Source organism: Salinarimonas soli, assembly GCF_008386575.1.
In the GTDB taxonomy this organism is placed as follows: Bacteria; Pseudomonadota; Alphaproteobacteria; order Rhizobiales; family Beijerinckiaceae; genus Salinarimonas_A; species Salinarimonas_A soli.
The window spans coordinates 1-112,463 of the sequence record NZ_VUOA01000037.1; the positions used below are offsets into that span (position 1 = coordinate 1).

104 protein-coding genes and 1 tRNA gene (1 of these 105 running past the window's edge) are annotated in these 112,463 nt (G+C 69.5%); 54 read left to right on the forward strand and 51 right to left on the reverse strand.

Annotated features, from left to right (window positions below; genetic code table 11):
* Positions 1–348 precede the first annotated feature (348 nt).
* The 6 genes from F0L46_RS20525 (at position 349) to F0L46_RS20550 (ending at position 8,061) form a co-directional block, all read left to right on the forward strand.
* On the forward strand, positions 349–927 hold the full coding sequence (locus F0L46_RS20525) for a PopZ family protein (RefSeq protein WP_149821065.1): 579 nt from the start codon (positions 349–351) through the stop codon (positions 925–927).
* Positions 928–1,043: 116 nt separating this feature from the next.
* Entirely contained in the window at positions 1,044–3,755 is a 2,712-nt protein-coding gene (locus tag F0L46_RS20530) for a valine--tRNA ligase (protein ID WP_149821067.1), read from the forward strand.
* Between the two features lie 5 nt (positions 3,756–3,760).
* The gene (locus F0L46_RS20535) at positions 3,761–4,486 is read left to right on the forward strand and encodes a DUF2459 domain-containing protein (RefSeq protein ID WP_149821069.1); all 726 of its coding nucleotides are present in this window, start codon (positions 3,761–3,763) and stop codon (positions 4,484–4,486) included.
* Between the two features lie 78 nt (positions 4,487–4,564).
* Positions 4,565–5,146 carry a YqaA family protein gene (locus F0L46_RS20540; protein ID WP_149821071.1) on the forward strand — a complete coding sequence of 194 codons (582 nt, stop codon included), beginning with the start codon at positions 4,565–4,567 and terminating at the stop codon, positions 5,144–5,146.
* 377 nt (positions 5,147–5,523) lie between these two features.
* The gene (locus F0L46_RS20545) at positions 5,524–7,494 is read left to right on the forward strand and encodes an acetyl-CoA carboxylase biotin carboxylase subunit (RefSeq protein WP_188312062.1); all 1,971 of its coding nucleotides are present in this window, start codon (positions 5,524–5,526) and stop codon (positions 7,492–7,494) included.
* Between the two features lie 129 nt (positions 7,495–7,623).
* Complete coding sequence (locus tag F0L46_RS20550; protein WP_149821075.1) at positions 7,624–8,061, forward strand: DUF1489 family protein; 438 nt, start codon at positions 7,624–7,626, stop codon at positions 8,059–8,061.
* Positions 8,062–8,128: 67 nt separating this feature from the next.
* Here F0L46_RS20550 and F0L46_RS20555 read toward each other — a convergent pair whose 3' ends face one another.
* From F0L46_RS20555 to F0L46_RS20570, 4 genes are all read right to left on the reverse strand, one after another.
* A complete protein-coding gene (locus tag F0L46_RS20555) occupies positions 8,129–8,386 on the reverse strand; it encodes a hypothetical protein (protein WP_149821077.1) in 258 nt (85 codons plus the stop codon).
* Positions 8,387–8,393: 7 nt separating this feature from the next.
* Positions 8,394–10,850, reverse strand: a complete 2,457-nt coding sequence (gene clpA, locus F0L46_RS20560) for an ATP-dependent Clp protease ATP-binding subunit ClpA (protein WP_149821079.1) — start codon at positions 10,848–10,850, stop codon at positions 8,394–8,396.
* 33 nt (positions 10,851–10,883) lie between these two features.
* Positions 10,884–11,267 (reverse strand): ATP-dependent Clp protease adapter ClpS, encoded by a 384-nt coding sequence (clpS, locus tag F0L46_RS20565; RefSeq protein WP_149821081.1) that lies wholly within the window; start codon positions 11,265–11,267, stop codon positions 10,884–10,886.
* Between the two features lie 206 nt (positions 11,268–11,473).
* A complete protein-coding gene (locus tag F0L46_RS20570; protein WP_149821083.1) occupies positions 11,474–11,809 on the reverse strand; it encodes a phasin family protein in 336 nt (111 codons plus the stop codon).
* Positions 11,810–12,129: 320 nt separating this feature from the next.
* On the opposite strand from F0L46_RS20570, the gene F0L46_RS20575 reads away from it, so the two are divergent.
* Positions 12,130–13,641: a D-alanyl-D-alanine carboxypeptidase gene (locus F0L46_RS20575; RefSeq protein ID WP_240540089.1), complete on the forward strand. Its 1,512-nt coding sequence runs from the start codon at positions 12,130–12,132 to the stop codon at positions 13,639–13,641.
* A gap of 93 nt (positions 13,642–13,734) precedes the next feature.
* Here the strand turns inward: F0L46_RS20575 and F0L46_RS20580 are convergent, their stop codons facing one another.
* The 4 genes from F0L46_RS20580 to F0L46_RS20595 all read right to left on the reverse strand — a co-directional run bounded on the left by F0L46_RS20580 (position 13,735) and on the right by F0L46_RS20595 (position 15,948).
* Positions 13,735–14,451, reverse strand: a complete 717-nt coding sequence (locus tag F0L46_RS20580; RefSeq protein ID WP_149821087.1) for a DnaJ domain-containing protein — start codon at positions 14,449–14,451, stop codon at positions 13,735–13,737.
* Positions 14,448–15,188: a VWA domain-containing protein gene (locus F0L46_RS20585; protein ID WP_188312063.1), complete on the reverse strand. Its 741-nt coding sequence runs from the start codon at positions 15,186–15,188 to the stop codon at positions 14,448–14,450. Before F0L46_RS20585 ends, F0L46_RS20580 begins: the two co-directional genes overlap by 4 nt.
* A 63-nt stretch (positions 15,189–15,251) precedes the next feature.
* On the reverse strand, positions 15,252–15,611 hold the full coding sequence (locus tag F0L46_RS20590) for a hypothetical protein (protein ID WP_149821091.1): 360 nt from the start codon (positions 15,609–15,611) through the stop codon (positions 15,252–15,254).
* Positions 15,612–15,693: 82 nt separating this feature from the next.
* Positions 15,694–15,948 carry a hypothetical protein gene (locus F0L46_RS20595; protein WP_149821093.1) on the reverse strand — a complete coding sequence of 85 codons (255 nt, stop codon included), beginning with the start codon at positions 15,946–15,948 and terminating at the stop codon, positions 15,694–15,696.
* Between the two features lie 113 nt (positions 15,949–16,061).
* Between F0L46_RS20595 and F0L46_RS20600 the strand changes: the two genes are divergently transcribed.
* Both F0L46_RS20600 and F0L46_RS20605 read left to right on the forward strand, forming a co-directional pair.
* Positions 16,062–17,246 carry an MFS transporter gene (locus tag F0L46_RS20600; protein ID WP_149821095.1) on the forward strand — a complete coding sequence of 395 codons (1,185 nt, stop codon included), beginning with the start codon at positions 16,062–16,064 and terminating at the stop codon, positions 17,244–17,246.
* Between the two features lie 71 nt (positions 17,247–17,317).
* Entirely contained in the window at positions 17,318–17,788 is a 471-nt protein-coding gene (locus F0L46_RS20605; protein ID WP_149821097.1) for a DUF411 domain-containing protein, read from the forward strand.
* On the opposite strand, the gene F0L46_RS20610 is transcribed toward F0L46_RS20605, so the two are convergent.
* On the reverse strand, positions 17,727–18,605 hold the full coding sequence (locus tag F0L46_RS20610) for a phosphatase PAP2 family protein (protein ID WP_149821098.1): 879 nt from the start codon (positions 18,603–18,605) through the stop codon (positions 17,727–17,729). The two genes, F0L46_RS20605 and F0L46_RS20610, sit on opposite strands and share 62 nt — an antisense overlap.
* The gene (locus tag F0L46_RS20615; protein WP_149821100.1) at positions 18,602–19,540 is read right to left on the reverse strand and encodes a lipid kinase; all 939 of its coding nucleotides are present in this window, start codon (positions 19,538–19,540) and stop codon (positions 18,602–18,604) included. Before F0L46_RS20615 ends, F0L46_RS20610 begins: the two co-directional genes overlap by 4 nt.
* A gap of 223 nt (positions 19,541–19,763) precedes the next feature.
* Between F0L46_RS20615 and F0L46_RS26295 the strand changes: the two genes are divergently transcribed.
* On the forward strand, positions 19,764–19,940 hold the full coding sequence (locus F0L46_RS26295) for a hypothetical protein (protein WP_188312064.1): 177 nt from the start codon (positions 19,764–19,766) through the stop codon (positions 19,938–19,940).
* Between the two features lie 10 nt (positions 19,941–19,950).
* Here F0L46_RS26295 and F0L46_RS20620 read toward each other — a convergent pair whose 3' ends face one another.
* On the reverse strand, positions 19,951–20,610 hold the full coding sequence (locus tag F0L46_RS20620; protein WP_149821102.1) for an RraA family protein: 660 nt from the start codon (positions 20,608–20,610) through the stop codon (positions 19,951–19,953).
* A gap of 154 nt (positions 20,611–20,764) precedes the next feature.
* Between F0L46_RS20620 and F0L46_RS20625 the strand changes: the two genes are divergently transcribed.
* The 4 genes from F0L46_RS20625 to F0L46_RS20640 all read left to right on the forward strand — a co-directional run bounded on the left by F0L46_RS20625 (position 20,765) and on the right by F0L46_RS20640 (position 23,727).
* Positions 20,765–21,241: a response regulator gene (locus F0L46_RS20625; RefSeq protein ID WP_149821104.1), complete on the forward strand. Its 477-nt coding sequence runs from the start codon at positions 20,765–20,767 to the stop codon at positions 21,239–21,241.
* 167 nt (positions 21,242–21,408) lie between these two features.
* Positions 21,409–22,497, forward strand: a complete 1,089-nt coding sequence (locus tag F0L46_RS20630) for a Ppx/GppA phosphatase family protein (protein ID WP_149821106.1) — start codon at positions 21,409–21,411, stop codon at positions 22,495–22,497.
* A complete protein-coding gene (locus tag F0L46_RS20635; RefSeq protein ID WP_149821108.1) occupies positions 22,494–23,207 on the forward strand; it encodes an RlmE family RNA methyltransferase in 714 nt (237 codons plus the stop codon). The genes F0L46_RS20630 and F0L46_RS20635 overlap by 4 nt, the downstream gene beginning before the upstream one ends.
* Before the next feature lie 43 nt (positions 23,208–23,250).
* Complete coding sequence (locus F0L46_RS20640) at positions 23,251–23,727, forward strand: hypothetical protein (RefSeq protein WP_149821110.1); 477 nt, start codon at positions 23,251–23,253, stop codon at positions 23,725–23,727.
* An 83-nt stretch (positions 23,728–23,810) separates the two neighbouring features.
* On the opposite strand, the gene F0L46_RS20645 is transcribed toward F0L46_RS20640, so the two are convergent.
* Positions 23,811–24,668: a dienelactone hydrolase family protein gene (locus F0L46_RS20645; protein ID WP_149821112.1), complete on the reverse strand. Its 858-nt coding sequence runs from the start codon at positions 24,666–24,668 to the stop codon at positions 23,811–23,813.
* 54 nt (positions 24,669–24,722) lie between these two features.
* Entirely contained in the window at positions 24,723–26,135 is a 1,413-nt protein-coding gene (locus F0L46_RS20650; RefSeq protein ID WP_149821114.1) for a DHA2 family efflux MFS transporter permease subunit, read from the reverse strand.
* 228 nt (positions 26,136–26,363) lie between these two features.
* Between F0L46_RS20650 and guaB the strand changes: the two genes are divergently transcribed.
* Positions 26,364–27,857, forward strand: coding sequence for an IMP dehydrogenase (gene guaB, locus F0L46_RS20655; RefSeq protein ID WP_149821116.1), 1,494 nt, complete (start codon positions 26,364–26,366; stop codon positions 27,855–27,857).
* 9 nt (positions 27,858–27,866) lie between these two features.
* Here the strand turns inward: guaB and F0L46_RS20660 are convergent, their stop codons facing one another.
* The 4 genes from F0L46_RS20660 to F0L46_RS20675 form a co-directional block, all read right to left on the reverse strand.
* Entirely contained in the window at positions 27,867–31,001 is a 3,135-nt protein-coding gene (locus F0L46_RS20660; RefSeq protein WP_149821118.1) for an efflux RND transporter permease subunit, read from the reverse strand.
* Between the two features lie 3 nt (positions 31,002–31,004).
* Positions 31,005–32,111, reverse strand: a complete 1,107-nt coding sequence (locus tag F0L46_RS20665; protein ID WP_149821120.1) for an efflux RND transporter periplasmic adaptor subunit — start codon at positions 32,109–32,111, stop codon at positions 31,005–31,007.
* Positions 32,112–32,210: 99 nt separating this feature from the next.
* Positions 32,211–33,089 carry an RgsD C-terminal domain-containing protein gene (locus tag F0L46_RS20670; RefSeq protein WP_149821122.1) on the reverse strand — a complete coding sequence of 293 codons (879 nt, stop codon included), beginning with the start codon at positions 33,087–33,089 and terminating at the stop codon, positions 32,211–32,213.
* A gap of 25 nt (positions 33,090–33,114) precedes the next feature.
* Positions 33,115–35,556: a YfhO family protein gene (locus F0L46_RS20675; RefSeq protein WP_149821124.1), complete on the reverse strand. Its 2,442-nt coding sequence runs from the start codon at positions 35,554–35,556 to the stop codon at positions 33,115–33,117.
* Between the two features lie 270 nt (positions 35,557–35,826).
* Here F0L46_RS20675 and F0L46_RS20680 point away from each other — a divergent pair, with 270 nt between their 5' ends.
* Both F0L46_RS20680 and F0L46_RS20685 read left to right on the forward strand, forming a co-directional pair.
* Complete coding sequence (locus F0L46_RS20680) at positions 35,827–36,390, forward strand: nitroreductase family protein (RefSeq protein WP_149821127.1); 564 nt, start codon at positions 35,827–35,829, stop codon at positions 36,388–36,390.
* Entirely contained in the window at positions 36,390–36,995 is a 606-nt protein-coding gene (locus tag F0L46_RS20685; protein ID WP_149821128.1) for a flavin reductase family protein, read from the forward strand. The genes F0L46_RS20680 and F0L46_RS20685 overlap by 1 nt, the downstream gene beginning before the upstream one ends.
* Positions 36,996–37,004: 9 nt before the next feature.
* Here F0L46_RS20685 and F0L46_RS20690 read toward each other — a convergent pair whose 3' ends face one another.
* From F0L46_RS20690 to F0L46_RS20700, 3 genes are all read right to left on the reverse strand, one after another.
* Positions 37,005–37,802, reverse strand: coding sequence for an SDR family NAD(P)-dependent oxidoreductase (locus F0L46_RS20690; RefSeq protein ID WP_149821130.1), 798 nt, complete (start codon positions 37,800–37,802; stop codon positions 37,005–37,007).
* Positions 37,803–37,981: 179 nt separating this feature from the next.
* Positions 37,982–38,992, reverse strand: a complete 1,011-nt coding sequence (locus F0L46_RS20695; RefSeq protein WP_149821132.1) for a TRAP transporter substrate-binding protein — start codon at positions 38,990–38,992, stop codon at positions 37,982–37,984.
* An 82-nt stretch (positions 38,993–39,074) separates the two neighbouring features.
* A complete protein-coding gene (locus tag F0L46_RS20700; protein WP_240540090.1) occupies positions 39,075–40,916 on the reverse strand; it encodes a TRAP transporter large permease in 1,842 nt (613 codons plus the stop codon).
* Positions 40,917–41,230: 314 nt separating this feature from the next.
* On the opposite strand from F0L46_RS20700, the gene F0L46_RS20705 reads away from it, so the two are divergent.
* The 3 genes from F0L46_RS20705 to F0L46_RS20715 are packed head-to-tail and all read left to right on the forward strand — an operon-like array spanning position 41,231 to position 44,584.
* Positions 41,231–42,082, forward strand: coding sequence for an IclR family transcriptional regulator (locus F0L46_RS20705; protein WP_149821136.1), 852 nt, complete (start codon positions 41,231–41,233; stop codon positions 42,080–42,082).
* 46 nt (positions 42,083–42,128) lie between these two features.
* A complete protein-coding gene (locus F0L46_RS20710) occupies positions 42,129–43,739 on the forward strand; it encodes an acyl-CoA synthetase (RefSeq protein ID WP_149821138.1) in 1,611 nt (536 codons plus the stop codon).
* On the forward strand, positions 43,736–44,584 hold the full coding sequence (locus tag F0L46_RS20715; protein ID WP_149821140.1) for a PCC domain-containing protein: 849 nt from the start codon (positions 43,736–43,738) through the stop codon (positions 44,582–44,584). Before F0L46_RS20710 ends, F0L46_RS20715 begins: the two co-directional genes overlap by 4 nt.
* 198 nt (positions 44,585–44,782) lie before the next feature.
* Here F0L46_RS20715 and F0L46_RS20720 read toward each other — a convergent pair whose 3' ends face one another.
* The gene (locus tag F0L46_RS20720) at positions 44,783–45,301 is read right to left on the reverse strand and encodes a DedA family protein (RefSeq protein WP_149821142.1); all 519 of its coding nucleotides are present in this window, start codon (positions 45,299–45,301) and stop codon (positions 44,783–44,785) included.
* A gap of 177 nt (positions 45,302–45,478) precedes the next feature.
* Between F0L46_RS20720 and pdxY the strand changes: the two genes are divergently transcribed.
* The 4 genes from pdxY (at position 45,479) to F0L46_RS20740 (ending at position 49,142) form a co-directional block, all read left to right on the forward strand.
* Complete coding sequence (gene pdxY / locus F0L46_RS20725) at positions 45,479–46,327, forward strand: pyridoxal kinase PdxY (protein WP_149821144.1); 849 nt, start codon at positions 45,479–45,481, stop codon at positions 46,325–46,327.
* 65 nt (positions 46,328–46,392) lie between these two features.
* A complete protein-coding gene (locus tag F0L46_RS20730; protein WP_149821146.1) occupies positions 46,393–47,514 on the forward strand; it encodes an endonuclease/exonuclease/phosphatase family protein in 1,122 nt (373 codons plus the stop codon).
* Between the two features lie 27 nt (positions 47,515–47,541).
* Positions 47,542–48,435 carry a PhzF family phenazine biosynthesis protein gene (locus F0L46_RS20735; protein ID WP_149821149.1) on the forward strand — a complete coding sequence of 298 codons (894 nt, stop codon included), beginning with the start codon at positions 47,542–47,544 and terminating at the stop codon, positions 48,433–48,435.
* Positions 48,436–48,563: 128 nt separating this feature from the next.
* On the forward strand, positions 48,564–49,142 hold the full coding sequence (locus F0L46_RS20740; RefSeq protein WP_240540085.1) for an NUDIX hydrolase: 579 nt from the start codon (positions 48,564–48,566) through the stop codon (positions 49,140–49,142).
* On the opposite strand, the gene F0L46_RS20745 is transcribed toward F0L46_RS20740, so the two are convergent.
* Complete coding sequence (locus F0L46_RS20745; RefSeq protein WP_149821153.1) at positions 49,133–49,465, reverse strand: hypothetical protein; 333 nt, start codon at positions 49,463–49,465, stop codon at positions 49,133–49,135. The genes F0L46_RS20740 and F0L46_RS20745 overlap by 10 nt on opposite strands.
* A gap of 90 nt (positions 49,466–49,555) precedes the next feature.
* On the reverse strand, positions 49,556–50,416 hold the full coding sequence (locus tag F0L46_RS20750; RefSeq protein WP_149821154.1) for a hypothetical protein: 861 nt from the start codon (positions 50,414–50,416) through the stop codon (positions 49,556–49,558).
* Positions 50,417–50,636: 220 nt separating this feature from the next.
* Between F0L46_RS20750 and F0L46_RS20755 the strand changes: the two genes are divergently transcribed.
* Positions 50,637–51,725, forward strand: a complete 1,089-nt coding sequence (locus F0L46_RS20755) for a methyl-accepting chemotaxis protein (RefSeq protein WP_149821156.1) — start codon at positions 50,637–50,639, stop codon at positions 51,723–51,725.
* A gap of 317 nt (positions 51,726–52,042) precedes the next feature.
* Positions 52,043–53,608, forward strand: coding sequence for a 2-isopropylmalate synthase (locus F0L46_RS20760; protein WP_149821158.1), 1,566 nt, complete (start codon positions 52,043–52,045; stop codon positions 53,606–53,608).
* A gap of 156 nt (positions 53,609–53,764) precedes the next feature.
* Here the strand turns inward: F0L46_RS20760 and F0L46_RS20765 are convergent, their stop codons facing one another.
* A complete protein-coding gene (locus F0L46_RS20765; RefSeq protein WP_149821160.1) occupies positions 53,765–54,235 on the reverse strand; it encodes an Lrp/AsnC family transcriptional regulator in 471 nt (156 codons plus the stop codon).
* Positions 54,236–54,348: 113 nt separating this feature from the next.
* Between F0L46_RS20765 and phhA the strand changes: the two genes are divergently transcribed.
* A complete protein-coding gene (phhA, locus tag F0L46_RS20770) occupies positions 54,349–55,200 on the forward strand; it encodes a phenylalanine 4-monooxygenase (RefSeq protein ID WP_149821162.1) in 852 nt (283 codons plus the stop codon).
* 93 nt (positions 55,201–55,293) lie between these two features.
* A tRNA-Lys gene (locus F0L46_RS20775) sits at positions 55,294–55,369 on the forward strand.
* 153 nt (positions 55,370–55,522) lie between these two features.
* Here the strand turns inward: F0L46_RS20775 and F0L46_RS20780 are convergent.
* From F0L46_RS20780 to F0L46_RS20815, 8 genes are all read right to left on the reverse strand, one after another.
* On the reverse strand, positions 55,523–55,867 hold the full coding sequence (locus F0L46_RS20780) for a VanZ family protein (RefSeq protein WP_149821164.1): 345 nt from the start codon (positions 55,865–55,867) through the stop codon (positions 55,523–55,525).
* Positions 55,868–55,930: 63 nt separating this feature from the next.
* A complete protein-coding gene (locus tag F0L46_RS20785) occupies positions 55,931–57,100 on the reverse strand; it encodes a glycosyltransferase family 87 protein (protein WP_188312066.1) in 1,170 nt (389 codons plus the stop codon).
* Between the two features lie 447 nt (positions 57,101–57,547).
* Positions 57,548–58,627 carry an alkene reductase gene (locus tag F0L46_RS20790; protein ID WP_149821168.1) on the reverse strand — a complete coding sequence of 360 codons (1,080 nt, stop codon included), beginning with the start codon at positions 58,625–58,627 and terminating at the stop codon, positions 57,548–57,550.
* A gap of 150 nt (positions 58,628–58,777) precedes the next feature.
* The gene (locus tag F0L46_RS20795; protein WP_149821170.1) at positions 58,778–59,455 is read right to left on the reverse strand and encodes a hypothetical protein; all 678 of its coding nucleotides are present in this window, start codon (positions 59,453–59,455) and stop codon (positions 58,778–58,780) included.
* 250 nt (positions 59,456–59,705) lie between these two features.
* Positions 59,706–60,443, reverse strand: a complete 738-nt coding sequence (locus tag F0L46_RS20800) for a Crp/Fnr family transcriptional regulator (protein ID WP_149821172.1) — start codon at positions 60,441–60,443, stop codon at positions 59,706–59,708.
* A 512-nt stretch (positions 60,444–60,955) separates the two neighbouring features.
* Positions 60,956–61,156 (reverse strand): hypothetical protein, encoded by a 201-nt coding sequence (locus F0L46_RS20805; protein ID WP_149821174.1) that lies wholly within the window; start codon positions 61,154–61,156, stop codon positions 60,956–60,958.
* 104 nt (positions 61,157–61,260) lie between these two features.
* Positions 61,261–62,322, reverse strand: coding sequence for a glycosyltransferase family 2 protein (locus F0L46_RS20810; protein ID WP_149821176.1), 1,062 nt, complete (start codon positions 62,320–62,322; stop codon positions 61,261–61,263).
* Positions 62,323–62,663: 341 nt separating this feature from the next.
* Positions 62,664–64,484: a glycoside hydrolase family 15 protein gene (locus tag F0L46_RS20815; protein WP_240540086.1), complete on the reverse strand. Its 1,821-nt coding sequence runs from the start codon at positions 64,482–64,484 to the stop codon at positions 62,664–62,666.
* A 229-nt stretch (positions 64,485–64,713) separates the two neighbouring features.
* On the opposite strand from F0L46_RS20815, the gene F0L46_RS26300 reads away from it, so the two are divergent.
* Positions 64,714–64,851, forward strand: coding sequence for a hypothetical protein (locus F0L46_RS26300; protein ID WP_188312067.1), 138 nt, complete (start codon positions 64,714–64,716; stop codon positions 64,849–64,851).
* Between the two features lie 11 nt (positions 64,852–64,862).
* Here F0L46_RS26300 and F0L46_RS20820 read toward each other — a convergent pair whose 3' ends face one another.
* Both F0L46_RS20820 and F0L46_RS20825 read right to left on the reverse strand, forming a co-directional pair.
* Positions 64,863–66,458 carry a DHA2 family efflux MFS transporter permease subunit gene (locus F0L46_RS20820; RefSeq protein WP_149821180.1) on the reverse strand — a complete coding sequence of 532 codons (1,596 nt, stop codon included), beginning with the start codon at positions 66,456–66,458 and terminating at the stop codon, positions 64,863–64,865.
* Between the two features lie 59 nt (positions 66,459–66,517).
* Complete coding sequence (locus F0L46_RS20825; RefSeq protein ID WP_188312068.1) at positions 66,518–67,795, reverse strand: HlyD family secretion protein; 1,278 nt, start codon at positions 67,793–67,795, stop codon at positions 66,518–66,520.
* A gap of 130 nt (positions 67,796–67,925) precedes the next feature.
* Here F0L46_RS20825 and F0L46_RS20830 point away from each other — a divergent pair, with 130 nt between their 5' ends.
* Positions 67,926–68,570, forward strand: a complete 645-nt coding sequence (locus tag F0L46_RS20830) for a TetR/AcrR family transcriptional regulator (protein WP_149821182.1) — start codon at positions 67,926–67,928, stop codon at positions 68,568–68,570.
* A 38-nt stretch (positions 68,571–68,608) separates the two neighbouring features.
* On the opposite strand, the gene F0L46_RS20835 is transcribed toward F0L46_RS20830, so the two are convergent.
* Entirely contained in the window at positions 68,609–69,319 is a 711-nt protein-coding gene (locus F0L46_RS20835; protein ID WP_149821184.1) for a FadR/GntR family transcriptional regulator, read from the reverse strand.
* A gap of 207 nt (positions 69,320–69,526) precedes the next feature.
* On the opposite strand from F0L46_RS20835, the gene F0L46_RS20840 reads away from it, so the two are divergent.
* The 7 genes from F0L46_RS20840 to F0L46_RS20870 all read left to right on the forward strand — a co-directional run bounded on the left by F0L46_RS20840 (position 69,527) and on the right by F0L46_RS20870 (position 77,474).
* Complete coding sequence (locus F0L46_RS20840; protein ID WP_149821186.1) at positions 69,527–71,143, forward strand: gamma-glutamyltransferase family protein; 1,617 nt, start codon at positions 69,527–69,529, stop codon at positions 71,141–71,143.
* An 88-nt stretch (positions 71,144–71,231) separates the two neighbouring features.
* Positions 71,232–71,954 (forward strand): DUF1028 domain-containing protein, encoded by a 723-nt coding sequence (locus F0L46_RS20845; RefSeq protein WP_149821188.1) that lies wholly within the window; start codon positions 71,232–71,234, stop codon positions 71,952–71,954.
* Positions 71,951–72,946, forward strand: a complete 996-nt coding sequence (locus F0L46_RS20850; RefSeq protein ID WP_149821190.1) for an ABC transporter ATP-binding protein — start codon at positions 71,951–71,953, stop codon at positions 72,944–72,946. Before F0L46_RS20845 ends, F0L46_RS20850 begins: the two co-directional genes overlap by 4 nt.
* Positions 72,943–74,022 (forward strand): ABC transporter ATP-binding protein, encoded by a 1,080-nt coding sequence (locus tag F0L46_RS20855; protein WP_149821192.1) that lies wholly within the window; start codon positions 72,943–72,945, stop codon positions 74,020–74,022. The genes F0L46_RS20850 and F0L46_RS20855 overlap by 4 nt, the downstream gene beginning before the upstream one ends.
* Positions 74,023–74,070: 48 nt before the next feature.
* A complete protein-coding gene (locus F0L46_RS20860; protein WP_149821194.1) occupies positions 74,071–75,588 on the forward strand; it encodes an ABC transporter substrate-binding protein in 1,518 nt (505 codons plus the stop codon).
* 51 nt (positions 75,589–75,639) lie between these two features.
* On the forward strand, positions 75,640–76,581 hold the full coding sequence (locus tag F0L46_RS20865; RefSeq protein WP_149821196.1) for an ABC transporter permease: 942 nt from the start codon (positions 75,640–75,642) through the stop codon (positions 76,579–76,581).
* Complete coding sequence (locus F0L46_RS20870; RefSeq protein ID WP_149821198.1) at positions 76,578–77,474, forward strand: ABC transporter permease; 897 nt, start codon at positions 76,578–76,580, stop codon at positions 77,472–77,474. Before F0L46_RS20865 ends, F0L46_RS20870 begins: the two co-directional genes overlap by 4 nt.
* Before the next feature lie 9 nt (positions 77,475–77,483).
* On the opposite strand, the gene F0L46_RS20875 is transcribed toward F0L46_RS20870, so the two are convergent.
* Genes F0L46_RS20875 through F0L46_RS20890 form a run of 4 tightly spaced genes read right to left on the reverse strand, consistent with a single transcriptional unit; the run spans position 77,484 to position 81,734 of the window.
* Positions 77,484–78,314 (reverse strand): carbohydrate ABC transporter permease, encoded by an 831-nt coding sequence (locus F0L46_RS20875; protein WP_149821200.1) that lies wholly within the window; start codon positions 78,312–78,314, stop codon positions 77,484–77,486.
* Position 78,315: 1 nt separating this feature from the next.
* The gene (locus F0L46_RS20880) at positions 78,316–79,272 is read right to left on the reverse strand and encodes a carbohydrate ABC transporter permease (RefSeq protein WP_149821202.1); all 957 of its coding nucleotides are present in this window, start codon (positions 79,270–79,272) and stop codon (positions 78,316–78,318) included.
* A gap of 55 nt (positions 79,273–79,327) precedes the next feature.
* Complete coding sequence (locus F0L46_RS20885) at positions 79,328–80,593, reverse strand: ABC transporter substrate-binding protein (RefSeq protein ID WP_149821204.1); 1,266 nt, start codon at positions 80,591–80,593, stop codon at positions 79,328–79,330.
* 46 nt (positions 80,594–80,639) lie between these two features.
* Positions 80,640–81,734, reverse strand: a complete 1,095-nt coding sequence (locus F0L46_RS20890) for an ABC transporter ATP-binding protein (protein ID WP_149821206.1) — start codon at positions 81,732–81,734, stop codon at positions 80,640–80,642.
* A gap of 269 nt (positions 81,735–82,003) precedes the next feature.
* Between F0L46_RS20890 and F0L46_RS20895 the strand changes: the two genes are divergently transcribed.
* The gene (locus tag F0L46_RS20895) at positions 82,004–83,116 is read left to right on the forward strand and encodes a Gfo/Idh/MocA family protein (RefSeq protein WP_149821208.1); all 1,113 of its coding nucleotides are present in this window, start codon (positions 82,004–82,006) and stop codon (positions 83,114–83,116) included.
* 205 nt (positions 83,117–83,321) lie between these two features.
* Here F0L46_RS20895 and F0L46_RS20900 read toward each other — a convergent pair whose 3' ends face one another.
* Together F0L46_RS20900 and F0L46_RS20905 are read right to left on the reverse strand one after the other, a co-directional pair.
* Complete coding sequence (locus F0L46_RS20900) at positions 83,322–84,197, reverse strand: SMP-30/gluconolactonase/LRE family protein (protein ID WP_149821210.1); 876 nt, start codon at positions 84,195–84,197, stop codon at positions 83,322–83,324.
* Between the two features lie 26 nt (positions 84,198–84,223).
* Positions 84,224–84,895, reverse strand: coding sequence for an SDR family oxidoreductase (locus tag F0L46_RS20905; RefSeq protein WP_149821212.1), 672 nt, complete (start codon positions 84,893–84,895; stop codon positions 84,224–84,226).
* Positions 84,896–85,048: 153 nt separating this feature from the next.
* On the opposite strand from F0L46_RS20905, the gene F0L46_RS20910 reads away from it, so the two are divergent.
* Together F0L46_RS20910 and F0L46_RS20915 are read left to right on the forward strand one after the other, a co-directional pair.
* Positions 85,049–86,077 carry an aldose epimerase family protein gene (locus F0L46_RS20910; protein WP_149821214.1) on the forward strand — a complete coding sequence of 343 codons (1,029 nt, stop codon included), beginning with the start codon at positions 85,049–85,051 and terminating at the stop codon, positions 86,075–86,077.
* Positions 86,078–86,182: 105 nt separating this feature from the next.
* Positions 86,183–87,805 carry an ABC-F family ATP-binding cassette domain-containing protein gene (locus tag F0L46_RS20915; protein ID WP_149821216.1) on the forward strand — a complete coding sequence of 541 codons (1,623 nt, stop codon included), beginning with the start codon at positions 86,183–86,185 and terminating at the stop codon, positions 87,803–87,805.
* Positions 87,806–87,812: 7 nt separating this feature from the next.
* Here the strand turns inward: F0L46_RS20915 and F0L46_RS20920 are convergent, their stop codons facing one another.
* Positions 87,813–88,589, reverse strand: coding sequence for an SDR family NAD(P)-dependent oxidoreductase (locus F0L46_RS20920; protein WP_240540087.1), 777 nt, complete (start codon positions 88,587–88,589; stop codon positions 87,813–87,815).
* 154 nt (positions 88,590–88,743) lie between these two features.
* Here F0L46_RS20920 and F0L46_RS20925 point away from each other — a divergent pair, with 154 nt between their 5' ends.
* Positions 88,744–89,274, forward strand: coding sequence for a hypothetical protein (locus F0L46_RS20925; RefSeq protein WP_188312069.1), 531 nt, complete (start codon positions 88,744–88,746; stop codon positions 89,272–89,274).
* Between the two features lie 71 nt (positions 89,275–89,345).
* On the opposite strand, the gene F0L46_RS20930 is transcribed toward F0L46_RS20925, so the two are convergent.
* Positions 89,346–90,119, reverse strand: coding sequence for a maleate cis-trans isomerase family protein (locus F0L46_RS20930; protein WP_149821220.1), 774 nt, complete (start codon positions 90,117–90,119; stop codon positions 89,346–89,348).
* A 92-nt stretch (positions 90,120–90,211) separates the two neighbouring features.
* On the opposite strand from F0L46_RS20930, the gene F0L46_RS26305 reads away from it, so the two are divergent.
* Genes F0L46_RS26305 through F0L46_RS20940 form a run of 3 tightly spaced genes read left to right on the forward strand, consistent with a single transcriptional unit; the run spans position 90,212 to position 92,006 of the window.
* Positions 90,212–90,364 carry a hypothetical protein gene (locus tag F0L46_RS26305; protein ID WP_188312070.1) on the forward strand — a complete coding sequence of 51 codons (153 nt, stop codon included), beginning with the start codon at positions 90,212–90,214 and terminating at the stop codon, positions 90,362–90,364.
* Positions 90,345–91,166 carry an ABC transporter ATP-binding protein gene (locus F0L46_RS20935; protein ID WP_149821222.1) on the forward strand — a complete coding sequence of 274 codons (822 nt, stop codon included), beginning with the start codon at positions 90,345–90,347 and terminating at the stop codon, positions 91,164–91,166. The genes F0L46_RS26305 and F0L46_RS20935 overlap by 20 nt, the downstream gene beginning before the upstream one ends.
* Before the next feature lie 12 nt (positions 91,167–91,178).
* On the forward strand, positions 91,179–92,006 hold the full coding sequence (locus F0L46_RS20940; protein WP_149821224.1) for an ABC transporter permease: 828 nt from the start codon (positions 91,179–91,181) through the stop codon (positions 92,004–92,006).
* Between the two features lie 10 nt (positions 92,007–92,016).
* On the opposite strand, the gene F0L46_RS20945 is transcribed toward F0L46_RS20940, so the two are convergent.
* A complete protein-coding gene (locus F0L46_RS20945) occupies positions 92,017–93,207 on the reverse strand; it encodes an FAD-dependent oxidoreductase (protein ID WP_149821226.1) in 1,191 nt (396 codons plus the stop codon).
* 78 nt (positions 93,208–93,285) lie between these two features.
* On the opposite strand from F0L46_RS20945, the gene F0L46_RS20950 reads away from it, so the two are divergent.
* The 3 genes from F0L46_RS20950 to F0L46_RS20960 are packed head-to-tail and all read left to right on the forward strand — an operon-like array spanning position 93,286 to position 96,654.
* On the forward strand, positions 93,286–94,068 hold the full coding sequence (locus F0L46_RS20950; RefSeq protein WP_149821228.1) for an SDR family NAD(P)-dependent oxidoreductase: 783 nt from the start codon (positions 93,286–93,288) through the stop codon (positions 94,066–94,068).
* Between the two features lie 13 nt (positions 94,069–94,081).
* A complete protein-coding gene (locus F0L46_RS20955) occupies positions 94,082–95,596 on the forward strand; it encodes an aldehyde dehydrogenase (RefSeq protein ID WP_149821230.1) in 1,515 nt (504 codons plus the stop codon).
* Between the two features lie 47 nt (positions 95,597–95,643).
* Positions 95,644–96,654 carry an ABC transporter substrate-binding protein gene (locus F0L46_RS20960; RefSeq protein ID WP_149821232.1) on the forward strand — a complete coding sequence of 337 codons (1,011 nt, stop codon included), beginning with the start codon at positions 95,644–95,646 and terminating at the stop codon, positions 96,652–96,654.
* 3 nt (positions 96,655–96,657) lie between these two features.
* Here F0L46_RS20960 and F0L46_RS20965 read toward each other — a convergent pair whose 3' ends face one another.
* On the reverse strand, positions 96,658–97,422 hold the full coding sequence (locus tag F0L46_RS20965) for a GntR family transcriptional regulator (protein WP_149821234.1): 765 nt from the start codon (positions 97,420–97,422) through the stop codon (positions 96,658–96,660).
* Between the two features lie 167 nt (positions 97,423–97,589).
* Positions 97,590–98,132 (reverse strand): hypothetical protein, encoded by a 543-nt coding sequence (locus F0L46_RS20970; RefSeq protein WP_149821236.1) that lies wholly within the window; start codon positions 98,130–98,132, stop codon positions 97,590–97,592.
* Between the two features lie 204 nt (positions 98,133–98,336).
* Between F0L46_RS20970 and F0L46_RS20975 the strand changes: the two genes are divergently transcribed.
* The 3 genes from F0L46_RS20975 (at position 98,337) to F0L46_RS20985 (ending at position 101,319) form a co-directional block, all read left to right on the forward strand.
* Complete coding sequence (locus F0L46_RS20975) at positions 98,337–99,206, forward strand: urea carboxylase-associated family protein (RefSeq protein WP_149821238.1); 870 nt, start codon at positions 98,337–98,339, stop codon at positions 99,204–99,206.
* Positions 99,207–99,350: 144 nt separating this feature from the next.
* Positions 99,351–100,403 (forward strand): hypothetical protein, encoded by a 1,053-nt coding sequence (locus F0L46_RS20980; RefSeq protein ID WP_149821240.1) that lies wholly within the window; start codon positions 99,351–99,353, stop codon positions 100,401–100,403.
* 331 nt (positions 100,404–100,734) lie between these two features.
* Complete coding sequence (locus F0L46_RS20985; protein ID WP_149821241.1) at positions 100,735–101,319, forward strand: PilZ domain-containing protein; 585 nt, start codon at positions 100,735–100,737, stop codon at positions 101,317–101,319.
* A gap of 16 nt (positions 101,320–101,335) precedes the next feature.
* Here F0L46_RS20985 and F0L46_RS20990 read toward each other — a convergent pair whose 3' ends face one another.
* Positions 101,336–103,243: a lysozyme inhibitor LprI family protein gene (locus F0L46_RS20990; RefSeq protein ID WP_149821244.1), complete on the reverse strand. Its 1,908-nt coding sequence runs from the start codon at positions 103,241–103,243 to the stop codon at positions 101,336–101,338.
* 149 nt (positions 103,244–103,392) lie between these two features.
* Between F0L46_RS20990 and F0L46_RS20995 the strand changes: the two genes are divergently transcribed.
* Positions 103,393–103,641, forward strand: a complete 249-nt coding sequence (locus F0L46_RS20995; protein ID WP_149821246.1) for a hypothetical protein — start codon at positions 103,393–103,395, stop codon at positions 103,639–103,641.
* 147 nt (positions 103,642–103,788) lie between these two features.
* Here the strand turns inward: F0L46_RS20995 and F0L46_RS21000 are convergent, their stop codons facing one another.
* Complete coding sequence (locus F0L46_RS21000) at positions 103,789–105,012, reverse strand: MFS transporter (protein ID WP_149821248.1); 1,224 nt, start codon at positions 105,010–105,012, stop codon at positions 103,789–103,791.
* A gap of 479 nt (positions 105,013–105,491) precedes the next feature.
* Between F0L46_RS21000 and F0L46_RS21005 the strand changes: the two genes are divergently transcribed.
* Together F0L46_RS21005 and F0L46_RS21010 are read left to right on the forward strand one after the other, a co-directional pair.
* Positions 105,492–106,097 carry a sigma-70 family RNA polymerase sigma factor gene (locus F0L46_RS21005; protein ID WP_240540093.1) on the forward strand — a complete coding sequence of 202 codons (606 nt, stop codon included), beginning with the start codon at positions 105,492–105,494 and terminating at the stop codon, positions 106,095–106,097.
* 276 nt (positions 106,098–106,373) lie between these two features.
* Positions 106,374–107,483 carry an O-antigen ligase family protein gene (locus F0L46_RS21010; protein ID WP_188312071.1) on the forward strand — a complete coding sequence of 370 codons (1,110 nt, stop codon included), beginning with the start codon at positions 106,374–106,376 and terminating at the stop codon, positions 107,481–107,483.
* Here F0L46_RS21010 and F0L46_RS21015 read toward each other — a convergent pair.
* Entirely contained in the window at positions 107,421–108,464 is a 1,044-nt protein-coding gene (locus F0L46_RS21015) for a glycosyltransferase family 4 protein (protein WP_188312072.1), read from the reverse strand. The genes F0L46_RS21010 and F0L46_RS21015 overlap by 63 nt on opposite strands.
* Positions 108,465–108,545: 81 nt before the next feature.
* Between F0L46_RS21015 and F0L46_RS21020 the strand changes: the two genes are divergently transcribed.
* Complete coding sequence (locus F0L46_RS21020) at positions 108,546–109,757, forward strand: glycosyltransferase family 61 protein (protein WP_149821256.1); 1,212 nt, start codon at positions 108,546–108,548, stop codon at positions 109,755–109,757.
* A gap of 24 nt (positions 109,758–109,781) precedes the next feature.
* Here the strand turns inward: F0L46_RS21020 and F0L46_RS21025 are convergent, their stop codons facing one another.
* Positions 109,782–111,734, reverse strand: coding sequence for an SDR family NAD(P)-dependent oxidoreductase (locus F0L46_RS21025; RefSeq protein ID WP_149821257.1), 1,953 nt, complete (start codon positions 111,732–111,734; stop codon positions 109,782–109,784).
* A gap of 144 nt (positions 111,735–111,878) precedes the next feature.
* Positions 111,879–112,463 carry the 3' portion of an NAD-dependent epimerase/dehydratase family protein gene (locus tag F0L46_RS21030; protein ID WP_149821259.1) on the reverse strand. 438 nt of this gene lie beyond the right edge of the window, so 585 of the gene's 1,023 nt are visible here — the last part of the coding sequence; its start codon lies off the right edge, out of view; its stop codon occupies positions 111,879–111,881.

Sequence of the window (112,463 nt, forward strand, 5' to 3'; positions counted from 1 at the left end):
GACCCCCTCAGGAGACTGAGGCAGCGGGCGGACGTCTCACGTCCGCCGGAACGCTTCCTGAGGCCGGCATCGTCGGCCTGATCGTATCCCCCACGAGCAGCAGATGAGGCGCGACCGATGCGATCGGCCGCGGCTGCGGTCGCGCATGTGTGGCCGAGTTCCCGCAGGGCGCGGCCGAACGAGATCGGGACGGCATTTTTGTGTGGGCCGGCGCGGCCCAGCTTTGATCGCATCCCCCGCGTCGCGTACAACGAATCAAGGCCGAGCGGGGGGTGATTCCCCGACCCATCGTCCAGTGAGCGGTTACCCGGCATGAGTTCAGCGAACCCGAAGTCGCAAGAGCCGTCGATGGAGGAGATCCTCGCGTCGATCCGCAGGATCATCTCCGACGACCAGGAGAGCGCGAAGGCGCCGCCTCCGGCCCGTGCGGCCCCTGCGCCCGCGCCGGCACCGGTCGAGGAGGACGACGAGGTTCTCGACCTCGCCATGGTGGCCCAGCCGGCCCCCAAGGCCGCTCCCTCGCTCGACATCGACCACGATGACATCGCCTTCCGGGACGAGGATCCCGGCCAGATCGACTTCGATTCGATCGGCCTGGACGACGAGCCGGAGCCCGAGCCGGACTTCGAGCCGGAGCCGGTCGCGGCCTTCTCGCCGGCCCCGGTGCCGCCCGCCCCGCCCGCACCCCGGGCGCCCGAAGCCGACTTCGAGGATCGCCTGCTCTCGGCCGCCACGGACGCCTCCGTGTCGCAGGCCTTCAACATGCTGGCCAACACCGTGCTCAGCAACAATGCCCGGACGCTGGAGGATCTCGTCAAGGAGATGCTGCGGCCGATGCTCAAGGCCTGGCTCGACGACAACCTGCCCACGATCGTGGAGCGCCAGGTTCGGGCCGAGATCGAGCGCGTGGCCCGCGGCGGCCGCTAGGCCGCGTCGAAACGGGGAGCGGAGGGCGGGCATCGGTTGACTTGCCGCCCCGCCTTCGGTTTCTAACCGGCATGTTTTCGCGCAGGATCCTGCGCCAACCCTGCCGGCACCGCCCCATGATGGACAAGACCTTCGATCCCGCCGCCGTCGAGGCGCGCATCGCCGCCCGCTGGGAGGAGGCCGAGGCCTTCAGGGCGGGGCGGCCCGAGCGGCGGGACGCCGAGCCCTTCACGATCGTGATCCCGCCGCCGAACGTGACGGGCTCGCTCCATATGGGGCACGCCCTCAACAACACGGTCCAGGACATCCTCTGCCGCTTCGAGCGCATGCGCGGCAAGGACGTGCTCTGGCAGCCCGGCACGGATCATGCCGGCATCGCGACCCAGATGGTGGTCGAGCGCCGCCTCGCGGCCGAGAACCGCAGCGACCGCCGCACGATGGGACGCGAGGCCTTTCTTGCCGAGGTCTGGAAGCAGAAGGAGGAATCGGAGCAGACGATCCTCAACCAGCTCAAGCGCATCGGCGCCTCCTGCGACTGGTCCCGCACCCGCTTCACCATGGACGAGGGCCTCTCGGCGGCGGTGCTGAAGGTGTTCGTGGACCTCCACGCCGAGGGCCTGATCTACCGCGACAAGCGCCTCGTGAACTGGGATCCGAAGTTCCAGACGGCGATCTCGGATCTTGAGGTGCAGCAGGTCGAGGTGAAGGGCAGCCTCTGGCACTTCCGCTACCCCATCGAGGGGGAGCCCGGGCGCTTCATCACGGTCGCAACAACCCGCCCGGAGACGATGCTCGGCGACGCGGCCGTCGCCGTGCACCCGGATGACGAGCGCTATCGCGATCTCGTGGGGCGCTTCGCTGTCCTGCCCCTCGTCGGGCGCCGCATTTCGATCGTCGCCGACGACTATTCCGACCCGGAGAAGGGCTCGGGCGCGGTCAAGATCACGCCGGCGCACGACTTCAACGACTTCGAGGTCGGCCGGCGCCACAGCCTGCCGCTCATCAACATCTTCGACCCGGAGGCGCGGATCGCGCTCGAGGGCAACGAGGCGTTCCTGGCGGGCGCCTCGGGGGACGACCTCCCCGTGGCGCTCGCGCTCCAGGGCCTCGACCGGTTCGAGGCGAGGAAGCGCGTCGTGGCGCTCATGGACGAGCGCGGGCTCCTTGCCGACATCCAGCCCAACGCCCATGCCGTGCCGCACGGCGACCGCTCCGGCGTGGTGGTCGAACCCTATCTCACCGACCAATGGTACGTGAACGTGAAGCCGCTCGCCGAGCGCGCCATGGCGGCGGTGCGCGAGGGCAAGACGCGGTTCGTGCCCGAGAACTGGGAGAAGACCTATTTCCAGTGGCTCGAGAACATCGAGCCCTGGTGCGTCTCGCGCCAGCTCTGGTGGGGGCACCAGATCCCAGCCTGGTACGACGCCGACGGCACCGCGTTCGTCGCGATGTCCGAGGCCGACGCCCAGGCGCAGGCGCGCGCGAAGCATGGGCGCGACGTGACGCTCACCCGCGACCCGGACGTCCTCGACACATGGTTCTCCTCCGCGCTGTGGCCGTTCTCGACGCTTGGCTGGCCCGATGCGACCCCTGAGGTGAAGCGCTACTACCCGACGAACGTCCTCGTGACGGGCTTCGACATCATTTTCTTCTGGGTTGCCAGGATGATGATGGCGGGTCTTCACTTCATGGACGAGGTCCCGTTCCGGGACGTCTACATCCACGCCCTCGTCCGCGACGAGAAGGGCGCCAAGATGTCGAAGTCGAAGGGCAACGTCATCGACCCGCTCCAGCTCACGGAGCAGTACGGCGCCGACGCCCTGCGCTTCACCCTCGCCGCCATGGCGGCGCAGGGGCGCGACATCAAGCTCGCGATCTCCCGCGTCGAGGGCTACCGCAACTTCGCGACGAAGATCTGGAATGCGGCGCGCTTCGCCGAGATGAACGGCTGCGTTCGCGTGGCGGGCTTCGACCCTGCCGCCGCCGAGGGAACGCTCAATCGCTGGGCCCTCACCGAGGCCGCCCGCGCGGTCGACGAGGTCACGGCGGGGATCACGTCCTACCGCTTCAACGAGGCGGCCGGCGCGGCCTACCGGTTCGTCTGGAACGTGTTCTGCGACTGGTACCTGGAGCTGTCGAAGCCCGTGCTCCAGGGCGAGGACGGGCCAGCGAAGGACGAGGCGCGCGCCACCATCGCCCATCTCCTCGACCTGATCTGCAAGCTCCTGCACCCCTTCATGCCCTTCCTCACGGAGGAGCTCTGGGCCGCCAAGGGGGCCGAGGGACCAGCGCGCGACGAGCCGCTCCTCACCTTGAGCCGCTGGCCCGCCGCCGACCTCCCGCGCGATCCCGAGGCCGAGGCCGAGATCGGCTGGGTGGTGGATCTCGTCACCGAAATCCGCTCGGCGCGCCAGGAGACGAACGTGCCCGCCGGCGCCCAGATTCCCCTCCAGCTCGTCGGCGCCTCGCCCGCGACCCGCGAGCGCGTGGAGCGCTGGGGCGACGTGCTGCGCCGCCTGGCCCGCCTGTCCGACATCGCCTTCACGGAGGCGGCGCCCAAGGCCTCCGTCCAGCTCATCGTGCGGGGCGAGACGGCGGCGCTGCCGCTGGAGGGCGTGGTGGACCTCGCGGCCGAGACCGCCCGCCTCTCCAAGGAGCGCGGAAAGCTCGAGGGCGACGTCGCGAAGATCAATGCGAAGCTCGGCAATGCCGACTTCTTGGCGCGCGCCCCCGAGGAGGTGGTCGACGAGCAGCGCGAGCGCCGCGATGAGGCGACGGGCCGGATCGCGAAGATCGACGAGGCGCTTCGGCGGCTGCGGGGCGAGTAACGCCGGTGGTGCGACGCCGGCTCGCCCGGGCCGGCGTCGCCCTCCTGCTCGTCGTTACCCTGGCTGCCGGCGCGGTCGTCCTCACCGCGAGGGGCGCCGACCCGGCGCTCTGGCCGCCGAAGCCCGGCGAGCCGGCAATCGTGGTCCACCTCGTCACGAACGGCTTCCACACCGGTCTCGTGCTCCCGCGCGAGCGCCTGTTGCAGGTCGCGCGGGCGGCGGGCCAGGGCGGTCTCGCGGCGCTCGCACAGCGGTTCGAGGCTTACGAGGCTGTCGAGATCGGCTGGGGCGAGGCGCGGTTCTACCGGGCGCCCGCTCCACCCGGCGGCTTCAACCCTTGGCTTGCCCTGCGGGCTCTTCTTTGGCCCGGCAACGGCTCCGTCCTCCATGTCGTCGGGTTGTCCGAGGATCCAGGGATCCTGTTCCAATCAGCGGAGCTGGTCGACATTTCGCTGACGGACGAGGGGTTTGCGCGCCTCGTCCGCCGCATGGGCGAGAGCGTCGCGGTGCGGGACGGCGGGCCGGTGGAGCTGGGGCAGGGGCTCTATGGGCCGAGCCTGTTCTACGAGGCGAGGGGCACCTTCAGCGCTTTCAACGTCTGCAATCATTGGGCGGCCCGCCTCCTCGCCGCCGCGGGCCTACCCTCCGCTCCCGTCCTGGCGACCTATCCGGCCGGACTCCTTCTCGACCTACGCGTGCGGGCGGGACTCGTGCCGCGGCCGAGGCTCTAGACGATTTTCGGCCGGTGGCACTGGTCTTTAACCCGGTTTGGCCTATGTTCCACGCCGCCTGCCAGGACCTCTCAAGCCATGCTGCAACGCACCTACAACTGGATCGTCTCCTTCGCATCCCACCCCTATGCGGTGTGGGTGCTTGCAGCCGTCTCCTTCGTCGAGAGCTCGCTTTCGCCGATCCCGCCGCTGCCCCTCCTCATCCCCATGTGCCTCGCCAACCCGCACCGGGCGTGGTCCTATGCGATCGTCTGCGCTGTGGCGTCGGTCGCGGGCGGGATCGTGGGCTACGGCATCGGCGCGCTGCTCTACGACACGCTGGGCGTCTGGATCATCTCGGCCTATGGCCTGGCCGACAAGGCGAACGAGCTCATCGCCACGTCGAAGGATTTCTGGTTCTGGGTGCTCGTCACCAAGGGCCTGACGCCGATCCCGTTCAAGATCGTCACGATCATGTCGGGCTTCCTGCACTTCGACGTCCTGAAATTCCTGCTCGGCTCGGTCGTCGCACGCTTCACGTTCTTCCTGCTCTTCGCCCTCGCGCTTCGGGTCTATGGCGTCCAGATCCGCGACTTCACCGAGCGCCGCCTCAAGCTCGCGACGATGATCCTCCTCGTCTTCCTCGTCGGCGGCTTCTTCGTGCTCCCGAACGTCTTGTGAGACGCACTCCCCTGTCCCCTGGGGAGAGGGATGCACGAAGTGCCACGGGGTGAGGGGGTACTACGGCAAACCAGCGGTCTCCCACCCCGCTGTTCCCATGCTGACCCTCGTCCTCAGGCGCGAGCGGAGCGAGCCTCGAAGGGCGCTCCAAAGGTCTCCGGACGGCTGCGGCAGGCGTGGTGCGTGCTTCGAGACGCCTGCTGCGCAGGCTCCTCAGCATGACGGGGATGGCTAAACCGCCAGCCCCCGACAGCGCGACCGCCAGCCCACGATCACCCCAGCCACCTTCCCATACGGGACACGGTCTCCTGCCACTTGACCATACGGACGGTGCGCCGCATGACGGGCGGGCCATCCGCCGGTCCGAGGAACCGCCCGTGCTCGAATCCGTCCTGATTGCCAATCGCGGCGAGATCGCCTGCCGCATCATCCGCACCGCCCGGCGGCTCGGCATGCGCACCATCGCGGTCTATTCCGAGGCGGATGCAAACGCGCTCTTCGTCGAGATGGCGGACGAGGCGCACCTGATCGGCCCGGCCGCGGCCCGGGAGAGCTATCTCGACATCGGCCGCATCATCGAGGCCGCGAAGGCGTCCGGTGCCGCCTGCATCCATCCGGGCTACGGCTTCCTGTCGGAGAAGCCGGACTTCGCCGATGCCTGCGCCGCGAACGGCATCGTCTTCGTCGGCCCGCCGGCCTCCGCCATCCGCGCCATGGGCCTCAAGGACGCCGCCAAGGCGCTCGTGGCGGGGGCGGGCGTTCCCGTGGTGCCGGGTTACCACGGTGCCAAGCAGGAGCCCGAGTTCCTGCGCCAGAAAGCCTACGAGATCGGCTATCCGGTCCTCATCAAGGCGGTCGCGGGCGGCGGCGGCAAGGGCATGAAGCGGGTCGACAAGGCGGCGGAGTTCGACGCCTCGCTCGCCAGCGCTCAGCGCGAGGCGTCGAGCGCCTTCGGCGATCCGCGGGTGCTCGTCGAGAAATACGTCCTGTCGCCGCGTCACGTCGAGATCCAGGTCTTCGCCGACGGCCACGGCAACGTGGTTCATTTGTTCGAGCGCGACTGCTCGCTCCAGCGCCGGCACCAGAAGGTGATCGAGGAGGCGCCAGCGCCCGGCATGCTGCCGGAGATGCGGGCCGCCATGGGCCGCGCTGCCGTCGAGGCCGCGCGCGCCGTCGGCTATGTGGGGGCGGGCACGGTCGAGTTCATCGCGGACGGGCGCGAGGGCCTGCGGCCCGACCGGTTCTTCTTCATGGAAATGAACACGCGCCTCCAGGTGGAGCACCCGGTCACCGAGGCTATCACGGGGCTCGACCTCGTGGAGCTGCAGTTCCGGGTCGCAGCCGGCGAGCGGCTGCCCTTCACCCAGGACGATCTCTCCATCGGCGGGCACGCGGTCGAGGCGCGGCTCTATGCCGAGGATCCGGAGCGGGGCTTCCTGCCCTCGACCGGGCGCCTCCATGCCCTGCGCTTCCCCGCGGGCGAGCGGCTTCGGGTCGACACGGGCGTGCGCCAGGGCGACGAGGTGACGCCGTTCTACGATCCGATGATCGCCAAGGTGATCGCCCACGGGGCGACCCGCGACGAGGCGCTCGACGCCCTGAGCGCGGCCCTCGGCAAGACCGTGGTGGCGGGCCCCCGCACGAACGTCGCCTTCCTGAAGGCTCTCTGCGACGCCTCGGAGTTCCGCACCGGACCCTTCGATACGGGCTTCATCGACCGCAACCTCGACGCGCTCGGCGCCGTGCCGCAGGCGCGGGACGATCGAGCGGTGGAGGCGGGCGCGGCGGCGCTTCTCGCCCGCGAGGACGAGCGCCTGGAGAGCCGGCGCCGGCCGGGCGAGCCCCTGTCGCCCTGGGACGCCGGCGACGGGTTCCGGCTGGTGGGCGGAGCGAGCGTCGGGGTGCCCCTCGTCGTCGATGGCGAGCGGGTCGACGCGTCTCTGGTTCTCGACGGGCATGGGGGCCGCACGGTCCGGGTCGGGACCGCTGAAGCCTCGCCGGGAATGGATGCCGGGGCCGAGACGATCATGACGCCCACGGGCGTCTACGTGCTGCGCGGCGGGCGGCAGACCTTCGTGGGCTTCCACGATCCCTTCGCGGTCGATCTCGAGCACATGGACGAGGGCGGCACCGTGAAGGCGCCCATGCACGGCAAGGTGGTCGCGGTGTTCGTCGCGGCGGGCGACCGGGTCGAGAAGGGCCAGCGGCTCGCCGTCGTCGAGGCGATGAAGATGGAGCACGTCCTCACCGCGCCGGTCAACGGGGAGATCGCGGACGTAACCGCGGAGCCCGGTGCCCAGGTCGCCGAGGGTGCCCGCCTCATGGTGGTCAAGCCCGACGAGGCGTGACCCGCCCTGCGGCGACAGGGCTCTTGCGGGGGCGGCGGGCTGGCCCTATCGGCGGCGTCTGGTCTACCCCTCGACCCTGATCTTGAGGCTCCGGGCGCCCGCCTGGATGCGTCTCGCGGAGAGCCGAACGTGTCGCTGCACCTGCTCAAGCTCTGCGTCGGCGCCGAATCGATCCAGGACCTGGAGGACTGGATCGCGCAAAGGCGTGCCGATGCCCTCGCGCGCGGCGAGGTCTACGAGCAGCGCCACACCACCCGCATGGTTCCCAAGCGCATGGAGGAGCTCACCGGGGGTGGATCGCTGTTCTGGGTGATCAAGGGGCACATCGCCTGCCGCCAGCGGCTTCTCGCCGTGCGGCCTTTCACCGACGCGGACGGCATCGGCCGCTGCCATCTCGTGCTCGACGCCGCGATCGTACCCGTCGCCGGGCGGCCCTGCCGGCCCTTCCAGGGCTGGCGCTATCTCACGCTCGCCGACGCGCCCCGGGATCTCGACCGCGCGGAGGGCGACATCGCCACCATGCCCGAGGCGATGCGCCGCGAGCTCCGTCAGCTCGGGCTCCTCTAGCTCACGCGAAAACGCCGCCCCGCCAGGATCACGGGACGGGGCCATGTTTCGGGACGTCAGGGACGGCTTAGAGCGCGCCGCGCGCCTGGCCGAGAGCCTGGACGACGGCGCCCGGCGTGGTGCCGAGAGCCGCGAGCACGGCGACCACGAGGCCGTAGCAGCCGGCCAGGATCAACGGCACCAGAATCCAGCCGAGAACCTCCTCGGCGAACTTCCGCTTGCGGCGGCGTTCCCACCGCTTCTCCCGCCAGGACAGCTGCGGCTTGGCGGGCACGGCCGGAGCCGCGATGGCGGGGGTGTCGATCTGGAGGCCGTCGTCCTGCATCGTCGTCCTATGCCTTCACGAGGGGGACCTTCGGCACCGTGCGAACGCCGCCCTCGCCGCCTTTCGGCTTGTCGGGCTTCGGAGTCCGCGCCTGCGCCGAGCGGGCTTTGCGCTTGGGCTTGTCCTTGGCGTCGGCGACGTCCTTCTCGGGCTTCGGGGTGACCGGCCCTTCGGGATAGTCGAAGCCGAGCGTCCGGCGGTCGCCCTCTTCCGTCTTCACCACCACGCGGACCGCTCCGCCGTTCTTGAGGCGCCCGAACAGCACCTCGTCGGCGAGCGGCGTCTTGATCGTGCTCTGGATGAGCCTGGCCATCGGCCGGGCACCCATCGCCTCGTCGTAGCCGTGCTCCACGAGCCAGTCGCGGGCCTCGTCCGAGAGTTCGATCGTGACGTTGCGGTCGGCGAGCTGCGCCTCGAGCTGGAGGACGAACTTGTCCACCACCTTCGAGACGACCTCCTTGGGCAGATGCCCGAAGGATATGACCGAATCGAGGCGATTCCTGAACTCGGGGGCGAACAGCTTGTTGATCGCCTCCATGTCGTCGCCCTCGCGCCGGGTGCGGGTGAAGCCGTAAGCCTGCTTGGCCATGTCGGCCGCGCCGGCGTTCGACGTCATGATCAGGATCACGTTGCGGAAGTCGACGTGCTTGCCGTTGTGGTCCGTGAGCTTCCCGTGATCCATGATCTGCAGCAGGATGTTGAACAGATCCGGATGCGCCTTCTCGATCTCGTCGAGGAGGAGGACGCTGTGGGGGTGCTGGTCGACGCCGTCGGTCAGGAGGCCGCCCTGGTCGAAGCCCACATAGCCCGGAGGCGCGCCGATGAGGCGGCTCACCGTGTGGCGCTCCATGTACTCCGACATGTCGAAGCGCAGGAGCTCCACCCCGAGGGTCTGTGCGAGCTGCTTGGCGACCTCGGTCTTGCCGACGCCGGTGGGACCCGCGAACAGGTAGCAGCCGATGGGCTTCTCCGCATCGCGCAGGCCCGCCCGGGCGAGCTTGATCGAGGCGGTGAGGGCCGTGATCGCCGTGTCCTGGCCGTAGACCACGCGCTTGAGCGAGGTCTCGAGGTTCGAGAGCACCTCGGCATCGTCCTTCGACACCGTCTTGGGCGGGATCCGCGCCATGGAGGCGATCGTGGTCTCGATCTCCTTCACGCCGATGGTCCGCTTGCGCCGGTTCTCGGGGACGAGCATCTGCGAGGCACCCGTCTCGTCGATCACGTCGATCGCCTTGTCGGGCAGCTTGCGGTCGTTGATGTAGCGGGCCGAGAGCTCCACCGCCGCCTTGATGGCGTCGTTGGTGTATTTCAGCTTGTGGAAGTCCTCGAAGTAGGGCTTCAGGCCCTTCACGATCTCGATCGTGTCGGGGATCGACGGCTCGTTGACGTCGATCTTCTGGAAGCGGCGCACGAGGGCCCGATCCTTCTCGAAGTACTGGCGATACTCCTTGTAGGTGGTCGAGCCGATGCAGCGCAGCGAGCCTTGCGCCAGCGCGGGCTTGAGGAGATTCGAGGCATCCATCGCGCCGCCCGACGTGGCTCCCGCACCGATCACGGTGTGGATCTCGTCGATGAACATGATGGCGTTGGGATGCGCCTCGATCTCCTTCATCACCTGCTTGAGGCGCTCCTCGAAGTCGCCGCGATAACGGGTGCCGGCGAGCAGGGTGCCCATATCGAGGGCGAAGACCGTGGCGGTGCGCAGCACCTCCGGCACCTCGCCCGTGATGATCTTGCGCGCCAGCCCCTCGGCGATCGCCGTCTTGCCGACGCCGGGATCGCCCACGAGGAGGGGATTGTTCTTCTGCCGGCGGCAGAGAACCTGGATGGTGCGCTGGACTTCCGATTCGCGCCCGATGAGCGGATCGATGCGGCCGTCCTTCGCCTTCTTGTTGAGGTTGACGCAGTAAGCGTCGAGCGCGTCGCCCTTCTTCTTCTGGCGGCCGTCGCCGTCCTCGCCGGTGGGCCGCTCGGTCGAGGATTCCTCCTCGACGCCCCGGACGGGGCGGCTCTCGGACATGCCGGCGCGCTTGGCGATGCCGTGGGAGATGTAGTTCACGGCGTCGTAGCGCGTCATGTCCTGCTCCTGCAGGAAATACGCGGCATGGCTCTCGCGCTCGGCGAAGATCGCCACGAGCACGTTCGCCCCGGTCACCTCTTCACGGCCGGACGACTGGACGTGGATCACCGCGCGCTGGATGACGCGCTGGAAGCCGGCGGTCGGCTTCGAGTCCTGACGGGCTTCGGTGACGAGGTTGGAGAGTTCGGTGTCGACATACTCGACGAGATTGCGCCTGAGCATCTCGAGGTCGACGTTGCAGGCCCGCATGACCGCGGCGGCATCCTGATCGTCGATGAGGGCCAGAAGGAGATGCTCCAAGGTGGCATATTCATGCCGTCGCTCGCCTGCGAGGGCGAGGGCCCGGTGGAGCGCTTGTTCAAGGCTGCGTGAAAAGCTCGGCAAGGGGGGCCTCTGCGATCTTTGCGGTGGACCGGGTCACTTCTTCTCCATAACGCACTGAAGAGGATGTTGGTGCTTGCGGGCGAAGTCCATCACCTGCGTCACCTTGGTCTCGGCGATCTCGTAGGTGAAGATTCCGCACTCCCCGACCCCGTTGTGGTGGACGTGGAGCATGACGCGCGTGGCGTCCTCGCGGGATTTGTTGAAGAAACGCTCGAGGACGTGAATGACGAACTCCATGGGGGTGTAGTCGTCGTTCAGCAGCAGAACCCGGTAGAGGTTGGGGCGCTTGGTACGGGTTTTCGTCCGGGTGATGATCGCGGTGCCCTGGCGGCCGTCGTCGTCGCCACCCGGCGCGCGCGGCTCCTTCGCCAGCCGCGTCGCAGGCAATCCGTGAAAGGTGTGGACGTCCGCGGACATCGTGATCCTGGTCTACAACCCGACTGGTCCGCCAAGGCCCGTATGGCCTGGAGCGGACCACCCCAGCCCGTGTGAGTCCCTAATCTATAGGCGACGAGCCCGCTTCGCCAGAGCGACGATATGCGGCGACGCCTGGAGCCTTGAAAACGCAAAACGCCCGGCCGCAGGGGCCGGACGTCTGGGTCCTTCCGAGAGAGGTAGGGGGCTTACTTGCCCGCGCCGACCTTCGCCACCAGACCCTCGATCGGCTTGAACGACTCCTTGGCGAGGTTCGTGTAGAGCTCGCCCATCTTGGTCGCCTGGGCCACGAAGCCCTCGTACGACGCCTTGAAGTAGTCGGTCTGGATCTCGATCGCCTTGTCGAGGGTCTTGGCGCCGACGAGCTTCTCGAGCGTGGCGCTGCTGTGCTCGAAGGACTTCTTGGCGTAGTCGGCGGCCTCGACGGCGATCGTCTGGGCGGAGGCCGACAGGGTCCCGAAGGCCTTCATGGTGGCCTCGACGTTGTCCTTGCCGAACTGCTGGATGTTCTCGAACTGGTTCATGGCTGCTTCGGCGCGGCGCGCCGCCTTCTCGTCGCTGATGTCAGGTTCGCCGCCACCATCGGGAAGCGAGCGATGCCAGTATGTGCACTGCACCATTCGCTGTCAAGAATATTGTGCACTGCACAAAAGTCGAAGATCCCCCGTGATCCGATTAACTCCCCCGTAACCGCGTCGTCCTACCGTCTTGGGGTGTGTCGTTGCGGGCACGCCGTCTCCGGACGGCGCCCGCAGCACGGATCGAAGCCGGCAGGACGAGGACGGGCGTCACGATGGTATGGGGTAGCGTGTCTGGTCAGCGCGGGCGTATCGCAGCGCTGGCGATGGCGGTGGGAGCGGCGGCGACCGTCCTCGTGGCGAGCGCCTCTCCGGCGGATGCGGCGCGGCGCAAGCGCGCCTCGGGCGGTTACAACCCGCCCTATGCCGCCATGGTGGTCGACGTGAAGACCGGCCGCACCCTCCACGCGGTGAACGAGGACGCCCTGCGCCATCCCGCGTCGGTCACGAAGGTGATGACGCTCTATCTCCTGTTCGAGCAGCTGGAGCGCGGGCGCTACCAGCTCGATACGCCGCTCGCCGTCTCGGCGCGCGCGGCCGGCATGGCGCCCTCGAAGCTCGGCCTGCGCGCGGGCTCCACCATCGACGTGGAGGACGCGATCCTCGCCCTCGTCACGAAATCCGCCAACGACGCGGCGGCGACCATCGCCGAGAACGTCGCGGGCTCCGAGACGGCTTTCGCCGACCTGATGACCCGCCGCGCCCGCCAGCTCGGCATGTCGCGCACCGTGTTCCGCAACGCCTCCGGCCTGCCCAACCCGCAGCAGGTCACCACGGCGCGGGACCTCACGATCCTGGCGCGCGCGATCCAGGACCGGTTCCCGAAATATTATAAGTACTTCCAGACCCGCCAGTTCGAGTTCGCGGGCCGGGTGCACGGCAACCACAACCGGCTTCTCGGCCGCGTCGAGGGCGTCGACGGCATCAAGACGGGCTTCGTGCGCGCGTCGGGCTTCAACCTGATGACGAACGCGAAGACCGACGACCGCCATATCGTCGCCGTGGTGCTCGGCGGGCGCTCGGGCGCCCACCGGGACGGGATCGTCACGAATCTCGTGGAGACGCTCCTGCCTCGCGCCTACGCCGGAGCACGCCAGACGGCCCCGATCCTCGTGGCGGGCGACCAGACCCCGGTCCCGGCTCGTCCGGCGGTCGTGGCCGAGGCGCCCAAGGAGACCCCCAAGGAGGCGCCTCGCGCCCGGGCCGACGTGAACGTGGAGACCACCGCCACCACGACCCCCGTGCCCCAGGCCCGGCCGAAGGCGCCCCTCGACCTCAATGCCATGCGCCCGGCCGTCGCCTCCGCCGCCGGCGGCTCGACGACGACGCCCGGCTCGGGGCCGGCGCTTCGCTGGAACCAGGGGCCTGCCGGCACCCCGGCGTCCGCCTCGGCCTTCGCTTCGGCGGACTCTGCGGCGCTGCCGCTTCCCGCCGCCCACGCCGCCCGCGCCGAGGCTCCCCGTCCGGCGACCGTCGTCGCCAAGGCGGAGCCCAAGGCCGAGACGAAGCCCGAGCCCGCCCGCGCTGCCGCCTCCGCGTGGGTGATCCAGCTTGGCGCCGTGGACGACGAGGGCAAGGCCAAGGAGATGCTCGAGGCCGCGAAGTCCCGCAGTGGCCGCACCCTCGCCAAGGCCTCACCCTTCACCGAGAAGGTCACCCGCGACGGCTCGACCCTGTTCCGGGCCCGCTTCTCGGGCTTCAGCGAGGCCGACGACGCGCAGGACGCCTGCCGCACCCTGAAGCGCAACGGGTTCAACTGCTTCGCGACCCGCAGCTGACCGCGGATCGCAGGGCCGGCGCCCGGAGCGGCGCCGTCCGATGCCTGCCAGTAAAACCGACAGCGGCCCGTATGGCCGTCCGCGCGTGGAGTATCAGCGATGTCGGCTCAGCAAGATCTCCTTGGCCCCGTTGACCCGGGCCGCAAGGTAGGTCGTTCCACCCTGGTCGGGGTGGAGCTTCATCATGAGCGTCCGGTGGGCCCGCCGAATCTCTTCGGGCGGGGCGCCGGGCTCAAGGCCCAGGATCTGATAGGCCTCCTCTTCCGTCATCGCGCCCGGCTTCGCCTGGGCACCAGGCCCCGCGTCGTGGTCTCGATCAGCGTCTACACGCCAGCCGGGAAACCGGCGGTCGAGATACGCCTCTAGGAGCCGCAGGCCGTCCGGATCGCGGGCGGCACACTCGGCGAGGAGCGCCTTGAGGGCGGGCTCGGGCAGGTCCCCCAGGCGGCGCCCGGCATGGGCGCCGGCCAGGACCGAGCCGGACATGTGTCCCGTATCGTGATCGAGCTCCATCTCGATCATCGCGGAGCGGACGCGCGAGACGGCCCCGGAGGAGGGCGTGCTCCGCGGGCTTTGACCAAGGCGCGGGAACGGCATCCAGCCCCATCCGAGAAGCCACCCGCCCGCGCCGCCCACGAGAAGCGCCATGTCGATCCGCCCACGCACGAGCAGCAAGGCGGCAAGGCCGAGAGCCGCGACCCCGCCGACCCGTTTCGCGGTCCGCGCGAGCACGGCGGGGTTCGCGCCCGCGAAGAACTTCGAGACCCACCAGATCACGGCCAGGGCCGCGAGGCCGTAGAGAAGGCTCATCGGCCGCCGCCCGGCATCGCCGTGAGGAGCCGGCGCGCCTCGCCTTCCCGGGATGCCAGGCGGTGGAGCGCCACCGTGCCGCCGCTCGCATAGGCCGCGGCGGCCCGCAGGAGGCCTGCGAGCCGGCCCGCGGCCCCGGCGTCGAAATGAGCGTAGGCGCCGCCCGTCAGCCGCGCGATCTCGCGAAAGGCCCGGCCGGCGTCCGCGTCGGCGCCCTCATGGAACATGAAAGCCTTGACGCCGAGAAGCCCCAGCTCGCCCGCCACGGCGCAGAGCTCGTCGACGGGCTCCTCCATGGCGTCGCCGACATAGACGAGCGCCCGCACCGGCGTCCGCCCGGCTTCGGTGCGCACGTGCCGCAGCACGCGTGCGATCTGGGTCTGGCCGCCGCGGCAGTCGATCCGGCCCATGAGCGAGGTCAGCGCCGCCGCGTCGGCGACCCAGCGCGAGGAGCGGCACTCGTCGAAGCCCCGGAAGTAGACGAGCTGGACCGCGAGCCCCGCAAGGGACGCGGTCGCGCCGAACATATCCGCCTGAAGCCGGCAGGCCAGATCCCAGGTGGGCTGCCGGCTCATCGTCGCGTCGAGCGCGAAGACGAGCCGCCCGCGCGGATCCGAGTCGGCGACCGGAGCAAGCCGCTTGGCGCTGCCGAGGAAGGCATCGATGGCCGAAGACCCCGCCGGGGCAGGAGCCGTTGCGGGGTTCGCCGTCTTGAGAGGTTTGGAACTGTCGTTCATCGCCAGCAGGATGTGGCGATTTCGGCCCGCGATGCAATCGCGGGCGGGATCGTCTGGCGGCGGCTAGTGGAGGACCCGGGTCTCGGGGCTGGTGCGGGCGACGCGCTCCCAGGCCAGCAGGGCGCTTCCCTCGACACCGCTGTCCTGCAGCGACTCGCTCAAGGTGATGAAGTGGCGCTCGGTGGTCTGAAGCTCCGCCGCGAACGAGATGTCGTCGATCGCCTCCAGTTCCGCCGCAGCATAACGATCGAGCGCGGCAGACATATCGGCGTATGCGAAGGCCACCGGCAGCGTGCGGAAGATGGTCGCGAAGGTTTCGTGAAGATCGCCTGTCTCGAGATCGCGCATCTGAACGAGATAGCCGTCCGAATGCTCGCAGACCTCATACCGCCAATGCCGACCTTCGGAGGCGGAAAAGAGCATCGCGTCTCTCCTCAACATTGTTACGGATGAACAATGCCGTTCGAGGCCGCCCGGTTCCGCCTGCAGGCTTGACAGGCTCGTGTCAGCGGCTGGCGCCGGTCTCGACGCGCACGCGGCCGCTGATTCGCACCTCGGTGCCGTTGCCGAGATCCACGAAACCCGGCGTGCGGCCGGGGCGAAGCCCGCCATTCGCCGCCGGTGCCGCGGCCGGGCAGCCGACCCGCTGCGGCGGCGTGACGCCGGGGGGCAGATCGCGAGGCGGACGGCAGTCCGGACGCGCCGAGGCCGGAACGGCTGCGAGCAGGAGCAGGGCGGCGGGGAGGAGGTGCTGCGTCATCGGGGGAGCCTAGCACGATGTGCCCGACGAGCACGAGGCGCAGGGGTGGCGCGCGCGCGTTGCAAGGCGCGGGGGCTCGCCTTGGCGCGGCTGTGCCGTTAGCGTCGGGGGACATGAACCCATCCGACGCCCAGGCGGGGTCCGTCCGCCGCATCATCATCGTGCTCGCAGTCGCAGGCTTCGCCAGCACCTTCACGACGCGAACCGCCGACCCGATGGTGACCGTCATTGCGTCGGATCTCGGCAGCCAGCCCAAGACCATCGCGCTCCTCGCCACCGCCTTCGCCCTGCCTTACGCCCTGATCCAGCTCATCCTGGGCCCCGTGGGGGACGCGCTCGGCAAGATCCGGGTGATGCGGGTGTGCCTCGTCGTGCTGGCGCTGGCGCTCGTCGCCTCGGCCTTCGTGCGGAATGCCGAGACGCTGTTCGCGCTGCGGGTGGTGTGCGGCGCGGCGGCGGGCGGGGTGATCCCGCTCTGCCTCGCCATGCTCGGCGACCGCGTGCCGATGGAGCGCCGCCAGGTGGCGATCAGCCGCTTCCTCGTCGCCGTCATCGCGGCGCAGCTCCTCGGCGCCTCCGTGGCGGGCATCCTCGTGGGCTGGATCGGCTGGCGGGGCGTCTTCATCGTCTGCGCGGGCCTTGTGTTCGCGTCCACGGGCGCCTTGCTCACGGGAGCCGTGCGCGGCGGGCCGCCGACATCGCCGTTCAGCATCCCCGTCGCGATCGCCCGCTACCGGGCGTTCCTCGCCAATCCCCGCGCCAGAGCACTGTTTTCCTTCGTCTTCGTCGAGGGGGTGGCGGTGTTCGGCATCTTCCCGTTCATCGCGACCCTGCTGGAGGCCGAGAAGGCCGGTGGCCCCACGGAGGCGGGGCTCGCGCTCTCCGCCTTCGCCATCGGCGGCCTGATCTTCTCGGCCCTCGTGGCCTGGATGCTGCGCACGCTTGGAACGCGGGTCATGCTCAGCCTCGGCGGGGTCGTGTGCGCCGCCGGGCTCCTTCTCATCGGCTTCGCGCATGATTGGCGGGTCTACGCCGCCGCCATGCTCGGGATCGGGCTCGGCTTCTACATGCTCCACAACACCTATCAGGTGAACGTCACCGAGCTGAACCCGCAGGCCCGCGCCTCGGCCGTGGCAGTGCATGCCTGCTTCTTCTTCTTGGGCGCCGCCGCCGGACCGGTGATCACGGGTTTAGGCCTTGCCTGGATCGGGCGGGGCCCGACGCTCGCGATCGAGGCCGCCATGGTGGCGGCGCTCGGCTTCGTCTCCGCGCGGATCCTCACGGCCCGGCGCGCCTGATGCGCCGCACGGGGCTGACAGCGTCCCGCCGTGCCCCCATCTCTAGGCCCATCGTCACGGAGAGCTCCGCCATGGCAGACGTCCAGCCGACCCGCCGCACCGTTCTCGCCGCCCTCGCGCTCGCCGGATCCGGCGCGCTCCCGGCCGGCGCGGCGACGCCCCTGACGGTCTACAAGGATCCGACCTGCGGCTGCTGCGCGGGCTGGGCGAAGCACATGCGGAACGCGGGCTTCGCGGTCACGGAGAAGCCCGTGGCCGATCTCGCGGAGGTCAAAGCGAGGGCAGGGGTGCCGGCGGCGCTTCAGGCCTGCCACACGGCCTTCCTGGAGGGCTACGTTCTCGAGGGGCACGTCCCCGCGCACGCCGCCGAGCGTCTCCTGCGCGAGCGCCCGGCGATCGCCGGGCTCGCGGTCCCCGGGATGCCGGTCGGCTCGCCCGGGATGGCGGGGCCCGACCCAGAGGCCTACGACGTGATGGCGTTCACGAAGGAGGGCGTGCCGAGCCTCTACCTGCGGGTTCGCGCAGACGGGATGCCGGGATAGGGGCCGCCGGGGCGCCGGGAACCAGGCGCGGCTCGCTTTCGTGGCGGGCCGGCTTCTCCGCGCCGTCCGCGGGTTCGACCTGGCGCGGGGCGACGCGCTCGACCTGCCCCGCCCGTTGCAGGCGTCGGGCCACAAGCCAGCACAGCGTCGCCCAGATCGACCCGACGCACCAGCCGGCCAGCACGTCCGAGGGCCAGTGGACGCCGAGATAGACCCGGCTCGCGCCGACGAGGAGTGTGATCACGACCGCGAGCGCAAGGACGAATGCCTTCACGCGCCGGTTCGGGTCGAGGCGGGCGATGAGCGCGCCGAGGGTGAGATAGGTCACCGCCGACATCATGGCGTGCCCGCTCGGGAAGCTGGCCGTGAAGACCTCCGTGGCGTGCGGCACGAGATCGGGCCGCGGCCGGTCGAAGGCCGACTTGAGGATGGTTGAGAGCACCGTTCCGCCGCCCACCGCGACGGCCACGAGGACGGCCGCGTGGGTCATGCGGCTCATTGCGAGGAAGCCGACGGTCGCGAGCGTGATCAGCGTCAGGATCGTGAAGCCCCCGAGAGCCGTGATGTCCCGCGCCACCTCCTCGAACCAGAGTGGCCCGATCGGGTCCGAGAGATCCGCGGGATTGCGCAGGGCGAGGATGATCGCGCGGTCGAACGGGATGGCCCGCGCGTCGGTGACTGCGTCGACGAGGGTGAGGAACAGCAGCATCGCCGCCGCCGCGAGGGCGATGACCACGAGGACGCCGATCTCCCGCTTGGCGGTCCCCGTCGACGTCCCGGTCGCCGCGAGCTTGGGCGAGGGAAGGCGCTTCATCATGGGGCCGAGGGCTCGGGCTTCGGCACGAAGACACGCACCGCCTTCGGGAGGACCCGGAAACGGGCTGGCGTGCGGGTGATGATCTCCCCGTCCGCGTTCACGGGCTTCGGGCGGCGAGTGATGACGTCGAACTCCTCGGCGCGGACCTGGCGCACCTCCCGCCAGGCGCCGTGCTCGCCTATCCGAAACGAGCGCGCCATCAGGGCAAGCTTCCAGGCGCGGGTCATCTCAAGGCTGTAGAGGTCCAGATTCGCGTCGTCGATGCGGGCATCGCTGCGGATCACGTTGCCGCCGCCGTAGAAGCGCCCGTTCCCCACCGCGACCTGGAGGGTGACCACGCGCGCGCTCCCGTCCGCGCTCCGGATCGTGGCGCGAAAGGGCTTGGCATGGGTCAGCACCCGCATGGCCGCGATGGCATAGCCGAATCGGCCCCAGCGACGCTTGAGGTCGCCTGTGAGCGAGACGGCGAGCTCGGCGCTGAGGCCGATGCTCGCTACGTTGAAGAAGGGGAGGCCGTTCACCTCGCCGACGTCGATCTCCGCCTGATGCCCCGCCGCGATGACGTCCGCTGCGGCTTCGAGGGTCAGAGGCAGGCCGAGGGTCCGGGCGAGGTCGTTGCCAGTGCCCAAGGGGAGGATGCCGAGGGGGAGGCGGGTCTCGATGAGGCCGGCCGCGGCGGCGTTCATCGTACCGTCGCCTCCGCCCACGATCACGAGGTCGACCCGGTCGGCGAAGCGCCGAATGAGGGAGGACAGGCCGCCCGACTGGTTGCAATCCTCGACGCGGACGTCGAGCCCGCGGCTGCCCAGGAGATCGCCGGCCGAATCGGCCACGTCTGCACCGAGGCGGCTTTTCGCGTTCACGAGCACGAGGGCACGCGGCCGCCCGGGCCTGGCGTGCTCCTTCGTTCGTTTCTCGTCGGCCGATGATTGCACCTGAAAATCCCCGCCCCGCTCACGCCCGCGCTTCGCGACAGGTGAGGAACAGGCTCCGGCAAGGGTGGTTCCGGGGCTGCCTCATTCTGGCCTGTGCGCCGCCACACTTCACGAAAGATTAATAAATATGACTCTGCCAGGAACGAAGGGCTGGGCTCTCTCGTTCCTCTCAGATGGGAACGCCGGACGCCAACGAAGCCGGCCTGTCCAAAGGGAAGACGCCGTGACGAACCTCAACGCTTCCGCGCTCGATACGGATCCCCGGGGCATGGATCTGCTGCGCGCCGTGATCGGCCCGGTGAAGCGCCAGCCCGCGGGCGAGGCAGGCTTCCGCGAGGCCGAGGCCCGCTCCGAGCGCCGCCGGGCTCCGTCGCGCCGGGAGGCCCGCGCGAGCCTCTGATCCCGCGTCTCTAAAGAACCCCGAACCGCTCGAACACCTCTCGCAGCGAGGTGCCCTCCAGGAGGGCATCGCGAGTGCGGTTCTCGGCCGAGACCTTTTCGAGCGCCCGGCCGACCGCCTCCTGAGCGATCGCGTGCGGGATCGCCACGCACCCGTCCGCGTCCCCGAAGATCAGGTCCCCGGGCTCGATCCGCACGCCAGCGACCTCGACCGCGACGTCCATCGCCGCCATCTCGGCGCGTCCCTTCGTGTCGAGCGGGCCGATGCCGCCGCAGAAGACCGGAAAGCCGATCTCCCGAATCCGACGAACGTCGCGCACGAGCCCGTCCGTGAGGCAGCCGGCCGCGCCGCGCACCCAGGCCGCGGTGGTGAGGAGCTCGCCCCAGGGCGCGATCCGCTCCGTCGGCCCGCCGCAGGCCAGCACGCAGACCTCCCCAGGCTTCAGCCCGTCCACGAGGTCCATCTCGATCTCGTACGGATTCCGGCCGGGCTCGACCGCGTAGACCGGGCGATAGAGCCCGGTGCGGGCGAAGCCGCACATCACGAAGCCGTCGTCGAGGGGGCGCACGAACGAGCGCAGCGCCTGGTTCATGTGGCCCATCTCGTCGAGCACGTCCGAGAGGACGGCCGTATAGAGCCTGGCCGCGAGGTCCTTTGGGTCGAGGGTCATGGAAGCCTCCCGGTGGGAGGCTATGACCCGGCCCAGGGCAGGGCAAGGCGGCTTCATCGTTCGTCAACCATGATCGAAAGGGGCAGACGCGCGGACAGGAACGAGTAAGGCCCGCGTCCTAGGATGACGGGGCTCCTGGATCGGCCTCCACGCGATGATCGCTACCCCCACCTTCCCCGATCTCGCCGCCCTCGTCGTCGACGAGAGCCTCTACATGCGCCGCATCCTGCGCGACATGCTCACCCGCGTTGGCATCAAGCGCGTCCTGGAGGCGCCGGACGGGGCCGAGGCCCTCGGGGTCCTGGCGGAGAGCAAGCCCGATCTCGTCATCCTCGACTGGGACCTCGCGATCCTCAGCGGCGAGGAATTCATCCGCCTCACCCGCACCCCGGCCACCTCGCCCGCGCCCTCGATCCCCATGATCCTCATGGTGTCGAAGCCGCGCCGCTACGTGGTGGACCGCGCCATGTCGCTCGGGGTGAACGAGATCATCGCCAAGCCCTTCTCGCCGAAGATCCTGTGGTCGCGCCTCGACGAGGTGATCAACCGGCCCAGGACCTACATCCAGGTGAAGGGGCTCCTGCGCCCGATCAGCCGCGCGCAGCTGCAAGAGGCGAAAGCCGCCGCTTAAAAGGGCCGCCCCCGCCATCACCGGACGAGACCTGCGTCATCAGCCCCGGAAGGCGAGGCTTGGCAGCGGGGACACGCCGTTGTTACTCTCATCCCTAAGTCACACGGCCCGGTCCTCACGCGAGCGGGCCCCGAGGGAACAGGGCGTTGCAGGTCAGAGAGCAAGTCGTGCCGAAGGACGCCGAGTCGGAGCCCGGCCGGAGCGCCGTCGCGCCCGCCTGGACCGGGCGCGCGGCCGAGGAGCCCGCTCCACGGCCGCAGCCCCGGCCCAGGGTCTCCTACGCGGCCCTCGATCTCGGCACCAACAATTGCCGCCTCCTGATCGCTGAGCCGTCGCACCGCAGCTTTCGCGTCGTCGACGCGTTCTCGCGGATCGTGCGGCTCGGGGAGGGGCTTGCGGCGAATGCACATCTGAGCCCGCAGGCGATCGACCGCACGCTGGAGGCGCTGCGCATCTGCAAGGACAAGATGGCCTCCCGCGGCGTGCGGCGGGCGCGCCTCGTGGCAACGGAGGCCTGCCGCATGGCCGATAACGGGCCGGCCTTCGTTCACCGCGTCCGCAGCGAGCTCGGCCTCGATCTCGAGATCGTCGACCGGCGCACGGAGGCCTATCTCGCGGTCACGGGCTGCGCCGCTCTCGCCGACCCCAACGCGCATTCCGTCATCATCTTCGACATCGGCGGCGGCTCGACGGAGATCGCCTGGCTCGACGGGCAGGCCGCGAGCCCGCTCGCGGATCCGACGAAGCGCATCCGCGCCTGGGACTCGCTGCCCGTGGGCGTGGTCACCCTCGCCGAGCGGCACGGCGGTCTCGACGTCTCGCGCGAGGCCTTCGAGGTGATGGTGGAGGAGGTGGCGAACCTCCTGGAGCCCTTCGCCCTGACAGCCGCGCGCGCGCCGCTCGCGCCGGGCTTCCACCTGCTGGGCACGTCCGGCACGGTCACCACGGTGGGCGGCATCCACCTTCGCCTGCCACGCTACGACCGGCGCAGGGTCGACGGGCTGTGGATGCTCGACGGCGAGATCTCGGAGGTGATCGAGGATCTTCTCGACACCGGCTTCGACGACCGCGCCGCCAACCCTTGCATCGGGCGCGATCGTGCCGATCTCGTGCTCGCGGGCTGCGCGATCCTGGAAGCGATCCGGCGCGCCTTTCCGTCTCCGCGCCTGCGGATCGCGGATCGGGGCCTGCGGGAAGGGATCCTGATGAAGCTGATGCGCGAGGACGGCGTCTGGCGCCGGCGGAACGGCCGGTGAGCGAGAAGAAGGGGGAGGGGGCCCGCAACCTCTCGGTTCGCCTGAAGACGGCGAAGAAGCGCACCACCTCGCAGCAGAAATGGCTGGAGCGCCAGCTCAACGACCCCTATGTGGCCAAGGCCAAGCGAGAGGGCTATCGCTCCCGCGCGGCCTACAAGCTTCTTGAGATCGACGACAAGTACAAGCTCCTCAAGCCCGGCCAGCGGGTGGTCGACCTCGGTGCGGCGCCCGGCGGCTGGTCGCAGATCGCGGCGACGCGGGTGGGCAGCCTCGCAGGGCGGGGCAAGGTGGTGGGCATCGACCTGCTCGCGATCGACCCGCTCCCCGGCGTCGATTTCGTGCAGCTCGACTTCCTCGACGAGACGGCGCCCGGCCGGCTCATCGAGATGCTGGGCGGGCCCGCCGACGTCGTCATGTCCGACATGGCGGCCAACGCCACGGGGCATAAGAAAACCGATCACCTGCGGATCATGGGCCTTGCGGAGGTCGCAGCCGAGTTCGCCCGCTCGATCCTCGCGCCGCGCGGCGTCTACCTCGCGAAGGTGCTCCAGGGCGGGACCGAGGGCGCGCTGCTCGCCGATCTCAAGCGCGACTTCGCGGTCGTGCGGCACGTGAAGCCGGCGGCGAGCCGGTCGGACTCGTCGGAGCTCTACGTCCTGGCGACAGGGTTTCGGGGCAAGTCGGCGCTGGCGGACCACGGCGAACCGTGACATCGAGCGCCGCTCCGGTCGAGCCCAGCGGAAAGGATCTCCCATGCGTGCACTCGTCACCGCCCTCGCTCTGAGCGGCGCCGCGCTTCTCGCGCCTTCGGCTCCCGCTCTCGCGCAGCAAACCCTGGTGCCCTGCGCCCGCGAAGGGGGCTTCTGCCGCGTGCCGTACCCGACACGGGTCATCTACGGCGTCCCGGGCCGCACGAGAGCGGCCGACGTGCGCGGGCGCGGCGTGGAGTGCACCAACGAGGTGTTCGGCGATCCGGCTTACGGGGTGCCCAAGCGCTGCGCCTACGTGGCGCGGCGGGGCTACGACGACGAGGACGACGAACCGGTGGCGCGCTGGCGCACCTGCGCGGCCGAGGACGACTATTGCGAGTTCCGCGGCCGCAAGCGCGTACGCTACGGAGCCCGCGGCCGCTACGCCGAGGGCGTGTTCCGCAACGGCGTCGATTGCGACAACGACACCTTCGGCGATCCGCTCCCGGGCGTCCGAAAGAGCTGCCAGGTGCTCGACTAGCGAGGGCAGGGGGGCCCGTTCGATGCCCGCGTGCGGCGTGCATCGAACGGTGAGGGCTGGAAGAAGGGGCCCGTCCCGGCCCCTTAGGCGGCGAGGTTCTTGCGCAGGAACCCGACCGTCCGGCTCCAGGCCAGATCGGCCGCCTCCTTGTTGTAGCGGCTCGGCGCCGTGTCGTTGTTGAAGGCGTGGTTCGCGCCCTCGTAGACGTGGATCTCGTAGGTGCGCCCGGCCGCCTTCAGGGCCGTCTCGTAGGCCGGGATGCCGGCGTTGATGCGCTCGTCGAGCCCGCCATAGTGCAGCATCAGCGGCGCGCGGATGGCCAACGCCTTCTCGGCGGCGGCCTGGCGGCCGTAGTAGGCGACGCCCGCGTCGAGGGTCGGGTCCGCGACCGCAAGCTCGTTCACCGCGCCGCCGCCCCAGCAGAAGCCGACGGCGCCCGCCCGGCCGTTGCCCTCGCCCGACGCATGGAGCCAGGCCAGCGCGGTGCGCGAGGACGCCAGGATGTCATCGGGCTTGAGGGTGCCGATCATGTCGCGTGCCTTGTCCTCGTCCTCCGGCGTGCCGCCCGCGGGGCTCAGATAGTCGAGGGCGAGCGCCAGGAACCCGTCGGTGGCGAGGCGCCGGGCGATGTCGCGAATATGGGGGTTGAGGCCGCGGTTCTCGTGGATGACGAGCACGGCCGGGAACCGGCCGCCGCCCGCCGGCCGGGCGAGATAGCCCGAGAGCTTGCGGGCGGGATCGACCATGACGGTCTCGGTTTTCACGCGGGGATCGCTCTCGGCCACCGTCTGCGCCACGGCATAATTGTTCTGGAGGAGGGGCAGCAGGGCCGCCGCCGCCGCCGTGCCGCCCGCCAGCGTCGACAGCCTGTCGAGGAAAGCGCGGCGGGTGAGGCCGCCATGGGTGAAGCGGTCGTAGAGGTCGATGATACGCTGGTCCATGCCGGGTCTCCTGCCTTTGCGTCAGGATAGGGCGGAACGCGGCAGGGACCAGGCCTATTCGGCGGCGGCGGCGGGACGGGGCGGCTGCCTGTGGCCCGACATCTCGGCGCCCGCGTCCGGATCGAGCCGGACGAAGAACAGGATCGAGAACGCCGACAGAGCGCCGATCATCATGAAGGCCGGCCCGAAATCGGATGCCTGGAGGCTTTCGTGGCCCCGCGCGAGGCTCACGCTCTCGAGAAGGAAGGCGCCCAGCGCGACTCCGGTGCTGAGCGAGAGCTGCTGGATCACGCTCGTGAGGCTCGTGGCGTAGCTCATGTCGTTTCGCGGCACGTCCGCGAACGAGATGGCGTTCAGGCTCGTGAACTGAAGCGAGCGGAAGCAGCCGCCGATGAGGAGCACGCCCGTGATGAGGGCATGGGGTGTCTGCGGCGTGAACCAGCCGTTCGCGACCACGAAGAGCGAGCAGATCAGGGCATTGATCACGAGCACGCGGCGAAAGCCCACGGCGCGCAGCACGGTTGCCGCGAGCGTCTTCATGAACAGCGCGCCGACGGCCGCCGAGAAGGTGAGGAGGCCCGACTGGAGGGGGCTGAGGCCGAAGCCGACCTGGAACATCAGCGGGAGCAGGAAGGGGATCGCCCCCACCCCGACCCGGAAGAGCGAGCCGCCGACGACCGCCGTGCGGAAGGTCGGGATGCGCAGGAGCTCGAGCTTGAGGACCGGCGCCGCGACCCGGCGCGAGTGCAGGAGATAGAGCACGACCGAGATCACGCCCGCGACGGTCGCAGCGATGGAGGCCGAGAGGGGAAGGAGGTGGCGCCCGCCCGTCGCGAGACCGAGCATCAGGGCCGCGAGGCCGATGCCGAGGAGAAGGAAGCCGACTACGTCGAGGGGCGGGGGATCGGGCTCGCGCACGTTCTCGAAAAACAGGGTCGCGAGCACGATCCCGATGATGCCGATCGGGATGTTGATGAGGAAGATCCAGCGCCAGTCGAAATACGTGGTGATGAAGCCGCCGACGGGAGGACCGACCACCGGGCCGATGAGGGCCGGCACGGTCAGGTAGGCGAGGGCCGAGACGAGCTCGGCCTTCGAGACGGTGCGCAGGATGAGGAGGCGCCCCACGGGCACCATCATGGCTCCGCCCATCCCTTGAAGGAAGCGCGCGGCGACGAAGCTGCCGAGGGAGTTCGCCATCGCGCAGGCGATCGACCCGGCCATGAAGACGCCGATGGCGACGCGGAAGATCGTGCGCGCCCCGAACCGGTCCGCCATCCAGCCGCTGACGGGGATGAAGATCGCAAGGCTGATCAGGTAGGAGGTCAGCGCGAGCTTGAGAGCGATCGGGTCCTGGTTCAGATCCGCCGCGATCATCGGCAGCGAGGTGGCGATCACCGTCGAGTCGAGGTTCTCCATGAGGAGCGCGCAGGCGACGACGAGCGGGACGAGGCGGGATTGACGCATGAGGGTTCCGGCGAGTCCGGGTCGACAACCATACCCAACGCACGAGGAAACGATAAGGTGCGGCGGCGCGGGGCTGGAACGTTTCCCGCGCAGGACTGCCACGCTTGGGAAACGCACCCCCGTGACATTCCGGCCTTTCCCTTTCGGGCATGCGCGTGCTACCGCCCCTCGTCAACTCTCGCTGCGCCGCATCGAACCGCGCGGCCCGATCCGCCGAAGGAGTTGGCCGTGGCCCGCATCACCACCGAGACCCTGATCGAAGGCCTCACCTTCGACGACGTACTGTTGCGGCCGGGCCATTCGGAGGTCCTGCCGTCGGACGTCCAGATCGGCACGCGGCTCACCCGCGACATCGCCCTCAACCTGCCGATCATCGCCTCTGCCATGGACACGGTGACGGAGGGCCGCATGGCCATCGCCATGGCGCAGAACGGCGGCATCGGCGTCATCCACCGCAACCTCGATCCGGAGCTCCAGGCCGAGCAGGTCCGCCTCGTCAAGAAATACGAGTCGGGGATGGTCATGAACCCCATCACCATCCATCCCGACGAGACCCTCGCCGAGGCGCTGGCGCTCATGAAGCGCCACTCGATCTCGGGGATTCCCGTGGTCGAGCGGGGGCCGCACGGCGGCAAGGGCAAGCTCGTCGGCATCCTGACGAACCGCGACGTGCGATTCGCCAACGATCCCAACCAGCCCGTCTCCGAGCTGATGACCAAGGACCGGCTCGTCACGGTGCGCGAGGGCGTGGGCCAGGACGAGGCCAAGCGCCTGCTCCACCAGTTCCGCATCGAGAAGCTGCTCGTCGTCGACGATCACTATCGCTGCATCGGCCTCGTGACGGTGAAGGACATCGAGAAGCAGGTCGCCTATCCGAACGCCGCGAAGGATTCGCAAGGGCGCCTGCGGGTGGCCGCCGCCACCACGACGGGGGAGGGCGGGTTCGAACGCTCGGAGCTTCTGATCGACGCGGGCTGCGACGTGATCGTGGTCGACACGGCGCACGGCCACTCGGCCAAGGTGCTGGAGGCCGTCACCCGTGTGAAGAAGCTCTCCAACGCCGTCCAGGTGATCGCCGGCAACGTGGCGACCCGCGAGGGCACCAAGGCCCTCATCGACGCGGGCGCCGACGCCGTGAAGGTCGGCATCGGGCCGGGCTCCATCTGCACGACGCGGATCGTCGCCGGGGTCGGCGTGCCCCAGCTCACGGCGATCCTGGAGGCCGTCGAGGCCGCGCACGCCACGGGCACGCCCGTCATCGCCGACGGCGGGATCAAGTATTCCGGCGACCTCGCCAAGGCGCTCGCGGCGGGGGCGTCCTGTGCCATGGTCGGCTCGCTTCTCGCAGGAACCGACGAGACCCCGGGCGAGGTGTTCCTCTACCAGGGCCGCTCCTACAAGAGCTATCGCGGCATGGGCTCGGTCGGCGCTATGTCGCGCGGATCGGCCGACCGCTATTTCCAGCAGGACATCAAGGACTCGATGAAGCTCGTGCCCGAGGGCATCGAGGGTCAGGTGGGCTACAAGGGCCCGGTCGCGGCGGTGCTCCACCAGCTCGCCGGGGGGCTGCGCGCCGCCATGGGCTATGTCGGGGCCGCGACCCTGACGGATTTCGCCGAGCGCGCCGAGTTCATCCGCATCACCAATGCGGGCCTGCGCGAAAGCCACGTCCACGACGTGACGATCACCCGGGAGAGCCCGAACTACCCGACGCGCTCCTGACGGACCGCGTCACTCGGCGGGCTGCGGCTTCGCGTCCGCCTCCCGTTCCAGGTCGGCGAGCTCCTCCTCGAGCGCGCCCGGCTTGCGGGCATGCCGGCCCGCGAGCGTATAGGCAGCGGGCACGACGAACAGGGTGAGGAGCGTGCCGAGGGTCACGCCGCCCGTGGTCACCACGCCGACGGTGACGCGGGCCTCGGCGCCTGCGCCGCTCTCCAGGATCAGAGGCACGGCGCCGAGCACGGTGGCGAGCGAGGTCATCAGGATCGGGCGCAGGCGCTGCTTCGCCGCGTCCACGGCGGCGTCCGCCGGCTCCAGGCCCTCCTCGCGCCGCTGGTTGGCGAATTCCACGAGCAGGATCGCGTTCTTCGCCACGAGGCCGATGAGCAGGATCATGCCGATCTGGCTGTAGATGTTGAGGGTGAAGCCCAGGGCCCAGATCGTGACGAGGCCGCCGGCGAGCGCGACGGGCGCCGAGGTCAGGATGATGAGCGGGTAAAGGAAGCTTTCGAACTGCGCCGCCATCAGCAGGAAGACGAGGACGAGCACGAAGGCGAGGGCGTAGAGCACGGCGTTGCCGGTCTCCTGGTAGTCGCGGCTCTCGCCGAGATATTTCACCTGCGCCGCCGCGGGCAGCCGCTGCTCGGCGATCGTCTCGACCTTCTCCACCGCCTGTCCCAGGGTGATGGCGGGCGTCAGGTTCGCTTCCACCCGTACGGCGGGGAGCCGGTCGACGCGGCGCAGCTCCCGCACGGTGGAGGTCTCGGTCAGCCGCACCACGCTCGACAGGGGCACGAGGCCGCTTCCGCCCGAGGCGCGGACGAAGACGTTGTCGATGTCGCGGGGCGAACTGCGGTCGTCGCGTTGCGCCTGGAGGATGACGTTGTACTCCTCGCCCCGCTCGACGTAGCGCGTCACCTGGAGCGAGCCGAACATGATCTGGAGCGCCGTCCCGAGCGTGCGGGCATCGACGCCGATCGCCGCCGCCCGCTCACGGTCGATGCCGACGCTGATCTGCGGGCGGGTATCCTTGTAGTCGATGTCGGGGTTCACGAGCCCGTCGATCTTGCGCACCTCGCCGAGCACGTCGTTGGCCCAGCGGATCGCGTCGGCGCGGTCGAGCCCCGAGATAGCGACCTGGAGGCCACGCCCGCCGCCGCGCTGCCCGAGCTTCGGCGGATTGACCGCGAAGGCGCGCACGCCCGTGATGCCGGCGAGGCGGCGCTGGACCTGCGTGCGCACCTCGTCCTGCTTCATCGTGCGGTCGGCCCACTCCTTCAGGCGAACGATGACGCGGGCCGTGTTCGAGGGCGCCTGCCCGCCGCCGAAGCTCGGGACGACGATGGAGAGAAGCCCCTCCACCGGCTTGTCCTCTCCCTCGCCGCGAAGGTCGGCCAGCGCGCGTTCGATCCCAGCCACCTGCTCGTTCATATAGGCGGCCGAGGCGCCCTCCGGCCCCTCGACGACGACGCTGATGCTGCCGCGATCCTCGTCTGGCGCAAGCTCCGCCGGTATGGCGAAGTAGGCTGCGACGCCGGCCGCCGCGAAGGCCGCTCCGGCAAGGAGCGGGATCCAGGACCGCCGGACGAGAGCCTTCAGCACCCGCCCGTAAGCGGCGGTGAGGCGGTCGAGCCCGGCATTGATCCAGCGCACGAGCCGGTTCGGCTCGCCCCCGCCGCGCAGGAGGAGGGTGCTCAGCATCGGGCCGAGCGTGATGGCCGAGAAGCCCGAGATCACCACGATTGAGACGAGCACCACCGCGAACTCGCGGAACAGGAGGCCGACATTGCCCTGCAGGAAGGCCAGAGGCAGGATCACGGCCACGAGCACCAGGGAGCTCGCGAAGACCGCCGTCCCGAGCTCCCGCGTGCTGCGGGCGGAGGCGACGAGGAGCGCCTCGCCCCGGGCCTGCCGCCGTCGGATGTTCTCCATGATCACCACGGCGTCGTCCGTGCACAGGCCGATGGCGAGGATCACGGCGAGGATCGTCAGCACGTTGATCGAGAAGCCGAGGGCCGCGGCGATGATCGCGGCGGGTATGATCGCCGCCGGGATGGTCGCCGCCGGGATGAGGGTGCCCCGCAGCGAGCCCAGGAAGAGGAAGATCACCACCAGCACGATGCCGATCGACTGGGCGAGCGTCGTCACGACGTTGGTCAGGGTCTCGCGGATGAAGATCGACTCGTCGTAGCCGATGCTCGCATCGATGCTGGCGGGCAGCGTGGGGCGCAGGCGCTCCAGCTCCGCCTTCACGCCAGCCGCGACCTCCAGGGTGTTGGCGTCCGACTGGCGCACGATGCCGAGCGCGATGGCGTCGTTGCCGTCGGAGCGGAAGCCGCCCTTCTCGTTCTCGACGCCCACCTCGACGCGGGCGACATCTCCCACGCGGATGCGGTTCTCGCCCTCGCCGCGGATGGCGAGGGCCGCGAACTCGGCGGCGGTGCGAAAGCGGGTCTCGGCCCGCACCACGATCTCCTGCGTGGACGTCTCGACGAGGCCGGCCGGCAGCTCGACATTCTCGGCCCGCAGGCGATCGGCGACGTCGTTGGGCGTGATGCCCCGGGCCGCCATGGCTTGGCGGTCGAGCCAGATGCGCATCGCGTACCGCTTCTCGCCGCCGATCGTCACCCGCGACACCCCGCTTACCGAACCCAGGGCGTCGACGAGGCGGCGCTGGGCGATGTCGGTAAGCTCGGGCGGGGCGATCCGGTCGGAGCGCAGGGTGATGTACATCATCGGCTGATCGTCGGCGTCCGCCTTCTCGATCACCGGCTCTTCCACGGTCTCGGGAAGCTCGCTTCGCACCCCCGAGACCTTGTCTCGCACGTCCGCCGCGACCGCGTCGATGTTCGTGCCGGCCTTGAACTGGAGGCTGATGGAGGACGTCTCGTTGCGGCTGCGGGCCTCGATCGTGCGGATGCCCGGGATGCCGCTCAGATTGTCCTCGATCCGATTCGTCACCTCACGCTCGATCACCTCGGCGGGCGCGCCGGGGTAGCGCGTCGTGACGGACACCGTGGGCGGGTCGATGTTCGGGTACTCGCGGATCGGCAGGAAGAACGCCGCGCCGATCCCGACCGCGATGAGGATGAGGTTCGCCGAGACGGCAAGGACGGGCCGGACGGTCGGGAGATCGGCAAGGCGCATCGCCTAGCCCCTCCCGTCTTGCGCGGCGCCAGCCTGGGCGTCGGGAGCGCCCGGCTCGACGACGCGGACGGGCTGGCCGTCGTTGACGCCCTGCATGCCGCCGACCACGATCGGGTCGCCCGCGCGGATACCCTCCTCGATCTGCACCCGCTCCGGCTCCCGCTGGCCGATGCGCACCTCCGCGCGCTGCGCCTTACCGTCCACCACGCGGTAGACGAAGTGCTGCTCGCCCCGAACCTGCACGGCGAGCGGCGGCACCACGACGGCGTCGTCCAGCGTGTCGGTGACGAGGGAGATCGTCAGCAGCATGCCGGGCCTCAGGCGGCCGTCGGGGTTGGGCAGGCGAGCGTCGATCTCGATGGTGCGCAAGGCGGGATCGACCCGGCTGCCGAGCGCCTGCACCGCGCCCGCGAAGCGCTCGTCGGGAAAGGCGCTGGTGCGAGCCTCGATGCGCGCTCCCGCCTCGACGCGGCCGAGCTGCTGCTCCGGAATCGAGAAGCGCACGGCCATGGGCGAGACCGTATCGAGGACGGCGATCTCGCGGCCGGGCTCGACGAGGGCGCCGACCGAGATGTCGCGCAGGCCGATCCGCCCGTCGAACGGCGCGCGGATCACGGTGTCCTCCAGCCGCCGCCGCGCCGCGTCGATCCGGCTCTCCGCCGCCTGGAGACGGCGGCGGGCATCCTCGACGGGCGCGCGGGCACCGCTGCCGCGGGAGAGTAGGTATTCGGCGCGCTCCAGGGTCTGGCGGGTCTCGGCGGCCGCGGCGTCGAGAGAGTCGATCTCGGCCTGGATCTCCTCGCCTTCGAGACGGACGAGAATGTCGCCCTTGCGGACGGAGGCCCCCTGGTCGAAGGCGATGGCTGTCACGCGCCCGGCGCTCTTTGCCGTGAGCACGACGGATTCGAGAGCGCGCGCTGTGCCGAGCGTCTCGATGGTCCGCGTGATCCGTGCGGTCTCGGCAGGGGCGAGGACCACGGCCGGCGGCGGACGTCCCTGCGCCTTGCGGTCGTCCCCGCCCGCAGGGCGGAGCATGAACCACCAATAGGCGCCGCCGCCCGCGAGGGCGAGCGTCAGCATGACGAGAAGGCCCTTCCAGACGGACCGCATGGTCTCTTCCGTTTGCCGTGACGGACGGCAACGGGCGGTCGAGAAGGGCTGTTCCGGCTGCGCGTGGTGCGTTTCGCCGCAGGAAGCGCCCGTTGGGGCTCACTTTTTCGCGAGAACCTCGATATCGCGGTTGAGGCCGCTCTCGACCTTGAACTCCCGCGTATGGACCTGTCCTTCGTGGCGGGCGATCAGCACGTATTCGCCTTCCGCGAGCGTGAGCGACGGAAACGCGCCGATCGCCTCGCGGATGACGTCGCCGCCCGGTGTCAGGACCGAGAAGGCCGTTCCGGCGAAGGCCTCGCCGCCCTCGCTCGCGACGAGCTTGAGGGTCACGGTCGCGGCGCGATGGTTGAGGGTCGCCTCCGTGACGCGCCCGGCCTCGACGCGCAGGTCCGAGCGCATGATCGCGTTGGTGTCGCCGTAGTTCGAGACCACGTGATAGGTGCCCTCGGGCAGGCGCACCACCTCGTCGCCGCGCACGCCTCCCACCACGAGCCGGCCCTCGGCGTCGTTGCCGATGGGCACATAGATCGAGAACGAGAGGCTGCCCGGCGCGATGGGGGACTCTCCCACGGCGCCTTTCAACCGCAGCGCTCCGGCGCTGATCGTGACGCGCTCGTCCAGGTTGGTCCATTGAACCGCGAGGCGGGTGGACGCGCTCGCAAATCCATAGGCGGCGTGGACGATGTAGTTGCCCGGGGGCAGGGGAAGGGTCGGGTTCGGGAGATCGGACTTCACCACGAGGTTGGGGACGATTCCCTCGCCCCGGTCCTCGTAGACCCGCCAGATCATCCCGGCGCGGATCGGCTGCTGATTGCCTGCGAAGGACGCCCGCAGGGTCACCGCGGCCTGGCGCGGCTGTGCCGGCGCCAATTGGGCAGGAGCGGGTCCCGGTGACGTGGCGGCCGGATCAGGCGCCTGCGCCAGGGCGAGGCCCGGCGCGAGGAGCAGGACGGCGAGGGAGGGCAGGCGCTTCATCGTTGATCTCGGCCGAATCGCGGGATCAGCGCGCCGCCGCGTCGGAAGGCTCCGCGCCTCGCTCAACGAGACCCGCCGCCGCCGCAACGAGGTTGCGCACCGAGAGGGGGCGGAATCGGAACTCGACGACGTGCTGGCCCGCCGACACCTCGACCCCTCTGAACAGCAGATTCGTGCGCAAAATGGGGCGCCGCTCGCCGTCGACCCAGGCCTCCCAGCCCGGATAGTCGAGATCGTGCAGGACGAGCACCGCGGTGCGGTCGGTCTGGACGTGCAGGCGCACGGCGTTACGCCCGTAACGCTCGATGCGGACGGAGCCGTTGCTCGGGGCCGGCTCCACGCCGTCGTCCCGCAGGCCGTAATCGCCGCGAAGGCCTGCGACGCTCGCGTGGTCGATGAGCGCCTCCTTCGTGCGGTCGAATTCCGGCAGCTCCTCCTGAGAGAGAACCTCGTCGGATTCCACGGGAACCAGGCGCGTCGCCAGATAGGCGCGCGCGGCGTTCGTGTTGAGCCTGTAGATCCACATCGAGCCCGAGCCGTAGATCATCTCGGCGCCCGTGAGACGCGGGAAGTGCTTCGGCAGCTTGTCGGCCGGTCGGTCGAGGACGACGTAATCGAGGCAGAGCAGGCTCGCCAGGCGGCCGCGATAGGAGCGGAACGTGCCGGGGAAGTGACGCAGGTTGGGATCGACGGCGTTCTCGCCCGGACCGACCGCGCGCTCGTAATCCGCGATGCGCAGCGGGTTGTAGCCGATGGTGTCCTCGATGCCGAGCACCATGGCGGCGTTCTGCCACGCGCCAGGCAGGCCGAGGATCTCGACCCGGGGCCGCTCGCCACGCTCGTGACGCGCCGCAAGCTCGCGCTTCAACATGCTTAGGCCCTGGAGCTGGTCGCTCGGCAGCGACGTGAAGACGGCGTACCGGCCCGCGGGCTCGGAATTCAGGGAGGAGCCGGCGTTGCGAAGCACGAGCTCGCCGCCTGTCGCCGCCACGAGGAGGGCCGCCATAGCGGTGCGGCCCGCGAGGCTCGAGCCCCCGCGCAGGAGCAGAAAAGCGGCCGCGCCGGCGATGAGCCCGCCAAGCGCGATCTCGCCCAGCGCCGTCGCGACGCGCCCGGCCGGGATCGCGTAGGAGAGGGCCGCGAGCACCGCGGCCAGCACGAGCGCGATCGCGAGGGCTCCGGACAGGATCGCCCCGGCAGTCGGCTCCGACCGCGCCGCGAGCCGCGGCGCGCCGTCGCGGGCGTAGCGGTGCACGAGATAGCCGGCCGCGAGCGCAAGGGCGATGTTGATGAGGAACGTGGCGTCGGACGGGCGACGGTAGAGCGCGATGCCCGGGACGTGGTCGAAGAGGAGCTCGAAGGCCGGCGTGGAGCGGCCGACCGCATAGACGAGCATGGCCAGGGTGAAGCCCAGGAAGAAGCGGAACTCCTGCGTCAGGAGCCTGCGGCCGGCGATGCCGTGCCACAGGATGAGGAGGGCGGGGACGGTGCCGGCGAAGAGATAGTTCGTCGCGCGGTCCGTGTGCGTCCCGCCCGTCACCGTATGCCAGTCCGGACCCCAGTAGTCGTAGGTCCAGCGCAGCGACCCGAAGACGTTGCCGAACAGCACCGTCGCGAGGCTCTCGGGCGGCAGCGAGCCCATGGCCGCGAGCCCGAAACCGAAGCTCGGCCGGTTCGAGGTCGAGAGCAGCTGGAGGGTGAGCAGCGTCGGGACGGCAAGGAGCGCCGCGCCCACGAGCGCCATGACACCAATGTGCGGCGCCCGGGACAGGAGATAAGCCAGGGGCCGGCCCGAGCGAATCGTCTCGTAGGCCACATAGGCCATCATCGTCAGGGCGCCGAGAAAGGCCACCTGATCGCGCCCGACGGTCATCAGGGCCGCCACCACGCCAAACGCCGCGGCGAAGCCGTAGGAGCGCCGGTCCAGGGCTTCCTCGAGGAGCCACAGGGCGAGCGGGATATAGCCGTAGGAGATGATCTGCCCGGTATGCTGCAGCCGGGCGGACGCAGAACCGCCCAGGATGAAGACGCTGACCGCGACCAGGGCCCCGGCCCAGTGCCAGTTGCGACGCCGGAACAGGAGCATGAGCCCCGCGGCACCCGGCAGGAAATGCGCGAACACCGCCACGTCGAAGGCCTCCATCGAGGCTTGCGGATTGAGCCATGCGAAGAACAGCATGGTCGGCGTGAACAGGAGCGACTGCGGGTCCGCCACGGACGGATGGCCGCCGAAATGGTAGGGATTCCAAAGCGGCAGCTCGCCTCCGGCCAGGGCCGAGCCGAGATAGCGCATCATCGGGTAGAAGTGGTTCTTGGAATCCCATGGCACGACGGCGCCGGTGAGCGGCCAGATCATCGCGGCCACGGCCCAGATCGCGAAGGCCGCGAGGAACGCCCCTCGCGTCTCGCGCGTCGTCCAGGCGGAGGTGAGCGACGCCGCCGGCGCCTGCGGACTCATCTGAAGCATGTTGTCACAACACCACGTGGCCGCGGGAGCCAAGGCCATGGAAGCCGGGCCGTAAGACGGCTTTAGGGGAGAACGCCTGTATTTGCCAGCACTTGCGCGCGAATGCGAGTCGGGGATGGTCCGGACGCCGGACACCCGGTTCGAACGCCGCCTCGCCCACGTGCCGCCTCCAGCATAACCGGGGTGCTTGACCGCCGCCCGTCGGCTATGACACGCCAGCGGGGCATGGTCCCCAGCTCTGCCATATGCCCGATACCGGATGAAGGTCACATGAACGAGACCATCGGATTTCTCGCGAGGCGCCGCTCCGTGCCCGCCGCGCAGCTGCGGGAGCCCGGCCCGAGCGCCGCGGAGCTCGGTACGATCCTGTCCATCGCCTCGCGCGTGCCCGACCACGGCAAGCTCGCGCCCTGGCGCTTCATCGTGATCGAGGGCGAGGCCCGTCACCAGCTTGGTGAGACCATCGCGCGGATCTTCCAGGCCGACGCACCCGACGCCCCGGAGGACAAGCTCGTGGCCGAGCGCGAACGCTTGGCTCGTGCGCCGCTCGTGGTCGCGGTGGTGTCCGGCGCGCGCGCGCATCCCAAGATCCCGGATTGGGAGCAGGTGCTTTCGGCCGGCGCGGTCTGCATGAACCTCGTGACCGCGGCGAATGCGCTTGGCTTCGGCACCGCCTGGGTCACGGAGTGGATCGCCTACGACCGGCGATTCCTGGACGCTCTGGGCCTCGCGCCCGAGGAGCGCCTCGCGGGCTTCATCCATATCGGCCGGCCCGCCATGGTGCCCTCCGACCGCCCGAGGCCGGACCTTGCCCAGATCGTCACGAGGGCCTGATGTTCTACGAGGTCTCGGCGGGGCACGGCCTCCCGCATGATCCCTACAAGGCCCTCGTGGCCCCGCGCCCCATCGGCTGGATCAGCACGATCAGCGCGCGGGGCGAGGTGAACCTTTCGCCGTATTCTTATTTCAACGCCGTCTCGGACCGGCCGCACATCGTGTGCTTCTCCTCCGACGGCCGCAAGGACGCCCTCACCTTCGCGGAGGAGACGGGGGAGTTCGTGTGCAACCTCGCGACCTTCGACCTGCGCGAGTCCATGAACGCCACCTCGGCGCCCCTGCCGCGGGGAACGAGCGAGATGATCCATGCGGGGCTGACCGCCGCGCCCTCGCGCCTCGTGAAGCCGCCCCGGGTGGCGGAGTCGCCCGTGGCTCTCGAGTGCCGATACCTGAAGACGGTGTCCCTCGATCCCGTCGAGGGTGAAGGGCGCTACTTCCTGGTCCTCGGGCAGGTGATCGGGATCCATATCGACGACCGCTTCATCGTCGACGGCCTCGTGGACACCGCCGCCATGCGCCCGATCGCCCGCGCCGGCTACCACGACTATTTCGTAGCGACCCCCGAGACGCGGTTCTCCATCCGCCGTCCGCCCGGGGGCTGAGCCGGGACTTCAGGTGACGGGATTCATCGTGCAGGTCTGCCCGCCGTCCACGGGCAGGCACACGCCCGTGATGAAGCGGGCCTCGTCGGATGCCAGGAAGGCGGCGGCGTTGGCAACGTCCCAGGCATCGCCCATGCGGCCGAGCGGCACGGCTTTCGCGCGGGCGGCGACCATCTCCTCGGCCGAGGCGTACTGGCTCGCGATCTGTCGGTAGATGAGGGGCGTGTCGATGAGGCCCGGCATCACGCAGTTCGCCCGGATGCCGTGCGGGGCGTATTGCATCGCCAGCGCGACGGTGGCCTGGTTCACGGCGGCTTTCGCCGTGTAATAGGCGAAGTAGGGATAGCCGATCCAACGCACCGCCGCGATCGACGAGATGTTGACGATCACGCCCCGGCCCGCCGCGATGAAATGCGGCAGCACCGCCTTCGCGGTGCGGAACACCGAGCCCAGATTGATGTCGAGGTTGCGCCGGAACGCCTCCTCGTCGAGGTCGAGCGGGCCGCCATGCAGCACCACGCCGACATTGTTATGCAGGATGTCGAGCCGGCCGTAAGCCGAGATCGCGGCCGCGACGGCGGCCTCGACGGACGCGAGACTCGCCACGTCGGCCGCCACCGCGATCGCCTCGCCGCCCTCGCTCCGGATGATGCCGGCCGTTTCCTCCGCCGCCCCGGCGTCGAGGTCGATCGCCACGACCCGCGCTCCCTGGCGCGCATAGGTTACCGCTGCCGCCTTGCCGTTGCCCCAGCCGGGACCCGACGAGCCGGCGCCGAACACGAGGGCGATGCGATCTGCAAAGCGCATGGGAGGTCTCGTCGTCTCCACGGTCCCGGACGGGAGAGGGATGCATGCCGCGTGAGAGGAGCGGCGGCGCGCTCGCCCGAGCCCGTCGCGAACGCTTCGCCGCTCACGGCTGGCGCGTGGGTCTGGATCCCCGGGTCGAGCCCGGGGATCGCGGTGGTAGGGCGGGAGAGGAGCGTGCCTCAGCTCAGGCTGCCGCCGGTGGCCTTCTCGAGGATGGCCCAGGCCTCGTCGCCGTACTTCTTCTTCCACTCGGCGTAGAAGCCCGCCTTGCGCAGCGCGTCGCGGAAGCCCGTGGTGTCGGGATCGTTGAAGGCCATGCCCTTCGACGTGAGCTCCGTGCGCAGCGTCGCGTTGAGCTTCGCCACGTCCTCGCGCTCGGCGATCGCCGACTCGTTGAGATGCTTCGCCACGATCGGGCGCAGATCCTCGGGCAGCCGCTCCCAGGCGCGGCGGTTGGCCAGGAACCAGAACCCGTCCCACATGTGGTTCGTCATGGAGCAGAACTTCTGCACCTCAAAGAGCTTCGCCGTTGAGATGATGGCGAGCGGGTTCTCCTGGCCGTCCACCGCGCGGGTCTGGAGGGCGGTGTAGACCTCGGCGAAGTTGATGCTGGCCGGCGCGGATTCGAGGGCCGTGAACATCGACGTCCAGAGCGGGCTCACGGGCACACGGATCTTGAAGCCCTTCAAATCGGCAGGTGATTGGATCGCCTTGCTGGACGACGTGATCTGGCGGAAGCCGTTGTCCCAGATCTTGTCCATGACGACGAGGTTCGCCTTGCCGATCTCGCGGCGCACATAAGCGCCGAGATCGCCGTCCATCGCCTTCCAGACGGCGTCGTAGTTCGGGAAGGCGAAGCCGATGCCGCTGATGGAGGCGTTGGGCACCAGTGTCGAGAGGATCAGGGGCGAAAGGGTGAAGAACTCGACGCCGCCCGAGCGCACCTGGCTCAGCATGTCGGTGTCGGAGCCGAGCTGGTTGTTGGGGAAGATCTGGATGTTGACCCGGCCCTTGGTCTCAGCCCGGATCCGGTCCGCGGCCTCGGTGGCGCGCTGGTTCAGCGGGTGCGTCGGGGGCAGGTTGTTGGCGTATTTGTAGTTGAACTCGGCGGTCTGGGCGCGGGCGCCCGAGCCCGCGAGGAAAGCGGCCGACGCGGTGCCCGCCAGCATGGTGCGACGTGAGATGGTCATGGTTCTCTCCCTTGTGCGTGTTGGCCGGCGGGGCTCGTGCGTGTGCGGCCCCGCTTCTTAAGGTGATCGGTTCGATCGTCGCCTAGAGCAGGAACGTCGAGAAGCCGGGCACCAGCGCGATGACGATGAGCCCCGCGAGGAGTGCCAGCAGGTAGGGCCAGACGGCGCCCATCGCCTCGTCAGGCGAGACGTTGCCGATCTTACAGGCGAGATAGAAGCCGATCCCGATCGGCGGCGTCATCAGCCCGATGTTCATCGCCGTGACCACCACCATGGCATAGTGGACGTCGTTGATGCCAAGGCTCTTCGCGATCGGGAACATGAGCGGCGCCATGAGAACGATGGCGGGCAGGCCCTCCAGCACGCAGCCGAGCAGCATGAATACAACGATGGTGAGCGCCATGAAGGCGATCCAGCCGCCCGGCAGCCCCGTCATGAACAAAGCGAGCTTCTGGGCGAAGCCCGTCTGGGTCAGCGCCCAGGCCATCGCGAGCGCGGTGCCCAGGATCATCAGGATCGCGCCGCTCAGGGCCGCCGTTTCCACGAGCATGTCGTAAAACTTGCGCAGGCCGATGCCGCCATAGAGCACGATGCCGATGACGATCGCGTAGAGCACCGCTATCGTGGAGACCTCGGTCGCGGTCGCGATGCCCCCGCCCACCACGCTGCGGATGAGGAAGGGCAGCACCAGCGCCGGGGCCGCGATGACCATCGTGCCCCAGATCGTTGAGAGCGGAGCGCAGCGGACCCCGCTCATGCTCTCTCCCCGCGCGCGCCAGCGGGCCAGGACCGCAAGGCCGACGAGGAGCACCATGGCGATGACGAAGCCGCTGGTGAAGAGCCCCGCGATCGAGACGCCCGCGACTGAGCCCAGCACGATGAGCACGATGCTCGGCGGCACCGTGTCGGCCATGGCGGCGCCCGTGGAGAGGAGCGCGATGAGCTCCTTGTGCTTGTAGCCCCGCCGCTTCATCTCGGGGAACAGAGCCGGCGCCACGGTCGCCATGTCGGACACCTTCGAGCCCGAGATGCCGGAGACCAGGAACAGCGAGCCCAGCAGCACATAGGACATGCCGGCCCGCACGTGGCCGAGCAGCGAGGCAAGAAAGTCGACGATCGCCTTGCCCATGCCCGTGGCGTCGAGCACGCAGCCCAGCAGGACGAAGATCGGCACGGAGAGCAGGATGAGGCTCGACATGCCCTCGTCCATGCGCCCCACCACGATGAAGATCGGCACATGGGTCGTGAAGGTAAGAAAGGCGACCGTGCCGATGCCGAAGCAGAAGGCGATCGGCACCGTGGCGGCGAGGCACAGGCCCACCATCGCCACGAGGAAGATGAGGATGTTGAGGTTGCCGAGGCCCATCAGGGCCGGCGAGAGAAGCCAGAACGCCCCGCCTGCGACGGCCACGATCGCCGCTGCGCCGAGCAAGGCCGGCATGGTCGAGGAGCGCACCGCATAGACGAGGGTGATCACGAGCATGGTCGCGATGCCGAACGGAATCGCCGCGACCCGGAACGTGTTCGGGATCCCGAGCGCCGGGGTGTGGATGTACCACTCCTCCATCGCGTACTCGATCGCCGGCTGGAGCATCGCGGCGAGAAACGTCGCGGTCACGAGGAGCGCGAAGGCCTGCATCGGGCCGCGCACGGGGCGCGGCACGATATTCAGGAGAAGGGTGAGCCGCAGGTGCTCGTTGCGGTCGATGGCGATCGCCGAGCCGAGCATCGCGAGCCAGAGGAAGGCGAACGACGCGACCTCGTCGACCCACACGATGGGCAGCGAGAACACGTAGCGCGAGACGACGCCGAGCAGCAGAAGGCCGATGATGAGGACGAGGAGCCCGGCCGAGACCGCCTCCAACGGCTTCATCAGCATCGCGCCGAAGCGGGTGGGAGCAACGGTCAGAGCCTGCGGCGGCATCGGCCCGGCATTCTCGCTGATGGCGGACATTGGGCCCTCGTCTAGCCGTTCGCGGGGTGAGCGGCCGAGCCGCCGGACGACGAAGGGTCGCGCGGCAGGCATGTCCGGTCAATCCCGGCTCCGGTCCGTGTCATCCCGTCCTCCCATGACAGGTCCACATCGCGGACCTGCCTCGCCCGGGGTTTCCGCCCGTCCCGGTGGCAAGACATGGCTTGCGCGGCCGGTCGAGGTCCCCGATGCTCTTGCGTCGGTTGACGAGAGCCCGACTTTGCCTCAGCTGTCAATGGCGCACGGGTCGGACATAGGTCCAAGATATGGAACAGCGTCGCATCCCGCCGGTCGAGGCCGCCATCGACGGCACCGGAACGCAGAGCATCGGCCGTGCCGTCGCGCTGCTGCGGCTCGTCGCGGGAAGCCGGGCCGGGGGAGCAGCCTTGAGCGATCTCGTGGAGCGCTCCCGGCTGTCGAAGCCCACCTGCCGTCGCATCCTCGTCGCTCTCATCGATGCGGGGCTCATGGAGCAGGATCCCGTCTCGAGGCGCTATTTCCTGGGCCCTGAGGCGCATGTTCTCGGCACATTGGCGGCGGAGCGATTCGGCCTGCACCGGCTGGCGCATGAGGGCGTCGTCCGACTTGCCGAGGAGACCGGGGACGCGGCCTTCTTCCAGATCCGCCGGGACTGGTCCGCGGTCTGCCTGCAGCGGGAGGACGGCGATTATCCCCTCCGCTCCCATGTCCTGGCGCCGGGCGACCGGCACCCGCTCGGCGCCGGGGCAGGCGGCCTCGCGATCCTGGCGGCTTTGGAGGATGGCGACGTGGAAGCGGCTCTCACGGCGAACGAGGCCTGGCTGGCGCGCTCCTACGCAGTTCTGACCCCGCCGCTCCTTCGAGACCTCGTCCATGAGAGCCGCGCACAGGGCTACGCCATGAACCGCGGCCTCCTGTTTCCCGGCTCGTGGGGCATGGGCATGCCGGTTCGCGACGCCAGAGGGAGGGCGGTCGCCTGCCTGTCGCTCGCCTGCGTCGAGAGCCGCCTCCAGCCCAACCGGCAGCCCGTCCTGGCGCGGGCGCTGGCCCGCGAGGTGCGCGACCTGGAGCGGCGGATGGCCGAGAGCGGCGCAGCCCCGGTATCCCGCCCGCGCCGGGCAGCGGGAGGCAGCCGGTGAACCGCCTCATCTCAACCTTTCCGCCCCAGCCCCCGGAGCGTCTGCCATGACGGGCCTTCCTGTCTCGATGAGGGTCATGAACCTGGCCCATTTCGTCACGCGCAACGCGCGCCGCCTGCCCGACGGGCCCGCGCTCGTCTGGGGCGAGCGCACCTGGACCTGGGCCGCGATCGACGCGGCTGTCTCCGCCCTTGCGGCGGGCCTGCGCGCACGCGGGATCGCGAAGGGCGACCGGATCCTGGTGCACTCGAAGAACTGCCTGGACATGTACGTGTCCATGTTCGCCGCCTTTCGCCTGGGCGCCGTCTGGGTGCCGACGAACTTCCGGCTCACCCCTCAGGAGGTGGTGCCCCTGGCGATCGATTCGGGCGCCAAGGCCCTCCTGTGCCACGCCGACTTCCCGGACCACGCGGCGGCCGTGGCGGCGGGATGTCCGGGGCTCGGGTTCACCTGGTCTATCGGCTCGGCGGATTTCGGCGAGGCCGAGGTGGGCGCCGTCGTGGCCGCCCATGCGGGCACCCGGGTCGAGGATGCGCCCGTCACCTACCACGACCCCTGCTGGTTCTTCTTCACCTCGGGAACGACGGGCCGGTCCAAGGCCGCCGTGCTCACCCACGGCCAGATGGCCTTCGTGGTGACGAACCACCTCGCCGATCTGGTGCCTGGCTCGACGGAGCGCGACGCATCCCTCGTGGTGGCGCCACTTTCCCACGGCGCGGGCGTGCACCAGCTCGTGCTCGGCGCGCGAGGCGCCCCATCGATCCTCATGCCCGGCGACCGTTTCGACATCGACGAGGCTTATCGGCTCATCGAGCGCCACCGGGTCACGAACCTGTTCACGGTGCCGACCATCCTCAAGATGCTGGCCGAGCACCCCGCCGCGGACCGCTACGATCACTCGTCGCTTCGCCATGTGATCTATGCGGGCGCCCCGATGTACCGGGAGGACCAGAAGACGGCCCTGCGGCGGCTCGGGCCGGTCATCGTGCAATATTTCGGCCTCGGCGAGGTCACCGGCAACATCACGGTTCTCCCGCCCGCGCTCCACACCCTCGAGGACGGCCCTGACGCCCGCATCGGCACCTGCGGCTTCGAGCGCACGGGCATGCAGGTGCAAATCCAGGACGACGAGGGGCGGGAGCTCGCGCCGGGCGAGACGGGGGAGATCTGCGTGATCGGTCCCGCGGTCTTCGCGGGCTACCACGAGAACCCAGAGGCCAACGCGAAGGCGTTCCGTGACGGCTGGTTCCGCACGGGCGACCTCGGCCACATGGACGAGGCGGGCTTCCTCTACATCACCGGCCGGGCGTCGGACATGTACATCTCCGGTGGCTCCAACATCTACCCGCGCGAGATCGAGGAGAAGATCCTCACCCACCCCGGCATCGCAGAGGTGGCGGTCGTCGGGGTGCCCGACCCGACCTGGGGCGAGGTGGGCATCGCGGTCTGCGTGACGCGCGAGGGTGCGAGCGTGTCGGAACTCGACGTCGTCACATTCCTCACGTCGAAGATCGCCCGCTACAAGATGCCGAAGCGCGTCCTGTTCTGGGAGGCCCTGCCGAAATCCGGCTACGGCAAGGTGCCGAAGCGGATGGTGCGCGACGAGCTGGAAGCTCGCGGGGAGCTCGCCGTCCCGCTTGCGGCGGCACGGGGATGAGAACGATCGTCCAGCCGGGCCCACCGCGCCCGGAACGTCTCCTCTGCGTCCCGTCCTGCGGCCGCCCCGTTGCCTTCGACCTGCCGGCTGGCGAGCTCCTCCTCGACGCCGTCCGCGAGGCGTTTGGGCGCGAGGGCTTCACGAGCGGGGTGCTGCGCTTCAATGCGGGAACGCTCGACCCGCTGGCCTATGTCATGCCCGCCCTCTCGCCGACGCCGCGCCACGCCGCGTTCTACAGCGAGACGCATCGCCCTACGGGTGGCGGACGGATCGTCATGGGGGCGCTCACCTTCGGCGAGCGCGACGGTGCCCCGTTCTTCCACTGCCACGCCCTCTGGCGCGAGGCCGACGGGGCCGTGCATGGCGGCCATATTCTGCCGGAGGAGACGATCGTCGGCGAATCCTTGCACGCAGTCGGCGTCGGGCTGTCGGACGCGCTCTTCGCCGCGACGCCGGACCCGGAGACGAACCTGCCGCTGCTTGCGCCCCGTGCGATCGGGGCCGGAGGCGAGGGGCCCTATCATGCGCTGCGCCTGTGCCCCAACGGGGACCTGGCGGGCGCGCTGGAGCGGTTCTGCGCCGAGCGCGGCATCCGGGCCGCCCAACTGCATGGCGGGGTCGGAAGCATCATCGGGGCCCGCTTCACGGACGGTACCGCGGTCGAGCCTTTCGCCACGGAAATGGCGATTGCCGGGGGCCGGATCGCCACGGGAGAGGGCGGGGATCTCGAAGCCGAGATCGAGGTCGGCCTCGTCGATCTCTCCGGCGCGGTGGCGCGCGGGCGGCTGGTGCGCGGCGACAACCCTATCTTGATGACGCTCGAAGTGGTGCTGGAAGCGTTGTGAAGGGCTGCCCGATTGATGCCCGTTCGCCTGCCCTTAACCTCGTCCTGAGGCTCCCACGAAGTGGGCCTTGAAGACCGCGCCGTGGTCCGCTGAGCGCTGTGGCAGGCGTTCCGCGTGCTTCGAGACGCCCGCTCACGCGGGCTCCTCACTATGGCGGGAGGCCCGTGGAGGCATGCTCCGTGCGGCCAGCCCGGCGCGTTACTTTAGGGCCTGCAGGAGCCCCGCTCCGGGCGCGAGCATCGCGAAGGCCCACACCATCGCCGAGCTGGCATTCGCCATCTGGAAGAGGAACACCGGCATCGCGAATACGCCCGCGATCAGCGGCACCACGGCACGTAGCGGGCCGAAGAAGCGGCCGATGAAGACGCCCCAGGCGCCCCACTTCCCGAAGAAGGCCCGTCCCCGCTCGATCATGCCGGGGTTCTTCGAGAGCGGCCAGACGGTCAGGGCGCCGTTCTGGAAGTAGCGGCCGAGGAAGTAGGAGATCGTGTCGCCGAGGAAGGCGCCCACCGTTGCGCCGAGCCAGATCGGCCAGAACTCGAGACCCGTGGCCCCGATCAAGACGCCGATCGCCACCAGCAGGACCGTGGCGGGGACGAGGAGCGAGAGGAACGCCAGGGACTCGCAGAAGGCGAGGATCCCCACGATCAAGGGCGCATAGGCCTGGTGAGCCACCACGAAGGCCACGACGGCATCCTTGATCTGGTCGAGGTCCATGGCGCTCTTCGGCTCGGGGAGGGGCGAGGGTAAGCCGTGCCATAGCGGCTCCGCCACGACCCCGCAAACCGTTTGACGGATGTGGAATTGGCGGCGTTGACCGCGGCTCGTGCGGCGGGGGACTCCCCCGCCCCGCGCCATGGTCTATAACAGGCTCCCGTCAACGCCGGTCCGCCCATGAACATCCTCTCGATCCAGTCCCACGTCGCCTATGGCCATGTCGGCAATGCCTCGGCCGTGTTCCCGATGCAGCGGCTCGGGGTCGAGGTCTGGCCGATCCACACGGTGCAGTTCTCGAACCACACGGGCTACGGCGCCTGGAAGGGGCGGGTCTTCGACGGGCCGGCCATCGAGGAGCTCGTCGAGGGGATCGCGGAGCGCGGGGTGCTCGGGCGCTGCGACGGGGTGCTCTCCGGCTATATGGGGTCCGCCGATATCGGCAGCGCTATCCTCTCCGCAGTGGCGCAGGTCCGCGCCGCAAACCCGGGCGCGCTCTATTGCTGCGATCCCGTGATCGGCGATGTCGGGCGTGGCGTCTTCGTGCGCCCCGGCATTCCCGAATTCATGCGCGACCAAGCGGTGCCGGCCGCCGACGTGATCACCCCCAACCAGTTCGAGCTCGAATATCTCTCCGGCCGCGCGACCCCGACGCTGGCCGCGGCCAAGGAGGCCGTCGCCGCGATCCAACTCACGGGACCGCGCGTGGTGCTCGTGACCTCGCTCCACACCGACGAAACCCCGGAGGATGCGATCGACCTGCTGGCCGGGGAGGGCGACCGATTCTGGCGCGTGCGTACGCCGAAGCTCTCGATCAGCGTCAACGGGGCGGGCGACGCCATCGCGGCCCTGTTCTTCGTGCACTACGCGCGCACCCGCAGCGCAGCAACCGCGCTCGGCGAGGCGGCAGCCTCCGTCTACGGCCTCATGAAACGCACGGAGGAGGCGGGCTCCCGCGAGATCCTGACCGTAGCCGCGCAGGACGAGTTCGTGAACCCGAGCCGGCGCTTTCCGGTCGAGGAGGTCTAGCCCGGAACCGGGAGCGAATCTCCCCGTTGCGGTGGGGCCCGCCGTCCGACCCGAGGTCCCCGCCCGTGCGCCTGCGCATCGCCACCTTCAACATCGAGAATCTTGCTGCCCGCGACGCCTTCGGCAAGAGCGCGCGTCCCGAGACGAAGGCGGCCCTGTCCCTCTTCGATTTTTCCGAGCCGCGCGACCGGGAGAACGCGGAGCGTGCGATCGCGCTCATGGTCGAGGATGAGAAGCGACAGGCCACCGCGCTCGCCATCGCGGAAGCGCGCGCCGACGTGCTGATCTGCCAGGAGGTCGACAACCTTGGCGTACTCCAGCCCTTTCTCGCGAACTACGTCCACGAGTTCACGGATCTGCGTTACGGCCACCTCAAGGTCATCGACGGCAACGATCCGCGCGGGATCGACGTCGCCTTCGCGGCCCGCCGCGACCTCGTGGCGGGGAAGAACGACGTGCGGTTCAAGTCCCACCACGAGCGCACGTTCGGGGAGCTCGGCGTCCTCGACGAGAGCCTCGCGGAGTTCGGCATCGGCCCTGACGACCTCGTCTTCAATCGCGATTGCCTCGAGGCGACCCTGGACCTCGGCGAGGCGGAGCTCACGATCTTCGCCTGCCATTTCAAGTCCATGGGGCAGCCCGACAAAGGCGGACGGGACGCGACGCGGCCGATCCGCGAGGCCGAGGCCAAGGCGGTGCGGGCCATCGTCCAGGAGCGCTTCGGCGACGAATGGCGGGAGGCGAACTGGATCGTCGCCGGCGACCTCAACGACTTTCGCGAGCGGATCCTGGCGGGCGGACGCGCCGAGCGCTCGCTGCCGAGCGGCATCGACGTGCTCTTCGACGATTTCGGCGTGAACCCCGTCGAACGGCTGCTGCCCGCCGAGCGCTGGACCTTGTTCCACCAGGCCATGCTGAAGGACGGGAGCCTCGTCGAGGAGCATGTGCAGCTCGACTACCTGCTCCTCTCCCCGGCGCTCGCGGCGGCGAATCCGGAGCCCGCGGTTGAGATCGTACGGCGGGGGCTGCCCTACCGCGTACCTCTCGACCCTGCCCATCCGGACCGCTCCGTCGCCTATCTGGCGACACGGGCCGACCGCTATCCGCGCGTCGGGTGGGACCGCCCGAAGGCGAGCGATCATTGCCCCCTCGTCGTCGAGATCGACGTGCCGCCCCGCCGGCTTTAGGTTGGCCCGTCAGATCGGGATTCGTCCATGCAGCGCCGCTTCGTCACCCTCGACGTGTTCACAGACCGCGCTCTCGCGGGCAATCCGCTCGCCGTCGTGCTGGACGCCGACGGGCTCGATACCGAGCGCATGCAGGCGATCGCGAAGGAGTTCAACCTCTCCGAGACGGTGTTCGTGCAGCCGCCCGAGGACCCGCGCCACCGAGCGAAGCTGCGCATCTTCACCCCTAAGCACGAGCTACCCTTCGCCGGCCATCCGACCGTCGGGACCGCGGTCCTGCTCGGCCTCATGGACCAGCAAGGCGGCACGGACGCGGTGGCGTTCGGCCTGGAGGAGGGGGTCGGCGTGGTGTCCTGCGTCGCCGAGCGCACGGGGGAGGGCAGGGGGCGTGCGCGCTTCCGCCTGCCGCGCCTGCCCAAGGTCTGGGGAGAGGGCGTGGACGAGGCGCGCTGCGCCTGGGCGTTGGGCCTCGATCCGACCGAGATCGGGTTCGACCGGCACCGCCCGTCCCGCCACGACGCCGGCGTCCCCTATGACCTCGTTCCCGTGGCATCCCTCGACGCGCTGGCCCGCTGCCGGGTCTCGGCCGAGAGCTTTTCGGCCGTGTTCAGCGAGTCGAGCCACCCGTCGGTCTATGTCTATGCCCGTCACGGGAGCGGTTTCCGGGCGCGGATGTTCTTTCCCGCCCCGGAGCTGAAGGAAGATCCCGCGACGGGCTCGGCCGCCGCCTCGTTCGCCGGCACGCTCATGCAGTTCGAGCCGCTTGGCGACGGCGAGCACGACATCCGCATCGAGCAGGGTTACGACATGGGCCGCCCGAGCGACATCGCGCTCCAGCTCGTGATCCGGGACGGCGCCCTGGCCTCCGCCGAGATCGGCGGCGACGCGGTGGTCGTCATGGAAGGGCAACTGCGGCTTTGAGCGAGCCGGTCATCAGGCGGGTCCGCCACCTCGACGCGCGCTATGCGCCGCGCCCTTGGGCCTGGGCGGAGGAGAATGCGGATCGGATCGCCGCACATTGGGAGCGGCGGCTCACCGAGCAGCCGCGGATGTTCAACGGCAAGGTCCTCCTCATGCGCGACCTGCACTTCGACGAGGACACCTTCCGAGCCGCCTATTTCGAGGTCGATTTCGCGGCGTTCCTCGCCTTCAAGGAGTTCGGGTTTCCCGACCCCGCCATCGCGAACGGCTTCGCCATGGGAGCCCTGCGGGCCGCCGACGGCGCCTACGTGCTCGGCGTCATGGGGCCGCACACAGCCAATCGCGGGCGCATCTATTTCCCGGCCGGCACCCCGGATCGGTCCGACCTCACAGAGGACGGCCGGGTGGACCTCGCGGGCAGCGTGCTGCGCGAGCTGCGGGAGGAGACGGGGCTCGGGGAGGGCGACGTCACGGTCGGCGAGGGCTGGACCATCGTGCGCGACGGGCCCACGATCGCCTATATGCGCCCCGTCGCGCTCGCCGAGAGCGCGGAGGCAGCGAGGGACCGGATCCGGGGGCTGATCGCCGCCCAGCCCGATCCGGAGCTCGCGGACATCGTGATCGTGCGCGAGCCCGCCGACATCGACGAGGCACGGATGCCCCGCTTCCTGCTCGCGTATCTGCGCGACGCCCTCGCTCAGCGATAGCCGAAGCGGGCCTTCGTGGCGGCGATCATGCGGGATGCATCGGCGCTCCGACCGGCCGAGCAGGCTGCTGCCGCGCCGTCGATCTCCCGCGCGACTCGGCCATGCACGGATTGCGCGACGTTGCCCGTCGCGAGATCGTTGTCGATCACGGCCCTGAACTGCGCCACGTCTCCGGAGCATCCCCCTCCCGCGGGTAGCTGGAACGACCCCGGGGTGACGCCGGCCGGCGTCGCGCCGATGGTGGCCGGTTGGTTCGTCTGGTTGCAGGCGGCGAGGGCGAGGGGGAGAAGGGCGGCGAGGACGGCGGAGCGGACGGGTGGCACGTGGGATCCTGGGTTGATCGTGGCGTTGCGGGCGGCGGAGCCGCCCCGCGGAGGTTTGGGGCGCTCCGGGGCGGCGTCAAGGTCCGGCCGTCACGCGACGATGAAGGCCGGCGGCGCCCCGTTCTCGCACAGGCGCAAGGCGATGAACTCCCCGACGGCCTCCGCCTCGATCCGCAGCGTGCGCCCGGTCGCCTGCTCGCTCACGAGCGCCGACATGACGCCCCGGTCGAGGCCACCGACGAGGTGATGCCAGAGGTCGTCGGACGAGAACATCGGCAGCGCGCGCAGCAGCAGATTCGCCGAGGCGTGCTCGCGCAGGCCCGTGAGCCGCGCGGCCTGGCCGTTCTCGGCGATGATCCAGGCGTCCACGATGGCGCCGAGCTCGTCGCGCACGGGCGTGGCGATCAGGATCGCCGTCGCCGAGTGCTCGAACAGGGCGCGGAACATCGACGCCTTGTCCTCGATCGGATGGCAATAGATCAGGAGCGCCACGCGCTGGTCGTCCGCGCTGATCCGGAGCGGGAGGCACAGCCGGCCCCAGAGGATCACGTCCTGCTGAAAGTCGGCGAAGGACTGAAAGTAGGCCGGCTCGAAGCGCGTCGTCGCTCGATCGTAGATCGCCTGCAGCTCCGTCCGCACCCGGGTGCGCAGCTGACCGAGACGGAGACCCTGCATCGAGAAGCCGATCCGCTCTCGCAGGGCCCGGCCATGGTGCATGTAGGTGTAGTCCTGGTCCCCCTTGAGGAAGAGGATCGTGTAGTTGACCAGGGCCTCCGGCGGATCGTGCCAGAAATCCTCGAGGCACGGATCCCGCTCACCACGGATTTGCAGCCATTTCCCGGAGAGCGCCTGGACAGCCGCATGGGACGCGACGGTCTGCACGCCGGCACCGAACCAGCTCCTGACCTGGGGGGACAGGGCGTCCTTCTCCGCCTCGAAGGTGCTGATCACGATTGATCCTCATTCCAAGCAACTGAAGATTGAAATTCAGAAAGCCTTCGTCAATCTGTCTGCAAGCGGGAGAACCCTATGTAAACCCCGCTACGCTCCCGGAGCTGGTCTCAAAAGGTGAAGTGCCTTAATCAATCCACCCATAGGGTGTGGACCTATTCATAACCCAGTAACCGTGTTCTGCGAAGGTCTCTCAGTCGATTCCGACGTTGGACGCACCATGAACGCCGCTCCCCGCCTGGTCACTTCCGCTCCGGACGGCACGCCCGAAGCCGACGGATCCTTGAACGGAATGGCCCGCGCCACCGCCGAGGTGCGCAAGGTCGCGGCCGACAAGACCAGACGCATCCAGGCGATCACGGGTCAGGTGAAGATCCTCGCGCTCAACGCCCTGATCGAGGCCACCCGCGCCGGCGACCAGGGCCGGGGCTTCTCCGTCGTGGCGCAGGAGGTGCGAACCGTCGGGGCCGAGATCGAGTCCATCGCCAAGGAGCTGGAGGCCGAGCTCGCCGGGCGCATCGGCGAGCTCCAGGACATGGTGCGGCGGATGTCCGACAAGGCGCAAGGCGACCGCCTCGTCGACCTGGCCCTCAATGCCGTGGAGCTCATCGACCGGAATCTCTACGAGCGCACGTGCGACGTGCGCTGGTGGGCGACGGACGCGGCGCTCGTCGACTGTGCCGCGGCGCCCGACGCCGCACGGGCGGCTCACGCGGCCCAGCGCATGGGCGTGATCCTCTCGGCCTACACGGTCTATCTCGATCTGTGGCTCTGCGACCTCGACGGACGGGTGATCGCGAACGGCCGGCCGGACCGCTATCCCGGGGTGCGGGGCGCGAGCGTCGCCGGCGAGCCCTGGTTCCGGCAGGCTCAAGGGCTGCGCAGCGGCGACGATTTCGTGGCGGGCGACGTCACCCGCCAGGAGCGGCTCGGGGGTGCCCAGGTCGCCAGCTATTGCGCGAGCGTGCGCGAGCGGGGCGATCCGCGCGGCAAGCCGGTCGGCGTGCTCGCGGTCCATTTCGACTGGGAGCCGCAGGCGCGCGCGATCGTCGACGGCGTGCGGGTCGCGCCGGAGGACCGGGAGCGCACGCGCGTGCTGCTCGTCGATTCCAGGCGCCGGGTGCTCGCGGCGTCCGATGGCCAGGGCATCCTGTCGGAGACGCTCGCGTTGGATCTGCGCGGCCGGGAGAGCGGCATCGAGCGCGATCCGCGCGGCGGGACCGTCACTGCCTTCCACCACACGCCCGGCTATGAGACCTATCGGGGACTCGGCTGGTACGGTGTGATCGTCCAGCGGACGGGGCGCTGACCCAGGGGATGCGCTCCCCTTGCCGGGCGAACGGACAGCCTGTAGAAGTGATGCCGTCTTGTCGCGGATCGAACGATGCCGCGTCGCCGAACCGGGGATGAGCCGTGGTGAAAACCGGCTCCCAGATCAGCGCCTTCCAGGAGCCGGCCGTGGCCGGCCTCTTCCTGCGCGCGCCCCTTATCGGCCTTCTTTCGCTTAGCCGCCCCTGAGGGCCGGCTGGGCGCATGGCGCCTGGGCTCTCAGGGGTTCGAGACCCGATCCGCATCTCGGCGCGTTGATCAGACAAGCGCGCGGCTGACCGAAAAGAGACCCGTCCCATGACCGCATCCGCCACCGGCTCCGACAAGGACCGCGTCCTCATCTTCGACACCACCCTGCGCGACGGCGAGCAGTGCCCCGGCGCCACCATGACCCTGGAGGAGAAGCTGCAGGTCGCGGCGCTCCTCGACCAGATGGGCGTCGACATCATCGAGGCGGGCTTCCCGATCGCCTCCAACGGCGACTTCGAGGCCGTCACGGAGATCGCCCGCGTGGTGAAGAGCGCCGTGGTGACGGGGCTCGCCCGTGCCAGCGCCAAGGACATCGACCGGGCCGGCGAGGCGGTGCGTGGCGCCCAGCGCCCGCGCATCCACACCTTCCTGTCCACCTCGCCCGTACACATGAAATACAAGCTCCAGAAGGAGCCCGACGCGGTGCTGGAGATGGTGATCGCCTCCGTGACCCGCGCCCGCAACCTCGTCGACGACGTGGAATGGTCGGCCGAGGACGGCACCCGCACGGAGCACGATTTCCTCTGCCGCTGCGTCGAGGCGGCGATCAAGGCCGGCGCGACGACGATCAACATCCCCGACACGGTGGGCTACACCACGCCCGAGGAGTACCGCGCCCTGTTCCAGATGGTGCGCCAGCGCGTGCCCGACGCCGACAAGGCCGTGTTCTCGGTCCATTGCCACGATGACCTCGGCATGGCCGTGGCGAACTCGCTCGCGGGCGTCCAGGGCGGCGCGCGGCAGGTCGAGTGCACCATCAACGGCATCGGCGAACGGGCCGGCAATGCGTCGCTGGAGGAGATCGTCATGGCGATCAAGACCCGCGGCGACGCCTTCCCCTATGAGACCAGGATCGACACCACCCAGCTCACCCGCGCCTCGAAGCTGGTCTCGACGGTGACCTCCTTCCCGGTCCAGTTCAACAAGGCGATCGTCGGCCGCAACGCCTTCGCGCACGAGAGCGGCATCCACCAGGACGGGATGCTCAAGCACACCCAGACCTACGAGATCATGACCCCCGACAGCGTCGGCGTGTCGAAGACCTCGCTCGTCATGGGCAAGCACTCGGGCCGCAACGCCTTCCGCTCCAAGCTCGAGGAGATGGGCTACCGGATGTCCGAGAACGCGTTCGAGGACGCGTTCAATCGCTTCAAGGATCTCGCCGACCGCAAGAAGCACGTCTACGACGAGGACATCGAGGCCCTGGTCGACGAGCGCATCGCCCATGCACATGACCGGGTCCGCCTCGTTTCGCTCACCGTGATCGCGGGCACCCGCGGCCCGCAGCGCGCTACGATGAAGCTCGACATCGACGGCTCGGTGCACACCGAGGAAGCCGACGGCAACGGGCCCGTGGACGCCGTGTTCAACGCCATCAAGGCGCTGGTGCCCCACGAGGCGGTGCTGGAACTCTACCAGGTGCACGCCGTCACCGAGGGCACCGATGCCCAGGCCGAGGTCTCCGTGCGGCTCGCCTCTGACGGCCGGACCGTCATGAGCCGCGGCGCCGACCCGGACACCCTCGTGGCGTCGGCGAAGGCCTATCTCGGCGCACTGAATAAGCTCAAGGCCCGCGGCGAGGGCGGCATCCACGCTCAGGCCGCGGCGGAGTAGGGGGCTTCCCCCTTCGGGCATGGGGGCTTGGGGTGAGGCGCGGCTGGGAAACCAGCTCGGGCCTCACCGCTTATGGCGCGCGCTTCCACAGCCAGCGTTCCGCCTGCCCTCATCCGGAGCGGATTGCGCCGCCCGAGACCCCTGGGATCGGACCGCTCACTCCCGCACGGGTAACGGCGAGGGCGGCTTCACGGCCGAGAGAACGAAGCTCGACCTGACGTCCGCCACCCCTGGCAAGGTCAAAAGCCGGTTCATCGTGAACTCGCCGAAGCTCTCGATCGTCTCGGCCACCGCGTGGACCAGCAGGTCGACGTCGCCCGCGAGCGCATAGCAGGCGATCACCTCCTCGTAGGTGTTGAGACGGTCCACGAGGCGGGTACGCCAGCCGGGTTCCGACTGCTCGAGCTTGATGAAGATGAAGGCCTCGACGTCGAAGCCCAGCGCCTTGCGGCTCACCCTCGCCCGATAGCCCTCGACGATCCCGTCGTCCTCCAAGGCCTTCAGCCGCCGCAGGCAGGGCGAGGCCGCAAGGCCGACCTGCTCGGCAAGCGCCGCGGCGGTGATGCGGCCGTCGCGCTGCACCACGCGCAGGATCCGGCGATCGGACGGGGAGAGCGGGCGCTTCATGTCATCTCCCTATGGATGGTCAGGATCAGACCTCATCAGAGGCATTGAACGTCGAGTTCGACGGAACATGACCCAGCTTGAGCGTTATCCTGTCACGAACAGGAGGAGCGGTCATGTCCCAAGCGAAGCCGTCCGACGATCCCCGCGACTACCTCGTCCCGCAAGGGTTCGAGAGCTATACCGAGACGGACCACGAGACCTGGCGCATCCTCGCTCGGCGCCAGCGCGACATCCTGCAGGGGCGCATCGCCGACACCTTCCTCGACGGCCTCGACGGGCTCGGCATCGGGGGGACCGGGATTCCGGATTTCCGGGTGCTCAACGAGCGGCTGCGGGCGGCCTCGGGGTGGGAGGTGGTCGCGGTACCAGGCCTCGTGCCGGATCTCGTCTTCTTCAAGCTGCTCGCCGACCGCAAATTTCCGGCGGGCTTCTGGATCCGCAAGCCCGAGCAGATCGACTACATCGAGGAGCCCGACATCTTCCACGACGTGTTCGGCCACGTCCCCCTCATCATGCAGCCTGTCTATGCCGATTATCTCGAGGCCTATGGCAAGGCGGGCCTCGCGTCGCAGGCCTATGGCGGCCTGCACCGGCTGGCGCGGCTCTACTGGTACACGGTGGAGTTCGGCCTCGCCCGCACGCCGCAAGGCCTGCGGATCGTGGGCGCCGGCATCGCGTCCTCGCCGGGCGAAACGATCTTCGCCCTGGAGAGCGCCTCGCCGAACCGCGTCGGCTTCGATCTCGCCCGCGTGATGCGCGCCAAGTACCGGATCGACGACTTCCAGGAGACCTATTTCGTCCTCGACGGCGTCGACGCATGGCCCGCCTTGGACCTGGAGCGCCTGATCCCGCTCTGGCGCGAGATCGACGCCCAGACCGACCTTGAGCCCGGCACCGTGCTGCCGGAGGACCGCCTCGTCTCGTGCGGCGACGGCTCATACCACCGGGCGAAATCGGCGGCCTGAGCCGCGAAAGGGCTGGACAGCCTCGTCGGGCCCTGCTACACGAACGCCACTTGCCGGGCGGCCCCGCGCCGCCCGCAATCGCCTTTGGCGAACGGGTGTATAGCTCAGTTGGTAGAGCAGCTGACTCTTAATCAGCGGGTCCTAGGTTCGAGCCCTAGTACACCCACCAATCCTCTCAGTGCCGTCTTCGAGATTGCGACAGGCGCCGCTCACCATGGAGCGGCGCTGTTGGGCGGCGCGTCGAGAACGCTCCCCCTCCACATCGTCGAGGCTTGGTCCACCGCCCCGAGGCCGTCATAGCCAGGGCGCGTCCCCCGTTAGATTATCTGCGATCGCCACCGATCTTCTTGGCGACCTCGGCACCCGCGCATCCGAGCGCGACAGCGGCAGCTTTGACGAACGCCTCGTCAACGTGGCCATGCCGGCTCGGGGCAAAGGCTTGCAGCATCTCGAGAAGACCCGCGGCGCTCACCACCAGGACGAGGACAAGGCCCCGGCGCTCCGGATAAGCCAGCCAGAAGACTCCACCCAGAACCGCGAACGCGACCGTCCGCTCCAGGTTCTCCGCCGTGTCGAGCGAGGGACGGAACTCGATCGGGGCGAGAGACGCGACGATCGTTGCAGCGAGGACGGTCCAAGCTGCCCACCTGATGATGAGGGTTAGCATGCCCCGCACCTATCCGCGTTCAGCTGGGCACGCAAGCTCGCGGCCCGGCCCGCGCCGAAGGCTCTAGCTCTTGGCTCGGCTGAAAGGGATGGGAGCGTCCGCGTAGCGACGCACGGTGAGCGCGATCAGGAGAACCTGGAGGAAGAGGAGGACCGGCACGCGCCAGAAAGTGAGCGGCTCTCCGGCAAACAGGAGCACGAAGCGCTGGGGCAGCATCATCAGGAGCCCGGCCGTGAGAGCGACCCACGCCAGCTGGGCGTCGCTGCGTGTCCTCAAGGCGAGCGCGCCGGCCAGAGGCGCAAGGAGGACGAGGTCGTAATTGTGCGAGGGCAGGAACAGCACGGCGAAGGCGCACAGCGAAGCCAGGATTTCGAGGCGCGACAGGGCGGTCCGGTAGCGCCACAGGACCGTGAGGATCGCGAGTCCGAGCGGAATCGCGACTATGTCGGTGATGTGCATCGAGTTCAGGAAGACGTCGACGCCCATCCGGCCCCGCGTTGCGTGCGGCTGGAGCTGATCGACGACGAGGTCATAGACCTCGAGCCCTTCCAGCCAGAGCCGAAACGACTGGATGGGACCGAATTGGATCACGTGCAGGGCCGAGAGCGCGGCCACGGTGAGCCCGGCCGTGAACACCGTGGTCCAGCGCCGCTCCATGAGCAGCCAGAGACCCGGCAGCAGCGCGAATTGCGGCTTGATGCTTGCAAGCGCCAACAGGATGCCAGCGATGACGGGCCGGCGCTCGCGGTCGAACCACCAGGCGCCCACGAGCGCCGCGCCGATGAGGAGCGAGGTGTTGCCGAGCCACACGACATGCGCGGTGAACGGGCTGCCGATGATCAGGGCCGCCACGACGGCCGGCAGCCAGGGCTCGACGGGACGGCCCGACTGGCGCGCCTCGGCCTGCATGAACCGGGCCACGAGGAAAGCGAGCGCAAGGCAAGCCGCGACATTCGCAACGACCATGACCGCCCGCGCCCACGCAAAGCTCAGGGAGGCGAGGAGCATCAGGAAAGGCGAGAGATGGGGCGGGTAGGCATAGACCCACATCTCCAGCCCGATGTCGTGGAGCTTGGCGGCGGTCTTCGGGATGCCGTAGGGGCTGATGCCCTCAAGGTACCAGGCGCCCGCGCCGTAAAGTACGCGAACGTCGAAGGCCGCGCCCTCGGTCCGTAGCAGGCCGATGACGCCGAACAGGACCAGAAGGACGAACGCGCAGGCCGGGAGAGCCAAGGCGATCTTCGCACCTTGACCATGACGCTGCCACTTGAACCCGCTCATCATCGACTAGGGCCATTTCCGGTTGGTCCACAAGACGACGGCCGACGTCGAGCGATCCGATCTCTCAGCGGACCGTTGACGTGGAACCCGTCGGATTTCCTGCAGATATCTTCCCCCGGCGGCATGGTTAACAAAAGGTTACCCTCAAACGCAAGGCGTCACGCCTTCTTTTTCCACGCTCCTGCTAGGGGAAGTGATGCTCGAAACGTCTCACCGCACCCCGAAACCGTTGAGCGATGCCTGGGGGAGACCGCCGATCGGGAGACGCCAATGCGCCAGTGCCGGTCGGTGGGCAGGTTCGTGGGCCGCCGGCCCGGTGAACACGGGACGAGCTCGGCCGGTGCCCTGGTGCTGCAGGCGAGGGCGGCGCAGGCACGGTCTTTGCGGGCCGTTGCCTGCCTAGGCGGAAGCGGCGCCGAGGGCCGGGTAGTCCGTATAACCCTCGGCGCCGCCGCCATAGAAGGTGGCATGATCGGGCTCGTTCAGGGGGGCGTCGGTGCGGAAGCGCTCGACGAGATCCGGGTTCGCGACATAGGCGCGCCCGAAGGCGACGAGATCGGCTCGCCGCCCGCCGAGCGCCTCGATGGCACGTGCTCGCGTGTAACCGCCATTGGCGATATAGGCGCCCTTGAAGGTCCGACGGAGCGCACCGTAGTCGAGGCCGTCCACGGGGGCCTCGATAACGTGCACATAGGCCAGACCGAACCGGTTGAGCTCGCCGAGCAGGTGCTCAAACAGCGTCTGCGGCTGCGAGTCTACGGTATCCCCCGTCGGGCCCGGTGACAGGCGGATGCCGACCCGGCCAGGCTCCCAGACCTTCAGGACGGCCTCGACGACCTCCAGCACGAGACGGCAGCGGTTCTCGACCGAACCGCCATACCGGTCCGTCCGCCGGTTCGCGTTGTCGCTCAGGAACTGGTCGAGCAGGTAGCCGTTGGCCGCGTGGATCTCGACGCCGTCGAACCCGGCGTCCTTCGCATTGAGCGCGCCCTGTCCGTGATCGCGAACGATGCCGGGGATCTCGTCGAGCGCGAGGGCGCGCGGCTCGGAGACGTCCACGAAGCCGGTTTCGAGGAACGTCTGGGTTTTCGCGCGGATCGCCGACGGCGCGACAGGCGCCGCGCCATCCTCCTGCAACGAGGTGTGGGACACGCGACCCACGTGCCAGAGCTGCGCGAACATGCGCCCGCCCGCTGCATGCACCGCCTCCGTGACCTTGCGCCAGCCCGCGATGTGTTCCGGCGTGTAGATCCCGGGTGTCCAGATGTAGCCCTGGCCCTGCCGCGAGATCTGGGTCGCTTCCGAGATGATCAGGCCGGCGGAGGCACGCTGGGCGTAGTACCGGGCGTTCAGGTCATGCGGCGCGCCTGTGGCATGGTCGGCCCGGTTGCGCGTGAGCGGTGCCATGACGATGCGATTTGGCAGCTGGATGGATCCCAGCCGAAAGGGCTCGAGCAGCGGATTCCCGTGAGTTGACATGACCATTCCCATGCTAGGCGAGCAGGCATCATGACCGGACGCACGGGCCGGGGGATTGCAGGGAATGCTTGTGATTTGCCGCGCGCGTGCTCGTTACCGCGACCTCTGCCGAGGGTTGGGCTGAACGGCGGGCGCGGGGTCGATGTGCCTTCAGTAACGGCTGACGAACTGCCCGGCCGCCTGCATGACCGCGTCCTCGGAGCCTGGGAAGCCGTGGAAGTTCAGCGGCCCGCAGGGGTTTCGCCCCATGCTGCCCGACGCCACCCACATGCCCTGCGCGCGGCCGCGCGACCAGGCGATGAACGGAGCGACGCCCGAGGCGGGAGTGCGCTCGCACTCCTCCTGCCTGTTGTGGATGACGAGGGTGGGTGGGAGCGTGCCGGGACGGCCGACGATGCTGCTCACCGAGCCGCTCACCTCCGTGGGGGTCAGGAACCCGCTGATCAACACCAGGCTGTTCGGCCGCGCTCCGTTGGCCACGGCTCGCGCAGCCGACAGGGTTCCGGCGCTCATGGCGACGAGGCTCACGCGGGGCACGTACTGGCGAAGCAACTCGACGGCCCGCAGGGGCGAGTTGTCGTTGGCGATCATGAGGGTGGCGACGCCCTGGCGCTCGAACAAGTGACGCGAGCGCATCAGGAGATCGTTGGGCGACATCCCGCCCGAGCCTGAGACGAGCACCGCGCCCACGTTCGCCCCTGATGGTACGTTGAGGAAGCCGACCCCGCGCCCGACCTGCACCTGCTCCTCGGCCGCAACGATCGGCGGGCCGAGGAGCAGCCCAGCTAGGGCGATGGAGATCCGGATGGCGGCTCGTGAGCTTGGCATGAGCGACCCCTCTCATTCACGCCGAGCTTAGCTCCGCGACCGAAGCCTGCAAGCCGGGTGCCCACGGAAAATCGGCGATTGCAGGTGCGCCGGAACGCGGCGCGCGACCCGACATGGCCTTGGCCAAGTCAGGGCGATGCCCCCGGGCGGGTCCTTGCGATGCGGAATGGTCCGAAGGCTCACGACCTTACGGTCGGACGGCGCCGAGGTGATGGCGGCGCGTCCGTGGCGAACGTGCCTCCGGCAGGGCTCAGGCGGGCCGTTCGAGGTGGAGGTAGATCGGGTCGAACTCGCCTATCTGCTTGAGGCCCGCCGAGTCGTGCACCGTCAGGGAGCCGTTCTTGAGGGTGATTAGCCCCGCTCCGCGCATCTCCTGGAGCATGCGGTTGACGTGGACGGGGGTGAGGCCGGTGGCGTCCCCGAGCTCGATCTGGGTCATCGGGAGTTCGCAGGTCTGGTCATCGACGAGCCCAACCGCGTCGAGGCGCGTCACCAGCTCGCACAGGACGTGGGCAAGCCGGCTGTAAGCTCCGCGGCGCCCGATATTCAGCATCCACTCGCGGAAGATCGAGGCGTCGATCAGCGTCTCGCGCCAGAGCACGCCTGCGATGCGGGGATGAGTATGGCACAGCACCTGGAGCACCTCGTGATCGACGAAGCCGACGCGGCAGGCCGTGAGGGTGCCCACGCTGTTGTCGAGGGTGCGGAGGTGCAGGCTCTGGAGATCGGGAATGTCGCCGGGGATGTGGAACGCCGTGATCTGGCGCTTGCCGTCCGCGGTCATCTTGTAGACGCAGGCAAAGCCCTCGAGGAGTACGCAGCAGCGCGACGGGCGGTCGCCCAAGCGCACGATGTCCTGATCCGCCCTCAATGCCTGCACCCTCATCGGGATGTCGGCCAGAGCGCTCCTCTCGGCCGTCGACAGGGTGAAGCGCGCGAGGCTCTCGATCTTGCGGAGGAGAGGCTCCGTGTCCGTGCTTGAAGCCATGTCGGCGCTCTCCGTGAGCAGGCGAGAGCGCGACATCTCCCAGCCATCAGCGCCCAGGGCGAATGCCAATGATGCGGGGACCATAGCATGCAGGTGTGGCTACGAACCCAACATGCATCATGTCCGCTTACAACACCGGCACGCGATCGTCGCAACGTGTGATAGGCGCCGAGAAAACCAGATCTCGATGACGGGGAGAGACGAACACGTACCGACCCTTCGCCGGAACCGAGAATGTCGGTCCTGGGTGACGGTTGTCCGAAAACCGGCCTTCGCCTGCCGGCGAACGATCCACCAACGTCATCGACGGCCGGGGTGAGGGCGCACGCCATCTGGCTGCATGTCGGCCGCCCCGTTGCTCAAGCAACGCCCAACCGGACCCATCGGAGAGCGCCGGTCAGTAGGTCATGAGGAGGCTGGGGGAGGGGACCAGGCGCAAGCGGGAGTGACCCCGGCGCAGCCCGCCGCGACGCCGCGACCGGACACGCCGCCCGCGCGTCGCCGCGTCTGCCCTACCCGTCGTTTTCGGTGGTCAACTGGTCGGGTCTCAGGCCTTCGTCGGCGGGCTCGGCCATGAGGCCGCGCTCCTCGGCAAGCCGCTCCCAGGTCTCCGCCATCGCGAGGAGAGCCTCTCGTTCGTCGCTGCGGCTCGCCAGGGCCGCTAGGCGCCGGCACTCCTGCGAATGGCTATGATAGTCGTTCAGCTTCTCCACCAATCGGCTCCGATGTTTGGATCTCCGCTGGTGGAGGAAACGTGGCAGGCGTGTCCGGCGATCCATGCCCGGCCGGTTGGCCGTGGGTGCCGTTCATCCGCCTGTCACGCCGTGACGGGCGGCTCGTCGGCAGAGATGTCCCCCTTCCTTCCGCGACGCCGGAAGAGGGTGCCGTAGACGTGCCTCAGGCCCGTGACATGGCCTGCGAACCAGCCCAACTCCCACATGACGTACCGAGCGGTGCGGGTGCCCCGGGCGGCGCGAAGGGCCTCGCCCACCAGATCCCCGGCCCGGCGCGCGATCATGACATGATAGCGCAGAACGACACCTGTGCTCAGCGGGGCGGCATACTTGATCAGAACCTGCGCCTGCGAGTCGCCCCAGGCGCGGCCCTGGCGAAAGCGCGCGCGCCGGCGGTCGCGCAAACGGTAGTGAACCACCGCTTCCGGCACGAAGGTCAGCGGGAAGCCGGCGTTCTGCGCGCGCCAGGAATAATCGATATCCCAGGAGGTGCCGCACTCGCCGGTCGGCGCCCCGATTCGTTCGTACACCTCGCGCCGAAGCCCCATCGCGCACCCGATGCACCAGGGCTTGAGCAGGGGAACGGTGGAGCTCAGGAAGCCGCCCTCCCGGCTCTGCATCGTCCAACCTTGATGCAGGGTCGGCTCGTTGAGCCGCTCGTAGTCGATCGCCGCGCCCGCGAAAGGGTGGATGGCGAGCGCGTCGCCGAGTGCCTGAAGCCAGCCGTCGCCGACCTCGTCATCGGCCTCGCAGAGCAGGAAGCGCTCGCCCGACGCATGGGCGAAGCCGACGCTGTAGGAGTGGTGCACCCCCTGGCGCGGTCCCGAGCCATCGTGAGCCCGAACGACCGTCAGGGCCGGCAGGCGCCCGCGATAGGTTTCGACGATCGCGACGGAGTCGTCGGTCGAGCCGTTGTCGACGAAGACGAGCTCCCAGGTGCCGGAGAAGCTTTGACGGGCCAGCGCGTCGAGCTGCGCCCGAAGCGTCAGAGCGCCATTGTAGCAAGGAAGAATGACGCTGACGTCCATGGCCCGCCTTTCGCCGCTGGCCCCGCCCGATCGGGTTATCCACGGTAGCCGGACGTGTGAACCGTTTTCAAGTCCCCTGGGAATTGCAATGATGTGGACAACCTGCGGCTTCGTCACCACAAGGAGCTTCGGTGACGCGAAACCTTCGTGATCTTTGCGCGATGCCGGCTCGGGCGTTGGCTTCTCGGCATCATCCGGCGAGCCGAACTGAAGCGAGCTCCTGTGAAGCCGTTTTCGTCAGAGCCGCGGATTGAGCCCGGCCGACGGGGTAAGCGGTTCGAGGTCCGCGTCCGCACCGGGCCTGGGCCGGCGAACCTGGACGCCGCTCGCGTGATCGTCGATCTCGTGCCGCCTTTCGCCCCAATGTAGCGCTGGTATTCGGCGCGGCCGACCGAACTCAGCATCGGCGAGAACCAGTATTCCGCACTCAACGCGGCGTCGATCTTGAACGGCCGTTCTCACGGGAGGGGCTGGTACGACCTTTGCTCGGCCGGCTTCACGCCGCGGCTGAGATTGAGAGCCGAGATGATCAGGGCCACGTGCGAGAACGCTTGGGGCATGTTGCCCAGGAGGCGGCCGGCACGGGCGTCGTACTCCTCCGAGAGCAGGCCCACGTCGTTGCACAGACCGACCAGACGATCGAACAGCGCGCGCGCATCCTCGATGCGGCCGAGCTGACGATAGGCATCGACAAGCCAGAAGCTGCAGGCCAGGAACGCACCCTCGCCCACAGGGAGCCCGTCGGCGCTCTCCTGGGTGTCGTAGCGCAGGAGCAGCCCGTCCCGGCACAGACGTTCCTCCACCGCCTCGACGGTGCCCCGGATGCGAGGGTCGCCGGCGGTCAGGAAACCGACGGCGGGGAGAAGGAGGAGGCTCGCATCGAGGCCGCTCGCTCCATAGGACCTCACGAAGGTTCCGCCGACGGGATCGTAGCCGCGGGCGCAGACCTGCTCGTGGATTGCGTCGCGCTCGCGGCGCCAGTCGTCCACCGGCGCGTCGAGCCCGAAGGCCTCGGCGCTGCGGATCCCGCGGTCGAAGGCCACCCAGGCCATGACCTTGGAATGCACGAAGTGCTGCGGCTCGCCGCGAACCTCCCAGATGCCCTGGTCGGGCTCGCGCCAGATCCCGGAGAGGTGGTTCAGCATCGCGCGCTGGATTGCCCAGGAGCGCTCGTCCTCCGGCAGGCCGCCGCAGCGCGCCTGGTGCAGCGCGTCCATGACCTGCCCGTAGACGTCGAGCTGGCGCTGACTGTGGGCGGCGTTGCCGATGCGCACGGGAGCGGATCCCTCGTAGCCGGGGAGCCAGTCAGCGGTCCATTCGGTCAGGCGCCGCTCGCCGGCCAGGCCATACATGATCCGCATCTGGTCCGGGCTTCCCGCGATCGCCCGCACGAGCCAGTCCCGCCACGCACGGGCCTCCTGGTAATAGCCGGCGTTCATGAGCGCCAGAAGGGACAGGGTCGCGTCGCGCAGCCAGCAGAAGCGATAATCCCAGTTTCTCACGCCGCCAATCGCCTCCGGAAGCGACGTGGTCGCGGCGGCCACGATGCCGCCCGTCGGCGCGTAGGTCAGGGCTTTGAGCACCATCAAGGACCGGCGAACGGCCGTCGACCAAGCCGGCGGCAGCTCCGCCGCGTCACCCATGACCTCGTCCGACTGCGCGACCCATCCTCGCCAGAATCGCTCCGTCTCGTCGAGCGCGGTTGCAACGTCGATCGGGCGGGGAAGGGGACCGTGCGAGGCGCCATAGCTCAGGACGAAGGGCACCACCTCCCCGGCCTCTACCGTGAAATCGGCCACCGTCTTCAGGTCCTCGCCGCGGAGCTCCACGGGCGTGCGCAGCACGGTCATGTCCGGGCCGGCGACCGCTCGCAGCGCGCCGTCCGGCAGCCGGGTGACCCACGGGACGTCGGCGCCGTAGCCGAACCGGATCACGAGCTCCATGCGCATGGCGACCCGCCCGTGCTCGCCGCGAACCAGCCGCACCACGTCGGGGCTCTGTCCGCGCGGCGGCATGAAGTCGACGAGCGTGACCGCGCCCTCGGCGGTCTCGAAGCGGGTCTCCAGGACGAGCGTGTCGTCGCGGTAGGCGCGGGTCGACCGGACGACGGGTTCGCGCGGGGCCAGGAGCCAGCGGCCGTGCTCCTCCCGCCCGAGCAGGGCGGCGAAGGCCGCATCGGAGTCGAAACGCGGCCAGCATAGCCAGTCGATTGAGCCGTTCCGCCCGACCAGGGCGACGGTCTCGCAATCGCCGATCAGGGCATAGTCTTCAATCCTCATCGTAAGCCCTCGGAGGCGGCCTGCGACGGGGGACGGCATGCAAGCGCCGGATGGGCGCTGTCTACGGCCACGGTCTGATCCATCGGCGTGGCCAACCGGCCGAACGTGCCTTCGTTCCCGGGCACAAGGTCACAGGCGGGGCTGGACGGGGCGGCCGCGCGTGCCGGGCGCAATCTTGCGGATGCAGTTGCCAGCGCGGGCTGCTATCAAGAGCGCGGAGGTGAAAGCCATGGCGAAGCTTATCTATTCCGCAGCCCTGATCATGGCCGGTCTCGATCTTTCCATGTTTCGTGGTGCGATCATGGCCGAGGTGAGCGACGAGTGGGCGGCGCTCGTGCGCATGCTCTGGAACCTCATTCAGCGCTGACCGCGAAGCCCTCAGTGACCGCCGCCTCCGCCTGCATTGCGCGGGCGCTTGATGAGCGGCGTGGCGCAAGCCATCGCGACGAACAGGATCGTGAGGATCAGGAAGACGTCCGCGAAGGACATCACCAGGGCCTCGCGGCGCACGATGTTCGACAAGGACTTTATCGCAGCCTGTCCGGCATCCGAGCCGAGGTCGTGGAAGCGGAGCGTCATCGCCGCCAGTCGCTCGTTCGAGACCGAACGTCCCCATCGCACGCTCTCGTGCAGGCGGGCGATGTGCAGGTCCCAACGGTCGTTGAGCAGCGTGTTGATGAGCGCCAGCCCCACGGCGCCGCCGAGGTTGCGGGTGAGGTTGTACAGGCCCGAAGCGTTCTTCAGCCGCTCCGGGGGGAGCGTGCCCAGCGCGATGTTGTTGATCGGCACCATGCACAGCATCAGCGAGACGCCGCGGCAGATCTGCGGGATGAGCAGCTCGTGGAAATCCCAGTCCTTCGTCACCCCCGTGAACCACCAGGTGCCGACGGCGAAGCCCGTGAAGCCGATCGCCATCATGACGCGGGGGTCGAGCTTGGCCGACAGGCGGCCGGCCACCGGCGCCATGAAGAACATGCAGACGCCCGTGACGAACATCGTCTCGCCGATCTGGAGCGCCGAATAGCCCCGCACGCGGCCGAGATAGAGGGGGTACAGATAGGTCAGGCCGTAGAGGCCGATGCCCATGACGAAGCTAAAGGCGCAGCCCGCCGCGAAGTTGCGGTTGGCGAAGGCGCGCAGGTCCACGATCGGGTTCTCGGCCGTGAGCGCCCGCCAGAAGAACGCGACGGCGCCCGTCACGCACACCACGGCCGCGAGGAGGACGGCCTCGTCCGAGAACCAGTCGTTCGACGGGCCTTCTTCGAGGACGAACTCGAGGCAGCCCAGGAACGCGGCCATCGCGCCGAGCCCCCACCAGTCGAACGTGCGGAACAAGGGCAGGTTCGGCTTGTCGAAGTCGACGAGGAACCAGGTCGAGGCCGCCACGATGATGCCGGGCACGATGTTCACGAGGAACAGCCAGTGCCACGAGAACAGGTCGGTGAGATAGCCGCCGACCGTCGGGCCGATGGTGGGCGCCAGCGTGGCGACGAGCCCGATGATCGGTGAGACGACGGGGCGCTTCTCCGGCGGGAAGATCGTGAAGGCGGATGCGAACACGGTGGGGATCATGCCGCCGCCGATGAAGCCCTGGAGGGCGCGCCAGATGATCATCTGCTCGATCGAGGTCGAGGTCGCGCACATGAGGCTCATGAGCGTGAACCCCGCCGCCGAGAGCGAGAACATGACCCGCGTCGAGAGCACGCGCGAGAGCGTGCCCGAGAGCGGGATCATGATCACCTCGGCGATGAGGTAGCTCGTCTGCACCCACGAGATCTCGTCGGCGGAGGCGCCGAGGCCGGCCTGGATCTCGGAGAGCGACGCCGAGACGATCTGGATGTCCAGGATCGCCATGAACATCCCGAACACCATGCAGATGAACGCGATCAGCCGGCGCCGGTCGAAACCGGCCGGCTGGGCAACCGCCGGAGCGGCGGGCCGAAGGGGCGTGTGGAGGGCGGCGGTGGAGGCCATGGTCGCGTTCGTTCGATCCGAAGGGGGCGGCAGGGGCGGAGGCGGGCTCCGCCCCGGGATCAGGGCTTGTGCTTGCGGGCGACCGGCGGACCGTCCGTCGCGTCGGTCTGGGTCGAGGCAGGCGCCTGTGCCACCGCCCGGCGCGGCGCCGCAGCCTCCGCCGAGCCCGCGTCGCGGGAATCCACCCGCACCACCGCCGACAGGCCAGGCCGCAGCAGGCGCTCGTTGGCCACATCGTCGGGAATCGCGATGCGCACGGGGACGCGCTGGACGATCTTCGTAAAGTTGCCCGTGGCGTTCTCGGGCGGCAGCAGGCTGAAGACGGAGCCGGAGGCTGGTGCCACGCTCTCGACGCGGCCCTCGATCTCGCGGCCGGGCAGGGCGTCGATCTCCAGGCGGACCCGCTGGCCCGGATGCAAGGAGCCCATCTGGGTCTCCTTGAAATTCGCGTCAATATGGACGGTCGTGAGCGGGACGACGGCGGCGAGCCTTGCGCCGGGCTGCACGTAGGAACCGACCTCGACGGCGCGGTTGCCGACCACGCCGTCCACGGGAGCGCGAATCTCCGTGAACGAGAGGTCGCGTTCGGCCCGGTCGACGGCCGTCTTGTACTCGGCCGCGACACGCTCCGCCTCGGCACCCTGGGCGGTGAGCACGTCCACGTTGGCGTGCGCGGCTGCGAGCGCCGCTTCGGCGCCGGCAACGGTCGCCGCGCTACGCTGCTGATCGGCCCGCACCTGCTCGAGACGGGCCGCGGTGCTGTAGCCGGACTGGCCGAGCTGGCTTTGGCGCTGGAGCTCGCCCGCGGCCCGCTCGGCGTCCGCCCGCGCGGCGTCGAGCTGGGCCATGGCCTGCTGCACCCCGGCCCGCCCGGCATCGGCTTGGCGGGCAAGACGCTCGATCGCGGCCTGCTGCGTCGCGAGCTTGTCGCGAGCGGCCCGCACCGCGAGGCGGTAGTCGCCGGCGTCAATCCGCGCGATCACGTCGCCTGCCTTGACCGCCTGGTTGTTCTCGACCGGCACCTCGGCGACGTAGCCTGAGACCTTGGCCGACAGCACGGTGATGTCCGCCTGGACGTAGGCGTCGTCCGTCGAGACCATGAAGCGGCCGTTGGTCCAGTAGCCATAGGCCTCGTATCCCCCGAACCCGACGCCGCCCAGGAGCACCGCGAGCAGCACGGCCCGCCTGAGGGGACGCTTGCCCTTCACGGGCGCGGCCGGTCCCGACGGCATCTCGCGCCGCTCCGCCACCGTCGGCATGGTGCTGCGCTCGGCACCGCCCGGCGCCGGGCTGCCCGTCTCGGCGGCACGGGTCTTGATATGTTGCTCGTCAGCCATGATCTTCGCCTGAAGGGTTTACCGAACCGTTCGGTCAAAACTGAGCGTGGGGTTGACGCCCTGGTGTCCGATGGACAGGATATATGTTGATCGAACCGTTCGGTCAATTGCGGGAGGTCGAAAAGGTTCCATGAGCACGGACAGCGCGATCAAGGAGGCCCCGGCGCCTGCGGCGGTCGACAGCGCGAAGCGGAGGCAGATCATTGAGGGCGCGCGGCGCGTGTTCCTCGCCCAGGGGTTCGACGGCGCCAGCATGGGTGAGATCGCCCGGGCGGCCGGCGTCTCCAAGGGAACGCTCTACGTCTATTTCGATTCGAAGGACGCCCTGTTCGAGGCTCTGACGCTGGAGGAGCGGGCGAGCCTCGCGGAGGTGCTCTTCATCCTCGACGACGGCAACCCGGATGTGCGCGACGTGCTCCGGCGCCTGGGCCACAGCTATCTGGCCATGCTCGTGCGGCCCGAGCACGTCTCAGCGGTTCGGATGGTTATCGGGGCGGCGGAGAAGTTTCCGCGCCTCGGCGAGATGTTCTACGAGGCCGGCCCTCGCGAGGGCGTCAGCCGGCTTCGGGTCTACCTCGACCGCCAGGTCGCGGCGGGGCGCCTGCGGATCAAGGACACGTCGATCGCCGCCGAGCAGTTCATCGGCCTGTGCGCTTCGCCGGTGCTGCGGCGCGTGCTGTTCGGGGCAGGTGGGCCGCCCACGGCCGCCGAGATGGAGGCGACCGTCGAGGCGGCGCTCGACACGTTCATGGCCGCCTTCGGCTCGACGAAATAGGCCGCGGAGCTGGCCGCGGATCGCCCGAGATCCCCTTTTCACGCGCCGTGCGCGGGCGCTCCCATCGTTCCCGCGACCGCGACGAGGTGCCTGCGCATCGCGTCCGCCGCGGCGGCAGGATCGCGGCGTTGGAGGGCCCCGCTGATCGCGAGATGCTCGGCCGCGACGCGGTCCCGCTGATCGATCGAGCGGCCCTCGCGCAAGCGAAGCCAGGTCGGGTCGGCCCGCAGGTCGCTGATCGTGTCGAAGACCGCCAGGAAGAGGGTGTTGCGGGCCGCCTGCGCGATCCCGCGATGAAAGGCACCGTCCCATCGCTCGTAATCCGCGTCGTCGCGGGCCGCCGAGCACCGCGCGGCCGCCTCCCGGATCCGCTCCAGTTCGAAAGGCGCGGCGCGCAGCGCGGCGAACCGCGCGAGCACGGGCTCGATCTCGATGCGCACCTCCATCGTTTCGGCCGGGCTCACAAGCGGGGCCACGCCCCGCCTCAGCACCGCCCGTGGCGCCTGAAGAAAGGTGCCCTGGCCCTGACGGCGCCAGACTCGCCCCTCGGCCGCGAGTACGTCGAGGGCTCGGCGAACGGCCCGGCGACCGACCCCCATGGCTTCGGCGATCGCCCGCTCGGGTTGGACCCGGTCCCCGTCGACGAACTCCCCGGCCGCAAGCCGCTCGCGAAGGGCGGCAAGCGTCGTGTCCCCGGGAGAATTGGGTCGGGGAGGCGAACGATCCTCGATCTGGTGGAGCTCGGTCATGGGCACTCGAATGAACCAATCGCTTCAATGGTACACGGCTTGCGCCGCCGCGCCACCGGCTTGACGGTGCGACTGCTCTCTCGAGTGGCAGGGGACGCCCGCACTTTCGGCGAGGAACGGTCTTTACGAAAGGGAACTCGCGCCATAACCTGACGATCTAGGGCCGTCGGAGGCTGCGAACCAATCGCTTATGGTTCGCCGAGCCGAATGGGCCGACAGCAGCGGGAGGGATGCTTGAACTTCACCCACGCGACCCCGTACGCCTCCCGCCGCTCGCCGGTCTTCGCCCGCAACATGGTCGCGACCTCGCAGCCGCTCGCCGCGCAGGCGGGGCTGAGCATGCTCGCGCGGGGCGGCAACGCGGTCGACGCGGCGCTCGCCGCCGCCATGGTCCTCACCATCGTCGAGCCGACCGGCAATGGGCTGGGCAGCGATGCGTTCGCGATCCTCTGGGACGGGCGCGAGCTCCACGGCCTCAACGCCTCCGGCCGCTCCCCGGCCGCCTGGACGCCTGAGCGCTTCCCGGGCGACAAGATGCCTGATCGGGGCTGGGAGAGCGTCACGGTGCCGGGCGCGGTGAGCGCCTGGGTCGACCTGTCGAAGCGCTTCGGGCGCCTCCCGTTCGAGACCCTGTTCGAACCCGCGATCGGCATCGCCGAGCGAGGCTTCTGCGTCTCGCCGATCATCGCCGAGATGTGGCGACGGGGCGGCGACCTGCTGGGCCACCATCCGGGCTTCGCGGAATGTTTCCTGCCGAATGGCCGCGCGCCGCGGGCAGGCGAGCTCTTCGTCAACAAGCCGATCGGGGCGAGCCTGCGGGCCATTGCGGAGAGCCGGGGCGAGGCGTTCTACCGGGGCTCGCTCGCCGAGCGGATCGTGGATTTCGCCCGCAAGCACGACGCGGCCCTCACCATGGCCGATCTCGCCGAGCACACGAACGACTGGTGCGGCACGATCGCGACCGACTTCGACAATATCGCGCTGCACGAGATCCCGCCGAACGGACAGGGCATCGCCGCCTGCATGGCGCTCGGCATCCTGCGCCATCTCCCGATTCACGACCACGCGCCCGAAAGCCCCCAGGCGCTGCACCTGCAGATTGAGGCGATGAAGCTCGCCTTCCGCGATGTCGACGCCTTCGTCTCGGACCTGCGCTACATGACCGACGTGCGGGTGGACCACCTTCTCAGCGACACGTACCTCGCCTCCCGGGCGCGCCTCGTCGACATGAGCCGGGCGCAGGATTTCGGCTCCGGGGCGCCGCGCCTGGGCGGCACGGTCTACCTTACGGCCGCCGACGAGAGCGGCATGATGATCTCCTACATCCAGTCGAACTATGCCGGCTTCGGCTCCGGCGTCGTCGTGCCGGGCACGGGAATCTCGCTCCAGAACCGCGGCCTCGGCTTCACCACGCGGGCCGGGCACCCCAACCAGGTCGGGCCGCGCAAGCGCCCGTTCCACACCATCATCCCGGGCTTCCTCATGCGGGGCGCCGAGCCCCTGATGAGCTTTGGCGTGATGGGCGGCCCGATGCAGGCGCAGGGCCACGTCCAGATGGTGCTGCGCACGCAGATGTGGGACCAGGACCCTCAGACGGCCGTCGACGCGCCGCGCTGGCGGGTCACGAGCGGGCTCAAGGTCGCGATCGAGCCCGCGATGGGGGAGGGGACCCTGTCGGCCCTCGCCGAGATGGGCCACGAGGTCGGCGTCGAGTCGCCGGACGCGAGCTACGGGTTCGGCGGCGCGCAGCTCATCTGCCGCGTCCCAGGCGGCTACGTGGCGGGCTCCGACCCGCGCAAGGACGGTCAAGCGGTCGGTTATTGAGGGGGCCGCACATGGCTGGTTCGGTCGTATCGGGGATGCTGGCGAGAGCCGGGCGGATCGCCGCCCGTCGCGGGCCGGAGGGCGCTCGATGACCTGGTCGATCATCGCCCGCGACCCCGGAACCGGCGAGCTCGGCATCGCTGCCGCGAGCCGCTTCTTCGCTCTGGGCGCCCGTGTGCCGTTCCTGAAGCCCGGCGCCGGAGCGCTCGCGACGCAGGCGCTCGTCAACCCGCTCTATGGGCCCGACGGCCTCGGGCTTCTCGCGGGGGGCATGGGCGCCCGCGAGGTCGTGAACCGGCTCGTCAGCGCCGACGAGGGGCGCGAGAGCCGCCAGCTCCACGTCATGGATGCGACCGGCGCGGCGGCGGGTCATACCGGCGCTGAGTGCGTGCCCTGGTGCGGCTGGGCCGTCGGCGAGAACTGCTCGGTCGCCGGCAACATGCTCGTGGGGCCAAGCGTGGTGACGCAGACGATCCGTACCTTCGAGACCCGCGCGGACCTTCCATTCGCGCGTCGGCTGATCGCGGCCATGGCGGCGGGCGAGGCGGAGGGGGGCGACAAGCGCGGCCGGCAATCGGCGGTGCTCATCGTCTATTCGGGCCAGGACTATTCCGATCTCGACCTCAGGGTCGACGATCACGCCGACCCGCTCGCCGAGCTCGCCCGCCTTGAGGTGGTCTCTCGCGATCGCTGGGCGCACTTCCGCCGCTTCCTGCCCACGCGCGAGAACCCAGCCGGCATCACCGATCGCGCCCGGATCGACCGCGAAATCGCGCAGGCGATCGCGGCGGCCACGGAGGGGGGACCATGACGGACGCGCCCGCGGACGTCGTCCTGGAGGTCGAGGACCTCGCGGTCACCTTCGAGGGGCCGGACGGGCGGCGCACCCGCGCCGTCGACGGGGTCGGCTTCTCGGTCCATCGCGGGCGCACCCTCGGGATCGTCGGGGAATCGGGCTGCGGCAAGAGCGTCACGTCGCTCGCCGTCATGGGCCTGCTGCCGAAGGCCGGGGCGAGGGTCTCGGGACGCGTCGTGTTCGACGGGCAAGACCTGCTCGCGGCCTCCGAGCGGACCATGCGCGACCTGCGCGGCGACCGGCTCGCCATGATCTTCCAGGAGCCCATGACCTCGCTCAACCCATCCTACACGGTGGGCGACCAGATCATGGAGGTGCTGCTGCGCCACCGCTCGATGTCGCGGGCGGCGGCCCGGGAGCGCGCCATCGAGATGCTGCGCCGGGTGCGCATCCCGACTCCCGAGCAGCGCTTCGACGACTACCCGCACCGCCTCTCCGGCGGCATGCGCCAGCGCGTGATGATCGCGATGGCGCTCGCCTGCGACCCCGGCCTCCTCATCGCCGACGAGCCCACCACGGCGCTCGACGTCACGATCCAGGCGCAGATCCTCGAACTGATGCGGGGCCTGCGGGAGGAGACGGGCGCGGCCATCGTCCTCATCACGCACGATCTAGGCGTCGTCGCGGAGGTCTGCGACGAGGTGGTGGTGATGTATGCCGGCCAGGTGGTCGAGCGCGCCTCCGTCGGGGACCTCTTCGCCTTCCCGCAGCACCCCTATACCGTCGGCCTGCTCGGCGCCCTGCCGCGCTTCGACGAGCGGCGCGACCGGCTCTCGGCCATCGAGGGCGCCGTGCCGGACATGAGCGCCCCGCCCTCGGGTTGCCGCTTCGCGGCCCGTTGCCCCTTCCGGATCGATCGCTGCGCCGAGCTGCCGCCGCTGGCCCCAGTCGCGCCCGGACGCCTCTCTCGCTGCTGGCGCGCGCCCCTGGAAGCGCTGGCCGCATGAGCGCTCCCGTCCTCCAGGTCGACAACGTCGTGAAGCACTTCGTGGCGAAGCGCAGCTGGCTCGGCCGGCCGCTCGCCAGCGTCAGGGCCGTCGACGGGGTCTCGTTCGCGCTCATGCCGGGCGAGACGCTGGCGCTGGTGGGCGAGTCCGGCTGCGGGAAATCGACCCTCGGCCGCCTCGCCATGCGGCTGCTGGAGCCCACGGAAGGACGCATCGTCCTCGACGGCGAGGACGTGACGGGCCTGAGCGAGAGCGCGATGCGGCCTCTACGGCGCAAGGCGCAGATCATCTTCCAGGACCCGTTCGCCTCGCTCAACCCGCGCATGACGGTCGGCGAGATCCTGGCCGAGCCGCTGATGCTGCACCGGATCGTCCCGGCGCGCGAGCGTTCGGCCCGGGTGGCGCAGCTGCTCGAGCAGGTGGGCCTGCGCCCGGCCTATGCGGCGCGCTTCCCCCACGAGTTCTCCGGCGGGCAGCGGCAGCGGATCGTGATCGCTCGGGCGCTCGCCGTCGAGCCCAAGGTGATCATCTGCGACGAGCCCGTCTCGGCCCTCGACGTGTCGATCCGCGCGCAGATCCTGAACCTCCTGAAGGATCTCCGGGAGCGGCTGGGGCTTGCCTACATCTTCATCTCCCACGATCTCGGCGTCGTGCGCCACATCGCGGACCGTATCGCGGTGATGTATCTCGGGCGCATCGTCGAGACCGGAACGGCGGAGCAGGTCTTCGACGATCCGCGGCACCCCTACACACGGGCCCTTCTGTCGGCGATCCCGGCGCCCTCGCCGCATGCCCGCCGGGAGCGGCGGCTCATCGAGGGGGACGTGCCGAGCCCGCTGGCGCCGCCGTCCGGCTGCCACCTGCACACCCGCTGTCCCCATGCGCAGGAGATCTGCGCCGGGGAACGCCCGCCCTTGTACGAGGGCCGGGCCGCCTGCCACTTCTGGCGCGACCTGCCCGACGGTTCGCTTTTGCTCCCCCGCGAGGAGCCCGTCGACCCGCGCCTTCAACGCCTGTTCGACGCCTTCACCGGCGAGCGCACACCCGCAGCGGCCCGGCCGGCCGCGGCGGAATAGGGGAACGGCCGACGGCGCAAGCCGTGCAACACGGGAGAGGGTCTGACCATGAGAAGCATCCTTGCCGCCGGGGCGATCGCCATCGCGGCCCTCGGCTTGGCGCCGACGCACGCGTCGGCCCAAAGCACCTTGCGCATCGGGCTCGCGGAGGATCCGGACGTCCTCGATCCGACCCTGGCCCGTACCTATGTGGGCCGTATCGTGTTCGCCTCGATCTGCGACAAGCTCTTCGACATCGACGCGAAGCTCAACATCGTCCCGCAGCTCGCCCTGTCGCACGAGACCTCCGCGGACGGGCGCGAGGTCACGATCAAGCTGCGGCCGAACGTGCGCTTCCACGACGGCGAGCCTATGGACGCCAAGGCCGTGAAGTTCTCGCTCGACCGGCATCTGGGCATGCAGGGCTCGTTCAGGCGTAGCGAGCTCTCGGTCGTCGACGCGATCGAGGTGGTCGACCCTACGACCGTGAGGCTGAAGCTCAAGGCGCCGTTCGCGCCCCTTCTCGCGACGCTCACCGACCGCGCGGGCATGATGGTCTCGCCGAAGGCGGCTGAGGCGGCGGGCGACCGGTTCGGCGCCGCTCCCGTGTGCGCGGGACCCTACCGCTTCGTCGAGCGCGTCCAGCAGGACCGCATCGTCGTCGAGCGCTTCGCCGACTACTGGGACAAGGACAAAGTCTCGATCGACCGCATCGTGTACCGCCCGATCGCGGACTCGACCGTGCGCTTGGCAAACCTGAAGGCCGGCCAGCTCGACCTGATCGAGCGTCCGCTCGCCACCGACGTGCCGGAGATCAAGAAGGACCGGAACCTCACGCTCCAGAGCGTGACGGAGCTCGGCTACCAGGGCATGACGCTCAACGTCGCCAACGGCGACGCGGCGAAGAACCCGCTCGGCCAGAGCGCCAAGGTGCGCCGGGCCCTGGAGCTCGCGATCGACCGCGATGCGATCAACCAGGTGACGTTCAACGGCCTGTTCACGCCCGCCAACCAATGGGTCGCGCCGGACAACGCCTGGTACGACAAGCGCAACCCCGTGCCGGGTCGCGACGTAGCGGCGGCCAAGAAGCTTCTCGCCGAGGCGGGCGTGAAGGCGTCGCTGGCAATCGATTTCATGGTCCCGAACAACCCGGAGACCCGGCAGGTGGCCGAGGTGATCCAGGCCATGGCGGCCGAGGCGGGCTTCGACATGAAGATCCGGGTGGTGGAGTTCGCTACCGGCCTGTCGGAGGCCGAGCAAGGCCGCTATCAGGCCTTCATGCTCGCCTGGTCGGGCCGCCCGGACCCGGACGGAAACATCTACTCCTTCGCCAAGACCAATGGCCCCCTGAACTACGGCAAGTTCTCCTCGCCTGATCTCGACCAGGCCCTGGAGGAGTCGCGCACTGCAACCACGCGGGAGGGGCGCAAGGCGGCGTACGACAAGGTGGCGGACGTGTGGCTCAAGGACGGCTCGGTGATCTACCTCTACCACCGCGCCATGCTGATCGCGCACACCAACAAGCTGAAGGGGTTCACGCTGCTTCCCGACGGCATGGTGCGGGTGGTCGGCCTCAAGATGAACTGATCCGCGCCGCTCCCGGCGCCCCGGCGCCGGGAGCCCAACGAGGGCCCGCCCGTGCTCACCGTCATCAGCAAGCGCCTGACCCAGCTCGTGCCGACCTTGTTCTTCGTGTCGGTCCTGATCTTCGGGCTGCAGCACCTCCTGCCGGGCGATCCCGCGCTCGTGATGGCGGGCGAGGAGCGCGATCCCGTCGTCATCGAGCAGATCCGCCGGCAATACCGCCTCGATCAGCCGATTCCGGTCCAGTACCTGCACTGGGTGCGCGGCGTTCTGTCGGGCGATCTCGGCGAATCCATGCGGCTGAAGGAGCCGGTGCTCGACCTCGTGCGCCAGAAGCTGCCCGTCACGCTCCAGCTCGCCGTCATGTCGATGATCGTGGCCCTGGTGCTCGGCGTGACGCTGGGCATCCTCTCGGCCGTCTATCGCGGCCGCACCCTCGACCATCTGGTGAACGTCGTCGGGCTTGCCGGCATCTCGACGCCGAACTTCTGGCTCGGGATCATGATGATCCTGTTCTTCGCCGTGGAGCTCGGCTGGCTGCCCGCCTCGGGCTATGTCAGCCCCTTCGAGGATTGGCGCCAGAGCCTCGCCACCACGATCATGCCGGCCTTCGTGCTGGGCAACAGCATCGCGGGCGTCATCATGCGCCATACGCGCTCCGCCATGATCCAGGCTCTCGACAGCGATTACGTGCGCACCGCCCGGGCGAAGGGGCTGTCCGAGGGCTCCGTCGTGCTCAAGCACGCCATGCGCAACGCGCTCACCCCCGTGATCACCCTCGGCGCGCTGGAGTTCGGCACGCTCCTCTCGGGCGCGGTGCTCACCGAGCAGATCTTCTCGATCCCGGGCTTCGGCAAGCTCATCGTCGATGCCGTGTTCAACCGCGACTACGCCGTCGTCCAGGGCGTCGTGCTCGTGACCGCGACGACCTACATCGCCCTCAACCTCCTGGCCGACATCGGCTACATCCTCGTCAACCCGAGGCTTCGCGCATGAGCGCCGTGACCGTTCCGGCCCCCGCCCTCGCCCCTGCGAACCAGACGCTCGTCATCGAGAGCCCGCGCCGCCGTGCCTGGCGCCGTCTCCGGCGCCGTCCGGCCGCGATGGTGGCGCTCGCCGTGATCGCCGTCATGATCCTGGCAGCGCTCCTCGCGCCATGGATCGCACCCTACGATCCCATCCAGCAGAGCTGGCGGGCCGTGCGCAAGGCGCCCTCCGCCGCGAACTGGTTCGGCTCCGACGAGGTGGGGCGGGACATCCTCTCGCGGGTGATCTACGGCGCGCGGGCTTCGCTCTCGGCGGGCATCATCTCGGTGGGAATCGCGCTCGGCATCGGCGTGCCGCTGGGGCTCGCGGCCGGGTATCTCGGCGGCTGGACGGACGCGCTCCTCAGCCGGCTGACGGACGCCATGCTGGCGGTGCCCTTCCTCATCCTCGCCATCGCGCTCGCGGCGTTCCTCGGCCCGAGCCTCACCAACGCGATGATCGCCATCGGCATCACGGCGACACCGATCTTCCTGCGCCTCACCCGCGGCCAGGTGCTCGCGGTGCGGGCGGAGGACTACGTCGAGGCCGCGCGGGCTGTCGGCAATCCGCATTGGCGGATCGCGCTGCGCCACATCCTGCCCAACGTGATGCCGCCCCTCATCGTGCAGGTGACCCTCACCATTGCGACGGCCGTCATCGCGGAGGCGAGCCTGTCGTTTCTCGGCCTCGGCCAGCAGCCGCCCGCGCCCTCCTGGGGCTCCATGCTCAACACGGCGCAGCGGTTCTTAAGCCAGGCGCCGTGGATGGCCGTCTTCCCCGGGCTCGCGATCTTCGTGACGGTGCTCGCCTTCAACATCCTCGGCGACGGGCTTCGCGACGCCCTCGACCCGCGCACGAAGTAAAAGGGGAGCTTACCCCTTCACGCCGCCTTGGGTGAGCCCGCCCACGACCCGCTCCTGCAACACCGCGATCAGGATCGAGATCGGCACGATCGCGACGATGAGCGCCGCCGAGATGATCGGCCAGGGAAACGAGAACTCGCCCTGATAGAGCGTGATGCCCACCGGCAGGGTTCGGCTCGCCACGCGCGGGCTCAACGTGAGGGCAAGCAGGAACTCGTCCCAGGCGTTCACGAAGGCCAGGATGCCGGCCGTGAACACGCCGGGCGCCGTGAGGGGGAGGACCACGTTCCAGAGCGCGCCGAGCCGGGTGCATCCGTCGATCATGGCGGCGTTCTCGAGATCGCGCGGGATGTCCTGGAAGAACGAGATCAGCACCAGCGTGCAGACCGGCATGGACAGGACCGCGTAGGGCAGGATCAGCGCAGGCCAGGTGTTGAGGAGGTTGAGGGCCCGCATGGTCTGGAAGAGCGGGATCATCAGCGAGATCAGCGGGAACATCGCCACCGCGAGCAGCACCGACAGGATGAGGTTCGGCATGGGCACCCGCAGGCGCACGAGCGCGTAAGCCGCGCAGGCAGAGACGGTGACGCACAGAACCGTGGAGAGTAGGGCCACCATGAACGAGTTGAACAGGAAGGTGAGGATCGGCTGGTCCACGAAGACGCGGACATAGTTGTCGAGCGTGGGGCTCGCCGGCCAGATCGTGATCGGAAGCCGCATGAGCTCGGCCTCCGTCTTGAACGAGGTGAACAGGACCCACAGGGCCGGGAAGAATCCGTTCGCCGCCACGACGAGGGCGGCGAGCCAGACCATGCTCTTGGGCTTCGGGAGAGCCGTCATGTCAGTGGCCCCTCGCGCTGGGGTCGCGCCGCGTGTAGCGCAGATAGCCTGCGGTCAGGATCGCCGAGACGATGAACATGAGGACGGCGAGCGCCGAGCCGTAGCCGAGATCGAGGAAGTCGATCGTCGTCTTGTGGATGTACATGGCGAGGGTCTCGGTGGAGTTGCCGGGCCCGCCATTCGTCATCGCGAACGGGATGTCGAAGGTCTGGATCGCGGTGATGGTGCGGAAGATCAGGGCCACGACGATGGCCGGCCGCAGCATCGGCAGCGTGATCTCCCAGAACTGGGCGAGCTTGCCCGCTCCGTCGATCTCCGCAGCCTCGTAGAGCGAGCGAGGGATCGTCTGGAGCCCCGCCAGGAGGACGAGGGCCACGAAGCTCGACGTCTTCCAGACGATGGCGATGCAGATGGCGATGAAGGCCAGCGTCGGATCCGTGAGCCAGGCCTGCGCCGGCAGGCCCACCATGAGAAGGGCGTTGTTCACGAGCCCCTGGGTGTACTCGAAGAACCAGCGGAAGATGAGGCCGGCGAAGACGAGCGGCAGCGCCCAGGGCAGGAGGAGGCCCAGGCGCACGGGCCACTTCACCCGAAATGGCTGGTTGGCGAGGAGCGCGAGGCCGAGGCCCACGACGACCGCGCCGGGAACCGTGACGAGGACGTAGAGCCCGGTATGGAACGTCGCCTCCCAGAACCGGTCGTCGCTCATCGCGCGGCCGTAATTCTCCAGGCCGACGAAGGGCGTGCCCATCCAGGGCTGGGCCAGGTTGTTGAGCTGGAAGCTCGTCACCACGAGATCGACGATCGGGTAGACCACGACCCCGAAGAGAAGAAGGAAGGCGGGTGCCAGCAGGGCGAAGCCCAGGCGCCGCTCGTCGCGGTCGATGGGCGACAGACCGGGCTTCGCGCGCGCCTTCGGGGGCGCCACGGGGGCGAGCGTGCTCTCGATGGTGCTCATCGCGGTCTCCGCGGCCGGAGGGGGGAGGGGCGGCATGGGCGCCGCCCCGCCGGCTTCAGCGCAGGATCGTGCCGAGACGGTTGCGCATCTCGGTGAGAGCGGATTCCTCGGTCTTCGTGCCGGCCAGGAACGCGTTCATGTTGGTGCGCACCACCTCCGAGACTTCGTTGTAGCGCGGCGTGACGGGACGGGAGCGGGCCGTCTGCACCACGGGCAGCGCCTCGGCGAACCACGGGTTGGCCTTGAGCACCTCGGGGTCCTTGTAGACGTCCGGGAAGACCGGCAGATGCGAGGCGAGAATGGCCTGGCGCTTCGACACCTCGGGGCTCGACAGGTAGCGCACGAGCTTCACGGCTTCCGCCTTATTCTTGGAGAAGGCCGTCACGGCGAGCTGCCAGCCGCCGATGCAGGTCGCCGCCTTGTCGGCCGTGAAGCCGGGCAGCGGCACCACGCCGACCTTGTCCTTCACGAGGCTGTCGGTATCCTGCTGCGTCCGGTTCCAGACGTAGCCCCAGGTCATGCCGAAGACGAGGTTGCCGGCCTGGAAGTTCTGACGGATTCGGTCCGTCGGGATCTCGGCGATGTTCGGCGGGAGGATGCCGGCCTGCTTCATCGAGCCCCACAGCTCGAAGGGCTTTTTGGCGAGATCCGCCGAGAGCGCGAGCTTGCCGTTCGTGTCCGTCACCGTGCCGCCCGCGCCCCAGAGGGGGACCGTATAGGTGCACACCGTGCCCTCGATGGGCGCGCCGGCGGTCTCGAAGCCGCGCAGGTTCGCGTTGCCCTCGCCCTTCATGACGGCCTGCGCGGCGGTCTTCACCTCGTCCCAGGTCTTGGGCGGCTGGACGTTGTGCTTCGCGAGCAGGTCCTTGCGGTAATAGAGGAACTGCGCATCGGCGAAATAGGGCAGCGAGATCACCGACCCGTTCACGGTGTTGGCCTCCCGGTACGCCGGGAGGTACTGGCTCATCACCTTCTCCTTGTCGGCCCCGAGGTAGGAATCGAGCGGCTCGGCCCATTTCGCGGCGGCCCACTGGGCCGGGCGGATCACGTCGATGAGGACCACGTCGAGGGAGGAGTCGCGCGAGGCCAGCACGGTGTTGAGATATTGCTGCTGCTGCTCCGAGGTGGCGCCGCCGACCTCGACCTCGACCTTCACGTTCGGGTTGGCCTTCATGTACTCGTCGACGATCTGGCGCATGACGTCGGGCCGCTGCTGGCCGCCGGTGAAGATGCGCAAGGTGGTCTGCTGCGCGAGCGCGAGGCTCGACGTGCCCACGAGGACGAGGCTTGCGACCGAGGCCGCGATCAGGCGTGCTTTCATGGCGTGTTCTCTCCCGTTTTCTCTTGTGTCGTGGCGGCGCGCCGCCTCAGGCGGCGATCGCCGCCCCCGTCTCGCCGTCGAACAGGTGCATGCGCGACATCGCGAGGGTGACGCGCACGGTCTGTCCGGGCTGCACCGCCTGCTCGGGCGGAAAGCGCCCCGTCATGCTCCGGCCGCCGATGGTCAGCCAGGTCAGGGTCTCCGAACCCAGGGGCTCGATCACCTCGACGCGCGCGTCGACCGCCACGTCGCCGGCGTCGCGCGCCTCGCCCGGGCGCACGTGCTCGGGCCTGAGGCCGAGCGCGACGGGGCGTCCCGACGCGGCCTGGACCGTGGGGCGGCGTGCCTCGGGGATCGGAAGCGACGTACCGTCCTGGAGCGCGATGTGGTGTCCGTCCGCGCTGATCGCCGCCGGCACGACGGTCATCGGGGGCGAGCCCATGAAGCTTGCGACGAAGCGCGATGCGGGCCGATTGTAGATGTCGTAGGGTGTGGCGAACTGCTCCAGCCGTCCCCCGCGCAGCACGGCGATCCGGTCGGCGAGCGTCATGGCCTCGACCTGGTCGTGCGTGACGTAGACGATCGTGGTGCCGAAGCGCTGGTGCAGCTTCTTGATCTCGACCCGGACCTCCCCGCGCAGCTGGGCGTCGAGGTTGGACAGCGGCTCGTCGAACAGGAACACCTTCGGGCGGCGCACGATGGCCCGCCCCATGGCGACGCGCTGGCGCTGGCCGCCCGACAGCTGCCCCGGCCGCCGATCGAGGAGGTGGCCGATCTGGAGGATCTCGGCGGCCTCGTTCACCCGCGTGTCGATCTCGGCCTTGGGCGAGCCGCGCATGCGAAGGCCGAAGGCCATGTTGTCGTAGACGCTCTTGTGGGGGTAGAGCGCGTAGTCCTGGAACACCATGGCGATGTCCCGGGCGCGAGGTGGCAGGTCGTTCACGACCGTGTCGCCGATGGCGATCTCGCCGCCGGTCACGCCCTCGAGCCCCGCGATCATGCGGAGCAGGGTGGACTTGCCGCAGCCTGAGGGCCCGACCAGGACGACGAGCTCGCCGTCGCGGACCTCGAGGTCGATCCCATGGATCACCTGGGCGCGCCCGAAGCTCTTCTCGACATGACGGATCGCGATGCCGGCCATCCGTTTCCTCCTCACGCGCGCCCTTGAGCGGGTGCTGCTTGTCTGCCCTCAGAGTGACCGCGCCCGCGGTCATCTGTCAAAAGCGTGGGCTCGAAACCGGCGCGATTCCTGTGTTCAGGCCGCCGCGTGCGTCCGCCCTGAGCCCATGCACGGACGATACATGCGAGAACGCACTCGAATCCGCGCGCCGGATCGGTTAATTCGACGCCCATCAGCCTCGTCGAGGCACGCGGCCGCCGGGGCCGCCGGATCGAGCGACTGGACGGACCATGGGCGAGACGCTGCGTTACGGGATCATCGGTGCCGGGATGATGGGGCGCGAGCACGTGCGCAACATCGCGCTCATCCCAGGCTCCGTGGTGACGGCCCTGTCGGACCCCGACGAGGGCTCGCGCGCCGAGAGCGCCCGCGCGGTCGGCGGCGACGTGGCGGTCTTCGCCGACCACCGCGATCTTCTGGAGCGCGGGGAGATCGACGTCGTCCTCATCGCGAGCCCCAACGACACACACAAGCGCATCCTCGACGACGTGTTCCAGGCGCCCAAGGCGCTCGGCATCCTCGTCGAGAAGCCGATCTGCACGTCGATCGAGGACGTCGGGGCCCTGGCGAAGGCGGCTCGCGACCACCGCGCCCCGATCTGGGTGGCGATGGAATACCGCTACATGCCGCCCGTCCAGGAGCTGCTGCGGGAGGTTCGCGCCGGCACGGTCGGGGCGCTGCGCATGCTCTCGATCCGGGAGCACCGCTTCCCGTTCCTGCCGAAGGTCGGCGACTGGAACCGCTTCTCGCGCCGCACGGGCGGGACGCTCGTCGAGAAGTGCTGCCACTTCTTCGACCTCATGCGCCTTGTGGCCCGCGACGAGCCGGTCCGCGTCTACGCCTCGGGCGCCATGGACGTGAACCACCGGGACGAGCGCTACGGCGGCGAGACCCCCGACATCCTCGACAACGCTTTCGTGACGGTGGACTTCCGCTCGGGCGCGCGGGCCATGCTCGACCTGTGCATGTTCTCCGAGGGCGCCTACTGGCAGGAGGAGATCGCGGCCACGGGCGACCGGGGCCGGGTCGAGTGCTTCGTCCCGGGGCCGGCGCGGTTCTGGCCCGGCGGCAGCGAGCGCCATTCGGAGATCGAGATCTCGCCGCGGGAGCCGAAGGGGCCGACCCGGCGCAGGGTCGAGGTCGACGAGACGCTGCTGCGCGCGGGCGACCACCACGGCTCGACGTTCTACCAGCACAGCAAGTTCCGCGAGGCGGTGCTCGACGGGGCTCCCGTGGAGGTGACCCTGGAGGACGGGCTCAAGGCCGTTGCGATCGGGCTCGCGGCCGAGCTCTCCGCCCGCGAGCACCGCGTCGTCGAGATCGACGGCCTCGGCTTCCGCTGACCCGGGCCGGGCGGCGCGCATCAGGCGCGGTCCCCCGCGAACGCCGCCGGGCGGCCGGTGGGGGTTTCAGCGGCGCGGCCAATGCTCGAACGCTTGCGCATCATGCGGCTTGCCACGGCTGCTCCTCCAGACGCCGCGATGGTAGCGCTTTCATAGAGGCGGTCAATCGACCCTTTGCAAGCGGTGTCAGGCTCCCTGGCAACGCCTAGCCGGCGAACGGCGTCTCGGGCAGGCCGCGCACGCCAAGGCCTCGAATCGCGAAAAGAGAGCCCGCGAGGGGCTGCGCCTTGCGCTCCTCGTCGGTGAGCATGGACGTGGCGCTCGTCACGTACAGGACGTCCAGATTCTCGCCGCCGAAGGTGCACATCGTCGGGTGGCGCACGGGCATCGGAATCAGCCGGTCGAGGCGCCCCCCTGGATCGAAGCGCGCCACCGCGCCGCCATGGACCAGGGCGCACCAATAGAAGCCCTCGGCGTCCACGGTGGCGCCGTCGCAGCGCCCCTCGATCTCGCGGGTCGAGAAGAACACCCGACGATTGCGGATCGCCCCGTCGTCGACGTCGAAATCGTAGGCGAACACCGTCTCGGCCCGGCTGTCGGCGAAGTACATCGTGCGGTCGTCCGGCGACCATGCAAGGCCGTTGGAGACGATGAAGCCCTCGTCCATGCTCCGGCAGGACAGGTCCGGGTCGAGGCGATGGAGGGCCCCGTTGGGGTCCTTGAGGGCACCGTCGCGGGAGCCGCACCAGAAGCGGCCGCGCCGGTCGCACTTGCCGTCGTTGAGGACGTTGTCGGGCCGCTCGGGCTCGGGATCGACGATGAAGGCGGTCTCGCCCGTCGCGAGGTCCACGGTGCAGAACCCGTTCTTCAGCGCGGCGACGAGCCCGCCCCGCGACCGCACGGCGAGCGAGCCCACGAGCCTCGGCATGGGCCAGGTCTCGACCTCTCCGCCCTCGACGAGCCGGTGGATCGCCGGGGCCTGCACGTCGACCCAGTAGAGCGCCCGCTCTGGCCCATGCCAGAGGGGCGACTCGCCGAGTCGGTTGCCCATGGGGCGCACGACCTCGATCTCGTGGCTCATGTCGGAATCCTCGTTGGCGGCGCGCCCTACCAGGGCAGGGGCTGGTCGTCGTAGGTCATGAAGGTGCCCGTGTGATGCCGGCTCGCTCGGTGGATCACGCCCCGCATCCCGCCGACGCTCGTCTCCACCTCGACCCGGGCACCGGCCTCGGTCTTCGCCCAGCCGGGGTGGAGCGCGAGGCAGCAGACGCCGCGTGGCCCGAGGTCGACCGCGAGGCTGCGCACCACGGCGTTGAGCCCCGCCTTGCTGGAGCGGTAGGCGTAGGAGCCGCCCGTGAGGTTGAGGCCGATCGATCCCATGCGGCTCGACACGAAGGCCATCACCTTCATCTCGCTTCGCGCCACATGATCCACGAAGGTCTCGGCGAGCTTCATCGGCCCGATCAGGTTCACCTCGAGGATCCGCCGCCACGACGCGTAGTCGGTCTCGCCAAAGGGCGGGTGGGGGCGCGCAATGCCGGCATTGCTCACGAGCACGTCGATCGCGGTCCCGTCGAGGTCGCGGGCGAGCCCCTCCACGGCCGCATGGTCGCTCACGTCGAGGCGCCGGATCTCGACGGCACCCTCGATGGCCTGGGTCGCGTCCGCGTTGTCCGGCGACCGGCACGTGGCGATCACGCGCCAGCCGTCGGCGGCGTATTGCCGGGCGAACTCGACGCCGAGACCCGTGTCGCAGCCGGTGATGAGAACGGTCGGCATCGGTGTGTCCCTGCGAGCGCTCCCAGCGCCGTCGTGGGGGGAGGCTAGGCGAGGGGCGCTTCGGAGACAAGGTGAGGTGCGCGCCCGTCGACGGCCCGGAGCCCTGGCGCTAAGGTTGCCCCTGAGAGCGCTGCTACGGGAGCGGGGAAGGGAATGGTGCGACGGAGCTTCGGTCGCGTCGATGGCGAGCCCGTCGACGAGGTGGTCCTGACCTCGGGGTCTGGCGCTGTCGCTGGCGTGATCACCTGGGGTGCCGTGCTGCGCGATCTCGTGATCCCGACGCCGCGCGGGCCCCGCCGCGTGGTGCTGGGGCTGAACACGCTGGAGGACTACCTGCGCCACTCGCCGCATTTCGGCGCGATCGCGGGCCGGTATGCCAACCGGATCCGGGGCGGGCGCTTCACGCTCGACGGCGTGGAGCACGAGCTGCCGCGAAACGAGAACGGGCGCACCTCGCTCCACGGGGGCGGTCACGGCTTCGGGAAGCGCCCCTGGGCGCTGGTAGCTCATGACGAGACCTCCGCGACGCTCGCGTTGCGCTCGCCCGACGGGGACGCCGGCTATCCGGGCAATCTCGACGTGACCTGCACCTACCGGCTCGCGGGCACGACCCTGCGCATCGAGCTCACGGCCACGACCGACCGGGCGACCCCCGTCAACCTGTGCCACCACTCCTATTTCAACCTCGACGGCGGGTCGACGATCCTCGACCACGAGCTTGAGATCGCCGCCGATCTCTACACGCCCCTCGACGCGGACAACGTCCCGACGGGGGAGGTGCGGTCCGTCGCGGGCACACCCTACGATTTCAGGGCTCCCCGTCCCATCCGGCTGGAGGAGGGCGCCCAGCGGCATCGCTACGACGACAACTGGCTCCTGCGCCGGGACGGTGCCGAGCCCTCGGGCGCGGCCGGTCCGCTCGCCTTCGCGGGACGGGTGCGCTCGCAGGCGGGTCCCCTGTCCCTTGAGGTCTGGACCACGGAGCCGGCCATGCAGGTCTACGACGGCTACAAGCTCGACTTGGCCGTACCAGGGCTCGACGGCGAGCGCTACGGGCCCTGCGCCGGCTTGTGCCTTGAGCCGCAGCACGTGCCCGACAGCCCCAACCAGCCGCATTTCCCGTCCACGATCCTGCGGCCGGGTGCGGTCTACCGCCAGGTCACGGAATACCGCTTCGCCTGAGGCCGCGGGCCGGGGCGGTGCGACCCCGGGCCTCCGGTGCCGTGCGGTCGTGACAGGGGGCGGTGCTTGGGGTAAGGCCCCCGCTTCCCCTCAGGCGAAAAGTCCATGATCCGCGTCGAGAACGTCAGCAAGCAGAACAGCCACCGCATCCTCTTCATCGAGGCTTCGGCGACCCTCCAGAAGGGTGAGAAGGCGGGCCTCGTGGGTCCCAACGGTGCGGGCAAGACGACCTTGTTTCGGATGATCATGCAGGAGGAGCAGCCCGACGAGGGGCAGGTCTCCGCCGACCGCGGGATCACGATCGGCTATTTCAGCCAGGACGTCGGCGACATGGCGGGCCGCAGCGCCGTGACCGAGGTGATGGACGGGGCCGGCCCCGTGAGCGGGGTCGCGGCGGAGCTACGCGCGCTCGAGGCCGCCATGACGGATCCCGACCAGGCCTCCGATCTCGACCGGATCATCGAGCGCTACGGCGAGGTGCAGGCGCGCTACGAGGAGCTCGACGGCTATTCTCTGGACGGCCGGGCGCGGGAGGTTCTCTCGGGGCTCGGCTTCAGCGACGAGATGATGGACGGCGACGTGGGGGCCCTCTCGGGCGGCTGGAAGATGCGCGTCGCGCTCGGGCGCATCCTGCTCATGCGTCCCGACGTGATGCTCCTCGACGAGCCGAGCAACCACCTCGACCTGGAGAGCCTCATCTGGCTCGAGGAGTTCCTGAAGGGCTACGAGGGCGCGCTCCTCATGACCTCGCACGACCGGGCCTTCATGAACCGGATCGTGAACAAGATCGTCGAGATCGACGGAGGCTCGCTCACCACCTATTCGGGCGGCTACGAGTTCTACGAGGGGCAGCGCGCGCTCAACGAGAAGCAGCAGCAGGCGCAATTCGAGCGCCAGCAGGCGATGCTCGCCAAGGAGATCAAGTTCATCGAGCGCTTCAAGGCGCGTGCGTCACACGCGGCTCAGGTGCAGAGCCGCGTCAAGAAACTGGAGAAGATCGACCGGGTGGAGCCCCCGAAGCGGCGCCAATCCGTCTCGTTCGACTTCCCGCCCGCGCCGCGCTCGGGCGACGACGTGGTCAGCCTCAAGGGCGTCCACAAGCGCTACGGCGAGCGGATCATCTACGAGGGCCTGGACTTCATGGCCCGCCGCCGGGAGCGCTGGTGCGTGATGGGCGTCAACGGCGCCGGCAAGTCGACGCTCCTGAAGCTCGTCGCCGGGGCGGCCGAGCCCGATGCAGGCACCGTCAAGGTGGGCGGCAGCGTGCGGCTCGGCTATTTCGCCCAGCACGCCATGGAGGTGCTCGAGGGCGACCGCACGGTGTTCGAGACGCTGGAGGATGCGTTCCCGCAGGCGGGGCAGGGCTCCCTGCGCACGCTTGCGGGCTGCTTCGGATTCTCCGGCGACGACGCCGAGAAGCGGTGCCGCGTCCTGTCGGGAGGCGAGAAGGCGCGTCTCGTCATGGCCAAGATGCTCTACGACCCGCCGAACTTCCTCGTCCTCGACGAGCCCACGAACCACCTCGACATGGCGACGAAGGAGATGCTCATCGCGGCGCTCGAGCGCTACGAGGGCACGATGCTGTTCGTCTCCCACGACCGGCACTTCCTCGCGGCCCTGTCGAACCGGGTCCTGGAGGTCACGCCCGAGGGGGTGTTCCAGTATGGCGGCGGCTACACCGAATACGTGGCCCGCACGGGCCAGGAAGCGCCGGGCCTTCGCCACTGACGCCGGGTCAGCGCGCGAGCCAGCCGCCGTCGATCGGGAGCGTGTGCCCCGTGATCATGGCGGCGGCGTCGCTCGCCAGGAACACGATCGCGTCCGCCACCTCGTCGGGCTCGATGAGGCGTCCGAGCGGGGTCGCGGCGAAGATCGCCTGGGCCATGTCGGGATCGGCCATCAGGGGTTCGACCAGGGCCGTGCGCACGAAGGCCGGCGCCACCGCGTTCACCCGGATGCCGGACGGGGCCCATTCCAGCGCCCAGGCGCGGGTGAGGTTCACGAGCGCTCCCTTAACCGCGTGGTAGGCGGGGTTCGGGTAGAGGCCGCCCCCGGTCAGTCCCATGATCGAGGCGACGTTCACGATCGCGCCGCGTCCCTGCCGCAGCATCGGCGCCACCGCCGCTCGCGCGCAGTGGAACGCGCCCGTGAGGCCCACGTCGAGGACCCGTTCCCATCGCTCTGCCGGCAGGTCGACCGTCGGCATTCGGGCTCCGATTCCGGCGTTGTTGACGAGGATGTCGAGGCGCCCGTGACGTTCCGCCGCCTCGGCCACGGTCGCGCGGACGCGCGATTCGTCCGACACGTCGAGGGCGACGGCCCTCGCGGCGCCGCCTAACCCGTTGATCTCGCTTGCAGCCTCGTCCGCGCGTGCCACGTCGACGTCGGTGACGACGACCGTTGCGCCCATCGCGGCGAGGCCGACGGCCGTCGCCCGTCCAATCCCGGCGCCCGCTCCCGTCACGAGGGCGACGCGCCCGTCGAGGCGCAGCCTGTTCGCGATATTCGACAACGTGTTCCCCCCTGGCGACGCGCCGGATCGCCGCCGGCCGGCTCAGCATAGTGCCGAACTGACGCAGGATGCACAGGCCCACCGGACGGTTGACGAGCGCCCGCGCGAGGATCACGCTCTGTCCCGGGGGCGCGCCACCTCAAGGATGGGCGTCATGCAAGGCTTCGATCACGTTCTGAATTGGAAACTGAAGCAAGGTTCGCATCCGTTTCCGGGTAAAGACGGCGGTACCTGCATCAACGAGGCGGCGCTCGTCGCCGAAGGCTTCGAGTACAGGCCGATCCGCCAAGCCGAGGACATGCCGGACTGCTTCTCGCGGCCGATCTGCCGTTTCGCCATGCTCCTCAACGACCAGGCCTGCGACAGCGACCGCCAGCGCCTGCTGCCCTTCGTCACCCGTCTGGCCTGCGCCGACGGGCCGGAGGTGGAGCGGGCGAGGGCCGCCTATATCAACCGGCACATGCGGACGGACTTCGGCGAGTTTCCCTTCGACCGGGGGCTGAAGGTGCTCGAGGGCGCCCTCGCCATCGGACGCCAGGCGAACTCGGCGGAGATCGGGGAGGTGAAGTCGAGGATGGAGGCCGTCCAGGCCAAGGCCACGACGCCGACATCGGTGCCCGAATCGCCGCTTCTCGCCAAGATCAAGAGCTGGTTCGGCGCGAAGGATGCCGAGCCCGTCGCCTGAAAACCAGGCCGCCCTCTCGCGTCACACGAGAGGGCGGCCGCTTCGTCGCGGTGCTCGGGTGCACGCCGTCGTCAAACCGGCGCGCACCGCTCCTCGAATCGTGGCCGCCAGTCGCTTGCCTCGATCCACGCAAGAAGGCTCTCCTGCGTCGGTGAGCGCCCCTCGACCTGGAGGACGGTCCGCCAGGCGAGGCACAGCATGCAGGACATCACGGGCGCCCGCCCAAGGCGCGGGCGCTCCAGAATCGGGCGCAAGGTCGGCATGCCTGTGCCGAGCATGACCACGGCATCGAGATTGCGCCCACCAAGCGCGTCGAGCGCCTCCCGGGCGCCGGATGCGCGCATGGAGTAGATCGGGTGAAAGGCGCCCTCGTCTGGGGCGGCGCTCGCCACCTCGGCGGCCTCGATCCCTCGCTCGCGCCAATAGCCCACGCTCGCCTCGGTCAGGCCCGCCGGATAGGGGCTCACGAAACCGACGCGGCGGGCTCCGCTGACCCGCAGGGCATCGACGACGGCCTTGGCGCTGGTGATCACCGCGACGCCGAGGCGCTCCTCCAGCCGGGCCACGATCTCGTCCTCGCGCTGCGCCCCCACGAGATAGGACGCGCCTGTGCACGCGATCGCCACGGCGGCGATCGGCGCGTTGGCGAACTGCGCGACTGCGTCGTCGAGGCGGTCGTAGTAATCGACCAGCCGCTCTTCGATCGTCCCGCGTGCGCTGGTCAGGCGGGCGTTGATCATGGCGATCCCAGCCGGCCAGAGGATCCCGAACTCCGGCTCGACGGTGGTGTTCGCTTGGGGCGTCAGCACGCCGACGAGGCCGCGCGGTGCGTATTCGAGTGCCATGGGTGCCAGCTTTGCGGGGCCAACGTTGACAGGCAGCTTGTATTAATTAGCATACAAGATCAAGAATCCGACATCGATCGCGGAGGCGAGCCTTGCTGGTGACGGCCGTTCTCACGACGCAGACGTGGTCCCGCGCTCACGGCCACGACCGCCTGCTCGCCGAGGTCGCATTCGAGGCGGTGCCGCGGCACGGCGCCCGGCCCAAATCCCGTATCGAGGTGGCAGATGTCGTCCGTGGCGCGTGAGATCACCCGGCCGGACGCCGCGCCGGCCGCCATCGCGATGGCGGGAATCGAGAAATGGTACGGTACCGGCCTATCCCAGGTGCATGCCCTCGCCCGCACCGACCTGTCGGTTCCGCAGGGCGAGTTGCTGGTGCTGCTTGGAGCGTCCGGCTGCGGCAAGACCACCCTTCTGCGCATGATCGGCGGCCTCATCGAGCCCACGGGCGGCGAGATGCGGATCGAGGGGCGGCCGCTCTGGCGCGACGGACGGCGCCAGGACGAGGCGGTGGCCGAGCTCGGCATGGTCTTCCAGGAGGCGAACCTCTTCCCGTGGCTCACGATCGAGGGGAACATCGCGCTGCCCCTGGAGCTGAAGGGGGTCGGCAGAAGCGAGCGGCTCGCCCGCGCCCGGGAGCTCACGCGGCTCGTCGGGATCGGCGGCTTCGAGGCCCGCTGGCCGAAGGAGCTGTCGGGCGGCATGCGCCAGCGCGCGGCCATCGCCCGCGCCCTGTCCTATGATCCCGACATCCTGCTCATGGACGAGCCCTTCGGCGCCCTCGACGCCATGACCCGTGACGCCATGAACCTGGAGCTGCAGCGGATCTGGATGGAGACGGGCAAAACCATCGTCCTCGTCACGCATTCGATCACCGAGGCGGTGTTCCTCGCCGACCGGATCGTGCTGCTCTCGCCCCGCCCCGGGCGGATCGACACGATCGTCGACGTGCCGATCCCGCGGCCGCGCACGCTCGACGCGCAGAGCCTGCCCGTGTTCCAGGACGTCGCGCGGCGGCTGCGCCACCGCCTCAACGAGATCAGCTAGCGAGGTGCCGACATGAGCGATGCGATCGTCTCCCCCGCCGCGCCGCCCGCTCAGGCCCGCCGACCCGCCATCTCCCGCGCGGCCCTGCTTCCCTGGATCACCACGCCGGCCCTCGTGATCGCCTTCGTGGCCCTGTGGCACGACTACGTGACCCGCAATAACGTGTCGGCCTTCATCCTGCCGGCGCCGGGCTCGGTCTGGTCCGCCTGGGTCGAGATGCTGTGGTCGTCGCGCGCCTGGGGGCATACCTGGATGACCGTCTACGCGACGCTCTACGGCTTTGCCTGGGCGCTCGTGATCGGGGTCGGGCTCGGCGTCGCCATCGCCCGCGTGCGCTGGCTCGAGACCACGCTCAACCCCTTCATCGTGGCCACGCAGGTGATCCCGAAGGTCGCCCTCGTGCCGCTCTTCGTGGTGTGGTTCGGTTTCGGCATCACCTCGAAGGTGATCGTCGCGGCGGTGCTGGCCTTCTTCCCGATTCTCACGAACACGGTCTTGGGCGTCAAATCCATCGATGCCGGCCATCGCGACGTGATGACGAGCCTCAACGCGACGCGCTGGCAGATCTTCCGCCGCCTCGAGCTGCCCTCGGCGCTGCCCTACATCCTGACGGGCATGGAGGTCGGCATCGTGCTCGCGATCATCGGGGCGATCGTCGGCGAATATCTGGGCGGCAACAATGGGCTCGGCGCCATGCTGATCGCCAAGATGAACGCCTACGAGACGGACGCGCTCTTCGCGGTGGTCATCCACATGACGCTGCTCGGCTTCATCTTCTACTTCGGGATCGGCGCGCTGCGGCGGATGCTCATTCCCTGGCACCAGTCCTCGGGGCGGTAACCCGGCGGGCTCACGCCGCAGCCGCCATCCGCAGCCCCTCGATCATCGAGCTGCGCATGAGATGCGCTTTCAGGCGCTCCCGGTCGGCCGTGATCGCCTGAAGGCCGGCGAGGATCTCGCGCCGCGCGACTGGGTCGCGCTCGCGCATCCGGGCACGGTTGCGGTCGGCTTGGGCGAGGATCTGCTCGGCCGCGACGGGCCGGCGGCTGCGGTCATAGGCGTCGAGGCGGGCGAGGGGGGCGCCACGGCGCAGGATGGCGGTGATCGCGTCCGTGAGCGCGAAAGCATCGTGCAGGCCGCCATTGAGGCCCATGCCGCCCGCCGGACTGTTGAGATGCGCGGCGTCGCCCGCGAGAGCGACACGCCCGACGCGGTAGGCTGGCACGATGCGCTGATGCACGCGGTAGGCCCGCTTCTCCAAGACCCGATAAGGCTCGCTGCGGGGAACGATCTCCTGGAGGCTCGCCTCGACCGCCTCGTCGGCGAGCTGATCGTCGATGGAGCGATCCTCCCGCGGATAGATCGAGACGCGCCAGCGGCCCGGAACCTTGAGAAGGCTGAAATTGCCTCCGTCCGTCCAACAATAGCTGACGTTGGAGAGCCCCTCCAGGTGCTCCTCGAACGGAACGTCCGTGGTCACGAGAAGGGTCGTTTCCGGATAGGTCTCGCCCTCGAATGGCAGGGCGAGCGACCGCCGCACGAGGCTTCGCGCCCCGTCCGTACCGATGAGCAGGCGAGCCCGCACCCGCTCGCCGCCCTCCGTCGTGACCGCGACGCCCGCGTCGTCGTGCTCGATGCCGGAAAGCGGCGTTCCGAATCGCAGGACGGCCCGACCTTCCCCCCGCAGCCGCGACAGCAGTGCGAGCGAGAGCTTCCACTGCTCGCATTGCAGGCGGTAGGGGTGGTTCGTCTCGCCAGCGAGCACCGAGAGGTCGAACACGGCCCGTTCCCCGCTCGGGTGGAGGCGAATCTGCCAGTCGGGGCAGACGAGACCGCCGGCGAGGAGCTCGTCCGTGATCCCGAACGGCTCCAGCATGTCGAGGGTCGGCGGGTGGAAGGTGGAGGCGCGAAGGTCCCGGACCACCTCCGTCTCGGCCTCGAACAGCTGAACGTCGATCCCGGCCCCGGCGAGGAGGAACGCGGCGCACAGGCCGACGGGACCTCCTCCGACGACGATGACCTCGCAGTCGCTCGTCTCCATCGCTCCCTCGCAGCCCCGAATTGACGTTGTCTTACAATTAAGACAAGCTGCTCGCCTCGTCAAAGAAAGCCTGCCGCGATGCCCGCAGCCGACGCGATCGCCCTGTCCCCTCCCGCCGGCAGCCGGGTCGCCGTGGTCGGCGCGGCGGGCGGCATCGGGCGGTGCCTCGTCGAGCGGCTGCTGGCCGCGGGCTGTCAGGTCGCGGCCCTGGACCTGCCCGCCTCCCTGGAGCGTCATCCGGTTCCGGAGGGCGTCATCGCCCATGCCCTCGATGCGACCGACGAGGGCGCCGTCGAGGATGCCTTCAGCGCGGTCCACGACGCCTTCGGCGCGCTCGACGGCCTCGTGAACCTCGTCGGCTTCACCCGTGAGCGGGTCCCCGTGTCGGAGACGCCGCTTGGAACCTGGGAGGAGGTCGTCGAGGGCAACCTCTCGTCCACCTTCCTCGCCTGCCGCGCCGCGCTGCCGCTCCTGCACCAGGGCAGGAACGCCGCCATCGTCAACACCTCGTCCGGCCTCGCCATGAAGCCGACCCCTGGCTACGGCCCGTATTCCGTCGCCAAGGCCGGGGTCCTCGCTCTGACGCGCCTGCTCGCGCAGGAGAACGCCCCGCGGGTGCGCGCCAACGCCGTCGCGCCCTCCGCCGTCGACACGGCGTTCCTGCGCGGCGGCACGGGCCGGGGAGGGGACGACGCCTCGGCGACGCGGCTCGACGTCGAAGCCTATCTGCGCACCATCCCTCTCGGGCGGATCGCCGACGCGGACGACGTCGTCGGACCCATCCTGTTCCTGCTCGGCCCGGCCTCCGCCTATGTCACGGGGCATACCCTGCACGTGAACGGCGGGCTCCTGATGACTTGACCCGGAGACGCCGATGAACGCGCCCGTTCCCGTGCCGCACCGCGTCCCGACCCTCGTCACGAGCTTCGTCGGCGGGCGGGAGCTTGCCGGCGGGAACGAGCGCCTTCCCGTCATCTATCCCGCAACCGGAGAGCGGGTCAGCGAGCTCGCGCAAGCCGACGCCGCTGAGGTGGACGCCGCCGTGACCGCCGCCCGCCGCGCCTTCCGCTCCTCGGGCTGGGCGACGCTGTCCACCGAGAAGCGGCAGGAGATGCTGCTCCGGCTTCATGACGCGGTGCTCGCCCACGCCGACGAGCTCGCCTATCTGGAATGCCTCAACCTCGGCGTGGTCCTGCGGGAGCTGCGCGAGCGGCACATGCGCCGCGCGGCGTACAATTTCCGCTTCTTCGCCGAGGTGATCGGCCAGGCGCGCGGCGACGTCTACGACCAGACGGCGGGCTATCGCAGCCTCGTCGTACGCGAGCCCGTCGGCGTCGCTGCCCTGATCGCGCCCTGGAACGCGCCGACGGCGCTCGCCTCCATGAAGGTCGCGGCGGCGATCGCGTTCGGCAATACCTGCGTGCTCAAGCCCTCCGAGCAGACGCCGCTTGCACTGCGCCGCTTCGTCGAAATCCTGCACGAGGCAGGTCTCCCGGACGGCGTCGTCAACCTCGTGAACGGGCATGGCGCGGTGACCGGGGACGCGCTCGTCGCGCATTCGGAGGTCGATCTCGTCAGCTTCACCGGCGGCACGGCCACGGGCCGGCGGATCATGGCGCGGGCTGGCGAGCGCCTCGTCCCCTGCACACTGGAGCTCGGCGGCAAGAGCGCCAACATCGTCTTCGCCTCGGCCGACCTCGACCGCGCCCTCGACGCGGCGCTCGTCGGGATCTACTCCAACAACGGCCAGCAATGCCTGGCGGGGTCTCGGATCCTTCTCGAACGCTCCATCGCGGACGACTTCATCGCACGCTTCGCCGAGCGCGCGGCCCGCATCCGGGTCGGCGACCCGATGCGCGACGACACGGAGCTCGGTCCCCTAGCCTCCGCCGCGCACCGCGACCGGGTGCTGTCCTTCGTGGAGACCGCGACGGGGGAGGGGGCCCGCCTGCTCACGGGCGGCCGTGCGGCCTCAGGGCTTGGCGCTGCCCTCGACGGCGGCTTCTTCGTGGAGCCGACCGCCGTGCTTGCCACGTCGAACGAGGCGCGCGTCTGCCAGGAGGAGATCTTCGGGCCCTTCGCGAGCTTCCTCGTCTTCGACACCTACGACCAGGGCATCGAGATGGCGAACGGCACCCGGTTCGGCCTCGTCGCCTATGTCTGGTCTGATCATCTGCCCACCGTCGAGCGCGCGAGCCGCGACCTGCGGGCCGGGGTGGTCTGGGTGAACACGCCCATGGTGCGAGAGCTGCGCGCGCCCTTCGGCGGCTACAAGGAATCGGGCGTCGGCCGCGAGGGCGGCGAGGCCTGCATGCAGTTCTACACTGAGGTGAAGACCGTCACGACGCCCGCGGCCCCGGTCACGATCCGGCGGCTCGGCCAATCCTGAGGGGCCGCCGGAATGGCCCCCGACCCCGTCACAGAGGAGCGACATCGATGATCACCCGCCGCACTGCGCTCACCGGCGCCGCCGCCCTCGGCGCGTCCCTGTCCATGCCGACGCTGATCCGGGCTCAGGCCCGCGAGCCGCTCACGGTCATGACCCCCTTCGGCTACATCTCGGACTTCATCGAGATGATGAACGCCGTCTCGGGCGGGCATTTCGCGGCGCAGGGCTTCGATGCGAAGCTTCTGGGCGGGCAGGGGACGGCCCAGGCGCTCCAGCAGCTCATCGCCGGGCAGGTCGCCTTCGTGCGCTCGGCCGCGATCGACCAGCTGCGCGCCGTCGCGACCACCAATGCGCCGCTCGTCTCCTTCTCGACGCTCTATCAGGGCTCGACCTTCCACGTGGTGAGCCTCAAGGATAAGCCGATCACCCGGGCCGAGGACTTCAAGGGCAAGACGGTCGGCCTCGTCTCCGTCGGCGGCACCACCGACACCTTCCTCGACCTCATGCTCCAGAAGGTCGGCCTCAAGAAGGACGACGTCTGGCGCGAAGTGACGGGCAACAGCCCCGGCGCGCTCCAGGTGCTCAAGCAGGGTCGCGTCGACTGCTTCATGTGCGCGATCAACGTCGTCGTGACCCTCCAGCAGATGAAGGAGCCGATCGAGGTTTGGTCGACCGACCGCTACGCCCCCATGCCGAGCCAGTGCTACCTCACGACCCAGGCGATGATCGACACCAAGCCCGAGGTCATGCAGCGCATCACCCGGGCGATGAAGGCCTCCGTCGACGAGATGATGACGAAGCCCGTGAAGGAGATCTTCCAGCGGGCCGCGAAGGATTTCGACATCCCCGGCATCCGCGACCTCGACACCCTCGTGATGGTGGCCGACGCCGCGCGCGAGCGGCTCTGGCTTTCCGAGGGCAAGGAGAACCTCATGCGCAACGTGCCCCGGCTATGGACGGCCGGCGCCGAGGCTCTTCGCGCGAGCGGCGTGGCCGACGTGAAGAACGTCGAGGCGCTCTATACCAACCGCTTCATCGACGCGGCGAAGCCCGCGTGAGGCCTACCCGATCGGCGTCCACCGTGCGGCGGGCCCGAGGCTGAGGCGGGTGAGGCTCATGCGGTACTCGAAGCGGTCGGGTGCATAGAGGCTCTCCTGGTGCAGCACCGGCCCGCCGGCCTCGTCGGTCATCAGGCGGCGCATGCAGATGAGCGGGCTGTCGGCGGCGACGCCGAGCGTCGCGACGGCCATTTCGCTCGCCGGCACCGCCGTGATCGCCTGCTCGGCCCGGGCCGCCAGGATGCCCTTGCGGTCGAGGGCGCGGATCACCGGCTCGCTCGCATCCGCGTTCGGGTCGAGAAGGTCGGCATGGATGGCGGGGACGAGGATCGTCGTGAGTGACATGGGCTCGCCCTTGTGCGAGCGCACCCGGAGGATCCTGAGCGCGAGGCCGGGGCCGAAGAGCGGCGCGATCTCGGGGCCCGGCTCCACCCGGTCCCAGGCCAGATTGCGCGCCGTCGTGCTCTGGTCGTAGGTGATGAGGTTCTCCAGCACGCCGGAGATGTTCGTCTTCTCCGCCGTGGCGGAGACGCGCACGGGGAAGGTCCCGACGCCGCGCACCCGCCGGATCAGCCCGTCGGCCTCGAGCTGCTCCAGGGTCCGGCGCACCGTGACGCGGCTGACCTGGTAGCGGGCGGCGAGAGCCGGTTCGGACGGCAGGCGCTCGCGGGGGTCGAGCCCACCCTCGGTCAGGCCACGCCGGAGCTCGACATAGATCCGGTGGTAGAGCGGCGCGATGCGGTGAGATCGCGTGTTGCGTGGTGGCATGCCGCCGCTCGTCTCCCAGGTGGTGCCCGCACTCTAGCGCGTACGGGCCCGCAGGGGGAGGGCGGGATCGGTCGTTCCGGAGATGTGTCGAGCGTGCCCTCCGGGCGACGCCGCGGGTGATCTCCGCGGCGGCCGATAGGCCCTCAGATGCCCGGGTGCGTCCCGGGTCAGGGCAGGTCGACGCCGTCCCAGTCGCTCGAGAGGGCCTGAGCCGGGCCAGTCGCCGTGCGACTGATCGCGCCGGTGGTCTCGACGCTCGGCGGCGCGAAAGCGGCCAGGATGAGCGCGGCGACCTCGTCGGGCGGTGCCGCGAAACGGTCCGACTGGAGAGCGGCAAGCTCAGGAGGGGCGCTGGCAAGGCTCAGGGCGACAAGGGCCGCGGTCTCGGCCTCGCGTGGATCGAGGAAGCGATCGGGGCCGAGCGCCGCCTCGACCGTCTGAGCGCGAAGGCTGAGCGCGATCAGGGCCGCCGTCTCGGCCTCCCGCATGTCGGCGAAGAACGCCGGATCGACCGCCAGGAATGCAATATCATCGACGGCGCGATCCGTTGCGGGCGCCGGAAGCTGCGAGATTTGCTCGATGAGCGATGCGAGGCGCGGCGCAGGAGAGGTGAGTATTTCCTGTTCCAACCCATCCAAGAACTCGGCCCGGGCTGCACCAGAAGTGGCAAGGCAGACAGACAAGGCCAGAACCGCAGAGGTCACACGCATGTTGTCGACTCCATGAACGAGCCGAGTGTGGCTATCGAAACCCTAACGTAAACCTACCAATCCTCGCTAACATCTCCTTAACCGAGCCGGCTGACCCTGCGTCGCATTAGGATCGTACCTTGGGCAGTCTCTCCCGCACGCCGGCCTCGTCACGCGCTCAGCGCTGCTCTAGAACGGGTTTTTGCCTTGGGACAGGAGGGTCGGATGAAGCCAGAGCACGGTGAGGTGGCGGAGCCGCCAGACGCCGCGGCGCGCCGGAGCGTAGCGCCGGTGATCTGCTATCCCGTCTCCGGCCTGCCGGCCCCGGATCTCGACGCCTATCGGGCGGCGCGGGAGGGCTGGAGCAAGGTCGACGAGGTGATCGTGCCTCCGCGCGAGGCGGCCTGCTTCGAGGTGCCGGCCGGATCGTTCTTCCGGATCGTGAGCGTTGAAGGCTCCCAGGTCGGCGATCTCAATCTGTGGGCCGCCGGCGACCTCACCGAGCGCTTCTTCTCGGGCAAGACGCGGGCCCTGCACGGAACTCATCTCTCGACGGGAGACCGGCTCTGGTCGTCCCTCCCGTATCTGCGGCCGATGGCGACGATCACCCACGACACGCTCGACTGGTACGGTTTCGACGCCTGGGGCGGCTCCGTGCACGACGTGATCGGCACCCGTTGCGACCCGTACACTCACCGCCTCCTGTCCGGGGGCGAGTACCATCATTGCTGCCATTCGAATCTCACCCGCGCCCTCGCGGGACGCCTCGGGATGGCGCTGGAGGCGGCAGAGCCCGCCATCCACGACGTGCTCAACGTCTTCATGTGCACGGGTTTCACCCGCGACACCGGGCAGTACTTCATGAAGGCGAGCCCGGTGAGGCCCGGCGACTTCCTGGAGTTCTTCGCCGAGATCGACCTGCTCGGCGCCCTCTCGGCCTGCCCCGGCGGCGATTGCAGCAGCGAGCATTCCAGTGACGAGGCGGTCTGCCATCCGCTCCTCGTCGAGGTCTACCGCCCGCTCGCGCCGCCACGCGGCTGGAGCGAGCCGCCGCGCAACGGCTACAGCCGCCGGCACGGAGCTGACGGGGCCTGACCGCAGCCATTCGGAGGGTTTCCCGCGAGACGGGCACGTAGCGCCGTGGGCCGGGCATCCGAACCCTTCCCGGGCCGGTGCGTTGAGGCTTGGCCGGAACGCCGCTTTTACGACAGGAGCCCGGCGAGGCCTGGAGTACCGCCCATGCGTGTCCGCTTTCTGCTCGCCCTCGGGGCTTTCACGCTATCTCCGCTCGGCGCACTTGCGTCGCAGGGCTACAGGAGCGCCTTGTCGGACGGTCTCCACGATCAGCCGAGCGTCGGCGCCATCCCCCGTGTCGGGCGCGCCCTCACCCAAGTGGCACAGCTTGGCGGCGGAACTGGCGGCGCGGGCGCGAGCGGAAATGGCAACGGCAACGGAAATGGCAGCGGAGGCGGCCTCGGTGGCGGTGCTGGCGGGGGTTTAGGCGGAGCGGTCGGCGGCGCGAGCGATGCGGCCGGCGCGGCGGCTGGCGCCGCCGGAAGCGCGGTCGGCGGCGCTGCGGGCGGAGCCGTCGGCGCGGCGGGCAATGCCGCCGGCGGTCTCGGCAACGCCGCGGGTGGCGCGGTGGGGAACGCCGGGAATGCTGCCGGGGGAGCCGTGGGCGGCATCGGCGGACCGGCAGGAGGGGCGGTCGGCGGGGCCTCGGCGCCAGGCGTAGGAGGCGGGGTCGGCGGAGGAGCCGGTGCAGGTCTCGGCGGGTCCGCCGGGGCGGCGACCGGGTTCACGGGCGGGGCCGTCGGAGCATCGACCGTCGGCAGCACGCCGGGCTCCGTGGCGAGCCCCGGCGTCACGGCGTCCGTGGCGCCACCCGCGGCGGCCGCAGCGACAGCCGGGGAGGGCGGCTCGACGTTGCCGGCGGCTCTCCTCCCGCGGGGAGGCGAAGGCCTGCCCTCCATCCAGGTCCCGCGCTTCGGCACGCTCTATGGCACCCGGCGCGATCTGGCCGCCGTCACGTCTGCGCTGCCCGGCCGTCCAGGTGCACCTCAGGCCGTCGTGGAAGCGTGCCGCAGCTCGATCGTCGCCGCAGCCCGCCCGCTCGGCGTCGTCCATGTCGACGTGGCAGGCGCCGGCCGGGAACGCCCGGAGCGGGGCGGGCGGCTGGCCGTACCCATCAACGTGAGGGTCGTCTACGCCCGCCAGGGTGGCCACGAGGTGCGCCAATCCCGGATCACCTGCCGCGTCGACCGGCGAGGCACGGTTCTGGCGCTTCGCTGATCGTTTGCGCCGCCTGCGGGCGGCCCTCCACGGGAAGCGGAATAACGCCACGCTGGAACCATGGCGTCCGCGGCCGGTTGGCCTTCGAGACCATCACATCCTGGAGAGAGACATGTTCCGACTTCTGAGGAATGTTGCCCTGTTGCGTATGGTTTGGGGCCTTTTCCGCCGCTCCCGCCGCGCCTGACCCTCGTTTGCATCACGTCGAAACGCGCCCGAGGTCTTTCATGGACCTCGGGCGCAGTCGTTCGGGCCGACCCGACGACCGAGGCTGCGCCGCGCAAGCCTCGCTCCATCGTGGCATGTGATCCTCGCTCCATCGGAGGAGGCCATGCCCGACGGGGTCTATCACCCATACCGTTACGAACGCCGGCGTGACGAGCGCATCCATGTGAGGCTTCAGGGGCGCATTACGTCGCCTGACGGGACCGATCTGCCCTGCGCCACGCTCACCGTATCGGCCGGCGGGCTCGCCGTCGAGACCCCGACGCTGATCCCGCTCGGCGAGCACGTCGTGTGCCACTTCGAGCAGATCGGCCAGATCGATGCCGTGATCGTCGGGCATCACGAGGAGGGCTTCGCCGTCGCCTTCGTGGCCGACCGGGATACCCGTGGCGAGCTTGTCCGGAAGGTGGACTGGATCGAGCGCCGGATGGAAGGGGAGGTCGGCGATGTCCGCCGCCATCCCCGCCATGTTCCCCCGCCCAACGTCCTCACGATCCGCCTCGGCGGCGGGCGAAGCGAGCAGGCGCGCCTTCTCGACGTCTCCATCTCCGGAGCGGCCGTCGAGGCGGAGCAGCTGCCGCCCGTGGGGAGCACCGTCTGGATCGGCCCCATGCGCGGCCGTGTGGTGCGCCATCTCCCGAACGGCTACGCGGTCGCATTCGCGAGCGCGGCCTTGCCGGCGCCGCTTTGAGCAGCGGCACGCCCCCTTACCGCTCTGGCCTTTGAGCCTTCGTCCGCGGACGCAGGAGATCGGCCACGTCACTCGACCCGGCATCCTCGGCGAGCGCCAGCGCCGTCAGGCCCGCGTCGGCCACAGGGTCACCCGTGTCCTGGCAGGGGAGGGCGTCGAGGATGCGGGGGCGGAAGCGGGAGGGCTTGGCCAGGAGGTCCGGGTCGGCGCCGCCGTCGAGGAGCATGCGCGCGGGATCGGTCAGCCCGAGGCGCGCAGCCGTCATGAGCGGCGTGAGACCGCTGGCGCCGAACGCGTTCGGATCCGCCCCTCGCGCCAGGAGGCCCTGCACCGTGGCCGGGTGCTCCAAGGCGAGCGAGAGCAGGGGCTCGTCGACATCGCCCTGCGCTGCCGCGATCGCGGCTTTCGGATCCCGTCCGAGACGGGTCCACAGCTCGTCCGCCCTCCCGGCCAGGGCCGCGGCGTGCGGCGCGTGACGCGCGTCGAAATCCGCGGCGAGGAACGCCTTCACGGCCTCGTCGCCGTCGACGGCGAGATAGGCGCCAAGCATGCGGTCGAGATAGAGGCGGGCCAAAGCCGCGGCGTCGGCCGCGTTGCGCCCGAACGCCTCGCGATAGTAGCGGGAGACTCGCTCCTCGGCCTCCCGGTACACGACCCGCGTCGCCTCGACGGCACGGCTCGCCTCGAGACCCGTCAGGGCCTTGCGCCGCAGGTAGATCTGCACCTCTCCGGTGGCCAGCGCACGCCACGCGCCGGCGCGAACCGGGATCGGACGCAAGGACCACGGCCGGAAGGCCGCGCGCTCTTCCAGGGTGTAATCATCATCCGTCGCCGGGCCGCAGGAGAGGGGCGGGAGCACGGCATTGGCCGCGTGCCGCAAGGTCTCGACTTCGCCCCAGCCGTAGAGGCCCTCGCCCGCGGCGGGCTCGGGGGCCGCCTCGAACAGGCACATGCGTTCGATCGATGTCGGGCTGTGGAGGGCATAAACGCCGAGATACCCGCTCCGTCCGTCGCGGATCGGCACGAGCGCAAGCGTGCGCCCGCCGTCTCGGAAAAGGCGGAAAGCCTCGCGGACCGGCACCGAGGAAGACGCGAGATCCGGGCGCGGCGAGGCGAGGCTGCTCTCGTTCTCGGCGAAGTGGCTCGGGTCGAGCAGGGGCTGGCTCGCATCCCGTTCGGCCCCGATGGCGAACGGGTTCGGTGGCGGGCGCAAGGCACGGCGCAGGGTCTCCTCGGACGGGTAGACGCGATACTGCCAGGTCGGGGCCCGCAGCGTGGCTCTCGTGCCGAGGCGGAGGATCGTGGCGGCCCGCCCAGTCTCGTAGAGCTCGGCTTTGGCCATCTCGGGCGGGGCCTCGTCGGAATCGAGGCGCCGGTTCATCTGCACCGGCGCGAAGCCGACCTCCCGCTCGCTGAGAGGATTGACGCGCTCTGCCGGCCCAAAGAAGCCGGCCACCACGTCCCGGAAAAGGCCTTCACAGAGCGAGCGCCCGGCGCCCTCGACCATGACCGGCCGGAACGGCACCTTCGGCCAAGCGGCCTCGTTCGCCTCGCGGTTCAGGACCGCGAGGCGCTGCGCGTACAGCCCGTAGAGGCACGACGCGACGGTTTCGCCGCCTGGGGCATCGCTGCCGGCTCCCGGCGAGCCCGGGCAGGTGAGGGCGCGCCCAGATACCCACCGTCTCTGGTCGGCCTGGATGCTGTCGCGGGCCGCACCCGCGGGCGCTGCGGCCAGGCGCTCGCGGTAGGCGTCCGCGAGCTCGCGGTCGAAGCGGGCCAGATCGGGGCTGCCGCAGATTGTCCGCTCCACCGTGCCGCTCGCCCGCTTGCAATCGAAGCTCGGTGCTTGCGCGGCCGCGTCCGCGCTGGCGAGAACCAGGGCGAAAAGGACCGGGGCGCCTCCTGTTCTGGCAAGCCGCCGCATGGTTCAGCCCTTCATTCGTGGTCTCGCCACAGATCCAGGCGCGCCTCATCGCTGCGGTCAAGCTGAAACCCTCGCTGCCGTCGCGACTTGCTCCCTATGAAGAGTACCCGCGTGAAGCAAGGCGTATGGCAATCGGTTCCTCTGGCAGCATGCGGCGAACGCTCACGGGCGTCGCGGCTCTGGTCGGTCTTGCCCTTCTGGGATCGGTCCCCGCGGCCGCCCAGGACCGGGGGCGACAGCACGGCTGGGCCGACGAGGTGAAGCGCTCGCTCGACAAGCCGGACCGGGAGTCTGGCGAGATGACCGGATCGACCGCTGCAGGCTCCCGCGAGAGCCAGCGTCCGCAGTCGAGCCAGCGTCCCGCGAAAGGTCAGGGCTCCGACAAGGCGCGGTTTTGAACCGGCGCGAACTTTTTTCGTCCGCCCGTTGGAACCGTGCCGGTGTGACGGCGTTATCGGGATGTATCCGGCTCATACTGCCCCCACGAGCCGGCGCCTTCAACCCGCCGACGCCTCGCGCTCGGCGGGTTTTTCTTTGCCCGATCCTCAGGCTGCGCGGGGGTTCAGGCCGACGCCGCCGGCCCGCATCAGCAGCCAGCCCACGATCGCGACGTTCAGCAGGTTCCAGCATAGCCCGTGCACGAAGGCGGCCGCATACGAGCCCGTGTAGTCGAAGATCGCACCCGACATCCAACCGCCGAAGGCCATGCCGAAGAGCGTCGCCATGATGACGAGCCCGACCCGGGCGCCGGCTTCAGCGGGAGAGAAGAAGTCCCGCACGATGAGGGCGTAGCTCGGGACGATGCCGCCCTGGAAGAGACCGAACAGCGCGGAGATCACGTAGAGCGAGGCGAGCCCGTCGAACATCAGGAACAGGAGCAGGGCCATTCCCTGCAGGGACGAGCCCAGGAGCAGCGTGGAGAGGCCGCCGATCCGGTCCGCGATCCACCCGGAGGCGATCCGGCTCACGATCCCGCAGCCGAGCATCAGCGAGAGCATCTGCGCGCCCCGGGCCGCGCCGAAGCCGAGATCCGTGCAATAAGCCACGATATGGACCTGCGGCATCGCCATCGCGATGCAGCAGCCGAAACCGGCCACGACGAGGAGCCCCTGGAGCGCTCTGGGCGACAGGCCGAGCCGGCTCTGCGCTCCGGAAGCCGCAGCCTGCGCCGGGGTTTGGCAGATGGTGGGCGCCCTCTGGCGCAGGAGGAAGGCGAGCGGCACCATCAGCACCACGCAAGCGACCCCGATCCCGATATGCGTCGCGCGCCAGCCGTGCGTCGCGATCGACGCCTGAACGATGCCCGGCCAGATGGTCCCGGCGACGTAATTGCCCGCGGCGCAGATCGCGACCGCGCTGCCCCTGTGGCGTACGAACCAATGCGAGATGTCGGCGATCAGCGGCGCGAAAGTGGCCGAGCTGCCGAGGCCGATGAGAAGGCCGTGGGCGAGCGCAAACCCCGTGAGGCTCGTGGACAAGCCCGCCGCGAGATAGCCGAGGCCCAGCAGGAGGGAGCCCGCGATCACCGGCACGATCACCCCGAACCGATCGGACAAACGGCCGGCGAAGACGCCCCCGAAGGCGAAGCCCACCATGGCGAGCGTGTAGGGGAGAGAGGCGCCGGCCCGCGCGACACCGAACTCCTCCTGCACGGCCGGCAGCGCCACGACGACGGACCACATGCCGACGCCGCCGATCGCGCTCAGCGCGACGGCCACGAGAAGGCGCATCCAGGAAAGGCGGGAATCCGGCTCGAAAGTGGCTGGCATGGTCGGATTCCCGTTCTGCGGCAATGTCTGATACAGTGCCCCAGCGATAGGCACCATCGTCTATCGAAGCGGGACGGGGTTGCGCGCGGGGAGCTTGACGGGGTGCTGCCGTTAAGGAAACTCGAGGGATCGGGATGACATAGGTGAAGGAGCCGGCGCCTCATTTGGGCGACAATGGTCATTCTATGTGGGAGCCGAGCGGCCCGCCTGAGGACGATTTGGGCTCATCGGGCTCGGGTATGAGCGTTGGCTCGCCGGAGCCGATGCCGCCCTCCGATGACAACGCCGGTGAAGAACCGGTCCGTGAAAGTGAGGTTTGCATGAACGTCCGAGTAGCCAGCGCCACGGCGGCAAAGAGCGACGCTGTCGCCGAAGCCACTGGACCGCGTCGGAAAGCCCTCGGCCTTTCGATCCTGGATCACCTCGGTACGGAACTGCGCGGCCTTTATGCGGTCGAGACGGTTCCTCTACCCGACATCCTGACCCGCCTCCTCGAGCAGCTCGGCGACAAGGCCCCGAACCTCGACGCCGATCCCCAGCTCCGCAAGGACATCGTGGCGGCCATCCCGGGGCTCCGCGCCTTCGCGATCTCCCTGTCCGGGAACGTGGACCGGGCGGACGATCTGGTCCAGGAGACGATGCTGCGCGGCTTCGCGAACCTCGACAAGTTCCGTCCCGGCACGAGCCTTCAGGCGTGGCTCTTCACGATCCTCCGCAACCTCTTCCACAGCGAGTACCGCCGCAGGCGGCGCGAGGTGGAGGACCCCGATGGGCTGTGGGCGGGCAAGCTTGCCGTGCTGCCGGACCAGGAGCCGCACCTCAACCTGTCCGACTTCAAGAACGTCTTCGTCACCCTCTCCGACGATCAGCGCGAGGCGCTGCTTCTGGTCGGGGCCGAGGGCTTCACCTACGAGGAGGCGGCCGAGATCTGCGGCGTTCCCGTCGGAACGGTGAAGAGCCGCGTGAACCGCGCCCGCCGGCGCCTCGCCCAGCTTCTCGCCATCGACGGGGCCGAGGATCTCCAGCCCGACGAGATGATCCAGGCCGCGATCGCGAGCGGTGCGGACCGTGGGCTGAGCGGCTGACGAACGGACGTTTGGACCGCTGAACCGATGCCTACGACTTTGAGGACGGCGGCGCCGCGCTGCCGTCCCGATGGCTCAAGGGCTCAGGCAAGGATGGCCAGGAGCGGCGAACTGGCTTAAGTGAGCCCAGGTTCCGGCCCCCGGGACACACCTGCGCATTGAGCCATGCTCCCTTCCTCCGCCGCCGCACGCTCCCGCTTTGCCGTTTATCCGCTGCACGCGTGGGCGCTGGGCCTGGTGGCCGCTGCGATCCTGATCATCCCGACGCGAGGCTCGGTGCCATCGCTTGTCATGGCGGTGGTGACGGTCCTTGGGATCGCAGTCCTCCTCGACGGGCGAAGCCGATCCGCCCTCTCGCCGGCCATTCGCCCGCTGGCGGCCCTGCTGGCCGCGATCGTCGCCTGGCAGGGCCTCGGCGTTCTGCTCCGGGGTGATATGAACGCCGAGGATGCGGCGGCTCTCGCAAGCTCCGTTGCCATCGTCATGCTCCTTCCGGTCGCGGCCTTGGCCGCGAGGCGCGAGGGAGCCATCGGCCGATTCCTCCTCCTCCTCTTCTCCTTTGGGCTAGCAGCGGCCGTCCTGTCGCTTGCGCTCCACCTGAACGGGCAGCTCCATGGGGGAAATCCGATCCGCAGCATTTTGGCGGAACGCTTGGTGCCGTTCGGCAGGGCCCGTCACGCCATCCTCGGCGCCGGAGGGATCGCTGCCTCGTTCCTGGCAGGCCTCGCGCTGATACGCTCCGGCGGGCTTCGCCGCACGATCGCGTTGCCGGGGCTCGCCGTGATGGCCGCCACCCTGCTCCTGACCCAGAGCCGGGGGCCGATCATCGCGCTGGCGCTCGCCACCGTGGCGCTCCTGGCGATCGATCACGTGCCCCTCAGGCGCCGAGCCCTGGCCGCGCTCGCTTTCGCGGGGGCGTGCTTTGCTCTGCCGGTCGCCCTCGTCCTCCTGGAGCCGTGGCTGACGAGCATGGTTTGCGCAGGCGGCACGGGTGTCTGCCGTCCGTCTCAGCGGCAGGACATGTGGTATGCGCTCACGGGCATGATCCGGGAGCGGCCGTGGTTCGGCTGGGGCCCTTCCTTTCGCCTCGGCGCCGACACCGTCGGTCACGCCCATAACGGGCTTCTCGGGACGGCCTTCTTCTTCGGGCTGCCGATGGCGGCCATGTTCCTCGCCGCGTTCGGCCATGCGCTCGTGCGGGGAGCAGGCCAGGCGCGTGGGCCGGTGCGGGACTTCGTGATCGGCGGGCTATGCTTCGCGGCGGGATTCATCGGGTCCGACCTGCCGAACCCGTTCGCCTTCTTCAATACTCATTACCTCTTCCTATGGCTTCCGCTCGTCCTCGGCGTCGTCTCGGCTACCTCCGAGCAGGAAGGCCTCCCATAGGCGCGCCGAGCGATCCCAAGTTAGCAGGTCGCGTTGGTGGCCCGCCCCCGCGTGCAGGAGCCGCCAGAGACTGTCGTCGCGCGCCAGATGTGCCGAAAGCGCAAGGAGCTCGCCATAGCTGTTGGCGACAAGTCCGTTGACACCGTGCTGCACCCGCTCGGAGAGGGAGCCGATGCCGAGCGTCACGACGGGCAGGCCCATGGCTTGGGCCTCGGCGGCGGCAAGGCAGAAGGTCTCGTCATGGGCGCCCGGATAGATCATCGCCCGCGCTCCGCTGTAGGCCGCCGCGAGTCCTGCCTGATCCTGCCGCGGATGGAAGACCACGCCAGCCGCACGAGCCTCCTCCGGCGTCCAGCCGACCTCCGACGCCGCCGTCCCGTAGACATGGAGCTCCGCTCGCGCCGCCCGCAACTCGCCGTTCCGCTTCCAGGCGTCCAGCGTCGGCTCCAGCCCGCGCTGGCGCTGCGACGCCCAGACGAACCGGCGGGAAGAACCGTCGGTGGGGGCGGCTTGGCGGAAGATGTCGGAGACGCCGTGCGGGATCACGGTCCGGCTTGCGAAGGGGTAGAGGCGACTCATCGCCGCTCGCGCCACCGTGCCGACGAAGACCGCGTCCGGGCGCAGCCGCACCAGCGCGCCGATGTAGCGGCGGCGGACCGCCTTCTCCAGCGCGAGCGGATTGTGCAGCCAGAGGACGCGCCGCGCCCCGGCGGGGGCGGCGCCGAGCGGGCCCGGGTCGTTGCTCGACACGAACAGGTCGGCCGGGTGCCGGCCGGCGTCGGCCAGGGGTACGTTCAGGACACCGTCGACTTCGATCGGCCCGGCCTCCTGACGTGTCGCGACCACGAGGCGGTGGCCGCGCGCGGTAAGGGCGCGAGCCAGCTCGATTGTCGTCGTCTCGATGCCCCCAAGCGCCGCAGTGCCCCAGTCGGCGAGGCTGAACCGCGTGTGCGTGGGGCAGATCAGCGTGATGCGCGCCATCGTTGTCCTCGTTCCCCGCCTTGACTCTCTTTCCAGGCCCATGACACGGGTGGCCCCGGATCGGAATGCGAAGCGAGGTGCATGGTGGCGCGCGGGCGGGCGACATGGAAACGGATCATCGATCCGAAGACCTATCTGACCCGCGCCATGGTGGGCCTCGAGAGCATCGCGCCCGCCGTCACCGGAGCACTCGGCTACTACTCCATCCTGCAGCCCCCGTCACGTTTCGAGGCGCTCACCGAGGAGCGGGTCCCGAGTCCTCTCTTGCAGCCACGTTACGCGGCTGCCTTCGAGAACCTTTCCAAGGCGAATGTCGACACGCCGACAGGACAGGCCGGGCATGCGGGTCACAGGCAGGCCGGGGAGGGCGGTTCGCCGCTCGGACCGTTGCAGCCCCTTGAGACGCGGCGTGTCGCGGCGGTCCTCGCCGATGTCCTGGTTCCCGGGCACACGCTTCTCCCGGTCGACGGGCGGACGGGCCGATTGCTCTCGATCTATGGCGGCGGTCATGTGAACTGGGGCCGTGCCTACCCCGCACCGGCCTCGTTGAGGCGCGCCGCGCTGCCAGGGTTCGCCTGGGCGGTGCCGAGCGTGCACAACTATTACCACCTGCTCGTCGAGCACATTCTTCCCGTCGTCGACGAGCTGATCCGGCATCGGGAGCAGTATCGTGGCGTTCCCGTCACGGTGATCGGCTCCGAGCGGCTGCCGACGGTCAGGTTCTTCCTCGGGCTGCTCGCCGACGTCGGAATCCAAGTCGACGTCGTCGAGGCGAATGCCTTCACGACGTGGTGCCCGGAACGCTACCTCTTCTGCAAGCCCGTGAGCGCGACCGTCGAGCATTTCTACGCCTATGCCGAGGCGGTCGGCATCCTGAAGGAGGCGATCGAGCGCCGGTCCGGGAGGGTGCGGCCGTCGCGCCGAATCTACATTCCCCGGACGGGAACCCGGATCCGGCGCCTCGCGACGGAAGAGGCGCTCGTCGAGCAACTGGCTGCGCGGGGCTTCGCGGCCTTCGGCGCCACATGGTCGAATACGGCCCAACAGGTCGAGGCTTTCATGGGGGCGCGCGAGATCGTCTCCGTCCACGGCGCCGCGCTCACGAACCTCATCTGGGCGTCACCGGAGGCTCAAGTGGTCGAGCTCTTCCCCGAGAACGCCCGCAAGACCACCTACCTTCACATGGCGGCGCAGCACGGGCAGGCTTACGCCTGCGTGATCGGCGGCCCGGAGGACGGGCGGCAAGATTTCGGGGTTCCCGTAGAACGGGTTCTCGGAACGCTCGGAGATTGAAGCTCGCGGGCGCCCCTGGCGCCTTCACGATGCGAGCGGGATGACCCGCTTCGGCGCGAAGTTGTGCTCACGGCGCCTGAAATCGGGAACGGCTTCCTCGAACAGCGCCTCGGCCGCGGCCCTGTCGCCTGCGTCGACCGCGCGCTCTAGGCCGCGCAGCCAGGCGTCGACCCGCGCCCGATCGGCGAAGACGGGTTTTGCCGCCATGACGCCATCGATCCCCGTGTCGGCCATGGGCTCGTCCCGCGCGAACAGGATTTCGTTGAGCCGCTCACCGGGACGGGCTCCCGTCACCTCGATGTCGATCTCCTGGCCGGGCTCGAAGCCGGCGAGCCGGATCATCCGCTCGGCGAGCTCGTAGATGCGCACGGGCTGGCCCATCTTCAAAACGAACACGGAAGCCCGCTCGTCCTCGTTGCGCTCGCTACGCACCCGCCCCGCTCCATTCGCGTGCGAGCCTGCCGTCAGGACGAGATCGCACGCCTCGCGGACGGTCATGAAATAGCGGACCATGTCGGGGTGGGTCACCGTCACGGGGCCGCCGCGGCCGATCTGCGCCTTGAACTTCGGCACGACGGAGCCCACGGAATTCAGCACGTTGCCGAAGCGCACCGCGATCAAGCGAACGCCATCGGGGCCGCCCTGAAGCTGCGCGTCGCGAGCCTGGACGTACATCTCGGCGAAACGTTTCGTGACCCCGAGCATCGAGACCGGCTCGATCGCCTTGTCCGTGGAGATCAGGACGAAGATGCGCGCACCGCTCGCCACGGCGGCGTCCGCCGCATTGACGGAGCCGAGCACGTTCGTCTTCACGCCCTCGGCCCAGTCCTGCTCCAGGTAGGGGACGTGCTTCAGCGCCGCCGCGTGGAGCACCACGTCGGGGCGGAAATCCGCCATGACGGCGTAGAGGCGCGCCCGATCGCGGACGTCGGCGATGGCACCGCGAACGTGCGTCTCGCCCGTGTGAACGGTCGGCGACTCGAGGATGCGATGAAGGGATGGCTCGGAGTTCTCCACGATCAGGAGATCGCTCGCCCCGAACGCGACCGCGCGGGCGCAGATCTCGCTGCCGATCGAGCCCCCACCGCCCGTGACGAGGACGCGCTTGCCCTTGATGAAGGCTTCCAGGCGGCTGCGGTCGATGTTCACCGTCGGGCGCAGGAGGAGATCCTCGATCTCGAGCGGGGTGATCTCGGAGTCGCGCACCCCCTCGCTGACGCTCGCCAAGCGCGCGACGGGCAGGCCGAGGCGACGAGCCTGGGCGAGCAGTTGCTCGGGATGGGCCTCGGGCGCGAGCGCGCTCGGGGCTGCCACGACGCGGCGGATCGCGACGCCGCGCTCCTGAAATTCCTCCGCCACCCGGGCGAGATCCTGAAACCCGCCAAGCACGGGAACACCGCGGATCGACTGCCCGTGGTCTGCCGAGCGGGGGGACAGGATACCTTTGGGCTGGAGCTTCCGCACCGACCCGGCTTCGATCGCGCGAAGCACGACCTCGATGTCGTGACCGCGCCCGAGCAGCAGGGTCGGGGTCGTCACGTCGGTCGCGTGCGAGCGCTGCGACTGGGAATATTTCAGGTAGCGGTAGGCCAGCCGGGGCGCACCGAGGAGGAAGCCCTGAACGAGCCAGTAGAGGGCGATAGCAATCTTGCCGAAGAAGAAGAGCCCGTAGAATTGCGGCGAGACCAGGATGTAGTCGAGGACGAGGAGCGTCAGGGCGAGGACGCTCACCGCCTTGAAAATATTGAACAGGTCGGGCAGTGACGCGAACCGCCATTTGGAGCGGTAGAGCGCGAAGAACCAGTAGACGAGGCCGGCATAGGCCACGAAGAACGGCAGCAGGACGGGCAGGTGCGCGGCGCGCTCGTCGAAGTTCACGCCCTCGAAGCGCACGACGAACGTCACCACGACCGCCATAACGGTCATGGCGAGATCGTGCAGGATGATGAGCGTTTTGCGAAGGTTGTTCTTGAACATGATGCCGGCCGGATAGGGGCGGGGTATCGGTCGGAAGCGCTCGGGTTGTCAATGTCGGGACTGACGCTGACGGGAGAGGCCCCGGTGCTTCAGCTCGGCCTGTTACTGCGCGCGCGGGCCCCTGCGACGGCAAAGCGCGCTCGTTCAGGTCCGGTAATGGTCGCGGTACCATTCGACGAAGCGGCGCACGCCCTCGCCGACCGGGGTCGACGGCTTATAGCCCGTGAGCCCCTCGAGGAGGTCGGGTGCGGCCGATGTCGCGCGGACGTCACCCTTCTGCATCGGGAGCATGATTCGCTCGGCCTTGAGGTCGAGGGCATCCTCCATGGCATCGATGAAGGCCAGCAGGCCGACAGGCTGCCCGCCGCCGATATTTACCACCCGGAACGGACCGGCCGGAGATAAGGAATCGAAGGCTCCACAGGGTTCGCCCGCTGCCGGAGGTGTCTCGATGAGGCGGGCGATCGCCTCGATGAGATCGTCGATATAGGTGAAGTCCCGCTCCATGCGGCCCTCGCCATAGACCTCGATCGGCTCGCCGCTCAAGGTGGCGCGGACGAACTTGAACAGGGCCATATCGGGCCGGCCCCACGGGCCGTAGACCGTGAAGAACCGAAAGGCGGTGGTCGGCAGGCTCCAGAGATGGGCGTAGGAATGCGCCATGGCCTCCGTCGCCTTCTTGGTGGCGGCGTAGAGCGTCATCGGATAGTCGGCCCGGTCGGTCTCCCG

Coding starts and splice junctions, on each gene's coding strand:
- F0L46_RS20525 (WP_149821065.1), top strand. CDS start 349: ATGGAGGAGATCCTCGCGTCGATCCGCAGGATCATCTCCGACGACCAG.
- F0L46_RS20530 (WP_149821067.1), top strand. CDS start 1,044: ATGATGGACAAGACCTTCGATCCCGCCGCCGTCGAGGCGCGCATCGCC.
- F0L46_RS20540 (WP_149821071.1), top strand. CDS start 4,565: ATGCTGCAACGCACCTACAACTGGATCGTCTCCTTCGCATCCCACCCC.
- F0L46_RS20555 (WP_149821077.1), bottom strand. CDS start 8,386: ATGCAGGACGACGGCCTCCAGATCGACACCCCCGCCATCGCGGCTCCG.
- clpS (WP_149821081.1), bottom strand. CDS start 11,267: ATGTCCGCGGACGTCCACACCTTTCACGGATTGCCTGCGACGCGGCTG.
- F0L46_RS20570 (WP_149821083.1), bottom strand. CDS start 11,809: ATGAACCAGTTCGAGAACATCCAGCAGTTCGGCAAGGACAACGTCGAG.
- F0L46_RS20575 (WP_240540089.1), top strand. CDS start 12,130: ATGGCGGTGGGAGCGGCGGCGACCGTCCTCGTGGCGAGCGCCTCTCCG.
- F0L46_RS20580 (WP_149821087.1), bottom strand. CDS start 14,451: ATGAGCCTTCTCTACGGCCTCGCGGCCCTGGCCGTGATCTGGTGGGTC.
- F0L46_RS20585 (WP_188312063.1), bottom strand. CDS start 15,188: ATGAACGACAGTTCCAAACCTCTCAAGACGGCGAACCCCGCAACGGCT.
- F0L46_RS20590 (WP_149821091.1), bottom strand. CDS start 15,611: ATGCTCTTTTCCGCCTCCGAAGGTCGGCATTGGCGGTATGAGGTCTGC.
- F0L46_RS20595 (WP_149821093.1), bottom strand. CDS start 15,948: ATGACGCAGCACCTCCTCCCCGCCGCCCTGCTCCTGCTCGCAGCCGTT.
- F0L46_RS20600 (WP_149821095.1), top strand. CDS start 16,062: ATGAACCCATCCGACGCCCAGGCGGGGTCCGTCCGCCGCATCATCATC.
- F0L46_RS20605 (WP_149821097.1), top strand. CDS start 17,318: ATGGCAGACGTCCAGCCGACCCGCCGCACCGTTCTCGCCGCCCTCGCG.
- F0L46_RS20610 (WP_149821098.1), bottom strand. CDS start 18,605: ATGATGAAGCGCCTTCCCTCGCCCAAGCTCGCGGCGACCGGGACGTCG.
- F0L46_RS20620 (WP_149821102.1), bottom strand. CDS start 20,610: ATGACCCTCGACCCAAAGGACCTCGCGGCCAGGCTCTATACGGCCGTC.
- F0L46_RS20625 (WP_149821104.1), top strand. CDS start 20,765: ATGATCGCTACCCCCACCTTCCCCGATCTCGCCGCCCTCGTCGTCGAC.
- F0L46_RS20640 (WP_149821110.1), top strand. CDS start 23,251: ATGCGTGCACTCGTCACCGCCCTCGCTCTGAGCGGCGCCGCGCTTCTC.
- F0L46_RS20645 (WP_149821112.1), bottom strand. CDS start 24,668: ATGGACCAGCGTATCATCGACCTCTACGACCGCTTCACCCATGGCGGC.
- F0L46_RS20650 (WP_149821114.1), bottom strand. CDS start 26,135: ATGCGTCAATCCCGCCTCGTCCCGCTCGTCGTCGCCTGCGCGCTCCTC.
- F0L46_RS20660 (WP_149821118.1), bottom strand. CDS start 31,001: ATGCGCCTTGCCGATCTCCCGACCGTCCGGCCCGTCCTTGCCGTCTCG.
- F0L46_RS20665 (WP_149821120.1), bottom strand. CDS start 32,111: ATGCGGTCCGTCTGGAAGGGCCTTCTCGTCATGCTGACGCTCGCCCTC.
- F0L46_RS20670 (WP_149821122.1), bottom strand. CDS start 33,089: ATGAAGCGCCTGCCCTCCCTCGCCGTCCTGCTCCTCGCGCCGGGCCTC.
- F0L46_RS20675 (WP_149821124.1), bottom strand. CDS start 35,556: ATGCTTCAGATGAGTCCGCAGGCGCCGGCGGCGTCGCTCACCTCCGCC.
- F0L46_RS20680 (WP_149821127.1), top strand. CDS start 35,827: ATGAACGAGACCATCGGATTTCTCGCGAGGCGCCGCTCCGTGCCCGCC.
- F0L46_RS20685 (WP_149821128.1), top strand. CDS start 36,390: ATGTTCTACGAGGTCTCGGCGGGGCACGGCCTCCCGCATGATCCCTAC.
- F0L46_RS20690 (WP_149821130.1), bottom strand. CDS start 37,802: ATGCGCTTTGCAGATCGCATCGCCCTCGTGTTCGGCGCCGGCTCGTCG.
- F0L46_RS20695 (WP_149821132.1), bottom strand. CDS start 38,992: ATGACCATCTCACGTCGCACCATGCTGGCGGGCACCGCGTCGGCCGCT.
- F0L46_RS20700 (WP_240540090.1), bottom strand. CDS start 40,916: ATGCCGCCGCAGGCTCTGACCGTTGCTCCCACCCGCTTCGGCGCGATG.
- F0L46_RS20705 (WP_149821136.1), top strand. CDS start 41,231: ATGGAACAGCGTCGCATCCCGCCGGTCGAGGCCGCCATCGACGGCACC.
- F0L46_RS20710 (WP_149821138.1), top strand. CDS start 42,129: ATGACGGGCCTTCCTGTCTCGATGAGGGTCATGAACCTGGCCCATTTC.
- F0L46_RS20715 (WP_149821140.1), top strand. CDS start 43,736: ATGAGAACGATCGTCCAGCCGGGCCCACCGCGCCCGGAACGTCTCCTC.
- F0L46_RS20720 (WP_149821142.1), bottom strand. CDS start 45,301: ATGGACCTCGACCAGATCAAGGATGCCGTCGTGGCCTTCGTGGTGGCT.
- pdxY (WP_149821144.1), top strand. CDS start 45,479: ATGAACATCCTCTCGATCCAGTCCCACGTCGCCTATGGCCATGTCGGC.
- F0L46_RS20735 (WP_149821149.1), top strand. CDS start 47,542: ATGCAGCGCCGCTTCGTCACCCTCGACGTGTTCACAGACCGCGCTCTC.
- F0L46_RS20740 (WP_240540085.1), top strand. CDS start 48,564: ATGTTCAACGGCAAGGTCCTCCTCATGCGCGACCTGCACTTCGACGAG.
- F0L46_RS20755 (WP_149821156.1), top strand. CDS start 50,637: ATGAACGCCGCTCCCCGCCTGGTCACTTCCGCTCCGGACGGCACGCCC.
- F0L46_RS20760 (WP_149821158.1), top strand. CDS start 52,043: ATGACCGCATCCGCCACCGGCTCCGACAAGGACCGCGTCCTCATCTTC.
- F0L46_RS20765 (WP_149821160.1), bottom strand. CDS start 54,235: ATGAAGCGCCCGCTCTCCCCGTCCGATCGCCGGATCCTGCGCGTGGTG.
- phhA (WP_149821162.1), top strand. CDS start 54,349: ATGTCCCAAGCGAAGCCGTCCGACGATCCCCGCGACTACCTCGTCCCG.
- F0L46_RS20780 (WP_149821164.1), bottom strand. CDS start 55,867: ATGCTAACCCTCATCATCAGGTGGGCAGCTTGGACCGTCCTCGCTGCA.
- F0L46_RS20790 (WP_149821168.1), bottom strand. CDS start 58,627: ATGTCAACTCACGGGAATCCGCTGCTCGAGCCCTTTCGGCTGGGATCC.
- F0L46_RS20795 (WP_149821170.1), bottom strand. CDS start 59,455: ATGCCAAGCTCACGAGCCGCCATCCGGATCTCCATCGCCCTAGCTGGG.
- F0L46_RS20800 (WP_149821172.1), bottom strand. CDS start 60,443: ATGGCTTCAAGCACGGACACGGAGCCTCTCCTCCGCAAGATCGAGAGC.
- F0L46_RS20815 (WP_240540086.1), bottom strand. CDS start 64,484: ATGAGGATTGAAGACTATGCCCTGATCGGCGATTGCGAGACCGTCGCC.
- F0L46_RS26300 (WP_188312067.1), top strand. CDS start 64,714: ATGGCGAAGCTTATCTATTCCGCAGCCCTGATCATGGCCGGTCTCGAT.
- F0L46_RS20820 (WP_149821180.1), bottom strand. CDS start 66,458: ATGGCCTCCACCGCCGCCCTCCACACGCCCCTTCGGCCCGCCGCTCCG.
- F0L46_RS20825 (WP_188312068.1), bottom strand. CDS start 67,795: ATGGCTGACGAGCAACATATCAAGACCCGTGCCGCCGAGACGGGCAGC.
- F0L46_RS20830 (WP_149821182.1), top strand. CDS start 67,926: ATGAGCACGGACAGCGCGATCAAGGAGGCCCCGGCGCCTGCGGCGGTC.
- F0L46_RS20835 (WP_149821184.1), bottom strand. CDS start 69,319: ATGACCGAGCTCCACCAGATCGAGGATCGTTCGCCTCCCCGACCCAAT.
- F0L46_RS20840 (WP_149821186.1), top strand. CDS start 69,527: ATGGGCCGACAGCAGCGGGAGGGATGCTTGAACTTCACCCACGCGACC.
- F0L46_RS20845 (WP_149821188.1), top strand. CDS start 71,232: ATGACCTGGTCGATCATCGCCCGCGACCCCGGAACCGGCGAGCTCGGC.
- F0L46_RS20850 (WP_149821190.1), top strand. CDS start 71,951: ATGACGGACGCGCCCGCGGACGTCGTCCTGGAGGTCGAGGACCTCGCG.
- F0L46_RS20855 (WP_149821192.1), top strand. CDS start 72,943: ATGAGCGCTCCCGTCCTCCAGGTCGACAACGTCGTGAAGCACTTCGTG.
- F0L46_RS20860 (WP_149821194.1), top strand. CDS start 74,071: ATGAGAAGCATCCTTGCCGCCGGGGCGATCGCCATCGCGGCCCTCGGC.
- F0L46_RS20870 (WP_149821198.1), top strand. CDS start 76,578: ATGAGCGCCGTGACCGTTCCGGCCCCCGCCCTCGCCCCTGCGAACCAG.
- F0L46_RS20875 (WP_149821200.1), bottom strand. CDS start 78,314: ATGACGGCTCTCCCGAAGCCCAAGAGCATGGTCTGGCTCGCCGCCCTC.
- F0L46_RS20880 (WP_149821202.1), bottom strand. CDS start 79,272: ATGAGCACCATCGAGAGCACGCTCGCCCCCGTGGCGCCCCCGAAGGCG.
- F0L46_RS20885 (WP_149821204.1), bottom strand. CDS start 80,593: ATGAAAGCACGCCTGATCGCGGCCTCGGTCGCAAGCCTCGTCCTCGTG.
- F0L46_RS20890 (WP_149821206.1), bottom strand. CDS start 81,734: ATGGCCGGCATCGCGATCCGTCATGTCGAGAAGAGCTTCGGGCGCGCC.
- F0L46_RS20895 (WP_149821208.1), top strand. CDS start 82,004: ATGGGCGAGACGCTGCGTTACGGGATCATCGGTGCCGGGATGATGGGG.
- F0L46_RS20900 (WP_149821210.1), bottom strand. CDS start 84,197: ATGAGCCACGAGATCGAGGTCGTGCGCCCCATGGGCAACCGACTCGGC.
- F0L46_RS20905 (WP_149821212.1), bottom strand. CDS start 84,895: ATGCCGACCGTTCTCATCACCGGCTGCGACACGGGTCTCGGCGTCGAG.
- F0L46_RS20910 (WP_149821214.1), top strand. CDS start 85,049: ATGGTGCGACGGAGCTTCGGTCGCGTCGATGGCGAGCCCGTCGACGAG.
- F0L46_RS20915 (WP_149821216.1), top strand. CDS start 86,183: ATGATCCGCGTCGAGAACGTCAGCAAGCAGAACAGCCACCGCATCCTC.
- F0L46_RS20925 (WP_188312069.1), top strand. CDS start 88,744: ATGCAAGGCTTCGATCACGTTCTGAATTGGAAACTGAAGCAAGGTTCG.
- F0L46_RS20930 (WP_149821220.1), bottom strand. CDS start 90,119: ATGGCACTCGAATACGCACCGCGCGGCCTCGTCGGCGTGCTGACGCCC.
- F0L46_RS20935 (WP_149821222.1), top strand. CDS start 90,345: ATGTCGTCCGTGGCGCGTGAGATCACCCGGCCGGACGCCGCGCCGGCC.
- F0L46_RS20940 (WP_149821224.1), top strand. CDS start 91,179: ATGAGCGATGCGATCGTCTCCCCCGCCGCGCCGCCCGCTCAGGCCCGC.
- F0L46_RS20945 (WP_149821226.1), bottom strand. CDS start 93,207: ATGGAGACGAGCGACTGCGAGGTCATCGTCGTCGGAGGAGGTCCCGTC.
- F0L46_RS20950 (WP_149821228.1), top strand. CDS start 93,286: ATGCCCGCAGCCGACGCGATCGCCCTGTCCCCTCCCGCCGGCAGCCGG.
- F0L46_RS20955 (WP_149821230.1), top strand. CDS start 94,082: ATGAACGCGCCCGTTCCCGTGCCGCACCGCGTCCCGACCCTCGTCACG.
- F0L46_RS20960 (WP_149821232.1), top strand. CDS start 95,644: ATGATCACCCGCCGCACTGCGCTCACCGGCGCCGCCGCCCTCGGCGCG.
- F0L46_RS20965 (WP_149821234.1), bottom strand. CDS start 97,422: ATGCCACCACGCAACACGCGATCTCACCGCATCGCGCCGCTCTACCAC.
- F0L46_RS20970 (WP_149821236.1), bottom strand. CDS start 98,132: ATGCGTGTGACCTCTGCGGTTCTGGCCTTGTCTGTCTGCCTTGCCACT.
- F0L46_RS20975 (WP_149821238.1), top strand. CDS start 98,337: ATGAAGCCAGAGCACGGTGAGGTGGCGGAGCCGCCAGACGCCGCGGCG.
- F0L46_RS20980 (WP_149821240.1), top strand. CDS start 99,351: ATGCGTGTCCGCTTTCTGCTCGCCCTCGGGGCTTTCACGCTATCTCCG.
- F0L46_RS20985 (WP_149821241.1), top strand. CDS start 100,735: ATGCCCGACGGGGTCTATCACCCATACCGTTACGAACGCCGGCGTGAC.
- F0L46_RS20990 (WP_149821244.1), bottom strand. CDS start 103,243: ATGCGGCGGCTTGCCAGAACAGGAGGCGCCCCGGTCCTTTTCGCCCTG.
- F0L46_RS20995 (WP_149821246.1), top strand. CDS start 103,393: ATGCGGCGAACGCTCACGGGCGTCGCGGCTCTGGTCGGTCTTGCCCTT.
- F0L46_RS21000 (WP_149821248.1), bottom strand. CDS start 105,012: ATGCCAGCCACTTTCGAGCCGGATTCCCGCCTTTCCTGGATGCGCCTT.
- F0L46_RS21015 (WP_188312072.1), bottom strand. CDS start 108,464: ATGGCGCGCATCACGCTGATCTGCCCCACGCACACGCGGTTCAGCCTC.
- F0L46_RS21020 (WP_149821256.1), top strand. CDS start 108,546: ATGGTGGCGCGCGGGCGGGCGACATGGAAACGGATCATCGATCCGAAG.
- F0L46_RS21025 (WP_149821257.1), bottom strand. CDS start 111,734: ATGTTCAAGAACAACCTTCGCAAAACGCTCATCATCCTGCACGATCTC.